The sequence below is a fragment of the Tistrella bauzanensis genome, assembly GCF_014636235.1.
GTDB classification, from domain to species: domain Bacteria; phylum Pseudomonadota; class Alphaproteobacteria; order Tistrellales; family Tistrellaceae; genus Tistrella; species Tistrella bauzanensis.
This window is the reverse complement of the sequence record NZ_BMDZ01000010.1, coordinates 1-100,861: the sequence shown is the minus strand read 5'-3', so window position 1 is coordinate 100,861 and position 100,861 is coordinate 1. Positions and strand designations below refer to the sequence as shown.

Below are 100,861 nucleotides of genomic sequence, written 5' to 3'. Positions count from 1 at the left end.
CCGACGCAAGGTCGCCGCTTGGGACGACGACTTCCTCGCAAGCATCATCGCAGCTTAAAATTTTCACCCGATTCCCCTGGTGCGGCATCGCCATCCGCCAGTCACCATCCGCCCCGGGCGAGCCAGCGATCCAGCATGGCCATGCGGTCCCAGCCCCAGAACGGCTCGCCATCGACCAGAAAGAAGGGCGACCCGAACACACCGCGCGCCACCCCCTCATCCGAGACCTGTTTCACCCGCGCCTTCACATCATCCAGCGCCATGCCGGCGGCGACGGCGCCGGCATCAAGGCCCCGGCGGGATGCCACCTCCGCCACCACCTCAACGCGGGTCATGTCGAGGTTCTGGGCGTAATAGGCGTGGAACGCGTCCTTGGCGAACGCGATCGCCGCCGCCGGGTCGCGGCCCTCGATCCAATAGAAGGCGCGGCTGGCCGGCAGGGCCACGATCGGATGACCTGCCGGCAGCCGGAAGGTCAGGCCGGTTTCACGGGCGATACGCGCCCAGTCGCGGCGGGCATAGTCGCCCTTGATCGGGGTGCCGCTCAACCCCCGCATGCCCGTCGCCTTGAAGGCAACGCCCAGCATATACGGACGCCAGATCACCCGCCGGCCATGCGCCGCCGCCAGGGCATCAATGTCCTGGGCCGCGAAATAGGCATAGGACGAACTGAAATCGAACCAGAATTCCACAGGAGCCGGTTCAATGGCAGGGCTCCCACCGGCAGGGTTGGGGACAGCATCGGTCATGGGCGCAATCCATCGCGGAAGGTGATCGATCAGACGGATGTTCTATCATGCCGGATCACCTGCGGCAAAACCCCCACCATCCGCGGCACCGGCGGTGTTCTGCCCAACTCCCCTCAACTCAGGCCCCCCTCAAGACGGCCATGACCTCAGGCCGCGTTTTGGCGTAGTCTGCTGCAGACATGATCACAGACATCGGCAGTTTGGAGACAGGTACACCATGCGTCTCGTCCGTTACGGCCCCGCGGGGCATGAACGCCCTGGCATGATCGCCTCCGACGGCACCCTGCGCGATCTCAGCGCTGTGCTGGACGATATCGGGCCGGCGACCCTGACCATCGAGACTCTGGACCGGCTGCGGGCGATCGATCCGTCGACCTTACCGCCGGTCAACGGCGTGGCGCGGCTGGGGCCGTGCATCGCGCGTCCGGCCAAGTTCATCGGCATCGGCCTGAACTATCGCGATCATGCAGCCGAAAGCGGCATGGCGCTGCCGACCGAGCCGGTGGTGTTCCAGAAGGCATCGAGCTGCATCGCAGGCCCCGACGACGATCTGATGCTGCCGCCCGAGGCGGTGAAGACCGATTGGGAAGTGGAACTGGGCGTGGTGATCGGCCAGCGCCTGAAACGGGTCGACGACACAGCGGCCCTGGCCGGTGTCGCCGGCTATTGCGTGGTGAACGACATCTCTGAGCGTGGATTCCAGCTGGACCGCGGCGGGCAATGGACCAAGGGCAAGTCTGCCGACGGTTTCGGCCCGGTCGGCCCATGGCTGGTCACCGCCGACGAGATCCCGGATCCGCAGGCCCTGCGGCTGTGGCTGTCGCTCAACGATGAACGGCGCCAGGACGGCACCACGGCCGACATGGTGTTCGGCGTGGCCCGGATCATCGCCTATCTCAGCCAGCTGATGACCCTTGAGCCAGGTGACCTGATCTGCACTGGAACACCGGCCGGCGTCGGCATGGGCGCGCGGCCGCAACGGTTTCTCAAGGCAGGCGATCGTATGGTCCTGGAGGTGGAGCGCCTTGGCCGCCAGACCATCCGGGTCCGTCAGGATTGACAGATTGGCATGCTGTCGCGGCACGTGCCGCGCATGACCTTGCCGCAATGCACGCTCAACGGTGGACGACGTCGCTCGCGGCCGTCTACAATTTGATCCATCATGGATGTGGATGGGCGAAACTCTACCATCGGTTATGGTGCCTCTGCCAGCGGCATGACCGATTTCAGCCGGACCGACGCGGAACGGGCCAATCCGGGCCACGATACCCGTCAGTCTTTTCAAGGTGATGGCATGCGCGGACGGGTGCTTGCGATAGCCCTGACGCTGGCGACGCTGATCGGGGCGTTGCCGGTGGCCGGCAGCCTGTGGGTTGCCTGGGGCTCGGCGAACCGTGCCAGAACCGACATGCTGGACGGCGCGGTCCACGAGATGCTGGCCCGTTACAACCGCATGAGCACCGAAATCGACCAGGTCTTCGATGACCTCTCCAGCCTGCCGCTGGCCGAGGCCTGCGAGCCTGTGGGGCTGATGCGATTGCGCACCGCGGCATATTTCTCGCGCGGCGTGCGGGAAGTGGCGGTCATTGAAAACGGACGCATTCTGTGCACGGGCGCCGGCAAGTCGGATATGCCGGCGTCGCTGCCCTTGCCCGACATGTCGGAGGGCGATGTCAGGATCTGGTACGACCGGGTGCCGCCGGACGTGCGGGCGCCGGCCAGCGACGTTGCCCGATCGACCGTCATCGCCCGCAACGGCTTCGCGCTGTTTCTGGATACCGAGCAGATCTACGACCTTGTGCTGACCGATCCGCGCACGGTTCTGAGCATGGTGTCGCTGACCAGCCGCCAGGTGATGGGCGTGCGGTCGCGGCCCGAACGGGCCATGCTGTCGGATATGGTCGACCGTTTCCGCACCGATCCGCCGCCCCGGTCGCTGCGGGTCGGCAACCGGTTGATCGTGGCGGCCCCGACCGCGGACGGCGCCGCCATGGCGCTGGCGGCACAACCGATCGACGTGGTGCTGGAAGCCTGGCGGCAGCAGGCGGTACCGCTGGGCCTGCTGGGCCTGACCAGCGGCGCGATCATCTTCTGGCTGATCCTCACCCTGGCGCGACGCGGCGACACCATGGGTGCCCGTATCCGACGCGGGTTGGCGCGCGGGGAATTCCGGGTTGTCTATCAACCGATCGTGCGGTTGAGCGATGGCGCCTGCCTGGGAGGCGAGGCGCTGGTGCGCTGGCAGCAGCGCGATGGCACCATGATTTCGCCGGACCGTTTCATTCCGGTCGCCGAGGCCGAGGGCCTGATCGAGCGCCTGACCGATCAGATCATCGAGCATGTCTTCGCGGATATCGGCAAATTCCTGGCCGAACGGCCGACGGTGTGGATTGCCATCAACCTGTCGGCGCCGGATGTCGAGAGCGACCGGGTGCGTGGCCGGCTCGACCGGCTGCGCAAGACCCATGGCGTCGCCGCCGATCAGATCGTGCTTGAGGCAACCGAGCGGACGCTGATCGATGCCCGCCGCGCGCAGAGTTCGATGCGCAGCTTCCGCGATGCCGGCTATCGGCTGACCATCGACGATTTTGGCACCGGCTATTCCAGCCTCGCCTATCTGGCCACCCTGCCCGTCGACGGGCTGAAGCTGGACAAGACCTTTGTCGACAGCATCGGCAGCGGCACGCCAGCCGATGATGTGATGGGCCACATCCTGTCGCTGGCCGCAACCCTGGGGCTGGACGTCGCGGCCGAGGGGATCGAACACGGCGCCCAGGCGGATTACCTGATCGCGCGCGGCGTGACCTATGGCCAGGGCTGGCTGTTCGCCCGCGCCATGGAGGCCGAGACTTTCGGCGCCTATGTCGACGGGCGCATGGCCGTGGCAGGCCCACCCTCTCGCCGCCGGCGCGCCTGAACAGCCGGCGTGCCGGTTCCGGCAGCAGCCGGCCATGCCGGCCCCCGTTCGACCTTCCCCTCGCGCAACACGCGTGTTTCTCCCCCGAAGGAACATTTCTTCATCCAAAATGTCGTTACATTGGCGAGTTTCATACTATCATGACGTTCATGACGCATAAGACGTCACACCCGGACCGTGCAGGACCGATGATAAACGGCATCCACACCATGAGTTGCCGAAAGCCCACCCCAGTCCCCGTACATAAGAGGTCATCCAGGATGCGTGACGCCCTCAACAGCTTGAAGCACCCGCGCGCGCTTGAGCCCGCGGCCGTGCCGCAGGTTTCTCCGCGCAGCGAGCGTCGAGACATCGAAACCGAAATCAATCAGGCGATCGGCCGGCGCATCCGCGCCCTCCGTCTTGCCCGTGGTCTCAGTCAGGAAGCGTGCTCCAGCCGATTGGGGATCAGCTTTCAGCAATTGCAGAAATACGAAAAGGGGCAGAACCGCATCAGCGCGTGTTCGCTCTATCGCCTGGCAGGCATTCTGGAAGTGCCTCCATCATCACTTCTGGACAAGCTCGATGACGGCCCCAAGGTGTTGCGCCGCAACCGCATCAGCCGGGGCATGATCGAAGCCAGCAGCCGGCTCGCCTCGATTTCCGACGCCACGGCGCGGCGGGCGATCACCGATCTCATCAGCGCGCTCAGCGCGACCGACGGCATCGATGACGACGCCGATACCGACATGGACGCCGACGCCAGCGCCATGCACTGACCCCATACGGCCACCCGCTTGCCATAAGTTGCACCCGGCATGCCACGCATGCCGGGTGCTTTGTCGTGATGCGCGAACGGTTCCGCTGCTTGGCGCTCGCCTGACGGCGCGCCGACCGCTACCATGACGCGACGGCGTGCAGGCTTGCCCGACCGTCGGCAACTGTCGAGGCTCACCCGCTTAAAATGCGTGCACAATACGAACCTTGGCTAAAGTTTGCGCAGAAAGCCCTCACCCGCCCCCTGACAGCCAGGGTGTCAGCCGTATGTCGCCCGGTCCGAAACCTATCCGATCGGTCAGGCAAAAAGCGCTTGCAGGCAACGGGTTGAACCTCGATCGTAAAAACAGGTGCACCCTTGGCCCAAGGATTGCACCACGAGGCCCGGACACGGACCGACAAACAACAGCGACGGACCGGCTGCGCGGGAGGGAGAGCTCCGCCGCCGATACCGTCGCGGGGCCAACTCGTGAGGCCGAGACCACGCATGGCAGGACCGATGACACTCGACACGACCGGCAACAAGGCACCCCCGGCCGGTCAGGCCGGCACACCCATGGCCGCCCGCGCGGCCGGCCCCGATGCCGCGCGCACTGGATCGGACGGTGCCGCCGTTTCCGCGCGCCGGCTGTCGCTGGTCTATCAGACGGCGGACCAGCCGGTGCATGCCCTTCAGGATGTCGACATCGATATCCGGCCCGGCGATTTCGTGTCGCTGATCGGCCCGTCCGGATGCGGCAAGACCACGCTGCTGCGCGTGATCGCCGATCTGGAACAGCCGACCGGCGGCAGCATCACGGTTGCCGGCCGGACACCCGACGAGGCACGCCGCGACCGCGCCTATGGCTATGTCTTTCAGGCGCCGGCGCTGATGCCCTGGCGGACGGTTGAACGCAACGTCATGCTGCCGCTGGAACTGGCCCGACGGCCCAAGGCCGAACGGCAGGCGATCGTGCGTGAAAAACTGGCCCTGGTCGGGCTCGACGGCTTTGCGCGCAAATATCCGTGGCAATTGTCCGGCGGCATGCAACAGCGCGCGTCGATCGCGCGGGCGCTGTCGTTCGCCCCTGAACTGCTGCTGATGGACGAACCCTTCGGCGCGCTGGACGAGATCACCCGCGATCACCTGAATCTGGCGCTGAACGCACTCTGGCGTCAGACCGGCCTGACCTGCGTTTTCGTGACCCACTCGATCGCCGAGGCGGTGTTCCTGTCGACCCGGATCATCGTGATGAGCCCGCGCCCGGGCAAGATCCTGGAAGAGATCACCTGCGACCTGCCGGCGGAACGCACGCTCGAAATGCGCGAATCGGCCGAATTCCAGCGGGTGGCGGCCCTGGTGCGCGCCGGTCTTGCCAAGGGTCACTCCTATGACTGACCTTGGCATCACCCTGCCCGGCACCGGCCGGCGCCGCCTGTGGCGCGCCGCCGCCGATCGTTCGGCCAATATCGTGCCCGTGCTGACGGTGGCGGCGCTGGTGATCGCGATCTGGTATCTGGGCGCCTTCATCCTCAACAGCCCGCAGGCCATCGAGCAGTTGAACCGCCAGGGCATCGCCAGCCCGACGACCAGTCAGGTTCTGACCGAGGCCTTCGGTCAGCGCCGCCCGGTGCTGCCGACACCCGATCAGGTTCTGGTCGAGATCGTCACCTCATCGACCGAACGGCCGGTCGGCAATGTCCGCAACCTGCTGACCCATGCCATCGCCACCGCCCAGTCGACGCTGGCAGGCTTCGTGCTCGGCACCATTCTTGGCATGACGCTCGCCATCGGCATGGCGGCGCTCCGGCCGCTTGAGCGCGGCGTTCTGCCCTGGATCGTCGCATCCCAGACTGTGCCGATCCTGGCGATCGCGCCGATGGTGGTGGTGGTGCTGGGCAATCTGGGCTTCACCGGTCTGCTGCCCAAAGCCGTGATCTCGATGTATCTGTGCTTCTTCCCTGTCGCCATCGGCATGACCAAGGGGCTGCGTTCGGCCGATCCGCTGCATATGGATCTGATGCATTCCTATGATGCCAGCCCGCTGCAGGTGTTTCTGAAGCTGCGCCTGCCCACCTCGCTGCCCTATCTGTTCGCCAGTCTGAAGGTCGCGATCGCCGCCGCCCTGGTCGGCGCGATCGTGGGCGAGTTGCCGACCGGCGGACAGGCGGGGCTGGGCACGCGCCTGCTTGCCGGCTCGTATTACGGCCAGACCACCCAGATCTGGGCGGCGCTGATCGCGGCCTCGGTTCTGTCGGCCCTGCTGGTTCAGGCCGTGGCGCTGGTCGAGCGGATCGCGATCGGCCGCAGCGGAGGTGTCCGATGACCCGGTCGCTCGTCTCGCGCGGCCTTGATCTTGCCGGCGGCGGCCTGCTGCTGGCAGCCCTGCTGCTGCCGCTGACCGACACCGGCCGTGGCATGTGGGTAATGGACGCCGGCCTGCCCGCCGGGGTCATGCTGCTGGCGCTGATCCCGTTCATCTCGGCCGCCCGGCGGCCGCAAGGCTCAACGGCGCGCGGACCGCTGGTGCTGGTTGGCGCGCTGCTGGGCGCCGTGGCCACCATAGCCGCCCTGCGCACCGGCGCGGTGGCCTTCGGCACAGCCGGCCCTGGCTTCACCCTGGCGGGGATCGCGGTGATGCTGGCCGCCACCCGCGGCATCACCCTGGTCGCCCGGCTGCCCGAGGCATCGGCTGCCGCCCGGATCCTGCCGCCCGCCGCCCTGGGTCTGACCCTGCTTTATGCGTGGGAGGCGGGCTGCATCGGCTTCGGCGTGCCGCCGGTGCTGCTGCCGCCGCCCAGCGCGATCGGTTCGGCCTTCGTCGACGGCCTGCCGGTCCTGTGGGCGGATTTCATCCAGACGGTGTGGAAGGGCGCGCTGCGCGGCTATCTGATCGGCTGCACCGCCGGCATCCTGCTGGGGGTGGCGGCGGACCGGGTGGCGTTTCTGCGCCGGGGCCTGCTGCCGGTCGCCAATCTGATGAGCGCCGCCCCCATCGTGGGCATCGCGCCGATCATGGTGATGTGGTTCGGGTTCGACTGGCCGTCGAAGGCGGCGGTCGTGGTGGTGACCACGCTGTTTCCCATGCTGGTCAATACCCTGGCAGGCCTGTCGGCCACCACCCGCCAGGAACTGGACCTGATGCGGTCTTACGGCGCCGGCCATCTGACGACGCTGATCGTCGCACGGCTGCCGAACGCATTGCCCTTCCTGTTCAACGGGCTGAAGATCAGTGCGACGCTGGCGCTGATCGCAGCGATCGTCGCCGAATTCTTCGGCACGCCGGTGGTGGGCATGGGCTTCAGGATCAGCACCGAGGTGGCGCGGATGAATGTCGACGTGGTCTGGGCAACGATCCTGGTGGCGGCCCTGGCCGGATCGGGCACCTATGGGCTGCTGTCGGCGATCGAACGCCGCCTGACATTCTGGCATCCGGCGATGCGCGGCCGCTGAGGCGGACCGCGTCTCGCCCGCGATACACCCGGTTGCGGCCTTCGGAGGCTTCGGCCAAAGCCGGGTGACATTCAGGGGAGCCGCCCCCGCTGCCGACCACAGAGGTCAACCCCCGACGGCGGCAGCGCGGGGCCACGCATGACGACGAGGGAGACGAGAATGAAGACGCTCAAGACCCTCCTGACCGGATCGGTCGCAGGCATCGCCCTGGGACTGGCCGCGATGGGTTCGAGCCAGGCGGCCGACGCCTTGACCCTGCAGCTCAAATGGGTCACCCAGGCACAGTTCGCCGGGTATTACGTCGCCAAGGAGAAGGGTTTCTATGACGAAGCCGGTCTCGACGTGACCATCAAGGCCGGCGGCCCCGACATCAATCCCTCGCAGGTGATCGCCGGCGGCGGCGCCGATGTTGTGGTCGACTGGATGCCCTCGGCGCTGGCCACCCGCGAGAAGGGCGTGCCGCTGGTCAACATCGCCCAGATCTTCCAGCAGTCGGGCATGATGCTGACCTGCCGCAAGGACAGCGGCATCAAGACACCGGCCGATTTCAAGGGCCATACCCTTGGCGTCTGGTTCGGCGGCAACGAGTATCCGTTCCTGTCGTGGATGTCGACGCTGGGCTACAAGACCGAAGGCCCCGATGCCGATATCACGGTGCTGAAGCAGGGCTTCAACGTCGACCCGATCCTGCAGAAGCAGGCATCCTGCGTGTCGACCATGACCTATAACGAATACTGGCAGATCCTGGATGCCGGCCTGCCGGCCGACGAGCTGATCACCTTCAAGTATCAGGACCAGAACGTCGCGACGCTGGAAGACGGCCTGTACACGCTGGAAAAGAGCCTGGCCGACCCGGCGATGGTCGACAAGCTGGCCCGTTTCGTGAAGGCCAGCGTCAAGGGCTGGGAATATGCCGCGGCCAATCAGCCGGAAGCGGTCGAGATCGTGCTCGACAACGACACGACCGGCGCCCAGACCGAAGAACATCAGACCCGCATGATGCAGGAAGTCGCCAAGCTGCTCGCCGGCTCGGACAAGGGCATGGGTTATCTGGCGCCCGACGACTTCAAGCGCACGGTCGAGGTGCTGATGGGTGCCCAGTCCGCACCGGTCATCACCAAGGATCCCGGTGATGCCGCCTGGACCCATGCGGTCTACGACAAGGCGATGTGATCGCGTAATCGGGCCATCCGACCGCGCATCTCGACCGGACATCAACGATGCCGCCCCGGATCATCCGATCCGGGGCGGCATCTTTTGGGGTATATCATGGCAGGTGACAGGACGGCGGACGCGGCGGGCCGGCCGGGATAGACCGACGCCGGCCGGCAGGTCGGGGACGCGATCAGCGCAGGAGATCACAGACGGATGCAGCCGATATCCTTCATGCGCCGACGGCTGGCCGGCCTCAGATACCGTCTGGCCACCCGCGATATCGGCGCCATTCTGGTCACGATGGCGGTGGCAACCTATGTTGTGGTCGCGATCGATCTGTATGAAGACAGTCTGACGGCCGACAGCGCCACGGCGATGATCGAACTGGACGAGGCGCTGTCGCTGGGTGTGCTGTTATCGGTGCTGCTGCTCGGCTTCACCCTGCGCCAGTACCGGCTTCAGAAACGAGAGATGGCGCGGCGGATCGCTGCCGAGCGTCAGGCGCGGGAACTGGCCTATCAGGATCCGCTGACCGGCCTTGCCAACCGCCGGCAGTTCGAAGAAGCGCTGACCACCGCGATCGCCTCACCGCCTCGCGCCGGCGCCGCCCATGCTCTGCTGCTGCTGGACCTGAACGGTTTCAAGCAGATCAATGACGTCCACGGCCACGGGATTGGCGATGAAGTGCTGATCATCCTGGCCGCCCGCCTGCTGGGCGCCGTGCGTGACGGCGATCTGGTCGCCCGGCTGGGCGGCGATGAGTTCGCGGTGCTGTCGCAACATCTCGCCGGGCCCGAAGCGGCGACCGGCCTGGCCCGACGATTGATGCGCGTCTGCGATGAACCGGTCACCACCGGCCGCGTGCGCCATACGATCGGCACCGGCATCGGCATCGCCCTGCTGCCGCAGGATGCCACCGATCCGGGCGAGGCATTGCGCCGCGCCGACATCGCGCTCTATCGGGCAAAGGCCGAGCGCCGATCGGCCTATCGGTTCTTCGAAGCCGAGATGGACCAGCAGATCAGGCTGCGCGAGGCGCTGGAGCGCGATCTGCGGGCGGCACTCGACGCCGGCCTGCTGCATCTGCGCTTCCGTCCGTGTTTCGACCTGCGCAGTGGCGCCATCACCGGTTTCGATGCCATTCCCGGCTGGCATCACCCGGTGCATGGCGATCTGCCGCCGGACCGTTTCGTGCCGATCGCCGAGGATACCGGGCTGATCCATGCCCTTGGCCGCTGGATGCTGACCGAGGCCTGCGAGGCCGCGCAGGCCTGGCCTGGCCACGTGTCGCTTGCGGTTGATATCTTCCCCGGTCAGTTGCGGGATGCCGGCCTGCCGGCCCAGGTGGCGGCCATCCTGAACGACAGCGGGCTGAGCCCCGACCGGCTGGAACTCGACATCACCGAAAGCGCCCTGGTTGGCGACCCGCAGGCGGCCGGCACCCTGTGCGCCGGGCTGCGCCGTCTGGGCGTGCGGGTGGCGCTGGACAATTTCGGCACCGGCTATTCCAGCCTGTATCATCTGCGCCACATCAAGCTCGACCGGGTCAAGATCGACCGCAGTTTCATCGAACAGATCGGCGACAGCGAAACCAGCCGCATCGTCAGCGCATTGGCCGGGCTGGGCGACGGGCTGGGGATGGATGTCAGCGCCGAAGGCATGGTTGGCGGCACCGATGGCCGGGCCGCCCTGCTCCGCCATGGCATTCACACGGCATCGAACGGGGCGGCCCTTCTGGATCAGGCCGAAAGCCTGCTTCTGGCCAGACGGGCCGCCGCACTCAATGGAACAGAACCAGCGCCTTATTGAAGGTGATCCAGATCCCCCACAGGATCGGCAGGCCCACCGCCAGCCAGGCCAGCATCGCCGGACCGCTGATGCCGCCCCGGCCGATGCCGAACGAGCCTTCATGGGCGGCATCCACCGGTCGCAGCCGCGCCTGTTCCGCCGCAAGCTCGGCCGGCTTCATGAACCAGCGCGTGGCCAGCGGCCGCACCAGCAGATTGGCCACGAAACCCAGCGCCAGCATTGCCGCCAGCACCAGCATGATCGTGTCATAGATCTGCGCCCGCGGCACACCGGCGGCAAGCTGGGCATCGCGCATATAGGCCACGACCAGCGGCCCCAATATCCCCGCCGTCGACCATGCGGTCAGCAGCCGGCCGTGGATGGCGCCCACGAACTGGGTGCCGAAGATATCCGCCAGATAGGCGGGAATGGTGGCGAAGCCGCCGCCATACATCGATGCGATGACGCAGAAGGCCAGCACGAACAGCGCCAGCATGTGGCCGCCGGCCAGAACCGGCGCCGCCAGATACAGCGCCACCCCCAGCACGAAGAACACGGCATAGGTCAGCTTGCGGCCCAGCCGGTCGGACAGCGACGCCCAGAAGAACCGGCCACCAATGTTGAACAGCGAGATCAGCCCCACGAAACCGGCCGCGACCGCCGCGGCGGTACGTTTCTGGCTGTCGTCGAAATCCGTGAAGCCTATATCCGGCGCGCCGACCAGGCTGCCGCCGAATATCTCCTGCAACATTGGCGCGGCCACGCCGATGATGCCGATGCTGGCCGAGACGTTCAGGCACAGCACGGCCCAGATCAGCCAGAATTGCGGTGTCTTGTGGGCGTCGCGCAGATGGACATGGCCATGGGTGATCATCGCCCGGCTGGCCGGCGGCGGCGTCCAGCCATCAGGCCGCCAGCCGGCCGGCGGCACCCGATAGCCGAACGCGCCGGCCAGCATGAACACCAGATAGATCAGGGCCAGCGTCAGAAAGGTTTCCCACACCCCCACCGAGACCGGGGTGCGATAGGCATTCATCAGCATGTCGGCCAGTGGGCTGCCGATCAGCGCGCCGCCGCCGAAACCCATGATCGCCATGCCGGTCGCCATGCCACGCCGATCAGGAAACCATTTGATCAGGGTCGAGACCGGCGAGATATAGCCAAGCCCCAGCCCGATGCCGCCGATGACGCCGGACCCCAGCCACATCAGCCACAACTGATGCACGGCAATGCCCAGCGCCGACAGCGCCAGACCGCCGCACCAGCACAGGGCGGCGACGACGCCCGCCTTGCGCGGCCCGGCGCGTTCCAGCCAGCCGCCAAACAGCGCCGCCGAGGTGCCCAGCACCACGAAGAACAGGGTGTAGATCCAGACCAGATCGCTGATCCGCCAGTCGCAGGTGGTGGTGGTCAGCGCCCCGATCAGGCTGAGATTGGTGCAGGCCACCGACTGGGTGACACCGACCGCCCGCGACAGCGGCAGCCAGAAGACGCTGAAGCCATAAGCCATGCCGATGCACAGATGAATGGCGAGGGCCGCCGGCGGCACCAGCCAGCGATTGAAGCCTGGTCGCGCGATGATGCGCGTGCGATCGAGAATGCCGGGTGCCCCCGGCTCCCCCGCAATTACAGTGGTCTGCACCATGGATGACATGCCTCCCCTTTGACGCGGCGTCAGCGGGGAAGACCGGATGACGGGGCCCGGGCGGCAAACCCCACCCTGCCCTGCGCGCATGGCGATGCGGCGCAGGCTCCCGCCCGTCTGATGGCATTTCCCCCACCGGAGACCGGCCCGCTCTTCAGGCGCCCCTTGATCCTCCGGACACAGCACGCTCACCTCTTACGCGAGCCACATCAAATTGAATCATATAAACACATGATAGATACGCTCTATCAACCGGCCCGAATCGGTCGGACAGAACCGGCCGGACGCCGTCACTCGGGCAGGCCGACTCCGGTGAAAACCGATTCGAAATCGGCTTCGCGGGTGCAGGCAAGCAGGGCGCTGGCCATCGGCGATGGCGGGTCGCGATCCGACAGCACCAGCCCGATCGCCTGGGTATGCACCGGCTCGACCAGATCCACCGCCACCAGATCCCGATTGCCGCCGAAGACGTGAAAGAAGGTGTGGGGCACGATGCTCGACCAGGCGCCATGGCGGATATGGGCGCAGACCCCCAGAAAGGAATTGCTCACCACCGGCGCTGTGATCGACACGCCGATCGAGGCCGCGATGTTGTTCAGGATCCGCCGGTTCTGCATGTCCTCGCTCAACAGGCACAAGCGTTCGGCCAGCGCCTGTGCCCAGGTGATCTGGCGCCGCCGGGCCATCGGATGGCCGCGATGGGTCAGGAAGACATAGCGCTCACGGTATAACGGCACCCGCCGGACATGCTCCAGCGGCTCGTTTTCAAGATAGGTCAGGCCGCCATCCAGTTCGAATGCGTCGAGCCCGCGCTGGATCGCCCGCGATGTCAGCGACTGAATGGCGATCCCGGCCGCGGGATGGGCGCTGGTGAACCGTGCGCTCAGAAACGCCACCGACGGCATCGCCGCCGGAATCACCCCCAACCTCAGCGTGCCGCTCAGGCCTTGGCGCAACCCGGTCAGGTCGTCGCGCAGGCTGTCGTAATCGCTGAGGATCTGGCGTCCCCAGGCCAGAAGGGTTTCGCCTTCGGGTGTCAGGCCGACGAAGCGATGGCTGCGCACCACCAGCCTGACATCCAGATCCTCTTCCAGCCGCCGGATCGCCGCCGACAGGGTCGGCTGCGTCACATGGCAGACCTCCGCCGCCCGCGCGAAATGCTTTTCGCGGGCCAGGGTGACGAAATAGGACAGATGGCGCACCAGCATCCGGGCATCCCCCGACGGGACGGTGGGTATGATTTCGCAGCCCGCTACCCATAACGCATTATGGTTGCAATCTCCATGATGTCATCATCGGCGCGTCAGGCGGACCGGGCGATCTCCTGCCGCAACTGGTCGAGCTTCGCGCCGGCCCATTGCCGGGCGTCGTCGCCGAACACGAGACGCGATGGCACCTCGGCCTGCGACGCCAGCGCCACGATCCGCGCGGCGAGCAGCTTCGGATCGCCCGGCTGCCTGCCATTGGCCCCGTCCACGAATGCGCGATACTGCGCGACCGCCTCGGCATAGTCGGGAATGTCGATGCTGCCGAAGCGCGCCGACTGTTGGTCCATGAAGTCGGTGCGCAGCATCCCCGGCTCGACCAGGAGCGAGCGGACGCCCAATGGTGCCAGTTCCTGCGCAAAACCCTCCATCCATCCCTCGACCGCGAACTTCGACGCCGCGTAGACGCCCCCCCCGCCGTTGGAGACCAGCCCGCTGACCGACGAGATGGTGACGATGAGGCCTGAGCGACGCGCACGCATATGGGGGGCGACCGCGCGCGCGACATTCATTGTGCCGAACAGGTTGACCTCGAACTGACGCCGCACAGCCGCATCGGTGAAGGTCTCGAAGAAGCCCAGTTCGGCATAGCCGGCATTGTTGACCAGCACGTCGATCGCACCGAACCGCCCGGTGGTCTCGGCGACGACCGCGTTCGCGGCTTCGGCGTCGGTGATATCGAGCGCGCGCACGTGCAGGCGATCATGGTCGCCCCCACAGGCCTCGCGCACCGCGTCGGGGACGCGCGCCGTCGCCACGACCGTTTCGCCCGCATCGAGCGCCGCGCGCGTGATTTCGCGTCCAAGTCCCCGGCTTGCGCCCGTCACCAGCCAGATCTTGCCCATTGCCTGCTCCTCATTCGCTCCACTGCTACTGACTATGTCGTCATGCTAATTTATGGAGATAATGATCTGATTAATGATAGGCCTCAGTAGCGGGGATCATCAATGCGTCCGGATCAGCTCGGCGACCTCGCCGTCTTCGCGGCGATCGCCGCCGACCGCAGCTTCACGCGTGCCGCGCGGCGGCTCGGTGTCACCCAGTCGGCGTTGAGCCAGACCATGAAGCGGCTGGAGGGCCAGCTCGGTTTTCGCCTGCTCTCCCGCACGACGCGCAGCGTCGCCCCGACCGCCGCCGGCGAGCGCCTGCTCGCCACCCTGTCACCGGCGCTGGCCGGGTTGGACGACGAGATCGAGGCGCTGTCCCAGGCACGCGGGGCAGCGATCGGCACTGTCCGGATCACGACGGGCAAACACGCCGCGGACACGGTGCTGTGGCCGATGCTCCCGTCCTTCATGCGCCGCCACCCCGGCATCGAGGTCGAGGTGTGCGTCGAGGGTGGGATGACCGACGTCGTGGCGGGCCGCTACGATGCGGGCATCCGGCTCGGCGAGCGATTGGAGAAGGACATGATCGCGCTGGCGGTCGGGCCTCCGCTTCGCGTCGCGGTGGTGGCCGCTCCCGGCTATCTGAGCGCCCATCCGGCGCCGATGGAACCCGCCGACCTCGCACGCCATCGCTGCATCGCCTATCGCGACGCGCAGGGCGACCTGTCTGCGTGGTCGTTCGAGCGCGACGGCCATGCGGTGACGGTCACGCCAGGCCGCGGGCCGGTGTTCAACGACGGCGATCTGCTGGTGGCCGCCGCCCTTGAGGGATTCGGCATCCTCTACAGTCTGGAGGATCTGGTGGCGGCGCCAATTGCCGATGGCCGTCTCATCCGCTTGCTGGAACCGTGGTGCGAGCCGTTCGCCGGCTACCACCTCTATTACCCCGATCGGCAGGGCACGACGGCGTTCGAGCTGTTCAAGGAGACGCTTCGGGCAAGCAGGGCCATGTGAAAGCTTGGTCTGCGATCCGGGCGGCAGCGACCACCATGCAGGGAGGTAGGGAGGTAGGGATCCGGCGATTTACGGGGCACCGTCCCGCCGGCCGGGCAGCATCACCGCCACGACCATCGCGGTCAGCCCGAAGCCGCCCATCACCGCGAGGGTGATGGCGAAGGCGTCGAGCGGCCGGCCGGGCAGCGCCACTTCGGCGGATTCAAGCACCACCGCCAGAATGGCCACGCCGACCGCGCCGCCGAACTGGCGGTTGACATTCAGGGCGGCCGCCCCTTATGCCACCTGGTTTTCGGGCAGCGGCAGCAGATATGTGGAACCAAACAGGCCCAGCCCCAGGGTCATGGAACACAGCGCCGCCGCACCGAAGCCCGGCGCGCGATAGATTTTCAGATCCATCAATGGCCGTGCGACCCGCCGCTCCCACGCCAGGAAACAGGCACCGGCCGCCACCGCCAACACCGCCGCCGCCAGAACCTGAACCGACAGCCAGCCCTGGCTCATCCCCATGCTCAGCACGGCGATCAGCGATGACATGGCCACCGCCAGCAGGCCGAAGCCCAGCAGGTCGAAACGCCCGCCGGCTCCCGGCGGGCGTGCATCGGGCAGCGCCTTCAACGCGATGACGATGCCCGCCAGACAGACCGAAATCGCCACGAAGAACACCGACCGCCAGCCGGCGAATTCCACCAGCGCGCCGCCCAGGGTGGGCGCGAGTGCCGGCGCCAGCACCACACCCAGCCCCGTACAGCCCCATCGCCGACCCGCGCTTGTCGGGCGGATACATCCGGAAGATCACCACCATCGCCAGCGGCTGGATCATACCGGCCGCGGCCCCCTGGATGACCCGCGCCACGATGGCCGCATGGGCGCCGGGCGCGAAGCCGCCGAGCAGGGGCGGCCACGAACACCGAAATCGCCAGCACATCCAGCACATACAGCTTGCGCAAGCCCAGCCGCCGCTCGCGGGTGGTGACGGTCGCCGCCGACGGGGCCTCAGGGCGCTGCGGCGGCGGTGCCTCGGGCGCAGGTTCGCAATCCCTGGGCGCCGTCACGGGCGGTCCTCCGGTTCGGGTCGGGGTATCGCGGCCCGCAGGTGCTCGGCAGCACCCTGCACGGCGTCCAGCACCAGCAGGGCCTGGGCGATCTGATCATCGGTCAGCCCGCCCAGCAGATCGGCGCGCACGGCCGCGATCTCGCGGGCGATGGCATCGGTGGCCGGCGCCGCCTTCGGTCCCAGACCGATCACCTTGCGCCGCCGGTCCTGGCCGTCGGGCCGACGTTCCACCAGCCCGTCCGCCTCCAGCCGGTCCAGCAGCCGCACCAGGGTCGGCGCCTCGATCGCCAGCCGGTCGGCCAGTTCACGCTGCGTCAGCGGCCGGGATGTGGTCGACACCACATTCAGCACCCGCCAGCGCGACTGGGTCAGCCCATGGGGGGCCAGACGCGCATCCAGCACACTGCGCCAGCTACGCGCAAGGCGCGCCACCGTCCAGCCCAGCCGGGCACGGGGCGGGGCCGCCGGTCCCACGGCCGGCAGGATCTGTTGGGGCGTCTCGCCGGGTTGAGCAATCGGCAGCATCGGGCGCATGACCTCATGAATTGGCATCATGCGCCGAAGCTTAGCAAGCCCACTTATTAGCAGGCGAACATTCTGCCCGCAAAGCTGCCCCGCGCCTGCGGCGCGGCGCGGGGGGCAGGTGCCAGGATCAAGCGCCCAGCGGCTCCAGGATGCTGGTGTAATTGGCCACGGCGGCCCCGCCCATGTTGAACACGCCGGCACGCACCGCGTTCGGGATCTGCATGCCTTCGGGCGCGGTGCCGGTCACCTGCATCGCCGCCAGCACATGCATCGACACGCCGGTGGCGCCGATCGGGTGTCCCTTGGCCTTCAATCCCCCCGACGGGTTGACCGGCAGCCGGCCGCCCTTTTCGGTCCAGCCCTCGCGGATGGCGCGGGCGCCGTCGCCGGGCGCGGTCAGGCCCATGGCCTCATACTCCATCATCTCGGCAATGGTGAAGCAGTCATGGGTTTCCACCAGATGCAGGTCGTCCAGGGTCAGCTTCGCCTCGCCCAGCGCCCGCCGCCAGGCTTCGGCCGCGCCCTCCAGCACCGTCGGGTCGCGGCGCGACAGCGGCAGGAACTCATTCACCTGCACCGCCGCCCGGAACGCCACCGGCACCACCCCTGATGCCTGGGTCAGCTCGCGGGCCATCGTCTCGTCCGCCAGCACCAGCGCCGCCGCACCGTCCGAGACCAGCGAACAATCGGTTCGCCGCAACGGTCCCGCCACCAGCGGATTCTTGTCACTCACCGTGTTGCAGAATTCAAAGCCGAAATCCCGGCGCATCTGGGCATACGGATTGGCGCAGCCATTGCGATGGTTCTTGGCGGCGATCATCGCCAGCGCATCCATCTGGTCGCCATTCTTCGCGAAATAGGCCTGGGCGATCTGGCCGAACACGCCGGCGAAACCGCCCGGAATATTACCTTCCTCGCGCCGATAGCTGGCGCCCAGCAGCAGATCGCCGACCTTGTCGCCGGCGGTGCGGCTCATCTGCTCGGCGCCGATCACCAGCACCACCCGGCCACGCCCGGCGCGGATGAAATCCTGCGCGGCATGGATCGCCGCCGATCCGGTGGCGCAGGCGTTCTCCACCCGGGTGGCGGGCTTGAAGCGCAACCCCGGATCGGCCTGAAGCGCCAGCCCGGCCGCGAAATCCTGCGCCGAAAAGCCATTGTTGAACAGGCCGACGAAGATGCCGTCGACCTGGGCGCCATCGATGCCGGCATGGGCCATGGCATCGCGCGCCGCCTGCACGATCAGCGCTTCAAGGTCCAGCGCATCCAGCTTGCCGAAGGGCGTATGCGCCCAGCCTGCGATGCACACCCGGGTTTCAGTAGCCGACATCGATTGTCTCCCTTGTTCAGGCGCGCGTGGCAGGTTCAGGCGCGCATGCGGCCGCGCGCGCGCATCGCCAGATCACGCACCCCCGGCGACTGGGTGCGGCCCAGTTGCTGTTCGATCCGCTCGCGCTCGCGCTGCAACAGGGCCAGCAACTGGGCGCGCCGTTCCGGCGACATCCGGCTGTCGATGGCAGCGATGCTCAGCGCCGCCTCGGGTTCGCCGCGACGGTTCAGGATCGGCACGGCGACCGCGCTCATCCCCGCCACGATCATGCCGTCATTGAAGGCATAACCCTGCGCGCGGGTCTGGTCCACCAGAGACAGCAGGCGCTGGGGCTCGATCCGCGGCGCATAGGCATTCACCCGACCGGCATTGACGTCGATGATCGAGCGGATTTCATTGGGATCGGGCTGGAACGACAACAGCGCCAGACTGCCCGCCCCCACGCCCAGCGGCCGCCGGTCGCCGACTGCCAGGGTCAGGGTGCGGATCGGGAAGGCGCCTTCCTGGCGTTCCACGCAGATCGCGTCGAAGCCGCTGCGCACCGACAGATAGGCGGTATCGCCCGATGCTTCCGCGATCCGCAGCACGGCGGGTGCGGCGATCTTGCGAATGCCGAAGCGCTCGGCCGCGACCGAGCCCAGCGCGAAGGTTTCGACCCCCAGATGATAGCGGCGGCTGCCGGGATCCTGATCGACCAGCCCCTCGCGCATCAGCACCAGCAGCAGGCGGCGGACGGTCGGCTTGTTCAGCCCGCTATCCGCCACCACGTCGACCAGGCGGGCACCGCCTGCGTCGCGGCGCGCCAGGATGCGCAGCAGGCTGATCGCGCGTTCCACCGATTGGGTGCCGGTGGGGGCAGCCGGTGCGGCCGTGGCCGGGGCCGCCGCCGCACGACGAACAGAGGCGGCAGCCCTGCCGGGCGCGCCCAGAGTGGTTTCTGGCATGACAGCGTTTCCTCCAGTGGCGCCGGGCCGCCTTCGAACGGGCCACTCTCGGCGTGAAACACGGGTGACGGCAAGATCGGCCAAAGGTCCATAATATGGACGACTTACCATCACTCATTGCGAATGATGTCTCCATTACGTGAATTTGACAACGCATCAGATGATTTGTAGCCTGATCTTGCGCGAAAATTAAATCCATATCATGGACCGGACACAGCGGTTCATCGACAAGGATCCGGCCGGCGGCAGTCCGGCACGCGTTGAATGGCGGAAGGCGTGCCGGCAGGCCGGTCATGTCCTTCGCCACCTGGAAAACGAGCCCGCCAACAAGATCCGCCCGCCCGCGTGTTCCCGACGCGGGCCCAAGAGCGCTTCCGGGGAGGAAGACCGACGATGACCCAACCAGCCGACACGGCACCGCCCGCCACCGATAACGGGCGGCGGCGGCGCCTGATCGACCATCATGCCACCATGTGGCGCATTCGCGCCTTCGAACGCGCGGCAGAAGATGGCCTCGCCGCAGGCCATGTCAACGGCGCCGTCCATATGTCGATCGGCCAGGAGGCGGTGCCGACCGGTGTCGCCGCCCATCTGATCACGGAAGACGTGATCGCCTCCACGCATCGCGGCCATGGCCACAGCATTGCCAAGGGCGCCGATCTGAACGGCATGATGCTGGAACTCTTCGGCCGGGCCGGCGGCGCCTGCGCCGGCAAGGGCGGTTCCATGCACATCGCCGATTTCAAGGTCGGCATGCTCGGCGCCAATGGTGTTGTCGGCGCCGGCCTGCCGATCGCCGTCGGCGCGGCACAGGGCCTGCGCCTGCTGGGACGTGCGGCGATCGCGGTGTGCTATTTCGGCGATGGCGCCGCCAATCGCGGGCCGTTCCTGGAAAGCCTGAACTGGGCGGCGGTGTTCAAGCTGCCGGTGCTGTTCGTCTGCGAGGACAACAACTGGTCGGCCACCACCCGCACCGCGACCATGAGCGCCGGCCCTGGCATCGCCGCCCGGTCGGAAGCCCTGGGCGTGCCGGCGCTGTCGATCGACGGCAATGATGTCGAGGCGGTCGACGAGGCGGCGGGCCGGCTGATCGGCCTGATCCGTGGCGGCAGCGGCCCACGCCTGCTGCATGCCCGCACCTATCGGCTGAAGGGCCACACCGTCACCGATGCCGCCCCCTATCGCCCGGCCGACGAGGTGGCCGCGCGCTGGGAGGACGACCCGATCGCCCGCAACGCCGCCGAACTCAAGGCCCTGGGCCTCGATGACGACGAGATCGCAGCCATCGAGGTTGCCGAGACCGCGCGCATCGCCGCGTCCGTGACCGCGGCCCTGGCGGCTCCCCTGCCCGACACCGCCGCCGCCTTCGACGACGTGCAGGATATCGGCCGGCCGCGTCCCGGCGCCGAACAGGGACAGGCCTGGTCGACGCACGGGGCGATGGGCGGCATATGGGCATTGGATCGGGGGACGCAGCTATGAGCGCTTTCACCTATATCGAGGGCGCCCGGCGGGCGCTGGCCGAGGAACTGGAGCGCGACCACCGGGTCTGGGCGCTGGGCGAAGACCTGGGCCGCGGCGGCGTGTTCAAGCAGTATGACGGGCTTCAGGCGCGCTTCGGCGCCGAACGGGTCGTCGACACGCCGATATCCGAGGCGACCATCATGGGCGCCGCCGTCGGCGCCGCCCTGGTCGGCACCCGGCCGGTGGTCGAGATGCGCTTTTCCGATTTCGCACTGTGCGCGGTCGACGAACTGGTCAATCAGGCGGCCAAGAACCGGTTCATGTTTGGCGGTCAGGGCCGGGTGCCGCTGGTCGTCCGCCAGCCGATCGGGGTCTGGCGGTCGTCGGGCGCCCAGCATTCGCAGTCGCTGGAAAGCTGGTGGGTGCATATTCCGGGTCTGGTGGTCACGGCGCCGGCCACCCCCGCCGACGCCTATGGTCTGCTGAAGGCCGCGATCCGCGCCGACGACCCGGTGGTGCATCTTGAGCACAAGGCATTGTGGCCGCTGACCGGTCCGGCACCCGAAAGCGACGCCCCGGCCGAACTGGGTCGCGGCCGTATCGCCCGCCCCGGACGAGACGTCACCATCGTCGCCTGGTCGGCCGCCGTGCATGAGGCGATGGCGGCCGCCAACATCGCCGCCGCCCGCGGTGTGGATGTCGAGGTGATCGACCTGCGCACCTTGTGGCCGTGGGATGCCGAGATGGTGCTGTCATCGGTGGCCCGCACCCGGCGGCTGGTGGTGGCGCAGGAAGCCGTGCGCGATGCCGGTTTCGGTGCCGAGATCGTCGCCACCGTCACCGAAGCGCTGGGCGACCGGCTGGAAACCCGGCCGATCCGGCTGGGCGCCCCCCGGATTCCGGTCGGCTATTCGGCACCGCTGGAAGCGGCCTATCGCGTGGGGCCCGACAACATTGCCGCCGCCCTGCTGCGGGCCGTGGCATCGCCGGCCGCCGCCTGACGCCGATCAGTCGGCCAAGGCCGGCCCCGAGACAACCATCGCGATCACGAACCGACGCCGGCCGGGTTTCGATCCCCGGTCCCCTTCCCCTGGCAGCGACCACGTTCCTCCCCCAGAGCGGTTCTGCCAACCGGTGACCCGGCCGTCGTTCGCGTGCATCTGCCTGTCCATGCGCCACCCTCCGCGCTCGCGTCCGGCAGATGCCTTTGCCGCCGGCATCCGTCCCTGAGCCCCGGATGCCGGCGGTCTTTTATCCCACCGCCAGTTATCCCGCCGCCAGTTACCCCACCACCAGGCGCTGGCGGAAGAATGCCAGGATCTCGTCGCGGGCGGCGATGGTCGGCTGGCCCGCCTGATCGATCAGATGCACCGTCACCACGCTGTGCGGGGTCGGCACATGACGCGCGAAGAATGGCGGCAGATCCTTGCGGTTTGCCGACGCGTCCGGCAGCACGCGCCCCTGAAACCGATCGCCCAGGGCGCGCTCATAGGCGGCGAAGCGTTCCGCCCGGCAGATCACATCCCCGGCGAAGCGATAGCCCAGCACGACCAGATCCTCGCGTTCCAGCCGCGCCCGCACCTGTGCCAGTTCCCCGGCATCGCTTTCAAGCCCGCCGGCATCGTCCAACGGCAAGGACGGCTGGGCCAGAACCGGCTCCAGCATCATCGACAGCGCGAAATTGCCGGTGACGGGTTTGCTCTAATTATTTTGGTATGGACGCAATTATTTTGGAATGGAGGCGGGATCAGGTCGGACGAAACTGGATTTGGCTGGACGGCAGCGGACGATGCGGTAGACTAAAGATGATGCGTAGCTGGGGTGCCGACGCGCCATCTGCAAGGTTACGTACAGGCGGGTGTCGTCGGCGGCACCCGCCATTTTTATGTGTTGGGTCAGCGACCCAAGAGGATTTCGACGAAGCGGCCGGCAGCGGTGGACTGGACGGCGGCAACGATGCTCAGGGTGAGCGTGGCGAGGCTCTGACGGGACATCTGTGGGCTCCTGGAACGACGGTGAGGGTCAGCGCGGGGCAGAGGCGACGGCAAGCACGGCTTGTGCGTAATCGCCGCCATGTTCCCGCTGGATGTCGATGCATTGGTGGTTCAGGACGGTGCCGTCACCACCGCCGGCGCCGCCATGGCGCAGATGGATCTGATGCTGGCGGTCATCGCCCGCCATGGCGGCCCCGGTCTGGCCCAGGATTGCGCCCGGCTGCTGCTGCTCGACCATCGCCGATCGCAGGCCCGTTATATGGCGCCGGGCTTCATGGCCGCGACGGATGATTGCATCGCCCGCGCCGGCGCCTGGGCGCGGGCACGGCTGGATCAGCCGTTCACGATCAATCAGCTTGCCGCGGCGATGGGCATGGCGCCCCGCACCCTCGCCCGGCGCATGGCCCGCGCGACCGGCCTGTCACCGGTGGGCTTCGTTCAGCGCCTGCGCATCGAACGGGCGACGGAGCTGCTGGACACCACCACCCTGCCGCTCGACGAAATCGCCCGCCGGGTGGGCTATGCCGAACCCTCGACCCTGCGCCGGCTGATGCGCCGGGCCGGTGTCGGCACGCGGCGCCCGCCGGTTCAAGGATGATGTCGGCAGGATGCCCGGATCTATCGGGCCGTGCCGCCGTCATCGGCGTCGGTGATGCCGGTATGGTGCCATTCCATGGCCACGAAATAGGGCACACGGGCATAGCGGGCCGCCTGATCCGCCGGCCCGCCGGTGGGGGCCGGCTCGTCGAACCAGGCGAGACGGAGGCCCGCCTTGAGGAACAGCCGCATATAGGCCGAGAGCGGCCGGTGCCAGTTCGCGATCTCGATGCCGCGCCAGCCAACCCGCATCGGGCGGGTCTCAAGATAGCGGTCGAGCGCGAAATGGTCGGGCCGGCCTTCCGCGTCGTATTGCCAGCCGCGATCGGCCGAGGCGCTGGTGAAGCTGGTGAGGTTGGCGATCAGCAGGCTGCCGCCGGGCTTCAGCACCCGCGCCATCTCTGGGATGGCGGCGGCGATATCCGGGATGTCGATCAGCGTCAGATAGCTGACCACCAGATCGAAGCTGGCATCGGGAAAATCCAGCGCCTCGGCCCGGCCCGCGCGATAATCTCCGGCGGGGTCGCGGTCGCGGGCCACCGCGAGCAGTTCGGGCGTGGGGTCGATACCGGTCGCCCGGATGCCTTCCGCCGCCATGATCCGGCAGAAGCGCCCCTCGCCACAGCCGACATCGAGCGCGGTCTGAAAACCGCGACCGCGCAGCCGCGGGATCATCACCGGGTCGAGGACATGGGCGCGGCCATAATCGCCATGCTCGCCCTGCTCGCGAACCCAGGCATCGGCGGAAGCCCGCCAGCCGTCGTCGTCTCCGCCGGTCATGATCCCGTCACCCCGCAAGCCGTCAGCGTCCGCCGGCCACCCGCACGATGGTGCCCGACACGTAAGAGGACGCGTCGGATAGCAGAAACATGATCGTCTGCGCAACCTCGGCGGCGCTGCCGGCGCGGGCGAGCGGAATGTTCGGCGCCAGCTTCTCCACCCGGTCGGGCATGCCGGCATCGGCGTGAATATTCGTGTCGATCAGCCCCGGCGACACCGCATTGACCCGGATGCCGTCGCTGGCCAGTTCGCGCGACAGGCCGATGGTCAGGCTGTCGATCGCACCCTTCGATGCCGCATACCAGACGAACTCGCCTGGGCTGCCCAGGGTCGCTGCCGCCGACGAGACATTGACCATCACCCCGCCGCCGCCGCCCCGGCTGGTCACCATCACCCGCGCGCCGGCACGGGCCACCATGATCGCGCCGGTCACGTTCAGATCGATCACCCGCGCGATATTCGCGGGGTCGGCATCGGCCAGCCGGCTGCCGGTGCCGGTGATGCCGGCATTGTTGACCAGATGGGTCAGCCGGCCCCAGCGCGCCATCACCGCATCGACCAGCGCATCGGCGGCCCCCGGTTCGGCCATGTCGCCCTGAAACGCCTCGGCATCGGCGCCTTCGGCGCGCAGATCGGCAACCAGGGCATCGGCCGCCGCGGCGTCGCGGGCATAATTGACCGCCACCGCATAGCCGGCCGCCGCCGCCAGCCGGCAGGTGGCGGCGCCGATGCCGCGTCCGCCGCCGGTCACCAGCAGCACCTTTGCCGTATCCTTGCCCATCATCGCTCTCCCTGATCGCCAGAAACACCCCACGAGCGCATATCCGCGCATTGACCGCAAGGCCCGGAGGCGAGGATACTAGATGATCTTTGATCAAACAATGCGGCTGTCTGCCCCCGGGCGCCGCGCCCCTGCCCTGGCCGATGGACGAGACAGATGACCCGGAGCGATGCCATCCCTTCCACCGCGCGCACGATCGATCCTGCCACCGATCCCGTCACCGACCCTTGGCCGGCCGACGAGCCCCGCAACCTGACATTGACCGCCAACACCATGGTCGACGGGCTGGCGCGCAGCGCCACCCGGGATCCCGGCCGCACCGCCCTGCATTATTACGGGGCAACGCTCAGCTATGGCGTGCTGCACGAAGCGGTAGAGCGGCTGGCGGCGGCGCTGGTGCGGATCATCAGTGTCTGCCGGGGCGACCGGGTGCTGATCGCGCTTCAGAATTCGCCACAATACATCATCGCCTATCATGCCGTGCTGCGCGCCGATGCGGTGGCGGTGCCGGTCAACCCGATGTATCGCGGGCCCGAGCTTGCCTTCATCGCCGCCGACAGCGGCGCCAGGGTCGCGATCATCGGCGACGATCTGGTTGAGGACTTCGCCGGGCTGACCGAAGCCGGCGGGCCGCTGCGCGCGGTCGTTGCCGCGCATTATGCCGACATGGCCGGCAACGATCCGCGCATGCCCTGGCCGGCGGTGATGACCGCGCCGCGCGCGGCGCTGCCCGAAGGCGGCATCTGGCACGACTGGCGCGCGCTGACCGATGCCGCCGCGGCCGGCGACGCCCTGCCCCCGGCGCTGAGCGGTCGCGACGATCTGTGCCTGATGCCCTATACCTCTGGCAGCACCGGCCGGCCCAAGGCCTGCATGCACACCCATCTGTCGGTGCTGTTCACGGCGGAAGCCCAGATGCGGCTATACCAGATGACCGCCGATGATGCCGTCACCGCCTTTCTCACCCTGTTTCATGTTGCCGGCATGCAGGCCTCGATGAACGCCGCTCTGCTTGCCGGCAGCGAGATCGTGATCATGACCCGCTGGGATCGCGATCTTGTGCCGGTGCTGCTGGCCGACCGGCAGGTCAGCTTCTGGAATGCCGCGCCGGCGATGGTGGTCGACGTGCTGGGCAGCGCCAGTTTCGACCCCGCCTGTCTCGCCCGCGTGCGGGTGCTGACCGGAGGTGGTGCCGCCATGCCCGAAGCCGTTGCCGCCGAGTTGAAGCAGCGTTACGGGCTGGTGTTCATTGAAGGCTATGGCATGACCGAAACCATGTCGCCCACCCATATGAACCCGATGCATGCCCCGCGCCCGCAATGCCTGGGCATCCCGATCCACGACACCGATGCCCGCATCGTCGATCCTGAGACCCTGGCGGAACTGCCCGACGGCGAGACCGGCGAAATCGTGGTGGCGGGGCCGCAGATCCTGAAAGGCTATTGGAACCGCCCCGATGCCGATGCCGAGGCGTTCTTCATGCGCGATGGCAAACGCTTTCTGCGCACCGGCGATCTGGGCCGGCGCGACGCCGCCGGGTATTTCTATGCCGTCGACCGGCTGAAGCGGATGATCAATGTCGGTGGCTTCAAGGCCTGGCCGGCCGAGATCGAAACCGCCTTGTTCCGCCATCCCGCCATCCGCGACGCCTGCGTCATCTCGGTGCCCGATGCCCGGCGCGGCGAGGCGGTGAAAGCGGTGATCGTGCTGAAGCCCGAGGCACAGGGCCGGGTGACGGCCGAGGACATCATCGCCTGGGCGCGCGGCGAACTGGCCGCCTATAAGGTGCCGCGCGTCATCAGCTTCGCCGACAGCCTGCCCCGCACCGCCACCAACAAGGTCGATTGGCGGGGATTGCAGGATGCGGAACGGGCGCGGGCCGCCGGTACCTGACCGGGGCATCGCTCATTTGCGAATGACACGCATTGTCATGTGGTGCCGCCTCCGCTAACCTGCCCGCAGCTATCCGCCAACATCACCCGATCCAACCATGTTTCCGGGGGCGGACAGCTTGGGCACGCACAGTCTCTCGATCGGCCGGCTCTATGGTGCGGAATGCGATCGTCTGCGGCGCATCGCCCGGCGCCTCTCAGGGGATGCAACCACGGCCGAGGATCTCGTCCAGCAGGCCTTCGTCAACCTGCTCCGCCACGACGTACCGGTCAGCCAGGCCTATGTCACCACGGCGGTGCGCAACCTGACCTTGAACTATCTGCGCGACGCCAGGCGCCGTGCCGAGGTGATGCTGTCCGACGACCGGATGGCCCGGATCGCCGATCAGGCGGCATCACCAGAGGCCACGGCCATCCACCGCAACGAGGTCAGGCGGCTGCTGACGGCGATCAACGCCCTGCCGCCGCGCCGGCGCCAGAGCTTCGTGCTGAACAAGCTTGCCGGCCTCACCTATAACGAGATCGCCTTGCGCATGGGCGTGTCGCGCAACACCGTCATCTCGCAGATCGTGCAGGCGATGGCCGATCTGGACCGCATGCTGCGGTGACCCCGGATCAGGATGGCCGCGGCATGACCGATGACAGCGCCCACGACCGCGAGCAGGCCGAGGCTCTGAAATGGTTCCTGCTGATGAAAGAGGAACCGGTCGCCCACGCAGATCGTGACGCCTTCGCCAGATGGCTTGCCGGGCATGAGCGGCGTGCCGACGCCTATGCACGCGCGGAAGCGCTGTGGGCGCGCTTCGATGCGGTCAAGCCCTCCTATGACGCCATGGCGGGCGGGCGCATGTCGGATGGGCGCAGGTCGGATGGGCGCCGGATCAGCCGCCGTGCGGTGCTGACCGGCGGCGCGGTTCTGGTGGCGGGCGCCGCCGGCTCGCAACTCGTGTCGCCCGCACGCCTGCTGGCCGATGCGACGACCGGGGTGGCGGAGCGGCGGATGCTGACATTGCCCGATGGCAGCCGGGTCGAACTCGCCAGTCGCTCGGCGCTGTCGATCCGCTATACCGGCCAGCGGCGCGCCGTCACTCTGCATGATGGCGAAGGCTGGTTTCAGCCGATGCCCGATCCGCGCCCCTTCGTGGCGCGCACCGCACAGGGGCTTGTCGCCACCACACGCGCCGGCTTCGATCTGCGCGCACGTGCCCGGGCCTCGACCGTCTACGCGATCGACGGCGAGATCACGGTGATGCCCGATATGGCTGCCCCGTTCACGGTGGCGCCGCGCCAGGATGTCCGCTTCACCGACCAGGGCATGCAGCGCGCCCTGCGGCGGACACCTGAAGACGTGCTCGCCTGGCGCCACGACCGGATCGTGTTCGAGGATGTGCCGCTTGCCGAGGTGCTCGACGACCTCGGCCGCCATCGCCACGGGCCGATCCTGCTCGCCGACCGCCGGGCGGCGGCCCTGACGGTGACCGCGGTGTTCGACCTGACCGATATCGACCGGGCCCTCGCCATCATCGGCGAAACCCTGCCGGTCCGGATGTATCGCATGGCCGGGCTGGTCGTGGTGAGATCGGCCTGATCGCGTGCCCGATGTCGCATCGCGTGCCCGATGCCGCCCGGCGCTATCGCAGCAGATCGATCATCACCTGCCGGGCGGCGCGGCCTTCCGGACAGGGCAGCAGCGGATAGACATGGATCAGGCCCGGCGCCTCGTGATAGTCGACCGCGACACCGGCCGCACGTGCCTTGGCCACCAGCAACCGGGTGTCGGGATTGGTGATGTCGCGCATGCCGCTGAAGATGGTCAGGCCACCCAGCCCGCTCAGATCCGAAAACAGCGGGCTGACCAGCATGTGGTCGAGCGCAAGCATGCCGCGCCAATGCTCGATCGCGGTCCGGATGCCGGCCCGCGCTAGCCATGGATCCTGCGGTTCGACATGGTCGACCTCCGGATTGGCCATGGTCAGGTCCAGCGCCGGCGAGATCAGGATGGTGTGGCGCAGCGCCGGTGCGCCTCGCTCGCGCAGCAGCAGGGCCGCCGACAGCATGATCTGGCCACCGGCCGAATCGCCCAGCGCACTGACCCGCCCGGCACCATGCTGCCCGATCAGATCGGCGAGCATATCGGCCATCACCGGCACCACCACGCCCGCCGTGCCGCGCGGTGCCAGCGGATAGATCGGCACGATGATGGTGGCACCGCTCTGCCGGGCCAATGTCGCCGCCAGCCGCCATTGCAGCGGGTGAATTTCCCGGATCCAGGCGCCGCCATGGGCATAGACCACGTACTGCCCCGACGACTGCCCCAGCGGCGCCACGCGATAGACCGGCCAGCCGCTGTCATGGTCGACCGAGATCCGCACCCGGCGCTCCAGCCGCTTCGGCGGCCCGAAGGCGCTGGGCCTCAGACGGCTGTCCTCGATGCTGCGCGCGGTCTTTTCAGGGTCCGAGAACAGACGTTTCGCCCCGGTCAGGGCGATGAGCTGCGGCAGAAGACGGCTGGCAAGGCTCGGCACCGCGCATGCCCTTTCATCAGATTGGGTCGCCATCATGGGGCGGGCTTTCAGCATAGCCTGTGACGAGCCATGGATACGAGCCCGCATCGCCCCACCGCCACCGCCGCGCTTTTTTGCACCCGCCAGTCATTACCCCGGCCCTGCCGGGTGTCTGACCTTAATGAAGGCCGCAGCAACGGCCAGCCATGAGGCATCAGACCAGGAAGGATCGACCCCGTGCGGGCAAATCGTCAGACCCATCATCGAGCCACCGGCAGCACCCCCCGGACCCCGGCCGCGGCACAGGGCACACGCGCCATGCTGATCATCCTGCTGACCGGCACGGTGCTGCCGGTCGCGGCGCTGATGCCGATGCCGGCGCGCGCGCAGGTCCAGGACACCGCACGGCCATTCGCCATCGACGCCCAGCCATTATCCGCGGCCCTGCTGCGGTTCTCGGAAACCAGCCGGCGGCAGATCATCGCCGATGCCGGATTGCTGCGCGATAAGATGGCGCCGGCGCTGCACGGCGACTTCAACGATGACGACGCGCTCCGCCGCCTGCTGGCCGGAACCGGGCTGACCCACCGGCTCAGCGGCGATGCGGTCATCATCATGGCGGCGCCGGACGACGCCGCTGGATTGTCGCCGGAACATCTGGGGCCGCTGGTGGTGTCGGGCGCCACCGGCCGCGCGGCGCAGATCTACGAGACGGCGGCACCGAAGAGCTATGTTCCGGCCGAGACGATCGAACGCTATCGCGGCAGCAGCCCGGCCGACATGTTCCGTGGCGTGCCCGGCGTGATGTCGGGCGAGGCCCGCAACGGCGCCGGCTCGATCGACGTCAATATCCGCGGCATGCAGGGCATGGGCCGGGTCGCCGTCACCGTCGACGGCACCTCGAATGCGGTGACCGTGTATCAGGGCTATCAGGGCGTATCGAACCGGAGCTTCGTCGACCCGGATTTCCTGGCCGGCATCGACATCACCAGGGGATCGGACGTGGCATCCAGCGGCATCGCCGGCACGGTGGCCATGACCACGCTGGGGGCGGATGACATCGTCTCGGAAGGCGAGACCCTGGGTATCCGCCTGAAGGGCGGTTTCGGCACCAACACCGCCTCGCCCAGCACCGGCCAGCGCGGCGGCTATGCCTGGCCGAACTCGCCCAATGCCGAGCCGGTCGCCACATCCAGCGCCGCCGGCATGGACCGGCCATCGCTGCTGGAGCCGACCAGCGGGTCAGGCAGTGTGGTTGCCGCCCTGAAGGAAGACCGCATCGATCTGGTGGTCGGCTATGCCTATCGTCGCCAGGGCAATTATCATGCAGGTGAACATGGCCCGGCAGCCGATCCGGTCAGCACCGGCCCGCGCGAATACTGCTACGCCAGCGGCTATTGTCCGGGCACGGATTATACCGACTATATCGAGAATGGCGGCATCGCCAATTATCGCGCCGGCGAAGAGGTTCTGAACACCCAGCTTGAGACCAAATCCTGGCTGGCCAAGGGCACGCTGCGTCTGGGCGATGAACACAGCATCCAGCTTGGCTATAACGGCTTCAACAGCGAGGCCGGCGACCTTCTGGCCTCGCGCCTGACCAGCGAGCGCGGCCGGGCCGTTCAGCAGGACCAGACCGCCGGCGCCAAGGTCGACGCTTACTCGCTGAAATACCGCTGGCTGCCGGATGATGGCGAGCTTATCGACCTGAAGGCCGGCCTCTGGCAGACCAGGCTCGAAATGCGCAACCCGCGCCGCAGTCAGGTGCTGTTCCCGAAGCCCGAGGATTTCGGTCTGCCGGCGAATTACCGCACCGGATCGGACACGGTGATGTGGGGCGCCGACGTCATCAATGCCTCCCGGCTCGACACCGGCATGGGGTCGCTGGGGCTGACCTATGGTCTGTCGTATCAGAACGAGGATACCCGGCCCAGCGCCTATACGCCGGAACTGGAAAGCTGGCTCGATCTACGCGACGGCAGCCGGCAGGAGGCCGCCGGCTTCGTGAAGGCGGCATGGCAGCCGATCGACTGGCTGACCGTCAATGGCGGCCTGCGCTATCAGCATTTCTGGTCGGAGGACCGCAACGAGCCGGAACTGGCCCGGCCGGGCTATGCGTATGACAATGCGCTGGACGATGGCGGCTTCAGCCCGGCGCTGGGCGTGACGGTCGAGCCGTTCAAGGACACGCAGTTCTATGTCAACTGGTCGGATGCGCTGCGGATGCCCAGCATCATCGAGTCGGTGTCGGCCTTCACGATGAATGTGAACAAGGCTCTGGTGCCCGAGCGGTCGCGGAACTGGGAACTGGGGGTCAATCACCGCCAGAACCGGGTGCTCACCGATGGCGATCAGGCGATGGCCAAGTTCGGCGTCTTCGACTGGACGGTATCGGATTATATCGCCCGCGAATGGTATACGGTGAACGGCGTATCGGGCCTGCACATCCACAACATCGACCAGGCCCATTTCTCGGGGCTGGAATTCTCGGGCCGCTATGAAATCGACGGCTTCACCGCCGAACTCAATGCCAATTATTATCTGGATGTGGAATTCTGCCGGACGTCGGACAGTTGCGGCAACAAGTCGCTCTATGCCGATTACGCCACCAATCAGGTACCGCCCGAATACATGGTCGATCTGATGCTGTCGCAGCGCCTGTTCGACGATGCCCTGACCATCGGCGGTCGCGCATCCCATATCGGCGCCCGCGCCATCGGCCATGGCGACGTCACAGCGCAGGGTGCCTCGCAGTTCATTTCCATGATCGACTGGAAGCCCTATACCCTGGTCGATCTGTTCGCCGAACTTGAGGTGACCGACAACCTCACGACCGGCATCCGGGTGCAGAACCTCACCGACCGCTATTATGTCGACCCGTTGAGCCTGGTCCAGCAGCCGGGCCCGGGCCGCACGATCTATGCCTCGGCGACGTTGAAGTTCTGACCCGATGGGGCCGGCCTGAACGATCGTTCAGGCCGGCCCCATCTCCAGTCCAGATCAATTTCCAACGCGGATCACGCCGGATCGAGCGGGCCGCCCTCGGCATGCGCGGCGCGGAAGCCAACCTGCAAACGGTTCCATACATTGATGGCACCGATGGCGAGCGTCAGGTTGACCTGTTCGGCCGGGGTGAACGCCGCCTTGACCAGATCGTAATCGGCATCCGGCGCGCCGGTGGCGGCAAGATTGGTCAGCGCCTCGGTCCAGGCCAGCGCCGCGCGTTCGCGCGGGGTATAGAGCGTCGACTCCCGCCACGCATTCAGCATGTGCAGCCGCATTTCGGCCTCGCCGGCCCGGCGCATGTCGGTCGCGTGCATATGAATGCAGAAGGCGCAGCCATTGATCTGCGAGGCGCGCAGCTTCACCAGTTCGAGCAGCGCATGTTCAAGACCGCTCGCCCTGATGCTGGTCTCAAGGGCGACCATCGCCTTGATCCCGGCGGGAGCGGCTGTCATGTGGTTTTCCAGGCGCGGTGTCATCGTCGTCTCCATCCATCTCGGTGTCCGATGCGGGGGGCATCATCCTTAAGACGCGCCGGTGGCCGTGAATGTGACATGGCCGATCGATATGTCCGCAGGCGCACCCCGCACCGGAGCACGACCCTGACGGCCTGAACGAAAAACCCCCCGCACATGTCGCCATGTGCGGGGGGATGTCGCATCCGCGAGGATCTGGGGGGGGAGGAGGCCATCTCTCCCCACGGATGCGCGGCAGCAGCGTCTGGATCGGACATGACCGGGGAGGAGCGTGCCCTTATTCCGCTGCCGCAATCCCGGAGGCAGGGCCATAGCCGCCGCCGCCGGGAGTTTCGAAGATCACCTTGTCGCCGCGCTTCAACGGCACGTTCGCTTTGCCCGGCAGATCCGTGCGCCGGCCATCGACCGACACCAGGGTTGCGCGCGCCGGTGCGCCATCGGCACCCCCACGCAGCCCATAGGGCGGCACGATGCGGCGTTCGAACATGGTGGTCAGCGAGATGCCATCGCCCAGCACCTCATAGATCCGCACCTGCCCCTCGCCACCCTTGTGGCGGCCGGCCCCGCCCGACCCGTGGCGCAACGTCTGGCGTTCCAGGCGCAGCAGATATTCGGCCTCGATCACCTCGACCGGGGTGTTCATCACATTGGTGAGATGAACGCGGACCACACTCATGCCATCACGGTCGATGCGCGCACCCTCGCCACCGCCATGGGGTTCATAGAAGGTTGCCCAGCGTCCGTTCGGGCCGGGGCCGCTGAAGATCAGCAAGCCGGCGGAGGTGTTGCCACCGGCGGTCATCCGCTCGCCCAGCACCGGCTCGAAGGCCTTGAACAGGGCATCGACCGCACGCTGCGAGGTCTCGTGATTGCCGCCGACCACCGGCTTGTCGGGGCCGGGATCGAGCACCGAGCCCGGGCGGGTGACGATCTCAAGTGGGCGATAGCAGCCGCCATTGGGCTGGATCGCCGATCCAGCCAGCGCCTTGACCACATAGAACACCGCCGCACCGGCAATCGACGGCGTGGTGTTCAACGGGCCGGCGATCGCGTCGTCGGTGCCCGACCAGTCGAAATGCGCCCGGTCGCCCGAAATCTCCACCCGGACCCGGATCGCCACCGGCCGGTCGCCGGGGCCGCCATCATCCAGATAGTCGACACCCTCATAAACGCCATCCGGCAACGCGGTGATCGCCGCGCGCATCTGGGCTTCCGAGATATCCTGAAGGGCTGCCATCGCCTCGGCGACGGTATCGGCGCCATGACGCTCGACGATTTCCTGAATCCGCCGACCGGCGACCCGGGTGGCCGCCACCTGCGCCAGCAGATCGCCTTCCCGTTCGGCGGCACCCCGGACATTGGCCAGGATCAGCCCGATCTTCTCGTCATCGGGTTTGTCATCGGCGAAGATCCGGGTGGGCGGGATGCGCATGCCTTCCATCCAGGCATCGGTCGCCGCGGCATAATAGCTGCCCGGTGCGGCACCGCCGATATCCGCCCAATGGGCCAGCTGCACTGCAAAGGCCAGCAGCCGGTCGCCGGCGAAGACCGGCCGGATCACCTTGACGTCGGGCAGATGATTGCCGCCGACATCCGGCAGGTTCAGGATCCAGACATCGCCCGGCCGCAGCCTTTCGGCCGGCACGCGGGCCAGGAAGGCCTGGATGGTGAAGGCCATCACGCCCAGATGCACCGGCACGTCATGGCCCTGGGCGATCAGCCCGCCACGATGGTCGGTCAGGGCCGATGACAGGTCGCCCGCCTCGCGCAGCAGCGGCGACCGGGCCGAACGCATCACCACCAGCGACATTTCCTCGGCCGCCGAGGTCAGGGCGTTGCGGATGATCTCGACAATGAAGGGATCGACGCTCATGGCCCTCAGCTCCCAGTCAGACGGATATGCAGATGACCGAACCGGTCGGCCCAGGCGACGGCCCCCGGCTCCACCACCACGGTCGACACCGCGTCCTCAATGATCGCCGGCCCCTGAACGCGGACATCCACGCCCAGGCGCTCGCGATCGATCCGCGGCGTATCGACCGGCCCTGAGCCTTCGAACCAGCAGATATTGCGGCTGTTGACCGGCAGGTCGTCGGTCTCGCCCGCCGCCGTCACCGGCGCATCGGCGATCGCCACCGCCGGCACCGAGGCCCGCACACGGATCGATTCCACTTCCCACGGTTCGTCGGTGGCATAGCCATAGAGCCGGACATGCGCTTCGTGGAAAGCCGCGGTGATGTCGTCGGCGCCGCGCATGCCGGCAACCGGCACCTCGACCGCATCCGACTGGCCGACATAGCGCAGCAGGGCGACTTCCGCGGCCTCCATCCGGGCGGGATCGAAGCCCGCCTCGACCAGCGGCGTCGCCGCCTGATCGCGCAGATCGGCCAGTGCGGCATCGAACCGCGCCTCGGACCAGTCGCTGCGCTTCAGGCGCACCGTGCGCTGCATGGTGAAGGATGGTTCGGCGGCGATGCAGCCATAGGCCGAGAACCCGCCCGACACCCCCGGCACCAGAATATGATCGATGCCCACTTCGCGCGCGAGCCCGCAGGCATGCATCGGCCCGGCGCCGCCAAAGGCGATCAGCGTGCAGCCGCGGATATCCACGCCCCGCTCCACCGTCACCCGCCGCAGCGCGCGCGCCATCACCGCATTGGCGACCTGAACCACGCCAAGGGCTGTGCCTGCCGTGTCACGCCCCAGCGCCTGACCGATCGGCGCCAGAACCTTGGCCGCCGCGTCCAGATCCAGCCGGATCGAGCCGCCGAGAACCCGGTTCGGATCCAGATAGCCCAGCAGGGCATTGGCATCCGTGATGGTCGGCCGGGCGCCGCCACGGGCATAGACCGCCGGTCCCGGATCGGCGCCGGCGCTGTCCGGGCCGATGGTCAGCCCGCCATGGGCCGAACGCACGATCGACCCGCCACCGGCGCCGATCGATTCGATCGCCACCATCGGTTGGCGCACCGGCCGGCCGGCCAGCTTGCGGTTGCTTGCGATCTCGACGACGCCATCGACGATCAGCGACACATCGGTTGTGGTGCCGCCCATGTCGAAGGCGAGCGCGCGGGCGATCTCTGCCTGAGCCGCCGCACCGGCGGCGGCGGCGGCACCTGCCGCCGGACCCGACATCGCCAGCGAGAGCGGCCGTGCCCGGGCGGCCGCAAGCGAGGTCATGCCGCCGGCGGAGTGAAACAGATGCACATGGGTGCCCTCGGGCACATGGCCGCCCAGCCGCTCGACATAGGTCGAGGCCAGCGGCATCACGCCGGCATTCAACACGGTCGTCAGCGTGCGTTCATATTCGCGCGCCTCGGGGCTGACCTCATGCGACAGCGAGACATGCGGCATCAGGTCGCGCAGCCGTGCCCCCAGCGCCGCTTCATGGGCGGGCTCGGCATAGGCGTGCAGCAGCGCCACGGCGACGGCACCCGCGCCCGAGGCCTTCACCGCCTGGGCCACCCGCTCGATCTCGGCCGTGGTCGGCGCCTTCAGCACGGTGCCCTGGGCATCGACCCGTTCATCGAAGCCGAAACAGCATTCCGGCGGCACATCGGCCGGCAGCCGCGGCAGGGTCGCCAGATCATACAGGGTGTGGCGGCTCTGCCGGGCGATCGACAGCACATCCTCGAAGCCCAGTGTGGTCACCAGGGCGACCGGCGCGGTCTTGCCCTCGACCAGCGCATTGGTGACCAGGGTCGTGCCATGGACCAGTTCACTGACCTGCGGCCAGCCGAGGCCCACCGCCTCCAGCGCCGCGACCAACCCGCTCAACGGAGCCGACGGCACCGTCGGCACCTTGGCGAGACGGCGTTCACCGCTCGCGGTGTCGATCGCAACCACATCGGTGAAGGTGCCGCCGATGTCGATGCCGACCCGCCAGCGCCGGGGGGAGATATCCGGGGTGACAGACTTGGTCATGGAACGATCCGTGCTGAAGGGAGCGGGGCAGAAGCGGGTGGGACAAGGGGGCGGAACATAAGGATCGCGGCCATGGCTCACGCCGCCTTCACGGCCGGCAGCACCGCATCGACGGTCCGCTTCAGCTTGTCGACGATCTCGGCCAGTTGATCGTGGCTGGCAATGAAGGGCGGTGCCAGCAGCACATGATCACCACGCACCCCGTCGGCGGTGCCGGGCGAGGGATAGCAGATCAGGCCGTTCTGGAAGGCCAGTTCGGCGATCTTCGCGGCCAGGCCCAGTTCGGGCGCGAACGGCGCCTTGGTCGCGCGGTCGGCGACAAGCTCGATGCCACGGAAGAAGCCGCGACCGCGAATATCACCAACGAAGGGGCTGTCGCCGAAGGCATCGGTCAGCATGTCGTGCAGCACCAGCCCGTCGGCCCGGCATTTCTCGACCAGACCATCGCGGCGGATGACGGTCTGCACCGCAAGCGAGGCCGCACAGGCCAGCGTGTGGCCCGAATAGGTGTGCACCGTCGCCACCTTGCCGTCGGCCGCGATGATGTCCTGATAGACCTGTTCGGAATAGATCGCGGCGCCGATCGGCATATAACCGCCACCCAGGCCCTTGGCGATGGTCATGATATCGGGCTCGACACCATCCACCGCCAGCGCCCGCCAGGCCTCGCAGCGCCCGACGCCGCACATCACCTCGTCCGAGACCATCAGCACGCCATGGCGGTCGCAGACCTCGCGCATCCGCCGGGCATAGCCGGCCGGCGCCGGCACAGCACCACCGGCCGCCCCCACCACCGGCTCGAAAAAGAAGGCCGCCACAGTCTCAGGGCCGGCCGCGATCAGCGCCTGCTCGAACTCATTGGCCAGCGCCTCGGCCAACCCCTCAGGCCCCTGGCCGGCACCGGCGATCGGGCGATAGGCATTGGCGGCCGAGACATGAATGACATCCAGCAGCGCCTGCTCATAGGGTGCGCGCCGCGCCGGATGGCCCGACAGCGACAGCGTGCCCAGGGTATAGCCGTGCCACGACTGGTTGCGGGCGATGAACCGGGTGCGTCCCTTGAAGCCGCGGGCGCGCTGGCACTGCAGGGCCAGCTTCATCGCGGTCTCGTTCGCTTCCGAGCCGCCCGAGATATAGGACACGCGGGTCAGATTGCCGCCGGCCTGTTCCACCAGCAGCTCCGACAGGGCGTCGATCGCATCGGTGGTGAAGGTGGTCGAATAGCCGAATTCCAGCGCACCCAGCTGCTGGCGCATGGCATCGAGCACTTCGGGGTGCGAATGCCCCAGACAGAACAGCGCCGGGCCACCGGAGCCATCGATATACTGGCGGCCATCGGCGTCATGCAGGTAAACGCCCTCGCCGCGCAGGGCCTTGGGCAGGATCTGGGCTGGGGCGTGCTGGTTGACCCAGCGATGGGGACGTCCTGACATCAGGCTACCTCGTATCTTCGATCTTTGATCAAACTTTACGCTCATGCCCGTGCCTGTCAAGCAGCACACCCTGTCATTCGAGCATCCCGGCGATGAAACGGGAGACAGAGGCCAGGATTGTCGGGCGCGGGGGCGCGGGTGTGGAGGGTCGTCAGCAGAAAATCACAAATCGACCAGTGATATATCGACAGCATCCGTTTCGGTGAAGGCCGCCGGGTTGACCTCCTGGATCACGTCGGCGGCTTCCATCAAGTCCATGCGGATGGCATTGGCGGCGGCGGTCGCGTCATGGGCGCGCAGGGCCGCAATCGCCTCGCCGTGGTTAACCTCGGTTGCCTTCACACCACTCTGGCTATAGCTCAGGCGGATGAACGGACCCATTTTCAGCCACAGCATACGAATATGCTGCATCAGCACATCCGATTCGGCGGCCGCATAGATGGTGAAGTGGAAGTCCTGGTTCAGCGCGAAATAGCGCTCGGCATCATTCTCCAGCAATGCGGCGGTCATGCCGTCCGACAGCTGCTGAAGGTGGTCGCATTGCGCGGGCGTGAACCGTGGTGCCGCAAGCTCGGTGGCATGGCCTTCCAGCAGCAGGCGGATGCCCAGGATCTGGCGGAACCGTTCATGGGTCATGACCGGCACCTTGACCATGCGGTTGGGCAGCATTTCGAGTGCCCCTTCCGCCACAAGCTGGCGCAGCGCCTCACGCACCGGCATGGCGCTGACATTCAGCGCCTCGGCCAGTGCGATGATCCCCAGATGCTGCCCGGGCAGGAACCGCCCGGCCATGATCGCCGATCGCAACTGGGTATAGATCTGGTCGCGCAGCGTGGTTTTCATCGGCCTGTCGATGCCAGCCAGATCCATCAGATTTTGGGTCACATCCATCTCCTTGCCCCGGCCAGTCATCATCGTCCGCGCCATCCGGTCACGCCGCATCCGGCTCGAAATGCGGGATCGCCGCGATCAGCTCGGCCGTATAGGGATGGGCCGGCCGCTCGAAGACCGTGGCACTGTCGCCCGCTTCCACCACCTGACCACGCCTGAGCACGACCACCGTCTCGCACAGCATCCTGACCACGTTCAGGTCATGGCTGACGAACAGATAGGTCAGCCCGGTCTCGCGCCGCAGGCGATCGAGCAATCCCAATACCACCGCCTGAACGGAAACGTCGAGTGCCGCCGTCGGCTCGTCCAGGATAAGCAGTCGCGGTTCCACGGCGATCGCCCGGGCGATGCCGACACGCGCCTTCTGGCCGCCCGACAACTGATGCGGAAAGCGGTCGAGCAGGTCATGGGGCAGCCCCACCCGATCGGCCAGTTCCTCGGCACGCCGGCGCAGGGCGACACCGCTTTTCTGAGCGGTCAGCCGGCGCAGCGGATCGACGATGCTGTCGAAGGCGGTGAAGCGCGGGTTCAGACTGTCGGTCGGATCCTGAAACACGATCTGGATGTCACGGCGCAACGGGTGCTTGTGAAACAGATCGGCCGGCACGCTGGCGATATCCTCGCCGTCGAACAGGATCTCGCCGCCGGTCGTATCCAGCAGCCGGCAGACCATGCGCGAAATCGTGGTCTTGCCCGATCCGCTTTCCCCCACCAGCCCCAGCGCCTGGCCGGGTTTCAGCGAAAAGCTCACATCATCGACCGCGTTCATGTCGCCGAAACGCTTGAACAGCCCGCGCAGTTCCAGCAGTGGCGTCGCCGGGCTGGCGGTCGCCGGCGCGTGGTGTCCGGCGGCCTCGGCCGGGGCCACATCCAGGGCTTCCGGGGCGACGGCCATCAGATCGGACAAGGTCGATGTCCGGCGTGGCGTCGCCGCCACCAGCCGGCGGGTATAGGGGTGTTCCGGCCGCGCGAACAGGGCACCGGCCGGTGCCGCTTCAACCAGCAGGCCGCGTTCCATCACCGCGATCCGGTCGCAATAGGCGGCGGCGAGGCCCAGATCATGGGTGATCAGCATCATCGACATGCCGCGCTCGCGGGTCAGCGTCGCCACCAGATCCATCACGGTCTTCTGGGTGGTGACGTCCAGCCCGGTGGTCGGCTCGTCGGCGATCAGCAGGTCCGGATGGCAGGCCAGCGCCAGCGCGATCATCACCCGCTGGCACATGCCGCCCGACAATTCATGCGGATAGGCCGCCATCCGCTTCGCCGGATCATTGATCCGCACCTGATCGAGCAACTGCACCGCCTTGGCCAGCGCCGCCCGCCGGCCAAGGCCTTCATGGGCCGCCAGCACATCGGCCAACTGGTCGCCGACCTTGCGGATCGGGTTCAGCGCCGCGCGCGGGTTCTGGAAGATCATCGAGATCGCGCCGCCGCGCAGGCGCTTGAACGTCGAGCGTGGGGCACCGACAAGATTGCCGCCGCGATAGACGATCTGGCCGCCATCGATGCGGCCGGCGCGATCCAGCAGGCCGGTGATCGCATAGGCGGTCACCGATTTGCCCGACCCGCTTTCGCCCACCACGCCCAGCGCCTCACCGGCGGCGATGTCGAATGAAATGCCGCGGATCGCCTCGACTGTCCCGCGACGGGTGGAAAAGCCGACCTTCAGATCCCTGACCGACAGCAGCGGTTCGCCGGTTGCAGGCGCGGTGCGCTGGCGGCGGGTGTCGATCAGAGTTGCTCCGTTATCCGCCATCATGTCCGCATCCTCGGATCGAGCATGTCGCGCAGACCATCGCCGAGCAGGTTGAAGCACAGCACGGTGGCGACCAGGGCAAGGCCGGGGAAGGCCACGGTCCACCAATAGCCGGTGGTGATGAAACGGGCGCCTTCGGCCACCATGATGCCCCATTCCGGGGTCGGCGGCTGCACGCCCAGGCCGATGAACGACAGGCCGGCGGCATTCAGGATCGACCAGCCCAGGTTCAGCGAGATCTGCACCATCATCGCCGGCATCACATTGGGCAGCAGGAAGCGGAACAGCACCGCCATCTTGCCATTGCCCGAGGCACGCGCCGCCTCCACCCAGCCCAGTTCGCGGCGGACATTCACCTCGGCGCGGGCGAAGCGGATATAGAATGGCAGATTGATGATCGCGGTCGCATAGACCACGTTCTCCACCCGGTTGCCCAGCGCCGCGACCAGCGCCATGGCCAGCACGAACAGCGGAAACGCCATCACCACATCGACCATGCGGCCGGTGATCTTGTCGAAGCGCCCGCCCAGATAGCCGGCCGCACCACCGATGGCGGTGCCGATGGCGAAGGACAGCGCCACGGCGGCGATGGCGATACCGAGATCCAGGCGGGTCGCGACCAGCACCCGGCTGAAGATGTCGCGGCCCAGCCGGTCGGTGCCGAACCAGTTGTCGGCCGATGGCGGGGTCAGGGCGATGGCGACGTTCGATGCCAGCGGATCATGCGGCGCGATCGCGGGGCCGATGATGGCGATGATGACCAGGATCAGGGCGGCGGCGGCCGCGGCGGCGGTGACCAGGTTGCCGCGCAGAACCCAGCCCACATGTTTCAGCGTGGCGGTGCTCATTCGATGGCGACCCTTGGATCGGCGATCCCATAGGCGAGATCGACCAGAAGATTGACGATGACGAAGATGCCCGCCATCAGCAGCACGAAGCCCTGCACCGGCGCGTAATCCGACGCCAGCAGCGCATCCAGCGTGTAAGACCCGACCCCCGGCCAGGAGAACACCTTCTCGACCAGGACATTGGCGCCCAGCATGGTCGAGAACATGATGCCGGTGGTGGTCAGCACGGGCAGGATGGCGTTGCGCAGGGCATAGACATTGACCACCTTCCAGGCCGGCAGGCCCAGCGCGCGGGCGGTGCGCACGAAATCGCCACCCAGCGCCGCCAGCATCGAGGCCCGGGTCATGCGCGCCAGCGGCGCCAGCACGAACAGCGCCATGGTGATGGCCGGCAGCAGCAACTGGCCCAGCGCCGCCATGAAGACCTCGCCGTCACCGGCGATCAGGCTGTCGATCAGCAGGAAGCCGGTCACCTCGGGCGGGGCGATCAGGAAGACATCGATCCGGCCGGTCGGATCCGGCGACCAGCCCAGCAGGTAATAGAACACGAAGATCAGCAGCAGCCCCGACACGAAGGTCGGCATGGCGACTCCGGCGGTGCACACGATCCGCACCGCGTGATCGACCATCGAGCCCGGCATCAATGCGGCGAGGATGCCCAGCGGCAGAGCCGTGCCCAGCGCCAGGATCAAGGCCAGGATGGTGAGTTCCAGCGAGGCCGGCAGCCGTTCCGACAAATCGTCGAGCACCGGCCGGCCGGTGGTCATCGAGGTGCCGAAATCGCCGGTCACGACGTCGCCCAGATACAGCAGCAACTGCTCCGGCACCGAGCGGTCCAGCCCCAGCTTCACCCGCATCGCCTCGATCTCGGCCTCGCCGGAACTGGGGCCGGAGGCAAAGAACACGGCCGGGTCGCCGGGCAACATCCGCATCAGCACGAAGGTGAAGACCAGCACGCCCAGCAGCACCGGCAGGGCGGCGATCAGCCGTCGGGCGGACCGGTATGCGATGGTTCGCATGATGGGTCTCCTGTCCTGGATGGTGGCCCCGCCTTGCTCCGGCCCAGGTGACCGGAGACAAGGCGGGGCCACATCCACGTTACTTGGTGCGGGTCAGGCTGCGATAGTCGGTCTGGCGGTGGAACCAGTAGGTGAAGCCGTCGATGTCCTTGGCCATCACGGCATCCAGGGCCGGCTGCCACAGCATCACCACCGGTGCCTTCTCGGCGGCGATCGCCACCATCCGGCGCGCTGCCGTCTCATAGGCCGCCGGGTCGCGCTCATAGCGGGCCTTGGCGGTCAGTTCGGCCAGTTCCTCATCCACGAACGAGCCATAGTTCCAGCGGGTCTCACCCTGGAAGAACACCCGGAAGAAATAATCCGCCGAGGGCAGCCAGGCGATGGCGCTTTCCGTGAAGAAGGGCAGCTTCTTTTCCGAAATCAGGGTGCCCATCTGGGCATCCGGCACCTTCTCGACCGTGACGTCGATGCCGATCTTGGCGAGCGATTCCTTCAGCAGCGCCGCGATCGGCTCGCTGGTCGCCGCCGAACCGACATTGAACGAGAAGCTGGTCTTGAAACCGCCCGGATGGCCGGCTTCGGCCAGCAGCGCCTTGGCCTTGTCCAGATTGGTCGAGAACGGCAGGCGCTGCGGGAACTTGCCGGTATCCGGCAGGCCATTCTCCCATTTCGCACCCCAGAGCGGTGCGCCACGGCGATAGAGTGCCGCCGTGAACATGTCGTCGAACGGCAGGGCATAGGCCACGGCCTGACGCACCCTCGGGTCGTCGAACGGCGCCATGCGGGTGTTGAAGGCGATCATCTGGAAGGCGTTGATCTGCGGGATCGACACCACCTTGACCGCATCACGGCCCTTCAGCGCCAGAACGTCGCTGGACTGAAGGTCGATCGAGAGGTCGGCGTCGCCGCGCTCGATCAGGCTGGCGCGGGTCGATGCCTCAGGCACGGTCTGAACGATGATCCGCTTGAAATAGGGCAGCGGGCCGCTCTTCCAGTCGTCGAAACGGTCCAGCACCACCTGCTGGCCGGCCTTGAACGACGACACCTTATAGGCGCCGCCCGATGCCTGATTTTCCTTCAGCCATTCGGTCGCCCAGGGATCTTCGGCCGTCGCATGTTCCTTGGCGAGGTCGCTGTTCAGGATCACCGGGAACACCACCGCCAGATTGGGCACCGCCAGCCGGTCGGGCTTGTCCAGGGTCACCTGGATGGTGTGGTCGTCGACGATCTTGAACTGATCGGGCGACTTCAGCGAGCCGGTGCCCATCTGCGCGCCGGGGCCCTTCAGCGACACCGCGCGGTCCAGCGACCACTTGACGTCCTCGGCCGTGATCGGCGAGCCGTCGTGGAAGGTCGCATCCTTGCGCAGGTTGAAGGTGACGGTCAGGCCGTCATCGCTGATGGTGAAGCTTTCGGCCAGCTCCCCCTTCATCTTGTCGAAGTCGTAGATATAGCCGTCGCCGAACTTCTTGCGGTCCCAGCTCACCAGCCGGTCATAGATGTTCCAGTTCAGACCGAAGCCGTCGCGGGTGATGCCCTGCATGCCGGCATCCAGGCTGTTGACCTGGCCGCCGGTCACGACGCGCAGCGTCTCTTCCCGGCTCTGCGCATGGGCGGCACCCGCGATGCCGATCAGCGTCAGCGCCGCCGACGCCGCCGCTGCGAAAAGGTGAGCGCGTATGCGCCCCCTTGGCCGTGTGTGCAGCATTCCTGCCTCCTGTCGATGGTCCCGTGCGGTTCTTGTTTGGAATCGTCCGTCTCGGGGGCTTCAAGGACGGTCGTCTGCCCGTCCCCGTCCGGAACCCGTGGCGCTCCCCGCCTGGCCAGGCTCCGGATGTGGACGGGAGAGATGATGATCAGGCGGCGGCAGCGGTCTGACGCACGCCCAGCATCTCGCGGGCCTCGTCAGGGGTCGCCACCGGCCGGCCCAGCTCTTCCACGATGCGGCGGATCTTGGCGACCTGCTCGGCATTCGACTCTGCCATCCGGCCGGGGCCGGCATAGAGGCTGTCTTCCATGCCGACCCGGACATGGCCGCCCATCGCGGCCGCCATGGTCGCGAAATTGATCTGGTGACGGCCGGCGGCCAGCACCGACCATTCGAAGGCGTCGCCGAACAGGCGGTCCGCGATGGTCTTCATATGCGCCAGATTGTCGGGGTCGGCACCGATGCCGCCCAGAATGCCGAACACCATCTGCACGAACAGCGGCGGGGTCGCGAGCTTGCGGTCCAGAAAATGCGCCAGCGTATACAGATGGCCGACGTCATAGCATTCGTATTCGAACCGGGCGCCACGGGTCTCGCCCATCTCGCGCAGGATGGTCTCGATATCGCCGAAGGTGTTGCGGAAGATCACATTCTTGGTGGCCTCGACATAGGGCTTCTCCCACGGGAAGCGCCAGTCCTGATAGCGGCTGCCAAGGTCGGAATAGACGAAGTTCATCGAGCCCATATTCAGCGAGCAGATCTCGGGCGCCAGACCCAGCGGCCCTTCAAGCCGCTGCTCCATGGTCATGGCGGTGGAGCCGCCGGTGGTGATGTTGATCACCGCATCGCATTGCTGGCGGATGCGCGGCACGAAGCCTTCGTAATGGGCAAGCTTCGGGCTCGGCCGGCCATCTTCCGGGTCACGGGCATGCAGATGCAGGATCGCGGCGCCCGCCTTGGCGGCATCCACGGCCTGGGTCGCGATGTCGTTGGGCGTGAACGGCAGATGCGGCGACATGGTCGGCGTATGAACCGCCCCGGTCACGGCGCAACTGATGATCAGCTTCTTGGGCGCATTGCGTTTCTTCGCGGGGGCGGCATCCGCGGCGTTGGTTTCGGGCGCTCCGGCCATGGGGCGGTTCCTTCGTATCCTGCGGGGAGGGTGGCGCGGGTCCGGTCGGTCGCGGTGCATCAGGCCGAGCGATCCCCTCGCCGCCCGGCAGATGCGCAGGCATCTGCCATAACGGCCGGTCGCGGATCGCATCGTTCTGTCAGGGGGGCAGCCGCTTTCGGGGTGTCTACCGGGTCGGCGTCGTTTCTCGTTCGATCTTTGATCAAAGATTTGATCATATGGCCCCCACTTGTCAAACTGCTTGTGCATGAAAACCGACAGACGGGGGTACACGATGTTGAGAGGCACCCTGCCCGAGCCGACGCCATCGACGGCGTGGTTCTGGGAGGCCGCGGCGCGCGGCGAACTGCATGTGCAGGCCTGCGACGCCTGCGACGGCCGCCATTTCCCGCCCCGGCCGTTCTGCCCGTCCTGCGGCAGCCGCGACGTGACGGCCCTGCGGTGTTCGGGCCGCGCCACCCTGCACAGCTATGTCATCAACCACATGGTGCCAAAGGATGGCGACGGCCCCTATGCGGTGGCGGTTGTCCGTCTTGAAGAAGGGCCGATGATGATGACCAACATCGTCGACTGCCCCCAGACGCCCGAGGCCCTGATGCTGGACATGGCCCTGGAGGTGGTGTTCGACAGGGTGTCCGACACCATCACCCTGCCCAAGTTCCGCCCGGCCGGCGCCGCTGCATCCGGAGAGGCCGCATGAGCCTGACCCGCCCCCTCGCCTCGATCGTCGGTGCCGCCGAAACCACCCGGCTGGGCGTTCTGCCCGATATGTCGGAACTGGACCTGCACGCCGATGCCGCCCTGAACGCGCTGGCCGATTGCGGCCTGACACCGGCCGATATCGACGGCATCGCCACCGCGGGCGAAAACCCGGCCATGCTGGCGCAGTATCTGGGCATCACGCCGACCTGGGTGGATGCCACCAATATCGGCGGCTGTTCGTTCATGACCCATGTCGCCCATGCGGCGGCGGCCATCCAGGCCCGTCTGTGCCGGACGGTGCTGATCACCCATGGTGAGAGCGGCCGGTCGCGGGTTGGCAATGTGCCATGGACGGTGCCGGCCCATTCGCTGATGGGCCAGTTCGAACTGGGCTATACCCCCACGATGGCGGCAACGCTGTTCACGATCCCGGCCCTGCGCTACATGAAGACCTTCGGTGTCACCGAAGAGGATCTGGCCCGGGTCACCGTGGTGCAGCGGCAATGGGCCGGCTTCCATCCCCGCGCCTTCCGCCGCGATCCGGTGACCATCGATCAGGTGCTGACCTCACGCATGATCGCCTGGCCGTTCCGGATTCTGATGTGCTGCCTGGTCACCGATGGCGGCGGCGCGCTGATCGTGACCTCACCAGAGCGCGCGGCCGATTTCCCGACCCGGCCGGTCGACGTGATCGGCACCGGTGAAAGCGTCGAACATCTGATGATCACCGAGATGAAGGAATATACCGCCTCGCGCGCCTTCAAGGTGGCAGGGGATGCGGCCTTCGCCTCGGCTGGCATTGCCCGCGCGGATGTCGATCATCTGATGATCTATGATGCCTTCGCTCATGTGCCGCTCTATGGCCTGGAAGCGCTGGGCTTCGTGAAACCGGGCGAGGCGGCGGGCTTCATCGCCGACGGCCATACCGCTCCTGGCGGCCGGCTGCCGATGAACACCAATGGCGGCGGCATCAACTACATGCATTCCGGGATGTATGGCATGTATGCGCTGCAAGAGGCGGTGCGCCAGATGCGCGGCACCGCACCGGCCGGCGCGCAGGTACAGGACGCAAAAATCTCGGTGGTCCAGGGGGTCGGCGGCATGTTCGGCACCGCCGGCACGGTGGTGTTGGCAAGGCGCTGACCGCCTCCCGGTCACCATGGCCAAGGTCATTCCATAAAACCGATTGATTGTTCCGGGGCATGGCCACAGATCTTTAAACGACCACCGGAATTGGGGGGCGGCGTGATGCGTGGACTGGTTGTGACAATTGCGTTGGCGGGCCTGATGGTGGGATGTGCCCCTCCCCCCGTTGACTGGGACTCTTTGAACTATACGGATGGAAAAGCTGCCGGCTCAAACGATCCCCCGGACGTGACGGACCTGCAAGACCAGTCTCATGGAGACGGTGATGGTGCGGGATCTGGAGGACCAGGTGCCGGCCCCAATGGCTGATACGGATGGCCCGGCATAGGTGTCCCTTGATCCTTATGCCGGGTCATCCGAAATCTGGCACGTCGAAGACCCGTTCGCAGAGAAACGGGTATCACGTTCCGGGATGACGCGGCAGCACCACGCGCACGGCAAGGCCGGTCTCGCCACCGCCGCCCGCCGCCTGCCGGTCGACCAGTTCCAGCCGTCCGCCATGCAGTTCGGCATAGTGCCGCGCCAGTGGCAGGCCCAGCCCCACCCCCGATGTCGCCGTCCGCACATCACCCGATGGCGTGGCGAAGGGTTCGGTCAGGCCATGCAGCCGCTCGGCGGCGATGCCGGGGCCGTCATCGACAATGTCGATCAGCACCTCCCGGATGTCGGTGCCGTCCACGCGCACCCGAACGCAGCCGCCCTCGCGCCCATGGCGGGCGGCGTTGTCGATCAGGGCCTGGACCATCCGTGACAGCAGCCTGGGATCGGCCTCCATCGCCGCCGACCCCTGGGTCAGCAGGTCCAGGCGGGCGCCATGGCGGCGCAGGGCCGTGCCGCAGGCGGCGGCGGCCTCGGCCACGATCTGCGCCAGATCGACCGGCTGACGGTCGGGTATCAGGCTGCCGGTCTCGATATTGGCAAGATCCAGCAGGCCATCGATGACCTGAAGCAGATGACGCCCGGCAACCGAGACATGTCCGGCATAATCCTTATAGGTCCGCACGCCCACCGGCCCCAGCATCTCGCCCTCGATGACATCGGCAAAACCGATGACCGCGTTCAGCGGCGTGCGCAGTTCGTGGCTCATATGGGCCAGGAACAGTGACTTCGCGGCGCTGGCGGCAATGGCGCGGTTCTGCGCCGCCAGGATGTCGAACTGGGCTCGTTTCATCGCCGAGATGTCGATCGACATCACCACGGCCCCGCCCGGCAATCCCTGGGCATCGACAACCGCGGTCACCGTGGTCTGAAACCAGCGGGTCGCGGTTCCGACCATGACGGGAAAGTCGTGGCTCGCCTCGGATTTCTGTCCCGACAGCACCGACAGCACCGCCTGGACCATGCCGGCGGGCAATGACCGCGCGGTCTCGACACCACCGGGCCCCGGCTGTCCGCCGCCGGCGCCGCCAAATCCATCGCGCCTGCCCCGGAAATCCTGTCCGATCCGGATTTCCGGCGCGGTGTCGCCCAGATCCGCCGCCAGCCGGTGCCAGGCCCGGTTCATCGCGACCACATTGCCGGCCGCGTCCAGCAACCATACCACCGCCGGAATGGAATCCAGGATGGCCGACTGCACCCGCAGCAGCCGGTCGGAATCGGCCTGACGCATCCGCAGCACCCGGTTGGCCAGCTCGCGTTCGGTGATGTCGAAGGCGGCGGTCAGAATTGCCGCGCGCCCCTCCCATTCAAGCCGGTGGGTGACGATCTCGACATGGAAGGTATCGCCATTGGCCGCCCGATGCCGCCAGGGGCCGCTCACCTCATGGGCGCGGGCCCGTGTGGACAGCACCTGCATCACCGCGGGCACGTCCTCGGCCGGCCGCAGATCCAGCAGTGACATGCCAAGCAGCGTATGGGCGTCGTAACCATATTTGGTCACCATCGCCTCGTTGACCGACAGCAACCTAAGGTTGTGCTCATCATAGATCCACATCGGTACCGGATTGGCGTCATAGAGCGCGCGGAACATGCGCTCCCGCGCTTCCGCCGCCTCGGCGCCCTGTCGGCCGCCCTCGGGGTCGCGCAGCACCGCCATCCAGCCGCCGGCGAACAGTCCGGAGGGTGCCAGGCAGCTTATGTCGAGCCGGGCGATCCCGGCATCGCCATCGGCGCGTGGATCCAGAACCGCGACACGTTCGGCCTGGCCCGATGCCAGGCTGCGGCCGATCGCCGCCCTCAGCGGCCCCACCACACCCGGCCGGTCCAGTGGCGGCGGCAGCGCGGCGAAGGGGGCGACGTGTCCGAAATGGCGGCTGGCATGGGTCAAGCCCGATGGCGGGCCATCGACCGGGCGAGCCTCGACGATCAGCACGCCGTCATCCACCGCATCGAGCGCGCCCGCCAGCAGCCGTGCCCGCTCGTCGGCCGCCATGCCGTTCAGGATCAATTGCAACTGCGCGGCCAGATCCGCCACCAGATCCGGATCGATGGGCACGATGCCGCCCGGCATGGTCAGGGTCAACAGCACCGGGCGGGGGCGCACCGCCAGCCGCACGACCTGCTCAGTCCGCCCGCCACGGCTGTCACCGCCGCCGGCCGCTTGCGGTCCGCTCCAGTCGACAAGGCACTGCACCGCCGACGAGGCAGGGGCCGACAGCCACAGAACCACGCGGGCGGCACCGAAGGCGTCGCCGATCGCGCCGGCCCAGGCTCTGATTGCCTCGGCATGGCCACCTGCCGCAGCCGCGGCGCGCAAACACATCCGGTTGAGCGCGATCGGATCGATCGCCATCCCGGCCTCCCGTCCGACGGTGCGATCGCCCGTCCCTGATGCCTGATCCCAAGCAGACGATACACGGTCGCCCCGCCTGCGTCATGCGATCAGCAGGCTTGACCAGCGATCGCCGGATGATGCCGTGACGGGCGGACATGACAAGGGCGCCGAAGCGGACTCCGGCGCCCTTTCAAGTACTTATATCGCACAGGAATACATCTTGAAGATGCATTCCATATCGGGTGACGGTCAAGCGGCGGCCGCCATGCTCCTGTATTTATTCACCGGGGCATCACTCCGCCGCCGTCGGCAGCTTGCGATCCACCGGCATCGGCGCGGTCCTGGCCGCCAGCTTGCCCAGTGCCTCGAACATCGGCGAGAAATTCGGCCGTTTGACATAGCGGCCACGGCCGGTGCGCACGTCCAGCGTGCCGTTCTTCCACACCACCTCGCCGGCGGACACCGTCACCGCCGCCGATCCTTCCACGGTCATGCCCTCGAAGATGTTGAAGTCGATCTTCTGATGGTGGGTCTTGGCCGAGATCGTCCGGCTGGCCTTGGGATCCCAGACCACCAGATCGGCATCGGCGCCCGGCGTAATGGCGCCCTTGCGCGGATAGATGTTGAAGATCTTCGCGGCATTGGCCGATGTCGCGGCGACGAATTCATTGGGCGTCATCCGGCCGGCATTGACGCCGTGATGCCACAGCACCGCCATGCGGTCCTCCACACCGGCCGTGCCGTTCGGGATCTTGGTGAAATCGCCCAGCCCCATGCGCTTCTGATCGGCACAGAAGCAGCAATGATCGGTGGCGGTGGTCTGCAGATTGCCCGACTGCAACCCCTTCCACAGCGCCGCCTGATGTTCCTTCGACCGGAAGGGCGGGCTCATCACATAGGCCGCCGCCGTGTCCCAGTCGGGATGGCGATAGACGCTGTCATCGACCACCAGATGCCCGGCCAGCACCTCGCCGAACACCCGCTGGCCCTCCAGCCGCGCGCGGGTGATCGCCTCCAGGCTCTCCTTGCACGAGACATGGACGATATAGATCGGCACGCCCAGCACCTGAGCGATGCGGATCGCGCGGTTCGCGGCTTCGCCCTCCACCTCAGGCGGGCGCGACAGCGGATGGCCCTCGGGGCCGGTGAAGCCGCGCTCCTTGATCTTCTGTTGCAGGGTCCAGACCAGTTCGCCGTTCTCGGCATGAACGGTCGGCATCGCCCCAAGCTCAAGCGCGCGCTCGAAACTGCGCACCAGCACCTCGTCGGGTGCCATGATCGCGCCCTTATAGGCCATGAAATGCTTGAAGCTGTTGACGCCCTCGTCACGCACCAGCCGGCCCATATCGGCATGCACGCTGTCGTCCCACCAGGTGACGGCGACATGGAAGCCGTAATCGGCCACCGACTTCTCCGCCCAGCCGCGCCAGGTGCGGAAGGCATCCATCAGCGGCTGCTGCGGATCGGGGATCACGAAATCGATGATCGAGGTGGTGCCGCCGGCAAGCGCCGCGGCGGTGCCGCTCTCGAAATCCTCGCTCGTGACCGTGCCCATGAACGGCAACTGCATATGGGTGTGAGGGTCGATGCCGCCCGGCATCACCAGCGCGCCGCCGGCATCGACCACTTCGGCGCCCGCGGGCACGTCAAGCGCCTCGCCGACCGCGGCGATCCGGCCGTCGGCACAATAGACGTCGGCACGCATCGTCTGGTCGGCGGTGACGACCGTGCCTCCCTTGATCAGCAGCGACATTGGTTCTGCTCCCTTGGTGACGGTTCAGATGGGCCGGATGGCGGGGCGCTCAGGCGGAGGCCCTGCCCCGCATCAGGCCGAGATAGACAATGGCGGAAACGGCCAGCCCCACAAACCAGGCATAGCCATAGATCTGGATCCAGACATCCCCCACCGGGCCGATGATGCCGGCGGTGGACAGGAAACCCGGCAGGTTGGGCAGGATGCCGACGATCAGCGCGATCACCGCCGCCGGATTCCAGCCGCCGCGATAGCTATAGGGGCCATCGGACCTGAACAGCGCGTCCACATCCAGCCGGGTGCGGCGGATGAAGAAATAGTCCGCGATCAGCAGCCCGGCGATCGGCCCCAGCAGCGCCGAATAGCCGATCAACCAGACGAACAGATAACCACCGGCCGATTCCAGCAGCTTCCAGGGGAACATGGCAATGCCGATGCCGGCGGTGATGTACCCCCCCATCCTGAACGAAATCCGCGACGGCGCCAGATTGGAAAAGCCGTTGGCCGGCGCCACCATGTTGGCGGCGATGTTGGTGGTGAGCGTGGCGATCAGCAGCGCACCCAGCGCCAGCACCACGCCCAGCCCGCCCATGCGGCCGGCCAGCGCCACCGGATCCCAGATCGCCTCGCCATAGATGACCACGGTGGCCGAGGTGACCGCGACGCCGATGAAGGCGAACAGCGCCATCGGCAGCGGCAGGCCCACCGCCTGGCCCAGAAACTGGTCGCGCTGGCTGCGGGCGAAGCGGGTGAAATCGGGAATGTTCAGCGCCATCGTCGCCCAGAAACCGACCATTGCAGTCAGGCCCGGCCAGAAGGCCGACCAGAACTGGCCCTCTTTCGCGCCGCCAGGACCAAAGGCGGATGGCTGCGACAGCATCACACCGAAACCGCCGGCATTGACATAGGCCCAGCCCAGCAGCACCAGCCCCATCCCCAGCAGCACCGGCGCCGCCGCCTTTTCCAGCCAGCGGATCGATTCCGTGCCCTTGGCCACGAAATACAGATGCAGCGCCCAGAACGCCAGGAAGCTGAGCAACTGCGCCAGATCGATACCCAGCAGCGGCAGGGGCCTGCCTGCCACCGCATCGCCGGTGATGGCGTTCAGGATAACATAGATCGCCGATCCGCCGACCCAGGTGTTGATGCCGAACCAGCCGCAGGCGACCAGCCCGCGCATCAGCGCCGGTAATCTGGCGCCGCGCGTGCCGAAGGATGCCCGCAGCAGCACCGGAAACGGAATCCCATGCTTGGCGCCGGCATGGCCGATCAGCAGCATCGGCACCAGCACCACCACATTGCCGGCCAGCACGGTCAGCACCGCCTGCCACCAGTTCATGCCTTCCGATACCAGCCCGGCGGCGATCATATAGGTGGGCACGCAGACCACCATCCCCACCCACAGGGCGGCGATCGATGGCCAGTCCCAGCTCCGCTGATCGGCTGTGGTCGGCGCCAGATCGGCATTCCACAGTGACGGATCATGCGCCGCCGCGCGGCCATGCGCGGATGTGGCGCCGGACGGAGCGGCCCCGCGCGCGGCGGCCCCGTATTGAACATGGTCTGACATGGCGTTCAACGATCCTTCCGGTCGTGTCCATGAAGGGTGCGGCCCCGCCGGCATGGCCCCGCCCCGCCATCGCGCGCGGACGCGGGGGCTGGATGGCAGCGCGGGTCACCCGGCCGGGACAATCAGGAAAAGGTGCCGGCAGACCTATTCGGCAGCGTCGGCATTGGCCATCGGGTTGTTGGGATGCTGGGTCCAGTTCTGGTATTCGGTGCCGGCATCCACCCGTTCCATGGTGATGCAGCTCGGCACCGGGCAGGCCAGCATGCACAGATTGCAGCCGACGCATTCGGCATCGACCACCTCGAAATGGCGCCGGCCGTCTTTCAGGGCGGTGATCGCCTGATGCGAGGTGTCTTCACAGGCGATATGGCACAGCCCGCATTTGATGCACTGGTCCTGATCGATCCGGGCCTTGATGTCGTATTTCATGTTCAGGAACTGCCAGTCGGTGACATTCGGCACCGCCCGGCCGCGGACGTCGTCGAGGGTCTTGTAGCCCTTGCTGTCCATCCAGTTGTTCAGGCCGTCGATCATGTCCTGAACGATCCGGAAGCCGTAATGCATCGCGGCGGTGCAGACCTGAACGCTGCCGCAGCCAAGGGCGATGAACTCGGCGCTGTCCTTCCAGCTCTGGATACCGCCGATGCCGGAAATCGGCAGGCCCTGGGTCGCCGGATCACGCGCGATCTCGGCCACCATGTTGAGCGCGATCGGCTTCACCGCCGGGCCGCAATAGCCGCCATGGGTGCCCTTGCCATCAACAGTCGGTTCGGGCGCCATCAGGTCCAGATCGACCGAGACGATCGAGTTGATGGTGTTGATCAGCGACACCGCATCGGCGCCGCCATTCTTCGCCGCCCGCGCCGACTGGCGGACATCGGTGATGTTGGGGGTGAGCTTGACGATGGTCGGCAGGCGCGAATGCTTCTTCACCCAGCGCGTGACCATCTCGACATATTCCGGCACCTGACCGACCGCCGCACCCATGCCGCGCTCCGACATGCCGTGCGGGCAGCCGAAATTCAGCTCCACGCCATCGCAGCCGGTTTCTTCCACCATCGGCAGGATATAGGCCCAGTCGGCCTCGTTGCACGGCACCATCAGCGAGACGATGACCGCGCGATCCGGCCAGTTGCGCTTCACCCGCGCGATCTCTTCCAGATTGACCGCGAGCGGCCGATCGGTGATCAGCTCGATATTGTTCAGGCCGGCGATGCGCTGGCCGTTATACGACACCGCGCCATAGCGCGACGACACGTTCACCACCGGCGGGTCGATGCCGAGCGTCTTCCAGACCACCCCGCCCCAGCCCGCCTCGAAGGCGCGCACGACGTTGTATTCCTTGTCGGTCGGCGGGGCCGAGGCCAGCCAGAACGGGTTGGGGGAGCGGATACCGGCGAAGCTGCAGGACAGATCGGCCATGACGACGATCCTTTCAAATGGGTCGGAAAATCAGGCCGCTCAGGCCGCGACGCCTTCCAGCGCCGCCAGGGTCCGGGTAATCGACAGCGCCGCGCGCTTGCCGTGCTCAACCGCCTGCACCGTCAGGTCGATGCCGCCTTCAACGCAGTCGCCACCCGCCCAGACACCGGCCAGCGAAGTGGCCATGCCGCCATCGACGACGATGCGGCCGCCGGCCATCTCCAGCACCGCGGCACCACCAAAGCCATCGGGCACCAGCACCTGACCGATCGCCAGCAGCACCTGATCGGCGGCGATCACCCGGCGGTCGCCGGTATCCTGCGGCCGGCCATCGGCATCGGGGGCGGTATAGGCGAATTCAACCCCGGTCACCCGGCCGTCGGCGCCATGCACCGCCACCGGCCGCAGCCATGTGCGCAGCACCACGCCATTGGTCCGGGCGAAATCCTGCTCGTCGGGCGTGGCGCTCATCTCGGCCGTGCCGCGCCGATAGACCATGGTCACGTCCTCGGCACCGAGCTTCTTCGACTGCACCGCCGCGTCGACCGCGGTGTTGCCGCCGCCGATCACCACCACCTGCCGGCCGACCGTCACCCCTGCCCGGTCGTCGGCCTGCCGCAGCCGGGCGATGAAATCCACCGCCGGCTCCACCCCGTCCAGCCCCTCGCCGGGCGCGCCCAACGCGCGCACCGCCCCAAGCCCCATCCCCAGGAACACCGCGTCATAGCCGCCACGGAGTTCATCAAGGGTGATATCGCGGCCCAGCATCTGGCCGGTCTTCACCGTGATGCCGCCGATCGACAGGATCCATGCCACCTCGCGCGCCGCGAAATCATCGACCGTCTTATAGGCGGCGATGCCGTATTCGTTCAGGCCGCCCAGCTTGTCGCGGGCCTCAAAGATCGTCACCTCATGGCCCAGCATCGCCAGCCGGTGGGCGCAAGCTAAGCCCGCCGGGCCGCCGCCGACCACCGCCACATGCCGCCCGGTCGGGGCGCCGCGCTGGAAGAGCGGCACGGGCGGCGTCGTGTCCGATCCATACACCCAGTCGGTGGCATGGCGCTGCAACAGCCCGATCTCCACCGGCTTCTCGTCCTGGTCATGACGAACGCAGGCCTGTTCGCACAGGATCTCGGTCGGGCAGACCCGCGCGCACATGCCGCCCATGATATTGGCCGACAGGATGTCGGTTGCCGCCCCCTTCATGTTGTCGGTGGCGATCTTGCGGATGAAGCTGGGAATATCGATGCCGGTCGGGCATGCGGTCACGCAGGGCGCGTCCCAGCAGAAATGGCAGCGGCTCGCCTCCACCAGTGCCGCGCGCTTGTCGAGCGGCGGATGGGCGTCGAGGAAGTTCTGTCGGATCGTGTCGGCCGGCAGACGGCCGGCGCGGATGTCACCCGTCTCGTCCATGATGAAGCTCGTCCTTTGTCGGTCGTTTGTTGTCGGCCGCGGCTCTCTCAACGAAGGGTTGATCCGGACCATAGAGCCCGGCCCCCTCGCGGGTCCGTCGATCCGTCCGCCATGGCGGGGGCGATGCCCCGCCATGGCCGGTCGTACGGTCAGGCGGCGTCGGCCTTCGAGCCGGCACCCACCGTGGCGCCCCCCGCATTGGCCCGTTCCAGCATCGCGCCCAGCAGCACCTCGCAGCCGGCCGACACCCATTCCGGCTTGGCGTCCTCGACCTCGTTGTGGCTGATGCCGTCGATGCAGGGGATGAAGATCATGCCGGTGGGCGCCACCTTGGCCAGATAGCAGGCGTCATGGCCGGCGCCCGAGACGATGTCGCGGTTGCTGAACCCGGCGGCGGCGGTGGCGGCGCGCACCGCGCCCACGCAATCCTCGTCGAACGGCACCGGGGCGTAATAGAAGATCTGCTCCACCTCGGCGGTCAGCTTGCCCTCGGCCAGGATCTCGTTCAGGGCGGCGTGGAATTCATCCGCCATCTTCGCCAGCACCGCGTCATCGGGATGGCGAAGATCGACCGTGAAGAACACCCGGCCGGGAATGACGTTGCGGCTGTTGGGATAGACCTGCATCAGCCCGACGGTGGCGCAGGCGACCGGCGCATTGTCCAGGCCGATCCGGTTCACCGCCTGCACCATCCGCGCCGCACCCAGCAGAGCATCGCGGCGGATCGGCATCGGCGTCGGCCCGGCATGGGCCTCCTGGCCGGTCAGCGTCACCTCGAACCAGCGCTGGCCCTGAGCGTGGGTGACGATGCCGATGGTCTTGTCCTCGGCCTCAAGGATCGGGCCCTGTTCGATATGGGCCTCGAAATAGGCGCCCACCGGCTTGCCCATCGGCTGGTCGCCGGCATAGCCGATGCGCGCCAGTTCCTGGCCCATGGTGCGGCCATCCTGGTCGGCGCGCGACAACCCGTAATCCAGGTCGAACACCCCCGCGAACACACCCGACGCCACCATCGCCGGCGCGAAGCGCGAGCCTTCCTCATTGGTCCAGACCGCCACCTCGACCGGGGCCTCGGTCTCGTAATTCAGGTCGTTCAGGGTGCGCAGCACCTCAAGCCCGGCCAGCACGCCATAGACGCCGTCGAACCGGCCGCCGGTCGGCTGGCTGTCCAGATGGCTGCCGGTCATCACCGGCGGCAGCGACGGGTTGCGGCCCTCGCGGCGGGCGAAGATGTTGCCCATCTTGTCGACGGTGATCGTGCAGCCGGCATCCTTCGCCCATTGCACGAACAGGTCGCGGCCCTGGCGGTCCAGATCGGTCAGCGCCAGGCGGCAGACGCCGCCCTTGTCGGTGGCACCGATCTTGGCCATTTCCATCAGGCTGTCCCAGAGCCGGTCGCCATTGATCCGGATATTCGACATGGTGTGATCGTCCCCTGATCTGGTCTGGATATCGGGCCGGGTGCAGCCCGCCACATGGCCGGCCGCTGGCCCATTGCCGGGCAAGTCTACCCCATCGCCGGGAAATTGAACTGGGCACCGGACCGGATACCGGTGGGCCAGCGCTGGGTGACGGTCTTCAGGCGGGTGTAGAATTTCACCCCCTCGGGTCCATAGATGTGATGGGCGCCGAACAGCGATTTCTTCCAGCCGCCAAAGCTGTGATAGGCCACCGGCACCGGGATCGGCACGTTCACCCCCACCATGCCGATCCGCACCCGGGCGATGAAATCGCGCGCGGCATCGCCATCGCGGGTGAACAGCGCCGTGCCGTTGCCGTATTCATGGGCGTTGATCATCGCCACCGCGTCTTCATACGATCCGCTGCGCACCACCGACAGCACCGGGCCGAAGATCTCCTCGCGATAGATCGCCATATCGGTCGTCACTCGGTCGAACAGGGTGCCGCCGACGAAATAGCCGCCCTCATAGCCTTGCAGGCGGAAATCGCGGCCATCGACCACCAGCCGCGCGCCCTCGGCCACGCCCTGATCGATATAGCCGCGCACCTTGCGGGCGTGGATCTCGGAAATCAGCGGCCCCATCTCGGCATCGGGGTCGGTGGCGGGGCCAACCTTCATCGCCTCCACCCGTGGCGCCAGCTTCTCGATCAGCCGGTCGGCGGTGCCCTCGCCCACCGGCACCGCCACCGAAATCGCCATGCAGCGTTCGCCGGCCGACCCGAAGCCGGCCCCCATCAGCGCATCCACCGCCTGGTCCAGATCAGCATCGGGCAGGATCACCATATGGTTCTTGGCGCCGCCCAGCGCCTGCACCCGCTTGCCGTTGGCGGTGCCGGTCGCATAGACATACTGCGCGATCGGGGTGGAGCCCACGAAGCTCACCGCCTCGACCCGCGGATCGCTCAACAGCGCGTCCACCGCCTCTTTGTCGCCCTGCACCACGTTCAGCACCCCCGCCGGCAGGCCGGCCTCATGGGCCAGTTCCGCCACCAGCAGTGCCGCACTCGGGTCTTTCTCCGACGGCTTCAGCACGAAGGTGTTGCCGGCGGCGATCGCCAGCGGAAACATCCACAGCGGCACCATGGCCGGGAAGTTGAACGGCGTGATACCGGCCACCACCCCCAGCGGCTCGCGCATGTCGAAGCTGTCGATCATCGGGCCGACATTGCGGCTGTATTCACCCTTCAGCAATTGCGGAATGCCGCAGGCAAATTCCACCACCTCCATGCCGCGCGCCACCTCGCCCAGCGCATCGGCATGGGTCTTGCCGTGCTCGGCGCTGATCGCGCGGGCGATGTCGTCGGCGCGCGCCTCCAGCAGTTCCTTGAACCGGAACATCACCCGCGCGCGCCGCGCCGGCGGGGTCGCGGCCCAGGCCGGAAACGCCTCGGCCGCCACATCGATCGCGCGGGTCACCTCGGCCACGGTCGCAAGCCCAAGATCGGCCACCTGTTCGCCGGTCGCGGGGTTGAACACGGGCGCGCGGCGCGGACCTTCAGGGGCCACGCGGGCGCCGCCGATCAGATGCTCGATGGTCCGGGACATGGGATCTCTCTTCATATGGCGGATGCGGGGGAAGGCCGGATCTGACGGCGTGGCCGGGGCGCCGGAACAACCTTCCGGCCACACCTCAGCCTTCGCCACAATCACGGGCGATCATACGGACGGGATCAAACGGCATGGCCGCACGCAACATGCCAGCCACGGAGCGCGGAGCACACGCGAGCCGGATTTGCGCGGGCGCGTCTATGCGGGGTCGGGGTCTCGTGTCATTCCAAATGGCCTCCCGGCGGTCGATCGAAGGCGTCGGACAACGGGTCCGGCGTTCGCCTCGGCGCGGTTTGCCTGCTCTCACTGTCATGGGCGGCGCCGGTTCCTTGTTGGCCGGCGCTCGTCCTCACCGGGCCGCTTGACGCGGCCTCTCGGATCTTGTTTCTGATCTGGTTCTGAAACGATGTTGCGCCGGGGGCACAGCAACCGTTCCAGCGGCGACCTGACCTTGTCGATCTTCATCGCCTGAAGAACAGGTTAGACGTATCCTGACCAAGCGGTCAAGATGTCCTGAACAGGTTTCGACCGCGATATCCACATACGCTGATCAACCGCACGCCCACACGCCAACCCGGCGCCCCCTGAATCGAGGATCGCCCCCAGATGACCACGGCCACCCCGCCCGGCATCGACACCCCCGCGCGCCCCCTGCCCCGCAAGGCGCAGATCCGCGAGGAGAACACCGTGGCGATCCTGGCCGCCGCCGAGGAGGTGTTCGCCGAGATGGGCTATCGCGGTGCCAGCACCGCCGCCATCGCCGAACGCGCCGGCGTGCCCAAGGCCAACCTCCACTATTATTTCCGCACCAAGAACCAGCTCTACGCCCGCGTGCTGGAAAGCATCATCGCCGAATGGTTCGAAGCCGCCGACCGCTTCGGCGTCAGCGACGACCCGGTCGAGGCCATCGGCCACTACGTCCGCGCCAAGATGGAGCTGTCGCGCACCCGCCCCGCCGCCTCGAAGGTCTTCGCCAACGAGGTCATCCACGGCGCCCCCCAGTTGATGGGCTATCTGCGCACCACCCTGCGCCAATGGGCCGCCACCCGCGCCGCCGATATCGACCGCTGGGCAGCCCAGGGCCGCATCGACCCCGTCGACCCATACCACCTGCTGTTCATGATCTGGGCCATCACCCAGCACTACGCCGATTTCTCCTGCCAGATCCAGGCCGTGCTCGACCGCGACCGCCTGCCCCGCGCCGAATTCGACCGCGCCGCCGACCAGATCACCCGCATCATCGTGAAGGGCATCGGCGCACTGGATCGCCGCCCGGAACCCGACACGACGGCCTGAGGGCGGCGGGCGCGCGCCGGAAGATCGGTAAGGAAGAGGCACGGGGGCCGCAGGCCCCCGTGGGCCCCCTGGAACTGGAGCGAGAAACCAGCCCCGCCTGATCACGCCGGGCCCTTGCCGAGCCGACGCCATGACCCATAAACTGGCTTAAACGTCAGCCATCACGTGCAGGGGGTAACATGGCGTCGATCACGGTCAGAAACCTCTCCGATGAAACCGAACATGCGCTGCGCGTCCGCGCCGCCATGAATGGACGCAGCGCGGAAGCCGAACTGCGGGCCATCCTGGAAGACGCGGTTCGACCCGAACACCAGATCACCGAGGGTCGAATCCGCCTCGGCTCCCTGCTTGCGGCGATCGGCCGGGAAGCGGGCGGCGTGACGCTCGATATCGATCGTGATCGCACGCCCGCAGAACCGATCGACCTCGGATAATCCGGCCGGGCACCACTGTGATCTCCGAGCCGCTCCGCCCCGCCGGAGCGCCAGCCGGACGGCGGTGCCGGGACGGAGGGACGGAGCGGAAGAGCGCCGGAAGGCAAGGAAGAGGCACGGGGGCCGAAGGCCCCCGTGGGCCCCCGGTTTATCGGAATGGCCGCATGCAAGTGTACAACCGGGCATAGTCCTGCGCGTGATACACCAAAATGGTTCTTCAGAACGGGGTGATGAACCATATTGGTGCTATGAAATCCGCCATCAAAATGGCTGGATCATTTGGTCAGAATCAGTCCGTCAATCCGATCACGACACACCCCGGACGATCGCGTGGACCACCGCAACATGACCAGCCCAAGCCCTGCCAATACGCCTGATGGCGCAATACATCAGACAGGCCCCTGCCCCGTTGCCACCCTGGCGGCGGATTGGGCCATTCTCGACGATCAGGTTCTTGAGCATTGGTCGGCTCCAGAGGGCGAGCCCGGCATCTGTATCGCCCTCGACACATGGCGCAACGCGATAGCCGCCCAGGCACTGACCCTGACAGCGACCTCCACCGCCGGCGCCGCGTTTCAATCCTATCTGGTCGGCCTCAACATCGCGATCGCCGACAGCCCCGACCTGACGCCCGATGACCGCAACCGCTATCTCAAAGCCGCCGCCGCCGGAGCGCGCAACCTGACGCGCTATCTGACATTGGCGCGGCGGGAACAGACTGCGGGCTGATCCTGGCTGGAAAATGCAACCGTATGTAAGGGGTTGAAGTGCCAGACGGGACGAAAAACCCCGGCGCGGTTAAAGCCGGCTGTCTACTGGCTCTGGCGCTCCATCGTCAGGGCATGCATTGCGTCCGCTTGGGGAGCGACCGTGCGGCCGGTGCGTCGGCACCGGCGCAGGAGGCTTTAAGCCACGCTTCCCCATGTGGAGCGACGCGAGACATCGCCGACCTCGGCGACCAGCGCTGCGTTTCAATTCACGCTCCCGCACGGGGAGCGACCTGTCAATGCGTGGCTCAAACGTTCCCGCATGGGTTTCAATTCACGCTCCCGCACGGGGAGCGACTGTTTAATCAGCCTTTTTTCGGTAATTTGGCAACAAGTTTCAATTCACGCTCCCGCACGGGGAGCGACTAGCCAAGTCCGGCACCGCCGGCCCAGCCACCCGGTTTCAATTCACGCTCCCGCACGGGGAGCGACGAGCTGCTGCCTCAGGGCCGGCGCGAGGGCCATGTTTCAATTCACGCTCCCGCACGGGGAGCGACTATTGCCGGCCGATGGCGACCGGCCGAAGTTCACGGTTTCAATTCACGCTCCCGCACGGGGAGCGACCATCACCACCAGCCCGTCGACATCGGTCGCGGCGTTTCAATTCACGCTCCCGCACGGGGAGCGACATCCGGTCTACCACGAGGGCTCACCGGCATTCATTGTTTCAATTCACGCTCCCGCACGGGGAGCTCTGCGGCGGCGCATCGCAGAGTTGCGGGACGAGGTTTCAATTCACGCTCCCGCACGGGGAGCTATGGGCAGGGTGATGGCGCCCCGTGCGACATCCCGTTTCAATTCACGCTCCCGCACGGGGAGCTCACCCCCCCTGTAATAGCTTGATTCTGCTAACGGAAAAAGCCGATTTCCGCGAACCCCCTGCGAGAGTCAGACCATAGCATGTGTGTCATGACATCAAAATTTTCAAGTGACTGACATCAAAGGGAAATCCGCTCCGCGAACCTCCCGGGGTTTTTGTGTGTGCTTGGGGTTCGCGCAAAGCCGGGCCGCAGGGGCGCAAAGCCGGGGCGTGGGGGCGTTGTGGTGTGGGGTCAGATGATCAGCGGCGCGTCGAAATCGGTGGCGGGTTTCGCGCCGACATGTTCCACCTTGGGGCGCCAGTTGGCGCCAAGGCGATAGAAGCGCAGGCTGTCGTGGTCGGGGTCGATTTCTGAGAGCAGGCGGGCGCGGAGCATGGCCCATTGGGCCGGGTCGACATCGCATTCGAACACCGAATACTGCACCCGCTGGCCGAAATCCTGGCAGGCGCGGGCCACGCGGCGCAGGCGGCGGCGGCCGGCGGGCGTGTCGGTGCGGACGTCATAGCTGACCAGAACCATCATGTCGATGCGCCTTGGTGGATGATGCGGCACCGCGCGAGCATGGTCATTTCGGCAGCCAGGGCGGATAGGCGTCGAGGTCGCCGCGCAGGGTGCGCGCCAGCAGCAGCGCCTGAAGATGCGGCATCAGGCCGAAGGCCGCCGGCTCGTTCAGGAACGGGTGGGTCAGGGTCTCGCGCTTGCGTTCCGTCCAGGCGACCAGCACGCGTTTGCGGGCATCGTCCTTCAATGTGAAACCGCCGGCGGCGTCGCGGGTGAAATCGCCGGCGCCGATCTCCCGCCGGTTGATCAGGGTCAGGGCCAGACGGTCGGCAAGGCCGGGGCGGAATTCCTCCATCAGGTCCAGCGCCAGCCCTGGCCGCCCCGGCCGGTCGCGGTGCAGGAAGCCCACCGCCGGGTCGAGCCCCACGGTTTCCAGCGCCGACCGGCAATCATGGGTCAGCAGCACATACAGAAACGACAGCAGCGCGTTCACCGGGTCGCGCGGCGGCCGCCGGCTGCGGCCATCAAAGCGCATGCCCGGATCGTCCACGCGCAGCAGATGGCCGAACACCGCGAAATACTGCGCCGCCGCCTCGCCCTCGATGCCGCGCAGCCGGTCGAGCGCGCCCACACCTTGCGCATCAGCTTCTGGCGCCGCCATGATCCGCTGCACGCGGGCGAGTGCGGTGCCGATCAGGGTTTCGGCGCCGGCAAGGGCCGCGCCGGCATCAGCGGTCATGGCCGCGCCATGATCGCGCAAGGCCCGACGCAGTACCGCGCGCTGGCCGTCGAGCTTGGCCAGCAGCGCGCCGCCGGCATAGATCGCCGCCTGCGCCGGCTGGTCCGCCACGCGATACTGGGCCCGGCGCAACAGCACATTGCCGCTGACCGGCCCTTCCACCCGCGCCTGAAACCGGCCATTGCGGTCGAGCATCGATACGGTGATGCCGGCCTCGGCGCAAGCGGCCAGCACCGGCGCCGTGAAACCGACCAGCCCGATGCCGACCACAGCGCCCAGAAGATGCATCGGCACCCGGCCGATCTCCGCCTGATCCAGCCGCACCACCAGATTGGCGCCGTCCTTCACCACCCAGGCATCCTGGGTGGTGACATAAAGCGTGTTCAGATAGCGCTTCACAGGGCCCCCTCCCCATCGGCGACCGGTCCGCCATCGCCTGCCAGACGGGCGGCGATCCAGTCCGCGACCCGGCCGGGGCGCGCCGCCGCCAGCGCCTTCGGCCGGCAGGTTTCAACCAGCGAGCAGGCATCGCAGCGCTTGCGGTCGTAGACCGCCGGCGGGGTGGTGCCGGCGGCGAGGCAGGCCGACGCCTCGGCCGCCACGCGCCGCGTCAACCGGCGCAGCTCGTCGTCGAACGCCACCGCCTGCCGCCGGCGGGTGCGGCCATAAAACAGCGCGCCCTCGGCAATGGTGATGCCATACATCTCTTCCAGCGCCAGGGCCTGCGCGCATAGCTGCACCTCATCGGCGCGGTGGGCTTTCGGGCGGCCCAGCTTGTGTTCAACCGGCAGGGCCGCGACCACTCGGCGCGCCCGCCCGCGCCCGTCGCTCATGGTCAGTTCAACCACATCGGCCACGCCATGCACGGGCGGATCGTGGCAGACCAGCGGCAGCGCCGTCACCCGCCGCAGGCTGCCACGGCTGGCGGCCTCGCCCCGGTCCACGGCCTGATGCGCGATCCGCCCCTCGGCGGTCAGCGCATTTTCCGCCCAGATCCGCTCGACATGGATCAGCGCGAACTGGCGCGGGCAGAACAGCCAGTGCTGAAGCCCCGAGATCGGCAGGGAGGCAGCCTCGGCGGTCTCGTCCATCATGGCCCCCTCCCGCATGCGCCCGTCCCGTGGCGCCGCCCCTGTGCCGCCGATCCTGTGAAGGCGTCAGGTGATCATCCGTTCAACGCTGATCCCGGCCGGCAGATCGGCGGTATCGACATGAACCGCGTAGTCCTCGAAGACGCGTGCCGGCGGCAGCGCGTCGCCCTCGGGCAGGTCGGCCTGGGGCGCGCGTTCAACGGTCACCCGCTTGAACAGCTTGTGCGCCGGGGCATTGCCAAGCGCGCTGTCATGCTTGAACACCACCAGTTCCCGCGCCGTCATCTCGCCCCGCGCGGCCGACCGGTCGTGGTCGAACATGGTCTGAAGCGCCGCCCAGAACAGCGCCAGATCATCCTCGGAAAACCCGGTCCTGCCAGCCAGATGCGCGCTGACGAAGCCGTGGCAGCGATACAGGCCATAGGGCACGATATGCTTGCGGCCCATGGTGCGGATGTCGTTCTTGCCCGGCTCCTCCTTGGTCGCGGCCATGCGGGTGATGGAGATTTCCATGGGCAGGATCGGATGAACCGAAGTGGCGAAGGTCAACTGCACCGGGCCGCGCACCTGGCCGGTGTTGACCTCGGTGGTCATCACCGCGCCGAACGTCCTGACGTCGTAGAAATTGGCGCACATCCACGCGGTCAGCGCGCGCGCCTTCTCTTCCTCCTTGGGCAGCTTCTTCTTCTCGGGCGTGATGTCGAGCGCCTGATAGGCCCGCATATGGTTGTCGTTCAGGTATGAACGCTCGCGCATATAGATTTCATGGCCCGGCCCCTCGGCCGCGATGTCGACGAAATTGCGCACCTTGCGCTTCAGGCTGACATCGGTCACCAGACCATGGCTGGTCTCGGGGTCGATGCGCGGCAGGTTGCCGGCATCCGGGTCACCATTGGGATTGCCGTTGGTGACGTCGAACAGATAGACGAAATCATAGCGGTTGGTGATCGCGGTCATCGGATCGGGTGCTTTCGCAGAGGCATGAATGGTGGCGGACGGCGCGGGCCGACCAGTGGATCAGTTAAGCTGGTCGTCGTCGTCGATCTCCGACGGTTCGGCGGTCTCGGCGGCCTTCACCGGATCGGGGGCGGTCTGCATCTGCGTCTGACGCTGATGGAAATAGCCGATCGCGAACCGGCCCTGATCGTCCATGGTCAGATGGGCGGGCAGATGCGAGGGCAGGCCATCGATGACCTCGGCGATGGTTCGGTCATACCACACCGCCAACCCGCCACTATTCTTGCGCAGCCGCGCCGCGTGATGGGTGCTGTTGCGGATCAGCACCGGAAAGATCGAGGCCGGGGTCGCCGACGCGGCGCCGTAATAGCGATCGCGGATGGTGGCGTTCAGCCCCGGCAGCGCCTTGCGCTGAAGGTTTTCCAGCACGGCGAACAACCGCCCCAGCCGGTAGCCGACATTCTTGTCTTCCAGGTCGAGACTCACCAGTCGGGTCTCCCTCTCCTCGGGCGAAAGCGTCATCGCGCGCACCAGCCAGGCCTTGACCATGGCCACGCGCAGGGCTGAAATATTGCCGTCGGCGCGCATGCGCATCAGCGCCAGCGCGGCCATGTTCGCAGGGTATGGACCGCCGTTCAGCACCGCGCGCATGATGTCGCCACCCAGCTTGGGCGGCAGGTTGTCGACCTTGTCCTGTGGCGACAGCGCGCGCAGCAGCGCATAGATCGAGACCGGCCGGCCGCCATCGATCCCCGGTTCAAGCCTGAGATCGCGCCAATGCTGGTGCAGCCGCTTGACGAAGCCGCCCAGGCTGTCCTGATGCCAGAACCGCACCGCCAGCCGCGAGGCATTGGGCGCCAGCCCCAGCACATACAGCCGAGTGTCGGGCAGAAGCTCGGGCTCGACATTCTGGATCGCGCGGCCCTGGGCGATCGCGGTCAGCGCGGTGCGCACGCGCTGCGCCTCGGCATCACTCATCCGCAGATCGATCTTGGGCTTGGCGGCCGGGGTGTCGTCGTCGCCCGCCTCCGCCTCGGCGGCGGGCTCGTCCATCAGGCCATAGGCCGGGGAAACGGCGTTGGTCAGCAGGCGTCCCGCGACGTCGTCGGCATCTTTGGGCGCATCGGTCCAGAACACGGTGGTGGCATCGCCGATCTGGACCCGATGGCCACTCTCAGGGGCCAGAAGATGGTTCAGGATCGTGCCATAGGCGAAGGCCGCGGACTCCGAGACCGGCGCGTTGCCCCCTTGCGATTTGCCATAGGAGGTAAAGGCATCAAGGTTGAACGACACCAGCGACGCACCTGAACTCTGCGCGCCGCGCACCCCCTTGATCGACGGATGCAGCTTGGCCACCGGCGCCAGGTCTCCGGTGACGAGGCAACGCCCGACCCCGCCGGCGACAGCCGCCCGGCGCCCATCCCAGGCCCGGCGCGCGGCCCGGCGCATATGCAGCATCGGCACGCGGCCGGCGCCATAGGTGAAGATCAGATTGGCGTCGATCACCTCGGCCGGAATCTGCCCCTGTTCCACCGCCTCGACCGCGCGGGCCGGCGTCCAGTCACCAAGGAAGGCGAGCAAGGCTTGCAGGGCCGCGTCCTCGGTGCCGGCCAGGGCATCGGCGTGCAACTGGCGGAATGCCTCGAATTCCTTGTCGGCCGGAACCACGCCCGCCGCCGGATCCTTGCCGGCGCTTTTCACCCCCAGCACATAGGCGGATTTGTCCCACAGGAAATTCGCGGCCACGCCTGAGGTGCGCTTGATCTCAGCCGGCACCGCCATGCGCAGCGGCTTGACCTTCTTGCCCGACCGGTCGCCCAGCAGCCGGATGACCGGCACACCACCCAGCTGCCAGTCGCTCAGGTCGATGGCGGCGCCGATCGCCTTTTCCGACGTGCCCTCGCTCGGGATCGTGTCGTCGCCGCCCTCGATCCGCCGGTCATAATAGGCGGCAAGCTCCTGAAGGATCATGACCGCACCTCGTCGCTATCGGGTGGCGGCACCGCGATGACACCGTCGACCATCCGCGCGCGGAAGAAGCGCGGCTGGGCGCCCCGGTCATAATCGATGTCATAGAGCATCCAGCCCAGATCGCGCTGGCCGTCCAGATCGGGATGGGGATCGGGCAGCGGGTCGGGGGCCGGCTCGAAATCGGCGGCGAATTCCCGCGTGCCCAGGCAGGGTTGCTGGAAGCACTGCCCACGGGCGAGCCGGCGGTTGAAGATGTCCAGATGCTTGCCCTCGTTGTCGTCAGGGCCGGCCGCGTCGGTGAGGCTGAAATGGGCATCGATGACATAGGCCACATCGCGCAGCACCACCGAGGCGCGCTGCTGGCGGTCTTCCTCGACCAGCGTATACAGGCCGCGGGTCGAGCCGGCCTTCATCGCCTTCGACACCGATCCCGGCGCGATCTTCGACCCCACCTCGTTGCGGCGGATGGTGTCGAACCGGATCGGGTTCAGCACGCGAATGCAGTCGACATGCCATGCGATCGCAGGCTTCCAATGGATCGCCGACAGCACACCCTTCACCGCCGATGGCGTGATGACGTCATAGGAAACCCGTTCGACCTTCATTTCCGGGCGCGTGAACAACGCGCGCGGACCGGATATGTGGAGACGGACGCCATAGGCCATCCTCTATTCGCTCCCCGAACATCGACACTCAGGCCAGCAGGCGGGGGCTCTGGCGCACCAGCACCCCCGCGACAGGCCGGACCCCAAAATCGTCAGTTTCAATTCACGCGTCGGCGAGGCGCATTGGCAGACGCTGAGCACCGTCGACGAGCGACCTCACATGACAGGACAGCCGCTCACGCAGCCTAAAAGAGTATATGTCACCTCTTGCGGTCAAGAATGAATAGCTTTTCCCGCGAATTCAAGAAAAATTTCTAACGCTTCTGTGGTCAGCCCTGAGCCCATCATCCGTTAGCCGGGCATCAGACTGCTCACGCTCAGAAACGTCGGATCCCCAATCACCAACCCCACGTCCTCCCGATAAATGTCCTTGTTGGTCAAGACCACGAACTGCTTGTCATAGCGCTTTTCGTTCACCACCCGCGCGGCGTAGTCGGCAATCAGTCTGGCGCGCTCGCGGGGCGGGATGGTCACCGCATGGCGTTGCAGCACCCGCGCCACCGCGCCAAGGCCGCCGAAATCCGCCAGGGCCTTCGGGTCGTCGGCCTCAAGCGCGGCGATGCGGTCGGCGATCTCAGGGTCAGTGCCGGGGATCAGCAGCGGCATCGTGTCGTCGTCGATCACCTGATACAGGCTGGCGATGGTCGCGAACGGGATCGACAGATGGCCGGCACCCTTCTTATGCAGGGTCATCAGGTTGTGTTCGTCGAGGGCATCGCATTTGTTAAGACGAGCGCCCGCCGCCCAGAAGGCGTTGTGGAAATAGCGCTGGATCGCCACCGGCGACAGCGGGTCGTCCAGCCCCAGCCGGACCATGTCGGCGCGGGCCGTCTCGGCGGCGCTCAGCGCCGGCCGCGCCCGCTTCAGCACATCCGCCGGATCGGCCGGCTGGAACACGATCACCTGCCCGGGCATGCCCATCCGGCCCTCGCGATTGCACCGCCCCGCCGCCTGGGCGATCGAATCGAAACCAGCCGCCGCCCTGAACACCACAGGTAGATCAATATCGACCCCACATTCAATTACGGTTGTCGACACTACCCGGCAGGGGCGGCCCTCGGCCAATGCTTGGCGGATCTGCGCCAGCCGCCGGCTGCGATGTGCCGGGGTCATCAGGGCAGACAGGTGAAACACGCCATCGGGCGCCACCGCCGCCAGCGCCTGGAACAGGCGCTGGGCATGGGCGCGGGTGCCGACGATCGCCAGCGCCTGCGGTTCCGCCCGCAGACCCGCGACCAGCGCCTGATCATCCATCACCCCGCCATCGACCACCCGCACCCGCGCCAGCCGCCGATACAGTGCCGCCGGATCGGCGACGATCTCGCGCACATCGGCGAAACCACCCTCAAGGCCCAGAGCCTCGACCTCCACCTCGGCGTCCTCGTCGACGGTTTCCGGATCGAACGGCGCCGGTGCCACCAGCACCGGCTGGGTGGCGGTGCATAGCACCACGCTGACGCCGTAATTATGCGCCAACTCGTCCAGCATCCGGATGGTCGGGCGCAGCAGGCCGCGCGGCATCATATGCGCCTCATCCATCACCACCACCGATCGCGGGATCGCCTGCAATTTGCGGCAGCGCGCCGGGCGGTTGGAAAACAGGCTTTCCAGGAACTGCACGGCGGTGGTGACGATGATCGGCCGGTCCCAGCGCTCCATCGCCCGGCGCAGCTTGTCGCGGGCCTGCCAGCGCTCGGCGTTGGCCTCGATGCCACGGCGCTTGAACTCGGCCTCGGTGTCGAAGGCCGAATGATGTTCCAGCACCTGATCGGCCAGATCCGGCCCCAGCGCGGTGCGAAACACCTCCGCCGTCTGCTCGATGATCGAGGTATAGGGGATGACCACGATCACCCGGTCCATGCCACGGTCGATCGCATGATCCAGCGCGAAGATCAGCGAGGCGAGGGTCTTGCCGCCGCCGGTCGGCACGCTCAACGAGAACACCCCCGCCGGCTGGCAGGCCGCCGCCCGGCAATCGGCCAGCACGGTCGCGCGCGCGGCCACCACCCCGATCGCGCCGGCATTGCCGGCGGCACGATCGGCCGCCGCCGCCGCCAACCCGTTCACATAGGCATCCACCCGCGCCTTCAGCACCGCCAGCGGCGCGGCATTCTGGCCTTCATCCGGCAGTGGCAGGCCTTCGGCCAGGGCGAAGAACCGGGCGGTGTCGGCATAGTCGGCATCGACCAGACAGGAGAAGATCATCCGGGTCAGCACCGCGAAGCGGAAGCCGCTATCGTCTTGGGCGTATGACGTGGGGCCGGAGCGCGCCGGGGGCAGCCGCCGCCAACTGGCATCCGGCACCGGCGGCGCAATCTCGCTGGTCCAGGCGCCGGCATCCTCGAACCGGCCCCTCAGGCGCTCGCTCAGGGCCTGCGTGCCGCCGTCATCGGCCTCGAAATCGGCAAGCCCGGCATGATGGCCGGCCACCGCATACAGGATCGCCTGGGCGCCGGGAAGACGCGATGCGCCACGCCCTCCAGGCTCGGCGGCAATCAGATCCCGCATCACCCTGGCGCCCCAGCCGGAATGATCGACCTTGGCATAATCGCCGCGCAACCGGCGCTGGAAGGCCTCGGAATACTTACCGGTGTCGTGCAGCAGGCCGGCCGCAGCCGCGACGCTGCCATAGCCGAAGCGCCCGGCGTGCACCCCGGCACGCGCCGCCACCGCCCTCAGGTGATCGGCCAGCCCATGCCAGCGTTCCTCGGGTTGGTCCTTCACGGAATGCGCGTAATACGGCATGTCACACCACATGCGATGGCGATTGAGGCGATGCCGCCGCATGTTATCCTTTTGGAACAAATCGCATCAAGAGAAATAACCATGGTGCAATGCACCCTGATGAGGGAATGTCGATCTGCCGCCGGCGATCAGGCCAGCAGGCCAAACCCGATCGCGGCGGCGATCAACTGCGCCACATTCAGCAGCATGCTGGCACGGTGCAGGTGCTGGAAACGGCGGCCGGCGAACGGGCCACCGGCCAGTTCGGCATCGCGCGCCCGGTTCACCGCCGGCATGATGCCGTGGCGCGCCACCAGCCCGCCGGCTGCAACCAGGGTAAACAACAGCGTCGGCAGCCAGCGCGCCGCCATGGCGGCTGCGATGGCGGCGACGAAGCCGGCCAGGATCAGCACCAGATAGTAGCGCGGAAAGATCCGGCGGATCAGCAGGGCGGCGGGTTCAGGCTCCAGTGTGGTGAACACGGTCGGCGCCACGATGCCGGAGAAAAACACCATGGCACCCAGCATGATGCCCGACACATACAGTGCCACCATTGCCGATGCTGCCATGCTGGTCATCCGCGCCATCCTGTCGCCACTGCCGGCCGCCACCATCTGCGGCCGCTTCATCACCAGTGGATATGGCGCGCGCACCACACCGGCTCCACCACCCGCCTGCGAGCATCGCGCAACCAGAGAGAGGCAGGCCTGTGGCACCCGTGACCGGCGGGTGTCACCTGTGGCCGGTCAATGGCACCCGTGACCGCCGAGTGACAAGGTGGCGATGCCCGGCACTCAGCCGGGCGGCAGCGGCAGGCGGCTGGTCTCTTCGGCCACGGGCGGGAAGTCGCCATCGGCCCAGCGGCGCTTGGCATCCTCGATCAGCGCCGGGTCGCTGGCGACGAAGTTCCACCACATCGCCCGCGGCCCATCGAGCGGCGGGCCGCCGATCAGCATGACGCGCACCGGCGCCTCGGTCGCCTGCACCAGCGGCCGCGCGCCCGCCCGCAGCACCGCCAGGCCGCCCGCCTCATGCACCACGCCATCGATCGCGGCATCGCCCGAGATGATCGCCAGCGCACGCTCCGGCACGTCGTCGGGGATCTCGATCGCGCAGCCGGCATCCAGCATGATGTCCAGGCACAGCGCGCCGCCGGGGGCCGGCACCGGCGACCGGGCGCCGAAGGCCTCGCCCGCCACCACCCGCAGGCCGACACCGGCAGCGATGCGCAGCTCCGGCAGATCGTCGGCGGCATGATGGCTGAAGCCGGGGGCACCCTGCTCGTCGCCCTGCGACTGCGCCAGCCAGATCTGCACCCCGTCGAGCACCATGCCCGAGGCGCGGTCTTCCGGCGCCATGCGCTCGGAATGGGCGACGCCATGGCCGGCGGTCATCAGGTTGACGGCGCCGGGCCGGATGGTCATCACCGTGCCCAGGCTGTCGCGATGAACAATGGCGCCGGCGAACAGATAGGTCAGCGTCGCCAGCCCGATATGCGGATGCGGCGGCACGTCCAACCCGGTGCCGGGGTCGAAGCTGACCGGCCCCATGCGATCGAAGAACACGAACGGCCCCACCGCGCGCCGCTTCGCATAGGGCAGCAGCCGCGCGACATTCAGCCCGCCGATATCCCGCGCCCGGCCACGGATCACCATCTCCACAGCGGCACAGCCACCCGGCTCCGCCTCGCCCGCGCGCGCGCCGTCGATCCTGCTCATGCTCTGCCCTTCCGCTGGCGACACCACGAAAGACGGCCACGCCCGGCCATCCACACCACCAGCCAGCCTATCCCGACGGCCACCGCCGCGAAAGCCGGCCTGCCAGCGACGCTGTGTCGCCGCCAGGGCGACGGTCGGGCGGCACCCCGAAGAGACGGCGCCCCAAAGAAAAGCCCCCGGCCTGACAGGTCGGGGGCTGGATGCCGAGGGGGAGTGGGCGGGCGTCCGGATGAACACGGGCGCCCTGGCATCCGAGGTGCTGCACCGGGAGGGTGCGTCGGGACGGCGACGGGTCTGGCCGTCGCCGCGCAGTCACAAGGCCGTCTGGGTCATAGGGTCAGACATAGGCGGCGGAACGGTCGATCAGGCTGGCGCGGGCTTCGGCATATTCGCGCTTGAAACGGGCGATCAGCTCGGCCGCCGGCTGCACCGCATCGATGGCGCCGATGCCCTGGCCGCAGCCCCAGATGTCGCGCCACGCCTTCGACTTCATGCCGCCGCCCGATCCGAAATCCATCTTCGACGGATCGCTCTCGGGCAGGTTGTCGGGGTCGAGGCCGGCGGAAACGATGCTGGGGCGCAGATAATTGCCATGCACGCCGGTGAACAGATTGGTGTAGACGATATCGGCGGCGCTGTTGTCCACCACCGCCTGCTTGTAGGCCTCGGTCGCATTCGCCTCGGTCGTGGCAATGAAGGCGGAACCGATATAGGCGAGGTCGGCGCCCATCGCCTGAGCACCCAGGATCGAGGCGCCGGTCGAGATCGAGCCTGAGAGCGCGATGGTGCCGGTGAACCAGGTGCGGATTTCCTGAACCAGTGCGAACGGCGACCAGGTGCCGGCATGGCCGCCGGCGCCGGCCGAGACCGGGATCAGGCCATCGGCGCCCTTTTCGATCGCCTTGCGGGCGAAGCGGTCGTTGATCACGTCGTGAAGCACGAAGCCGCCATAGGAATGGACCGCCTCGTTCAGCTCCTCGCGCGCGCCCAGCGACGAAATCACCACCGGCACCTGATATTTCACGCACATGTCGATGTCATGGGCCAGCCGCTCATTCGACCGGTGCACGATCTGGTTCACCGCGTAAGGCGCCGACAACTGGTCGGGATGATCCTCGTCCCACTGCCCAAGCTCGTCGCGGATCCGCTTCAGCCAGTCTTCCAGCACCGGGCCGGGGCGCGCGTTCAGCGCCGGGAACGAGCCGACGATGCCCGCCTTGCACTGCGCGATCACCAGATCGGGGTTGGACAGGATGAACAGCGGCGACCCGATGACCGGGAGTTGCAGGCGGCGCTTGAAGCTTTCAGGCAGGCTCATCGGTGGGCGTCTCCAGGCGGTTTCTGTTGCGGGCTCAGCGGCACAGGCCCGTTCGGGGCGGAACACAAGGCGGCGGCGTGGCATCCATGCTGGTCAGTTCCATATAGGAACCTTCCAAGAGTGCGTTCCAAATTGGAACCTGTCAAGCTAGGCTATGGCATCGCGACCGGTGCCTGCGGCCGGCGAAGCAAGGGAGACGCCACCAGATGCGGTGGAAGGAACTGGAAGAAGAGCAATGCTCGATCGCCCGCACCCTCTCGGTGATCGGAGACCGCTGGACGCTGCTGATCCTGCGCGAGTGCTTCATGCGGGTGCGACGGTTCGAATATTTCCAGTCGCGCCTGGGCATCACCCGCCATGTGCTGGCCGACCGGCTGCGCAAGCTGGTCGAGGCCGGGGTGCTGGTGCGCGTGCCCTATCAGGATCGGCCGGTGCGCGAGGAATACCGCCTGACGCGGAAGGGGCTCGACCTCTATCCGGTGCTGATGTCGATTCTGAAATGGGGCGACACCTGGCGCAGCGACAGCGACGGCGTGCCGGTGCTGCACCGCCACCTGCCCTGCGGCCATGTGTTTCAGCCGGTCATGGCCTGTTCCGAATGCGGCGAGCCGGTCAATCCGCGCGAGGTGTCGGTGGAACCCGGGCCCGGTATCACGGATGAGGATGCCGAGCGCTATTTCGTCTATGGCCGCCATGGCAGCGCCGGGCGCGCGACGGGCTGATCGCCCGACGCGCGCGGCACCCCCATGGCCGGCAGGATCGCGGCGTCAGCCGCGGGCCGGCGGGATCGCGGCTTCAGCCGCGCTGGCGGCCCCGCTCCCGCACCCGGACCGGACCGATACGGGTCTCGATCGCGGACGCGACCTCGCGCCGCAGCCCCACCATGAACGCCGCCTCGGCGACCACGAACAAGGGCCCCAGCAGCAGTCCGGCCAGATCGTCGAGGAAGGCGGGTTTGCGGCCTTCATAGTAGTGGCCGGCGAACTGGAACGCCCAGCCGACCATGAACAGCCCCAGGCCCCAACCCAGCCATACCGCCATCGGTGCCACGGCCAGCGCATCGCCAATTGCGACCGTCAGCGCCAACAGGGCGGTCATCACCAGCCCGAAGCGCAGATCCAGCGCCAGATAATAGATCGCGGCCAGCGCCGCCACCACCATCGCCGGGCTGAGCGACAGGTCGCCCAGATCCACGATCGGCCGTGACAGCAGAATGGCGACCGCGGCCACGATCATGGGTATGCCGATGAAATGGGTGAGAATATTCCGCATGTCGCGGTGATAGGCGCCATAGGACGCCAGACGGTCGACGAGCTTCTCCATCGCCCTTGTCCTCCCTTCATGCCGGCGGTTACGGCCTCCGGTCAGGTCTGCTTCTGCATCGTTCCAAAGATATGTGACGCGGCGGCGTCCGTTGCCAGACCTATTGCGAACATGGCCCACACAGACAGCCGCAGCACCGGGGCGCCGCCGACAAAAGCTTGCGGAATCGTCGCGCACGCGGCACTTAAGGGTGGATCACAATCAGGCCACGCACCGCCCGTTTTCGAGCAGGAGAGCCATCCCATGCGCATCGCCGTCTGGACCCCCAATGGTCGCGACATGGTGGCGGCACAGCTGACAGAGTCGGGACACGAGCCGATCGTCGCCCAGAACGGCGACGATTTCGCCCGCGCCCTGGCGGACGGTGTCGATGCGGTTGCCATGATCTCGCAATACTGGTCGCCCAAGGTGCGGGATCTGGTGGCGGCGGCCAGGCCGCGGCTGAAACTCGTCCAGTTGCTGACCGCGGGTTTCGACCCTCTCGATGGCCATGGGGTGCCCGATGGCCTGCTGGTCGCCAATGCCGGCGGCGCCTATTCCCCCACGGTCGCCGAACACGCCCTCACCATGATGCTGGCGCTGATCCGCCGGCTGCCCGACGCCGCCATCGCCCATGCCCGCCAGGAATGGGATCGCAGCATCCAGCGCGACATGGGCTCGCTGGAAGGCCGCACCGTCACCATGCTCGGCTTCGGATCGATCGGCGTGGAGACGGCCCGGCGCCTGAAGCCGTTCGGCGCGCGGGTGATCGCCGCAACCCGCAGCGCCAGCCCCCACCCACTGGCCGACGAAGTGGTGCCGATCGGCGATCTGGCATCGGTGCTGCCGCGTACCGACGTGCTCTATGCCTGCCTGCCGCTGGGCGATGCCACCCGCGGGCTTATCGGCCGCACAGTTCTGGACGCGCTGCCGGACCATGCCCTGGTGATCAACGTCGCGCGCGGCGCGGTGGTCGACAAGACCGCCCTGCTCGCGGCCCTGCTGGAAGGCCGGATCGGGGGCGCCGGTCTGGACGTCACCGACCCCGAGCCCCTGCCCGCCGATGATCCGTTGTGGCGCGCGCCCAATCTGATCATCACGCCCCATGTGGCCGGCAATGGCTCGGCGGCCATCGACCAGCGGCTGGCCGACGTCACGGTCGACAATGTCAACCGCCTCGCGGCCGGCGCGCCCCTGACCCATCTGGTCACGCCCCGCATCATGGACTGACCCGGCATCGCCAGCCGGCCATGCTCATGGCACTTCTGCCGACACTTCCGGCACAATGGCGATGGAGTGTGCATATGGTGAATATTTAATCAAATCCTGAACGCCGGCCGTCGGAAAACTGACCAGATGGTCAGGCTTTTCCTGACCATGCGATGGCAGGACTTCTCCCTGCCTGTGGCATGGGTTTTGCGTATCTCTGCCATGCCAGCGTCCCTGCCCCGCAGCAGGTCGCCGACGCAATGCCCCCGCATGCGAACGCAGCACCTGGCCCGATACCCGACAGCCCGGAATGCCGCCTGATCGCGACGTGCCGGCGTTGGCAGCGGGCCATGCCGCCCAGAATATGCGCGCCGATCAAACCGGCGCGCCAGCGGTCCCCGCGTTGTGGAGGCATCAATGCCACTCGAAAACGTTCCCGTCATCGACCTGTCGGGCTATTACCTGGGCACGCCCGAGGGCAAGGCCCGGGTCGCGGCAGAAATCGGCCGGGCCTGCCGCGATATCGGCTTCATGGTCATCACCGGCCATGGTGTGCCGGCGGATCTGGTGTCCGACACCTATGACGTCTCGCGCCGGTTCTTCGACCTGCCCGAGCCGCTGAAGCGCAAGGTCGGCCAGCCCTCGCCCGATCAGGTCCGCGGCTATAGCGGGCTGGCCGAGGAAGGTCTGTCGTACAGCCTCGACGATCCGACCCCGCCTGACCTCAAGGAAAGCTTCTCGGTCGGCCCCTTCGACGTGCCCGCCGACGACCCCTATTTCACCGAAGGCGTGGCCGCGGTGCATTTCGCGCCCAATCTGTGGCCCGATGACGACCTGCCCGAGCTGCGGCCGGTGTGGCAGGCCTATTTCGCCGCGCAGGAGCAGCTTGCCGCCGATCTGATGCGGTTGTTCGCCCTGGCGCTGGATCTGCCCGAGAGCTTCTTCGACGACAAGATCGACCGCCATATCAGCATGTTCCGGGTGCTGAACTACCCCAGCCAGGCCGAAGAGCCGCTGCCCGGCCAGATGCGCGCCGGTGCCCATTCCGATTATGGCAGCCTGACCATCGTCCGCCAGGAAGACCGGCCGGGCGGATTGCAGGTGCGCAACAAGCTGGGCGAATGGGTCGACGTGCCGTTCATCCCCGGCTCGTTCGTGGTCAATATCGGCGACCTGATGATGCAGTGGACCAATGACACCTGGATTTCCACCATGCACCGGGTGATCAACCCGCCACGCGACAAGGCCGGCGACAGCCGCCGCATCTCGCTGGTGTTCTTTCATCAGCCGAATTACGACGCGATGGTCACCTGTCTCGACAGTTGCCAGAGCCCTGACCATCCCCCGAAATACGCGCCGGTCTCGTCCGGCGACCACCTGTACATGAAGTTCACCAAGCAGACCGCCCAGGGCCGCGACGCCGCCTGACCGACAGGCGTCCCACGAACGATGTCGTCCATGACCGGGAGTGACGCCTGATGGCGCATCTGAGCTATGTGAACATCTTCGCCCGCGACGTGGTGGCGTTGTCGGGCTTCTATAGCGAGGTTTTCGGCTTCCCCGAGATCGAGGCGATCCGATCGCCGATCTTCCGGGGGATCGATGCCGGGCACTGTGCCATCGGCTTCAATGCGCCCGACGCCTATGAACTGCTGACGCTTCAGGATTTCTCGAACCCCACCGGCGCAGGCTTCCTGCTGAACATCGATGTCGACACCGTCGAGGAGGTCGACGCCATGGTGCCCAAGGCGGTGGAGATGGGCGCCACGCTGATCAAGGCGCCCTATCACACCTATTACAACTGGTATCAGGCCGTGCTGCTCGACCCGGAAGGCAATGTCTTCCGGATCAACAAGATGCTCGACTGACACGAACCCGGACCGACCGCGCCCCCACCCTTACCCGTCTGACACGTCTTCCCAAGGAACAGATCACATGCGGATACGCGCAGCCCTTATGGCGGCGATGGTGGCACTCGGCCTGATGTCGGCCACACCGGCACCCGCCGATGCGGCCATGGGCATCAAGGGCGACCCAAAGGTCGCGTTCATCTATATCGCCCCGGTCGGCGATCTGGGCTGGACCTGGGCCCACGACCAGTCGCGCAAGGCGATCGAGACCGAGCTTGGCATTCCAACCGCCTATACCGAGAGCATCCCCGAGGTGACCGAGCGGGTGTCGCAGGTGATCGACCGCTATGTCGGCCGCGGCTTCAACATCATCATCGGCACCGCCTTCGGCTATTCCGACGCCTTCAAGGAAGCCGCCGCCCGCCACCCTGACGTGGTGTTCATGAATGCCGCCGGCTATACCACGGCGCCCAATCTGGCATCGTATTACGGCCGGTCTTACGAGTCGCTTTACCTCGCCGGCATGGCCGCCGGCTATGCCACCACATCCAACAAGCTGGGCTTCGTCGCCGCCTATCCGCTGGGCCTGGTGCTGTGGAATGCCAATGCCTTCGCCCTCGGCGCGCAGTCGGTCAACCCCAAGGCCGAGGTGGCGGTATCGTTCACCAACACCTGGTACGACCCGGTGCGCGAGGAAGCCGCCGCCAAGGCGCTGATCGAACAGGGCGCCGATGTCATCGGCCAGCATCAGGACACGCCCGGACCGCAGGTCGCCGCTGAACGCGCGGGCGTGAAGTCGATCGGCTATAACGCCGATATGTCGGCCTCGGCCCCCAACGCCCATATCATGGCCGCGACCTGGAACTGGGGCGCCTTCGTGGTGCCGCAGGTGAAGGCCGCCATCGACGGCACGTTCGAAGGCGGCAGCTATTTCGAGGGTCTGTCGACCGGTGTGGTCGACATCTCGGATTTCACCGGCACCGCCCTGACCGACGCGCAGAAGGCCAGCATCCTGAAGACCAGGGCCGCGATCGCCGATGGCAGCCTGGATATCTGGAAGGGACCGATCACCGACCAGTCGGGCAAGGTGGTGGTGGCCGACGGCGCCACACTGGATGTGGGGCAGTTGTTCGCCATGGACTTCCTGGTCCAGGGCACCAGCGGCACGTTGCCGAAATGACCGTCGCGGGCGGCGGAGAGGCGCTGGGGCTTGCCGGACTCGATAAATCCTTCGATGGCAAGCCGGCGCTGAAAGCGGCGCGCTTCGTCGCCCGCTTCGGTGAGATCCACGCGCTTCTGGGCGAGAACGGCGCCGGCAAATCGACGCTGATGACGGTGGCGACCGGGCTTTATGCGCCCGATCGCGGCCGGGTGTCGGTGGCGGGCCGCGTGGTCGACGCGGCCGATCCCGACATCGCCGCCAGCCTTGGCATCGCCATGGTCCACCAGCATTTCAAACTGGTGCGCGGCTTCACGGTGGCCGAAAACCTGCGCCTCGCCTGCGGCCGTGCCCTGAAGGGCCTGTCGGCATCCGGCATCGCGCAACGGATCGCCGATGCCGGCGCCGAAGCCGGGCTGGCGCTGGACCCGTCGGCACGCGTCGCCGATCTGTCGGTCGCCGAAATGCAACGGGTGGAGATCGTGAAGGCGCTGATCACCCGCGCCCGCATCCTGATCCTGGACGAGCCCACCGCGGTTCTGGCCGACAGCGAGGCCGCATCCCTGCTCGCCACCCTGCGCCGGCTGGCGGATGAAGGCCGCGCCATCATTCTGATCAGCCACAAGCTGCACGAGATCGCAGCCGTGGCCGACCGGGTGACGGTGATGCGCGCGGGCGAGACCGTGGCCTATGACCTGCCGGCCGATGGCCTTGGCCCCGCCGAACTCGCGCGGCTGATGGTGGGCGATCCCGAGCCTGCCGATCCGCCGGCACCCGCCCGGCCAGGGCTGGTGCGGCTTTATGTCAACGACCTCGCCGGCCGGCGCGATGACGGCGCCCCCATGCTGCACGGGGTGCAGATCGCGGTGCATGGCGGCGAGATCTATGGGCTGGCGGGCGTGGGTGGCAACGGCCAGACGGAACTTGCCGAGATGATCGCGGGCCTGCGCCGGGCCGATGCCGGGCAGATCGTCATCGACGATCAGGCCTTCGACCGCCAGCCGCCGGCAGCGCGGCGCCGTGCCGGGTTGAGGATCGTTCCGGCCGACCGCTTTCACACCGCACTCGCAGCCAGCCTGCCGGTGGCGCTGAACCTGTCGCTGACCCGGCTGCGCGGCGGCCGGATCTGGCTGGACCGCAAGGCGATGGAGACCAGGGCCCGCAGGGCGATCGCGGTTCACGAGATCGCCGGCGCGGGTCCGCGCACCATGGCGAGGCTGTTGAGCGGCGGCAACGCCCAGAAGCTGGTGCTGGCGCGCGAGTTGGACGATCCGGATACCGCCGTGGTGCTGGCCCATTCCCCGACGCGCGGCCTGGATGTGCGCGCGGCCCGTGCCGTGCGCGCCGGGCTGATCCGCGCCCGCGATGCTGGCGCCGCCGTGCTGCTGATCAGCGACGATCTGGACGAGATCCTGGCCGTATCCGACCGTATCGGCGTGATCAATCGCGGCCGCATCGTCGGTGAGCTGCCGCGCGGCGCCGCCCGTGCCGAGATCGGCGCCCTGATGGTCGCCGGACATGCCTCGGCCCATACTCCCATCGCCCCCATTGCCCCCATGGCGGAGCCCGCCTGATGACCACGCCCCTGCCAACCACCCATACCGGCCCCATGGCCGGCCCCATGGCCGGCCCCATAGCCGGCCGGCCACGCCGGCGGTGGCATCTGCCCTGGCGGGTCACCATGGCACCACGGCGCGACGTCCGGCCCCGCCACACATTGGCGGCCCTGGTCGTGGGCCTGGGTGTGGGGCTGGGGCTGACGGTGCTGATGCTGGCGGCATCGGGCGTGCCGCCGCGCGACGTGCTGAACGAATTCGTCATCTTCACCTTCTTCACCGCCGAGGGGCTGTCGCTGACCATGGTGGCGGCGACACCGCTGATCGTGGTCGGGCTGGCGGCGGCGGCGGCCCTGCGTGTCGGGTTCTGGAACATCGGCATCGAGGGCCAGGTCTGGATGGGCGCGATCTTCGCCACCTGGGTGGCCGTCACCGATGCCGGCGCGCCGGAAGCACGCCTGCTGCTGATGGCGCTGGCCGCCATGGCCGGCGGCATGCTGGGCGCCCTGCCACCGCTGATCCTGAAACGCCGGCTGGGGGTGAACGAGATCATCACCACCCTGCTGCTGAACTATGTGGCCGCCCTGCTGGTGCAGCATCTGGTGTTCGGGGTGTGGAAGGATCCGGCCAGCAGTTTTCCCTATTCCGAAAGCTATCAGCCGGGCATCGAACGGCTGGCCCAGCTGGGCTGGGGCAAGGTCCATATCGGGTTGATTATGGCCCTGATGATCGCCGGCCTGTTATGGCTGGTGGCGGAACGGTCGCGCATCGGTGCCTGGGTGGCCGCCGTCGGCGCCGATGCCCGTGTAGCCTTTGCCTGCGGGCTGCCGGTGGCGGGTGTCATCGCCGGATCGGTGCTGCTGTCGGGTGCCCTCGCGGGGTTTGGCGGGTTCATGATCGCGGCCGGCCAGGAATTCAGGCTGACCCAGGCACTCGCCACCGGCACCGGATTTTCGGCCATCGTCATCGCCTTCCTTGCCCGCTTCGGCGTGCTGCCGGTGGTGGTGGTCGCCATCCTGACCGCCGGGCTCTATGTGGCGGGCGATACCGCACAGGTGTTCTATCAACTGCCGCGGGCCGTGGTGCTGCTGATCCAGGGGGTGATCCTGGTCTCGATGGTCTCGGCCGACATGATCGCCCGCTATGGCATCCGCATCCATGCAAGCCGGAGCCCCGGCGATGTTTGACGCCCTGTTCCTGACCAACTGGGCCAGTGCCACACCGGCCATGACCATGCCGCTGCTGCTGGCAGCCCTGGGCACGATCATCGCCGGCCGCGCCGGCGTGCTGAACCTTGGCACCGAAGGCATGATGGTCTGCGGCGCGCTGGCCGGTGCGGTGACCGCCTTGCTGACCGGCAGTCCCGAGCTGGGGGCGATCGCGGCCGTGCTGGCGGGGGCCGCCCTGGCGCTGGTCTTCGCGCTCGCCTGCCTGGTGTTCAAGGCCGATCAGGTCGTGACCGGGCTGACCCTGGCGGCGATCGGCGCCGGCATCACCGGCCTGCTGGGCCGCGATTATGCCCAGCGCGGCGTGCCCGGCTTCCCGCGCCTGGACCACTGGGCCGGCGCCGATCTTCCCGGCATCGGCCCTGCCATCTTCGGCCAGGATGCTCTGCTCTATGTCTGCCTGCCGCTGGTGGTGCTGGTCTGGTGGTATCTGGCGCGCACCGATAGCGGGCTGAAACTGCGGGCGGTCGGCGAGGCACCGGATGCCGCCGATGCCGCCGGTGTGTCGGTGGACGCCACCCGCTTTGCCGCCGTGCTGGCCGGCGGCGCCCTGTCGGGCCTGGCCGGCGGCTATCTGGCCCTGGCCGGCAGCCGGATGTGGATCGAGGGCATGACCAATGGCCGGGGCTGGATCGCCATCGCCGTGGTCATTCTGGCGCGGTGGAGCCCTGTCGGTGCCATCGGTGGCGCCATGCTGTTCGGCGCGGTCGAAGCGCTGGTGCCACGCCTTCAGGCAACCGGCGTGGCGGTGCCGACCTTCATCCTGTTCATGGCGCCCTATCTCGCGGCGCTGGCGGTGCTGGTCGCAACGGCGGTGATGCGCCGCGATGGCGGCATGGGGCCTGCGGCATTGGGCCGTCCCTATCTGCGCGAGGACCGGGCCTGAACGCTGCCCCGGAACTGACACAGCCTCCAAGGGTTGCAGGCCGCATCTGTCGGCCGCACATCAGAATGGCCCCCCAAGGAGGATCCGACGCGATGGACAGCACCAACACCAAGAACAGCACCAGGGCCGATCAGGCGGCCGATGCCATGCGCGAAGACGAGACGGCCCGCAAGGCCAGCCAGTTGGACGAAGCGATCGATGACAGTTTTCCGGCCAGCGACCCGCCGGCGGTCACCCGCCCTCACAAATCCACCCCCGCGAACCAACGGCCGCCAGAGGACGAGGCGGAGGCCGCCGACGACGCCCATATCGACGAGCGGCTGGACGAAGGCGTCGAGGAAAGCTTTCCTGCCAGCGATCCGCCGTCGCAGACCGCGCCGGGCAATGCCGACGTGACCCGCAACCGGCAGCCGGCGCCACCGCCCAAGCCGGCCCGCTGATCCGCAGGGATGCATGCGGGGACGGGCGATTTCGACCGCGCGTCGGGGTAGACTGCCGCGACGGGCTGGAGGTTACGCCGCAAGGCGTGCTCGCCTCCGGTCGCCCTCCGTCGAAGGATCCCGCCGATGTCGCACCCGAGCCCCGCGTCACGTCCTGAGATCATCGGCCCCGATGGCCGCCATCTGCCGGCGCTGATCGACGAGCCGGCAGCGGGAACCGCTCCCGCCGGCTGGGCGATCTTTGCCCATTGCTTCAGTTGCAGCGCCCGAAGCCTTGCCGCCAGCCGCATCGCCCGCAGCCTTGCGGCCGAGGGGTTCGGCGTGTTGCGGATCGATTTCACCGGCGCCGGTCCCGATGATGCACCGGGGTTCATCCCAAGCTTTGTGGCCGACGTCGACGACCTGTCGATTGCCGCCGAATGGCTTGCCCGGCACCGACGGCCGCCCGTGCTGCTGATCGGCCACAGCCTGGGTGGCGCCGCGGCACTCGCTGCCGCCCCGCGCATCGCCAGTCTGCGGGCGGTGGCGACCATCGCAGCACCGTCGGCACCCGCCCATATCCTGCACCATCTGGGCCGTGCCCCCGCCGACGCCGAGGCCGATGGTGTGGGCCATGTCCCCATCGGCGGGCGTGACATCACCGTTACCCGCGCCTTTCTGGACGGTGTCCGCGAAGCCGACGTGCTGGCAGGGCTGGGCCGGCTGCACAAGGCATTGCTGGTGCTGCACGCACCCCGGGACGAGATCGTCGGCATCGACGAGGCCACCCGGATCTTCATCGCCGCCCGCCATCCGAAGAGCTTCGTGTCGCTGGACACCGCCGACCATCTGTTGAGCGAGGCGGAAGACGGCGCCTATGCGGCCGCGGTGATTGCAAGCTGGGCCGCGCGCTACACCCTGCACGACACCGAGACCCCGCCACAGGCGACCACACGCCACCGTGCCGACGAGGCCGGCCCCGATGCCGGCGCGGTCGATGCCGCCAGCGCCGCCGGCGCCCTGCCGCCCGAAGGCCGGGTGATGGTGGCGGAAAACGGCCGTGGCCCGTTCGGCAACACGATCAGGATCGGCCGCCATCTGCTGCTGGCCGACGAGCCGGTCGCGATGGGCGGCCAGGATGCGGGGCCGGCGCCCTATGACTGGTTGCTGGCCGGCCTCGGCGCCTGCACGGCGATGACCATCCGGATGTATGCCGATCGCAAGGGCTGGCCGTTGCGGAAGGTGACGGTGGGCCTTGGGCATGCGAAGGTGCACGCGAAAGACTGCACGGAATGCGAGGCCCACGAGGGCAAGGTCGATGTTATCGATCGCGACATCACCCTCGACGGTCCCCTCGACGAAAGCCAGCACGCCAAGCTGATGGAGATTGCCGACAAATGCCCGGTTCATCGGACGCTGCATTCCAAGATCATCATCCGCACCCGCGCGACGACCGGCTGAGCGCCGCCGCCACCGCCGCCGGGGCGCCGGGACGCCAGATCCTCACCCTGGACGACGGCGCCGAATTCCTGTTGGCGCGTATCGGCCCGCGCGGCGTGCGGCCGGTGATCCTGGGCCATGGCGTCGGGTTCGCCGCCCATGCCTATCGCGGCTTGTGGCAGCGCCTGGCCCGGCATCGCGAGGTCGTTCTGCTCGACATGCGCGGCCATGGCATCAACGCCCATCTGGCCGGCAGCGGCCCGACGCAGCTCCGGCTTGCCGAGGACTGGACCGCCGTGGCGCGGCATGTGGCCGAGGATGCCGGCATGCTGCCCGATGCCCTGTTCCATTCCTATTCCGGTGTGCTGTCACTGCATGCCGAATACGCCCATGGCCGGCTGTATGGACGGCGGGTGTTCATGGAGCCGCCGCTGGTCCCCGCGGCCTCGATGCCCGGCGCCGCCGAGGCCACGAGCGGTCGCGATTTCCTGGCCGAGCGTACCCGCCGGCGCAAGGACCGCTTCGCCTCGCCCGGCGCCTTCGCGCAGATCTTCCGTGACCGGCCGGAATTCGCGCAGATGGAGCCGCAGGCGCCGGATGATCTGGCAGCGGCCCTGCTGGTGCCGGCAGATGATGGCGACGGCTTCCAACTCGCCTGCAAGCCTGCGATCGAAAGCGGCTTCTACAGCGGCAACACCTGCGAAGACCTGTGGTCGCTGATCGACCGCGCCGGCCGCGAGCCCGGTCTGGTCGCGCCCAGCCTGATGATGGCCGGTCGCCGCCCCGATGGCGCCGGCGATTTCACCGCCGAAATCGCACCGGAAATCGCCGCCCGCGCCGGCTTCGATTTCGTCCGTCTGGCCGGGTTGACCCATATGCTGCCGCTGGAACGGCCGGCCCTGATCGCCGGTATCGCCACGGCGTTCTTCGACGAACCTCATGATCCGGGCAACTGACCATAATCAATCGACAGATATGCAATGACAGAAGTTGATTTCTGTCATTTGAAGGCGCACCCTCCTCTCATCATCCGCGAGGGGAGGAGCCCGCCCATGCCTGCCGATACCGCATTGTCCGCCAATACCACCGCGCCCATGCCCCGCCGTCCGATCGGTGGCGGTGGCAGTCGCAAGCTCGCCGCCGTCGATCTCCCGGCGCTCGGCCTCGGCTGCATGGGCATGTCGGATTTCTATGGTCATGCCGACCGCGATGAAAGCATCGCCACCATCCATGCCGCCCTCGACCAGGGCATGGTCCTGCTCGACACCGGCGATTTCTATGGCAGCGGCCACAACGAAATGCTGATCCGCGAGGCACTGAGCGGACGCCGGCGCGAGGACGTGTTCATCGCGGTGAAATTCGGCGGGATGCGCAGCCCCGATGGCGGCTTCGTCGGCATCGACACCCGGCCGGCTGCCGTGAAGAACGCGCTGGCCCAGACCCTGAGGCGCCTGGGCACCGATTATGTCGATCTGTATCAGCCGGCGCGGCTCGACCCCGCCGTGCCGATCGAGGACACGGTGGGCGCGGTCAAAGAGATGATCGACGCCGGCTATGTCCGGCATCTGGGCCTGTCGGAAGTGGGCGCCACCACGCTGGAACGGGCCAGCGCCGTACATCCGGTGCGCTGGCTGCAGATCGAATATTCGGTGCTCTCCCGCGGGATCGAGGCCGAGATCCTGCCCGCGGCGCGGCGGCTCGGCATCGGCATCTCGGCCTATGGCGTGCTGTCGCGCGGGCTGCTGGGCAGCGATTGGCGCCAGCGTGCCGAAGCCCTCGACCCGCGCGACTTCCGCGCCCATCTGCCGCGCTTCTCCGGCGACAATCTAGTCCACAACCTTGCACTGGCCGAGGTGTTGTCGGTGATCGCCGGGGAAAAGGCGGCGACACCGGCCCAGATCGCCATCGCCTGGGTGCTGGCGCAGGGGCCGGATATCGTGCCGCTGATCGGCGCCCGCCGCCGGACGCGGTTGACCGAAGCGCTCGGCGCGCTCGACATTCACCTGGACAGCGGCGATCTTGCACGCATCCGCGACGCCATTCCGGCGGAAGCGGTGGCGGGCACGCGCTATGATGCCGGGCAGATGCGGATGCTCGACAGCGAACGCCGGCCGCCGATGGACTGACCTTCAGGGAGACGGGCCGTGCGCTCAGGCAGACGGGATGTGGCCGACGGCAGTTTGACGCCCGAACAGATCCTGGATGCGGCGGAAGACGTGCTCCGCCGGTTCGGGCCGCAGAAGACCACCGTGGTCGATGTGGCACGGGCGCTGGGCGTCAGCCATGGCAGCATCTATCGCCATTTCCCCAGCAAGACGGCGCTGCGCGAAGCCGTCGCCCGGCGCTGGCTGCACCGGGTGGCGGCGCCGCTCGGCCAGATTGCCGCCGAAGGCGGGCCGGCCCTGCCGCGCCTGCGGCGCTGGCTGGATCGTCTGATCGCGCTGAAGCGCGCCAAGGTTCTGGACGAGCCTGAACTCTTCGCGGTCTATCACGCGCTGTCGGACGATGCCGGCGACGTCATCGACGCCCATGTGGCCGAGTTGATCGATCAGGTCGCCCGTATCCTGGCCGATGGCATGGTTGCCGGCGAGATCCGCCTGGGCGAGCCTAAAGCCATGGCCCGCGCCGTGCTGACCGCGACCGCCGCCTTCCATCACCCGGCCCATGCCGCCAGCTGGCGGGATCCGCTGATCGATCAGACCTTCGAGGCGGTGTTCGACCTGCTGGTCACGGCACTGGCGCCCCCCGCTGTGGCCTGACACGCCGTCGTTCAGCCGGGCATCCGCCACGCGCAGCCGATCAGCGCGGTCAACAGATCGCCATAGGACCAGCCGATGCCCTGCCCCGCCAGCACCACCAGGCTGTCCTGATCATCGCGGCCGGGCCTGCCCGCACCGGTCAGATTGGGCTTGGTGTTCAGATCGAACAGCAGAAACCGCCCGGCCGCATCGGCACGGGCATCGATGCGGATCACCGCCCGGCTGCCGACCAGATCGCCGGCCGCGGCGCAGGCATCGGCCACCGCGCGCAGGGCCGGTGCCGCCGCTTCGTCCGGTGTCGCCACCCGGCTGTTGGCCGCCACCGCCACATTGCCGCTGTAAGGCGCAATCCCGCCGTCATGGCCGTGGCGCAGCACCGGCGGCAGCGACCAGTGGCGCCGCATATGGCGCAAGGCGCCGCCGATGACATAATCCCCCGGCGGCATCACCGCCACGGTCAGTTCCGCGCCGGACAGGAACGGCTCCAGGATCAGCCGGTCGCCATACAGCCCTGACGCCAGACTGGCCGCCGCCACCGCCTGCAAGCCGGCCGGATCGTCCACCCGGGCAACCCCCTGGCTGCCACGGCCGCGCACCGGCTTGACCACCATCGGCCATCCGAACCCGTCATCCCCATCCGCCGCGGGCACGCCCCCGGCCGCAACCGCGCCCAGCCCCAGCACCACCGGCCCGGTGCCGGGGTTTGCGGCCGGCGTCACGCCCGCCGCGGCAATCAGCCGTGCCGGCACCACCGGCAGCCCGTTGCCACGCAGCCAGGCGTTGGTGGCGAATTTGTCGTCCAACTGCTCCATGCGCGCCGGATGCTGGCCCACCACCAGCATGCCCACGGCAGCTTCGCTGATCGGATGATCGCGATACAGCACCGTATTCGCCCACAGCACTTGCGCCCCGGCAGCGCGCGCGGCGGCGATGCCGGCCGCATCGTCGCCAAACACCCAGTCGCGGTCATGGCTCGCGCGCGGCGTGGCCACGGGTGTTACCACCGCCACACCGGCCCGGCGCAGGGCCACGGCGATGTCGGCGCCGCTATCGGCATAGCCACCGGGTTTGGCGGGCTTGCGCACGCCCCCGATGCTGGGTGGCGGCAGGGCCTGATACAGCACGGCAACCGGCATCGGCATCACGTCCACGCTCCTCTATGGCCCGGCCATGTGGCTGCCCGGCAGCAGCCCTTCCTGACATAGCACAGCCAGATTGCCGCCGTCGCCCCGTCACCCGGCTATCGTCCCGTCACCGCCAGACTGTGGCATGATCGCGGGCGAAGGTCGCGACGTCGCGGGCCGGCCGGCCCAGCACCGCCGGGATATCGCCATGCACCCGTTCGGTGCCGCCGGCCCGGACCAGGGCCATCAGTTCCGACATCAGTTCCACCAGCAGCGGATCGGCGCCGTTCAGCGCCGCGCGAAGCGCCGCATCATCCACCGCCACATAGGCGACCGGCCGGCCGGCCGCCGCAGCGATCCGTGCGGCGACCTCGTCGCGGCTCAGCGCCTCGGGCCCGGTCAAGCTGTAGATCCGGCCGGCATGGGCGGGATCGGTCAGCGCCGCCACCGCCATGTCGGCGATGTCGCGGGCATCGACAAAGGCCGTGCGCCCCTGCGCCGCCGGTTCATAAAACGCGCCGCCATCGCGGATCGCCGCCAGATGCATGGTGGCATAGTTCTGCATGAAGAAGGTGGGGCGCAGCATCACCGACGCCGGCAAAGCGTTCAGCACCGCCATCTCGGCTGCGGCATGAGCGGCCGGCGGCTGATCATCGGGCCCCAGCGCCGACAGCTTCACGATCCGCGCCACCCCGGCCGCCGCCGCCGCCACGGCCAACCCGGCTTCGGCTGTGGGCAGCGTTTCATAGGGTGCGGCAGAGAAGACGGCCTCGACACCCTGCACCGCATGCACCATCAGGGCCGGATCGCCATAGTCGAAGGCCACCGCTTCAACCCCTTTCTGCCTCTCGCTACCGCCATAGGCGTCCGGCCGTCGTACGCCTGCCCGCACCGGCACGCCTGCCGCCACCAGCGCATCGACCACCGCCGACCCGATCTTGCCATTCGCATTCGCCACCAGAACCGTCATCTGCCTTGGCCTTTCGCTGTGGGATAAAGGCGGCCCGGTCTTCGAACTCGCCTGCCTGTCACGCAAGGTGTAGAACGGTTATGACATGAACCCCACCGAATTGCCCTCATGAGCGATTTCGATTTTGTTCAACTCCGTCGGCTGGACCCGACCCTGCTGCTGGTTCTGGATCAGGCGCTGGTCCATCGCCGGCTGACTGTGGTGGCCGAACGGCTGGGGTTGACGCCGTCGGCGATCAGCCATGCTCTGGGCCGGCTGCGGACGATCTATGGCGATCCGCTGTTTCTGCGCCGCGCCGGCGGCATCGAGCCCACACCTGTGGCGCTGGCCCTGGCCATGCCGGTGCGTCACGCGCTGGCGGCGATGGCCGGCACCATCGATGTCGCCCGGGGATTCGATCCTGCCACGGCACGGCGTGTGTTCCGTGTATCGGCGCTGGATTATGCCATGGTGATGCTGGGCCCGGCGCTGCTCGGCGCCATTGCCACGGATGCGCCGGGCATCACCCTGGCGCTGCGCAGCATCGGCCGCGCCCAGTCGCTGAAGGCGCTGGATACGGGCGAGATCGACCTGATGGTGGGCGTGGTACCGCCCGATCCGGCGCGCTTGTCACGCCGGGTGCTGATCCGCGAGCGCTTTGTGCTGGCGGCGCGCGATGGCCATCCGGCCTTCACCGATGGCCCGCCCGACGCCGCCGGCTTCGCGGGGCTGGGCCATATTCTGGTGTCGGCCGGTGGCGACCTCGCCGGGGCGGTCGACGAGGCATTGGCGGCAGTCGGCCTGCATCGGCGGGTGGTGGCGGCCGTTCCCCAGTTTCTGGGCGCGCTGGCGGCGGTTGCCGAGAGCGATCTTGTCGCGGCCATTCCCGCCGGCATCGCCACGCGCCATGCCGCACGCTTCGGCGTGTCGCTCCACCCGATGCCGGTGGATGCCGGGAGCTTCGAACTGGCATCGATCCGCGCGCTGAAGCCGGCGGCCGATCCGGGCCTCGACTGGTTGGAGGCCCGCATCGTCGCGGCGGTTCCGGCCGGAACCTAGCCCTGCTCCCCGCCCGGTTCGGTCAGGCCGATCACGGCCTGACGGTCGAGATGCGCCACCAGCGGCGCCGGCAACTTCATCGCATGGGCCAGGGCTTCCAGCCACACCCGCTCCGCCGGATGGTCGACGGTTACCGCCAGCCGGGCCGCCATCCAGATTTCCGCCGCACGTGCTTCGTCGGTTCCGGCGGCCGCGATGTCCGCGATGGAGACCGGCGCATCCAGCGCCGTAAAGATCGCCGCCTTGGCGTCCGGATCGAAGTCGCGACGTTCCACCTCCGCGAAGATCCGGTTGCGTTCCGCGCTGTCGATATGGCCGTCGGCCTTGGCGGCACCGATCATCGCGTTGAGGATGGCGCTGGCGAAACGGTCGGCCTCGGCCGGGTCGGTGATGGTGTCGAGCGGCCGGAATTTGGCATCGGCGGCGGCCACGTCGTCGGGACGGGCCGGCACCGCGTCGTCGGGCGCCTTGCCCGAGCGCCAATCGGCCCAGGCGCGATAGGCCAGCGCCCCCAGCACCGCGGCACCGCCATAACCAATGGCGCCGCCACCGAATTTGCGCAGCATCTTGCCGCTTTTCCTGCCGCCGAACAGCATGCCCAGCAGGCCGCCGGCCACGGCACCGCCGCCGAACCCGCCAAGCCCGCCCAGCAGGCCGCCGCCCTTCGAGGAACCGCTGCCCCTGGAACCGCCGCCCAGCAGGTCGGTGACCACCGAGGGGATGCCCGAGGCCGTGCCCGACCGGGGCCGGCCGCCCGGCGCCGGTTGGGCAAGCCCGCCCATCCCGCGGGACGCCGCCGCCCCCATCACCTGATCGAGCAGCTGTTTCGCATCCATGGCGTCATCTCCATCGTGTCGCGCAACCGGTCGGGGCAGCGATGGTCACGGCCCCCCGTTCTGGCCACGTGGGCCACCACCGCTTCATGTTCAAGCATCGGCCATGCGAAGGCACAGCCTGGTCACGAATGCGTGTCCGGCTCTGGCCATGGCCGTGCCTTGCCACCACATTCCGGATACCCCGTGACGTCATGACACGGAGCTGATTGGAGACCGCCCGCCATGAGCCTGCTCGACGGCATTCTGGGCCGCAGCCGCGGCCCCACCCTTGCCCGCTTCCCGGACCCGCCGATCTCGGCGCCGGTGGCATCCGATACGACGGAACAGGAGATCATCCTGGCCGGCGGCTGCTTCTGGTGCGTCGAGGCTGTGTATCGCGAACTGGCCGGCGTGACCGAAGTCACCTCAGGCTATTCCGGCGGCAGTGCCGAGACCGCGCGTTATCAACTGGTCTGCGGTGGCGACACCGACCATGCCGAGGCGGTGAAGATCCGCTACGACCCACGGGTGATCGATCTGGGGCAGATCCTGAAGATCTTCTTCTCGGTGGCTCATGATCCGACCCAGGTCAATCGGCAGGGCAATGACGTCGGCCGCCAGTACCGCTCGGCGATCTTCTATGCCGATGAGGGGCAGAAGCAGGCAGCAGAAGCCTATATCGCAGCGATCGACGCGGCCGGGGTCTATGAACGCCCGATCGCGACCGAGGTCGTGCCGCTCGACCTGTTCCACGAGGCAGAGGCCTATCATCAGGGCTATGCCGCACGGAACCCCAACCAGCCCTATATCGCCCATATCTCGATGCCGAAAGTGGCCAAGCTGAAGGCGGTCTATCCTGAAAAACTGAAGCGCGACGAGACGCACTGATCGGCGCGACCGCGCAGGGACAGCCATGACACAGCAGCAACCGCCCGGCGATGACGGCCGCCGCAGCCGTGGTACCGGTGGCTTCCTCGCCTTCGCGCAAGGCGGCGACCGCGACCCGCGTCTGCCACCGGGTCAGCGGCTGACACAGAAATTCCCGGTGCTGACCGCCGGCGACACGCCGGTTATCGCCGAAGCCGACTGGCAGCTTGCCATCGACGGGCTGGTGGCGGCCCCATTCCATCTCGATATGGCCGGCTTCAAGGCCCTGGGGCTCGACACCTTCACCGTCGACATCCACTGCGTGACCCGCTGGTCCAGGCTCGACACGCGCTGGCAGGGCATCGGCCTGTCGCGGCTTCTGGCCGAAGCCGGCGGTGCGCGGGCCGGCGGTGCGCGTGATGGTGGCGGCTGGCTGATCGCCCATGGCGTCGGCGGCTATGCCGCCAATCTGAAACTCGACGACGAAACCCTGGCGCGGTGTTTCGTCGCCACCCATCATGACGGCATGCCGCTGTCAGCCGAACATGGCGGGCCGGCACGGCTGGTGGCACCCCATCGCTATTTCTGGAAAAGCACCAAATGGCTGACCCGGCTGGAGGTCAGCCCCCACGACCTGAAAGGCTATTGGGAGCGGCTGGGCTATCACAACCGCGGCGATCCCTGGCGCCAGGAGCGCTATCGCGGACTCGACGATCGCATGCGCTGACCCGACAGGCCGCTGCGCATGGTCTGGCAATCAGCCCTGCATCGCGTGATAGGCATCCAGGAACTGCGCCCAGTGGGTGTCGAAATCCTCAAGCCATGTCGCAACCACCCGGGCGTCTTCCGCCCGATCTTCGGACGTCCAGCGCATCACACACAACCGGTTGAAATTCCGGATGTAATCTCTGAGCGGTGTCAGATCGTCATCGGCCTGCCCCGTCACCCGCATTGCGAAGATCTGGGCACGCAGCCCCAGAAAACCGCCCAGCGTCGGCACCATTTCGTGCATGCCTGAATCGAGCCAGTCGGCCTGCATCACCGCCAGATCTTCGGCCCGCATATCGGCAAAGACCGTCAACAACCCCAGCGCCACCTCGGCAGGTTCCTGCGCGTCCGGCGCGATCAGCTGCCGGATGTCATACATCTCGAACGGGTTGCCGGGCAGTTCATCGCGCAGCTCCCACACCTCGGTCGCAAGCGGCGTCAGCGGGCACGGCAGCAGCATGCGCGCAAGGCTGTCGGACATCCTGGCAATCTCCCTCCCTACGCATGGCCCCCATCAGAGTTTCACGAAGCCGCCATCGAGACAATGCCCGATCTGACGCATACAAAACGCCCGGCGGGTTCCCCCACCGGGCGTTGTTGCGTTCAGTTCATCAGGCTGGCCGCCGCAGCCGGCGTCGGATGACCTCGATCAGACGACCTCGAACAGACCGGCGCCGCCCATGCCGCCGCCGATGCACATGGTGACGACCACATACTTCACGCCACGGCGCTTACCCTCGATCATCGCATGGCCGGCCAGGCGTGCGCCCGACATGCCATAGGGGTGGCCGACCGAGATGGCGCCGCCATCGACGTTCAGCTTGTCGGGGTCGATGCCCAGCTTGTCGCGGCAATACAGCACCTGCACCGCGAAAGCCTCGTTCAGCTCCCACAGGCCGATATCGTCGATCTTCAGGCCGTTGCGCTCCAGCAGGCGCGGAATGGCGAAGACCGGGCCGATGCCCATCTCGTCGGGCTCGCAGCCGGCGACCTGGAAGCCGCGGAAAATGCCCAGCGGCTGCAGGCCGCGCTGTTCGGCCAGCTTGGAATTCATCAGCACATGGGCGGATGCGCCGTCAGACAGCTGGCTGGCATTGCCGGCGGTCACGGTCTTGCCCTCGCCCCGCACCGGCTTCAGCGATGCCAGACCTTCCAGCGTCGTCTCGGCGCGCATGCCCTCGTCGGCGCTGACGGTGATCTCGCGCTTCGAGATTTCGCCGGTCTTCTTGTCGGCGACCAGCATGGTGGTGGTCATCGGCGCGATTTCGGCCGTAAACCGGCCTGCGGCATGGGCGGCGGCAGTGCGGCGCTGGCTCTCCAGGCCGTATTCGTCCTGGGCTTCGCGGCTGATGCCATAACGCGCGGCCACGACCTCGGCGGTGTCGATCATCGGCAGATACAGATCCGGCTTCATCCGCAGGATCTCTTCGTCAGCCGCGCGATACTGGTTCATCTTGTCGTTCTGAACCAGGCTGATCGATTCAACACCACCGGCCACCGCCACGGGCACCTTGTCGAACATGATCGCGCGTGCGGCCAGCGCCATCGACTGCAGGCCGGAGCTGCACTGGCGATCGATGGTGGTGCCGGCGGTCGTCACCGGCAGACCGGCCAGGATCGCGGCCTGACGGGCAACGTTGTTGCCGGTGGAACCCTGCTGCAGGGCCGACCCCAGCACCACATCCTCGACCTCGGCGGGGTCGATGCCGGCGCGGGCCACCGCATGGCGGATCGCATGGGCCGCGATCTGCTGGCCGCTGGTGTCGTTGAAGGCGCCGCGATAGGCTTTGCCGATCGGCGTGCGGGCGGTGGAGACGATGACGGCTTCGGTCATTGGAACGCTTCCTCGGACGACGGGCATGCCATGCGGGGCATGCTGTTGGGGCATGCGGCTGTGCGCCGGCGGCAGATTGCCGCGGCGCCTTCTTTGATAGCCAAGGCTGGTTCATACAAACGTTTGTGTCAACAGCCCGTGACATATATTCCGCAACGCGGGATTGCCTGCAACCACGGCGATAACGATCAGACGCGGGACAACCTGATCGCTCAGCCGTGGGACATCACGGAAAAACGTATCACAACGCCAGATAGGCGTCGCGGATATCAGGCCGGGCGTCGATCTCGGCCATGCTGCCTTCGAAACGGATCCGGCCCTTCTCCATCACATAGGCCCGATCGGCCAATGCCCGCGCGACCCCCAGATTCTGTTCCGACAAAAGCAGCGCAAGCCCCTCGCGCTTCAGCAGCGCCAGCATGCGGGTCATCTCGTCCACAATCAGCGGCGCCAGCCCCTCGGAGGGCTCGTCCAGCAACACCAGCGACGGATTGCCCATCAGGGTGCGGGCGATGGTCAGCATCTGCTGCTCGCCGCCGCTCATCCGCCCGCCTGGCCGATCAGCCAGTTCGGCCAGATTGGGAAACAGCGTCACCAGCCGCTCGACCGTCCAATGGGGCGCGCCGGGACGGGGCACGCGCCTGCCGACCTCCAGGTTCTCCAGCGTCGTCAGGTCGGAAAAGATCCGCCGGTCCTCGGGCACCCAGCCGATGCCGCGCCGGACGATCTCGTGGGTCGCCATGCGCGAGATATCGGTGCCCATGAAGCTGATCCGGCCCTGGCGATGCGGCACCAGCCCCAGAATCGCCTTCAGCACCGTCGATTTGCCGGCGCCATTGCGGCCAAGCAGGGCCACGACCTCGCCCGGCTGCACGGTCAGCGACAGATCGTCCAGGATCAATGCCGCGCCATAGAATGCGTTGAGCCCGTCGACCGCCAGCAGCGGCGCCGATCCCTCCGTGGGGTCGGATCGTGTTCCGGCGCGCGTGCCACCGTCGTCGGTCATGTCGTCTGCATCCCTCCGTCCGGCGGCTGATGGCCGCCCAGATAGACCTCGCGCACCCGCGGGTCGCCGCGTACATCCTCGGGCCGGCCTTCGGCCAGCACCTGTCCGCGGTTCAGCACCATCAGCCGGTCGGCATGGGCGAAAACCGCATCCATGTCGTGCTCGGTGAACAGAACCCCAAGCCCGGTCTCGCGCACCAGCCCGGCCACCAGTTGCATCAGCCCGGCGCGTTCCGCCGGTGCCATGCCCGCGGTCGGCTCGTCCATCAGCAGCAGTTTCGGGCGGTTGGCGATGGCGATCGCCAGTTCCAGCCGTTTGACATCGCCATAGGCAAGCTCGCCCGCCGGCCGCAGCGCCAGCGCCCCCAGCCCCACCCGGTCGAGCAGCGCCGCCGCTTCGGCCAGATGCCGCCGGTCGGCCCGGCCGAACAGGCGGGTGCTGGCGCCGGCATGGGCAATCAGCGCAGCCTGCACATTCTCGCGCACGGTCATCGACGCGAAGATCCGGGTGATCTGGAAGGTCCGCCCCACCCCCAGCCGGCGGATCCGGCGTGGCGGCCATCCGGTCACGTCCTGGCCCAGCATCGTCACCCGGCCGGCATCGGGCATCAGTTCGCCGTTCAGCAGGCCGAAGCAGGTGGATTTTCCGGCGCCATTGGGGCCGATCAGCGCCAGCATGCGGCCGGCCTCGACCACCAGCGAGACATCGTCGACCGCCCGCACGCCGCCCCAGGCCTTCACCAGCCCCTCGGCCTTCAGCACCACCGCGCCCGCCGCCATCACGCCCGTCGCCATCACGACCGTGCCCGCCGCCAGTTGTGCCAGCGGTGATGCAGGCGGATGCCGCCCAGACCGCGCGGGAACAGGGCGGCCACAACCACGATCAGCAGGCCCAGAACCAGTTTCGACAGATCGGTCGCCGAGGTCAGTTGGATCGACAGCCCCCGGAACACGCCGGCGCCGATCACGGCCCCCGACACCGTTTCCACCCCGCCCAGCAGCACCATGGCCAGGGCATCGACCGACAATGGGATGGCCAGCACATCGGGGAACACACTGCCCTTCAGATAGGCGTGCAACACGCCGGCAAGCCCGGCCATGGCGCCGGCGATCACAAAGGCCCGCCATTGCATCGCCCTGCGGTCCAGGCCGATCGCCTCGGCCCGCTCCGGCGCATCGCTCAACGCCCGCAACGCCTGCCCGAAGGGCGCGAAGGTGATCATGCGCAACAGCGCGATGCCGCCCACAGCCACCACCGCCGCCAGCCGGAAGAAATCGCCCGGCCGCGAGACGATATCCGCCGGCCACACCCCCAGAATGCCATTATCGCCCCCGGTCACCGACACCCATTGGAAGGCGACCGACCAGGCGATCTGCGCGAAGGCAAGCGTCAGCATGGCGAGATACACCCCCGACAGGCGCACACAGAACCAGCCGAAGACCACCGCACCGGCACCGGCCAGCGCCACGCCCGCCGCCGCCGCCGGCCCCATCGCCAGGCCGAAGCCGGTTGAGGCCAGCGCCGTGCCATAGGCACCCATGCCGAAATAGGCGGCATGGCCGAACGACACCAGGCCGGCCGTGCTCATCAGGAATTGAAGGCTCTGGGCGAACAGGGCGAAGATCGCGATCTCGGCCGCGATACCCAGCATATAGCCGCCGGCCACGACCGGCAGCCCCGCCACCAGAACCAGGACCGCCGCCAGCACCGCCACCCGTGCAGGCCGCGGCCATGGCGCCCACGGCACGCGGCTCAGGCCGGCTGCGGCACCACGGGCCGGCGCCTCGGCCCGACCCAGCAGCCCGGCCGGACGGATCACCAGCACCACCGCCATCGCCAGAAAGGCGATGACCAGCGAGATTTCAGGCAGCACCAGAATGCCGAAGGCGTTCAGCTCCGACACCAGCACCGCCGCCAGAAACGCCCCGGTGATGCTGCCCAGTCCGCCGATCACCACCACGACGAAGATGTCGACGATAATCGCCAGATCCATGCCGTGCGAGACCGCCGCGCGCGGCAATTGCAGCGCACCGCCAAGCCCGGCCAGAAACACGCCCAGCGCGAAGACGCCGGTGAACAGCAGCCGCTGATCCACGCCCAGCGCCGCCACCATGTCGCGGTCCTGGGTGGCCGCACGCACCAGAATGCCGAAGCGGGTCCGGTGGAACAGCAGGAACAGCCCCGCCAGAACCAGGGGGCCGGTGGCGATCAGCACCAGGTCATAGACCGGCAGCAACTGCCCGAACAGGTCGACCGCGCCATCCAGCCCCGGCGCGCGCGGCCCGACCAGATCCTCCGGCCCCCAGATCAGCACCACCAGATCCTGCACCACCAGAGTCAGACCAAAGGTCGCCAGCAGTTGGAACAGTTCCGGCACGCGATACAGCCGGCGCAGCAGCACCAGTTCGACCACGGCCCCAAGCGCCGCGGTCGCCAGTGCCGCCGCCAGAACCGCGCCCCACCAGCCCAGCGGGCCGGACCACAGCCCCGCCAGCGTCCACGCCAGATAGGCGCCGATCATATAGAAGGCGCCATGGGCGAAATTCACGATCCGGGTGACGCCGAAGATGATCGACAGCCCGGATGCGGCCAGAAACAGCGACGATGCGCTGGCAAGCCCGGTCAGGAACTGGACAAGGATAAGGTCCAAGCGGCGGATCCCCGCAAGCGCGCGACATCACCAGCAACCGGCCGGCAGGCCCTGTCGCTGCAGCAGTCTATACTGTCCCGCAATGCGAGGGCGAGCGGCCATTCGCATGACCGCCCGATCCACATGTCATTGGGGCAGGGTCCGGTTCAGCGGCCCGGTTCAGCGGCCCGGGCGCAGGGCGCCGGCGGCAGCCTCGTCGGGCAGATAATCGGCACCGTCGCGATAGACCGCATCGACCATGCGGCCCCGGCCGTCGATCACCGCCGTCCGCCCGACAAAGGCGCCCAGCGTCGACTGATGATCGGCGGCGCGATAGGTGATCGGACCGAAGGGGGTCTCCAGGCCGATGCCGCGCGCGGCCTGAACCAGCGCCGCGGTATCGGTGGCGCCGGCCTTGGCGATGATCGCCGCGATCGATTTGATCGTGACATAGCCCACGATCGAGCCCAGCCGCGGATGATCGTTCCAGCGCGCCTGATAGGCATTCAGGAACGCCTTGTGGGCCGGGGTGTCGATGTCGTACCAGGGATAGCCGGTAACGATCCAGCCCTCCGGCGCCTCGGCACCCAGAGGATCCAGATATTCGGGTTCGCCGGTCAGAAAACTGACCACCGCGCGGTCCTTGAACAGGCCACGGGTGGTGCCCTCACGCACCAGCTTCACCAGATCCGGCCCGAAGGTCACGTTCAGGATCGCGTCGGGGTTGGTGGCGGCAATGGCCTGGGCCACCGGCCCCGCATCGATCTTGCCCTGTGGCGGCCACTGCTCGCCCACCCATTCGATGTCGGGGCGCCGTGCCGACAGCAATTCCTTGAACACCGCCACAGCCGACTGGCCATATTCATAATTGGGCGCGATGGTCGCCCAGCGTTTCGCGGGCAGCTTCGCCGCCTCTTCCGCCAGCATCGCCGCCTGCATATGGTTGCTGGGGCGCAGGCGGAAGGTCACGTCATTGCCCTTCGACCACACCATCGCGTCGGTCAGCGGCTCCGCCGCCAGGAAGAACACGTCGCGGCGTGCGGCATAGTCGGCAACCGCCAGGCCGACATGAGAAAAGAACGTGCCCGCGACCAGGGCCACATCTTCCCGCGTCACCAGTTCGTTGGCGGCATTGATCGCATCGGCGGGCTTGCCGGCATCGTCGCGCGACAGAACCTCCAGCGGCCTGCCAAGCACGCCGCCGGCCGCATTCACCTCGTCGAGCGCCAGCTGCCAGCCCTTGCGGTAGGGCTCGGTAAAGGCCGGCAGGGCCGAATAGCTGTTGATCTCGCCGATGCGGATCGGATCCGCCGCATGGACGGCCCGCTCGGCGGCGCCCATGGCGATGATGCCGGCCATCAGGCCAAAGGCCGCGCGCGCGGCGGCGGATCGGGTTCTGTCGGTCATCGGTCCTGCCTGTCCCTGGTCACCACATGCGGCCGCGGCCCCGCCCATGGCGCAGCCCCCGCATCTGCCGCCCGCATCTGCCGAACGACATGCCGGGGCACGCCATCAACCATGCGGCCCGCGGTTCTCAGGTAATGCTTGTCTTGAGCAAAAGTCCAGCCTCCTCTTCAAAGGGCAGGGGAATCGCATTTGAAGAATAGCCCTGGCGACCGGTGGCGAAGTGGAGTCTGTATGAGTGTTCCTGAGAGGGGGACAT

The 100,861-nt window shown here is 67.5% G+C and carries 86 protein-coding genes, 2 pseudogenes and 1 CRISPR repeat array; of the genes and pseudogenes, 37 read left to right on the top strand and 51 right to left on the bottom strand.

The window, feature by feature from the left end; translation table 11 throughout:
- Positions 1–101: 101 nt before the first annotated feature.
- Entirely contained in the window at positions 102–749 is a 648-nt protein-coding gene (locus IEW15_RS06720; RefSeq protein WP_188576054.1) for a 2-hydroxychromene-2-carboxylate isomerase, read from the bottom strand.
- Positions 750–966: 217 nt separating this feature from the next.
- On the opposite strand from IEW15_RS06720, the gene IEW15_RS06715 reads away from it, so the two are divergent.
- The 8 genes from IEW15_RS06715 to IEW15_RS06680 all read left to right on the top strand — a co-directional run bounded on the left by IEW15_RS06715 (position 967) and on the right by IEW15_RS06680 (position 10,819).
- Positions 967–1,809: a fumarylacetoacetate hydrolase family protein gene (locus tag IEW15_RS06715; RefSeq protein WP_188576052.1), complete on the top strand. Its 843-nt coding sequence runs from the start codon at positions 967–969 to the stop codon at positions 1,807–1,809.
- A gap of 156 nt (positions 1,810–1,965) precedes the next feature.
- A complete protein-coding gene (locus IEW15_RS06710) occupies positions 1,966–3,666 on the top strand; it encodes an EAL domain-containing protein (protein WP_188576050.1) in 1,701 nt (566 codons plus the stop codon).
- 260 nt (positions 3,667–3,926) lie between these two features.
- Positions 3,927–4,424 (top strand): helix-turn-helix domain-containing protein, encoded by a 498-nt coding sequence (locus tag IEW15_RS06705; RefSeq protein ID WP_229707872.1) that lies wholly within the window; start codon positions 3,927–3,929, stop codon positions 4,422–4,424.
- Positions 4,425–4,978: 554 nt separating this feature from the next.
- Positions 4,979–5,800 carry an ABC transporter ATP-binding protein gene (locus IEW15_RS06700; RefSeq protein ID WP_188576082.1) on the top strand — a complete coding sequence of 274 codons (822 nt, stop codon included), beginning with the start codon at positions 4,979–4,981 and terminating at the stop codon, positions 5,798–5,800.
- On the top strand, positions 5,793–6,728 hold the full coding sequence (locus IEW15_RS06695) for an ABC transporter permease (protein ID WP_188576048.1): 936 nt from the start codon (positions 5,793–5,795) through the stop codon (positions 6,726–6,728). Before IEW15_RS06700 ends, IEW15_RS06695 begins: the two co-directional genes overlap by 8 nt.
- Positions 6,725–7,855 (top strand): ABC transporter permease, encoded by a 1,131-nt coding sequence (locus IEW15_RS06690; RefSeq protein ID WP_229707871.1) that lies wholly within the window; start codon positions 6,725–6,727, stop codon positions 7,853–7,855. Before IEW15_RS06695 ends, IEW15_RS06690 begins: the two co-directional genes overlap by 4 nt.
- Positions 7,856–8,014: 159 nt before the next feature.
- Positions 8,015–9,028 (top strand): ABC transporter substrate-binding protein, encoded by a 1,014-nt coding sequence (locus tag IEW15_RS06685; RefSeq protein WP_188576046.1) that lies wholly within the window; start codon positions 8,015–8,017, stop codon positions 9,026–9,028.
- Between the two features lie 195 nt (positions 9,029–9,223).
- Positions 9,224–10,819 (top strand): putative bifunctional diguanylate cyclase/phosphodiesterase, encoded by a 1,596-nt coding sequence (locus IEW15_RS06680; RefSeq protein WP_188576043.1) that lies wholly within the window; start codon positions 9,224–9,226, stop codon positions 10,817–10,819.
- Here the strand turns inward: IEW15_RS06680 and IEW15_RS06675 are convergent.
- The 3 genes from IEW15_RS06675 to IEW15_RS06665 all read right to left on the bottom strand — a co-directional run bounded on the left by IEW15_RS06675 (position 10,791) and on the right by IEW15_RS06665 (position 14,553).
- Positions 10,791–12,443, bottom strand: coding sequence for an OFA family MFS transporter (locus IEW15_RS06675; RefSeq protein WP_188576041.1), 1,653 nt, complete (start codon positions 12,441–12,443; stop codon positions 10,791–10,793). The two genes, IEW15_RS06680 and IEW15_RS06675, sit on opposite strands and share 29 nt — an antisense overlap.
- A 290-nt stretch (positions 12,444–12,733) precedes the next feature.
- Entirely contained in the window at positions 12,734–13,651 is a 918-nt protein-coding gene (locus tag IEW15_RS06670; RefSeq protein ID WP_188576039.1) for a LysR family transcriptional regulator, read from the bottom strand.
- Between the two features lie 95 nt (positions 13,652–13,746).
- The gene (locus tag IEW15_RS06665) at positions 13,747–14,553 is read right to left on the bottom strand and encodes an SDR family NAD(P)-dependent oxidoreductase (RefSeq protein WP_188576037.1); all 807 of its coding nucleotides are present in this window, start codon (positions 14,551–14,553) and stop codon (positions 13,747–13,749) included.
- A gap of 102 nt (positions 14,554–14,655) precedes the next feature.
- Between IEW15_RS06665 and IEW15_RS06660 the strand changes: the two genes are divergently transcribed.
- A complete protein-coding gene (locus IEW15_RS06660) occupies positions 14,656–15,549 on the top strand; it encodes a LysR family transcriptional regulator (RefSeq protein WP_188576035.1) in 894 nt (297 codons plus the stop codon).
- 69 nt (positions 15,550–15,618) lie between these two features.
- On the opposite strand, the gene IEW15_RS06655 is transcribed toward IEW15_RS06660, so the two are convergent.
- The 6 genes and pseudogenes from IEW15_RS06655 to IEW15_RS06635 all read right to left on the bottom strand — a co-directional run bounded on the left by IEW15_RS06655 (position 15,619) and on the right by IEW15_RS06635 (position 19,405).
- A complete protein-coding gene (locus tag IEW15_RS06655) occupies positions 15,619–15,777 on the bottom strand; it encodes a hypothetical protein (protein WP_188576033.1) in 159 nt (52 codons plus the stop codon).
- A 48-nt stretch (positions 15,778–15,825) separates the two neighbouring features.
- Positions 15,826–16,281 (bottom strand): efflux MFS transporter permease, encoded by a 456-nt coding sequence (locus IEW15_RS25800; protein WP_229707870.1) that lies wholly within the window; start codon positions 16,279–16,281, stop codon positions 15,826–15,828.
- A 49-nt stretch (positions 16,282–16,330) separates the two neighbouring features.
- Positions 16,331–16,477: pseudogene (locus tag IEW15_RS26735) on the bottom strand (hypothetical protein); the annotation flags it as partial.
- Between the two features lie 123 nt (positions 16,478–16,600).
- Positions 16,601–17,131, bottom strand: a complete 531-nt coding sequence (locus IEW15_RS06645; RefSeq protein ID WP_188576031.1) for a MarR family winged helix-turn-helix transcriptional regulator — start codon at positions 17,129–17,131, stop codon at positions 16,601–16,603.
- A 127-nt stretch (positions 17,132–17,258) separates the two neighbouring features.
- Entirely contained in the window at positions 17,259–18,461 is a 1,203-nt protein-coding gene (locus tag IEW15_RS06640; RefSeq protein WP_188576029.1) for an acetyl-CoA acetyltransferase, read from the bottom strand.
- 35 nt (positions 18,462–18,496) lie between these two features.
- The gene (locus tag IEW15_RS06635) at positions 18,497–19,405 is read right to left on the bottom strand and encodes an IclR family transcriptional regulator (RefSeq protein ID WP_188576026.1); all 909 of its coding nucleotides are present in this window, start codon (positions 19,403–19,405) and stop codon (positions 18,497–18,499) included.
- A 393-nt stretch (positions 19,406–19,798) separates the two neighbouring features.
- Here IEW15_RS06635 and IEW15_RS06630 point away from each other — a divergent pair, with 393 nt between their 5' ends.
- Both IEW15_RS06630 and IEW15_RS06625 read left to right on the top strand, forming a co-directional pair.
- Complete coding sequence (locus IEW15_RS06630; protein WP_188576024.1) at positions 19,799–20,887, top strand: thiamine pyrophosphate-dependent dehydrogenase E1 component subunit alpha; 1,089 nt, start codon at positions 19,799–19,801, stop codon at positions 20,885–20,887.
- Entirely contained in the window at positions 20,884–21,870 is a 987-nt protein-coding gene (locus tag IEW15_RS06625; RefSeq protein WP_188576022.1) for an alpha-ketoacid dehydrogenase subunit beta, read from the top strand. The genes IEW15_RS06630 and IEW15_RS06625 overlap by 4 nt, the downstream gene beginning before the upstream one ends.
- Before the next feature lie 280 nt (positions 21,871–22,150).
- On the opposite strand, the pseudogene IEW15_RS06620 reads toward IEW15_RS06625, so the two are convergent.
- A pseudogene (locus tag IEW15_RS06620) lies at positions 22,151–22,558 on the bottom strand (dienelactone hydrolase family protein); the annotation flags it as partial.
- A gap of 384 nt (positions 22,559–22,942) precedes the next feature.
- Here IEW15_RS06620 and IEW15_RS06615 point away from each other — a divergent pair.
- Positions 22,943–23,461, top strand: coding sequence for a helix-turn-helix domain-containing protein (locus IEW15_RS06615; protein WP_229707868.1), 519 nt, complete (start codon positions 22,943–22,945; stop codon positions 23,459–23,461).
- Positions 23,462–23,481: 20 nt separating this feature from the next.
- Here IEW15_RS06615 and IEW15_RS06610 read toward each other — a convergent pair whose 3' ends face one another.
- Positions 23,482–24,240, bottom strand: a complete 759-nt coding sequence (locus IEW15_RS06610) for a class I SAM-dependent methyltransferase (RefSeq protein ID WP_188576019.1) — start codon at positions 24,238–24,240, stop codon at positions 23,482–23,484.
- A 22-nt stretch (positions 24,241–24,262) separates the two neighbouring features.
- Complete coding sequence (locus tag IEW15_RS06605) at positions 24,263–25,021, bottom strand: SDR family oxidoreductase (RefSeq protein ID WP_188576017.1); 759 nt, start codon at positions 25,019–25,021, stop codon at positions 24,263–24,265.
- 156 nt (positions 25,022–25,177) lie between these two features.
- On the opposite strand from IEW15_RS06605, the gene IEW15_RS06600 reads away from it, so the two are divergent.
- The 3 genes from IEW15_RS06600 to IEW15_RS06590 all read left to right on the top strand — a co-directional run bounded on the left by IEW15_RS06600 (position 25,178) and on the right by IEW15_RS06590 (position 28,501).
- Positions 25,178–26,914, top strand: coding sequence for a long-chain-fatty-acid--CoA ligase (locus IEW15_RS06600; RefSeq protein WP_188576015.1), 1,737 nt, complete (start codon positions 25,178–25,180; stop codon positions 26,912–26,914).
- 118 nt (positions 26,915–27,032) lie between these two features.
- Positions 27,033–27,521 (top strand): RNA polymerase sigma factor, encoded by a 489-nt coding sequence (locus tag IEW15_RS06595; RefSeq protein WP_188576013.1) that lies wholly within the window; start codon positions 27,033–27,035, stop codon positions 27,519–27,521.
- A gap of 23 nt (positions 27,522–27,544) precedes the next feature.
- Positions 27,545–28,501 carry a FecR family protein gene (locus tag IEW15_RS06590; protein WP_188576011.1) on the top strand — a complete coding sequence of 319 codons (957 nt, stop codon included), beginning with the start codon at positions 27,545–27,547 and terminating at the stop codon, positions 28,499–28,501.
- Positions 28,502–28,544: 43 nt separating this feature from the next.
- Here the strand turns inward: IEW15_RS06590 and IEW15_RS06585 are convergent, their stop codons facing one another.
- Positions 28,545–29,438, bottom strand: coding sequence for an alpha/beta hydrolase fold domain-containing protein (locus tag IEW15_RS06585; protein WP_188576009.1), 894 nt, complete (start codon positions 29,436–29,438; stop codon positions 28,545–28,547).
- Between the two features lie 216 nt (positions 29,439–29,654).
- On the opposite strand from IEW15_RS06585, the gene IEW15_RS06580 reads away from it, so the two are divergent.
- Complete coding sequence (locus tag IEW15_RS06580) at positions 29,655–32,363, top strand: TonB-dependent receptor (protein WP_229707867.1); 2,709 nt, start codon at positions 29,655–29,657, stop codon at positions 32,361–32,363.
- A 71-nt stretch (positions 32,364–32,434) separates the two neighbouring features.
- Here IEW15_RS06580 and IEW15_RS06575 read toward each other — a convergent pair whose 3' ends face one another.
- From IEW15_RS06575 to IEW15_RS06530, 10 genes are all read right to left on the bottom strand, one after another.
- Positions 32,435–32,899 carry a carboxymuconolactone decarboxylase family protein gene (locus IEW15_RS06575; RefSeq protein WP_188576073.1) on the bottom strand — a complete coding sequence of 155 codons (465 nt, stop codon included), beginning with the start codon at positions 32,897–32,899 and terminating at the stop codon, positions 32,435–32,437.
- A gap of 274 nt (positions 32,900–33,173) precedes the next feature.
- Complete coding sequence (locus IEW15_RS06570) at positions 33,174–34,769, bottom strand: hydantoinase B/oxoprolinase family protein (protein WP_188576007.1); 1,596 nt, start codon at positions 34,767–34,769, stop codon at positions 33,174–33,176.
- A 5-nt stretch (positions 34,770–34,774) separates the two neighbouring features.
- Positions 34,775–36,820 (bottom strand): hydantoinase/oxoprolinase family protein, encoded by a 2,046-nt coding sequence (locus IEW15_RS06565; protein ID WP_188576003.1) that lies wholly within the window; start codon positions 36,818–36,820, stop codon positions 34,775–34,777.
- A gap of 77 nt (positions 36,821–36,897) precedes the next feature.
- Entirely contained in the window at positions 36,898–38,253 is a 1,356-nt protein-coding gene (locus tag IEW15_RS06560; RefSeq protein ID WP_188576002.1) for an aspartate aminotransferase family protein, read from the bottom strand.
- A gap of 162 nt (positions 38,254–38,415) precedes the next feature.
- Positions 38,416–39,138: a GntR family transcriptional regulator gene (locus tag IEW15_RS06555; protein WP_188575999.1), complete on the bottom strand. Its 723-nt coding sequence runs from the start codon at positions 39,136–39,138 to the stop codon at positions 38,416–38,418.
- 46 nt (positions 39,139–39,184) lie between these two features.
- On the bottom strand, positions 39,185–40,906 hold the full coding sequence (locus tag IEW15_RS06550; protein ID WP_188575997.1) for a dipeptide ABC transporter ATP-binding protein: 1,722 nt from the start codon (positions 40,904–40,906) through the stop codon (positions 39,185–39,187).
- Positions 40,903–41,751 (bottom strand): ABC transporter permease, encoded by an 849-nt coding sequence (locus IEW15_RS06545; protein WP_188575995.1) that lies wholly within the window; start codon positions 41,749–41,751, stop codon positions 40,903–40,905. Before IEW15_RS06545 ends, IEW15_RS06550 begins: the two co-directional genes overlap by 4 nt.
- The gene (locus IEW15_RS06540; protein WP_188575991.1) at positions 41,748–42,770 is read right to left on the bottom strand and encodes an ABC transporter permease; all 1,023 of its coding nucleotides are present in this window, start codon (positions 42,768–42,770) and stop codon (positions 41,748–41,750) included. Before IEW15_RS06540 ends, IEW15_RS06545 begins: the two co-directional genes overlap by 4 nt.
- Before the next feature lie 79 nt (positions 42,771–42,849).
- On the bottom strand, positions 42,850–44,478 hold the full coding sequence (locus IEW15_RS06535) for an ABC transporter substrate-binding protein (RefSeq protein ID WP_188575988.1): 1,629 nt from the start codon (positions 44,476–44,478) through the stop codon (positions 42,850–42,852).
- Between the two features lie 148 nt (positions 44,479–44,626).
- Entirely contained in the window at positions 44,627–45,610 is a 984-nt protein-coding gene (locus IEW15_RS06530; RefSeq protein ID WP_188575986.1) for a BKACE family enzyme, read from the bottom strand.
- Between the two features lie 274 nt (positions 45,611–45,884).
- On the opposite strand from IEW15_RS06530, the gene IEW15_RS06525 reads away from it, so the two are divergent.
- Positions 45,885–46,310, top strand: coding sequence for a Zn-ribbon domain-containing OB-fold protein (locus IEW15_RS06525; protein WP_188575983.1), 426 nt, complete (start codon positions 45,885–45,887; stop codon positions 46,308–46,310).
- Positions 46,311–46,312: 2 nt separating this feature from the next.
- Positions 46,313–47,455 carry a thiolase C-terminal domain-containing protein gene (locus tag IEW15_RS06520; protein WP_372402850.1) on the top strand — a complete coding sequence of 381 codons (1,143 nt, stop codon included), beginning with the start codon at positions 46,313–46,315 and terminating at the stop codon, positions 47,453–47,455.
- A gap of 403 nt (positions 47,456–47,858) precedes the next feature.
- Here the strand turns inward: IEW15_RS06520 and IEW15_RS06515 are convergent, their stop codons facing one another.
- From IEW15_RS06515 to IEW15_RS06485, 7 genes are all read right to left on the bottom strand, one after another.
- The gene (locus tag IEW15_RS06515) at positions 47,859–50,189 is read right to left on the bottom strand and encodes a PAS domain-containing sensor histidine kinase (protein WP_188575979.1); all 2,331 of its coding nucleotides are present in this window, start codon (positions 50,187–50,189) and stop codon (positions 47,859–47,861) included.
- Positions 50,190–50,463: 274 nt separating this feature from the next.
- On the bottom strand, positions 50,464–51,924 hold the full coding sequence (gene hydA / locus IEW15_RS06510) for a dihydropyrimidinase (RefSeq protein ID WP_188575977.1): 1,461 nt from the start codon (positions 51,922–51,924) through the stop codon (positions 50,464–50,466).
- A gap of 49 nt (positions 51,925–51,973) precedes the next feature.
- On the bottom strand, positions 51,974–53,494 hold the full coding sequence (locus IEW15_RS06505) for an NCS1 family nucleobase:cation symporter-1 (protein WP_188575976.1): 1,521 nt from the start codon (positions 53,492–53,494) through the stop codon (positions 51,974–51,976).
- 144 nt (positions 53,495–53,638) lie between these two features.
- Positions 53,639–54,916, bottom strand: a complete 1,278-nt coding sequence (gene preA / locus IEW15_RS06500) for an NAD-dependent dihydropyrimidine dehydrogenase subunit PreA (RefSeq protein ID WP_188575973.1) — start codon at positions 54,914–54,916, stop codon at positions 53,639–53,641.
- Between the two features lie 39 nt (positions 54,917–54,955).
- A complete protein-coding gene (locus IEW15_RS06495; protein ID WP_188575971.1) occupies positions 54,956–56,329 on the bottom strand; it encodes an NAD(P)-dependent oxidoreductase in 1,374 nt (457 codons plus the stop codon).
- A gap of 149 nt (positions 56,330–56,478) precedes the next feature.
- Positions 56,479–57,750, bottom strand: a complete 1,272-nt coding sequence (locus IEW15_RS06490) for a Zn-dependent hydrolase (RefSeq protein WP_188575969.1) — start codon at positions 57,748–57,750, stop codon at positions 56,479–56,481.
- Positions 57,751–57,836: 86 nt separating this feature from the next.
- Entirely contained in the window at positions 57,837–59,336 is a 1,500-nt protein-coding gene (locus IEW15_RS06485) for a CoA-acylating methylmalonate-semialdehyde dehydrogenase (RefSeq protein WP_188575967.1), read from the bottom strand.
- A gap of 609 nt (positions 59,337–59,945) precedes the next feature.
- Here IEW15_RS06485 and IEW15_RS06480 point away from each other — a divergent pair.
- The 3 genes from IEW15_RS06480 to IEW15_RS06470 all read left to right on the top strand — a co-directional run bounded on the left by IEW15_RS06480 (position 59,946) and on the right by IEW15_RS06470 (position 61,798).
- A complete protein-coding gene (locus IEW15_RS06480; protein ID WP_188575965.1) occupies positions 59,946–60,635 on the top strand; it encodes a TetR/AcrR family transcriptional regulator in 690 nt (229 codons plus the stop codon).
- A 179-nt stretch (positions 60,636–60,814) separates the two neighbouring features.
- Positions 60,815–61,069 carry a FitA-like ribbon-helix-helix domain-containing protein gene (locus IEW15_RS06475; protein ID WP_188575964.1) on the top strand — a complete coding sequence of 85 codons (255 nt, stop codon included), beginning with the start codon at positions 60,815–60,817 and terminating at the stop codon, positions 61,067–61,069.
- A 345-nt stretch (positions 61,070–61,414) separates the two neighbouring features.
- Positions 61,415–61,798 carry a hypothetical protein gene (locus IEW15_RS06470; RefSeq protein WP_188575962.1) on the top strand — a complete coding sequence of 128 codons (384 nt, stop codon included), beginning with the start codon at positions 61,415–61,417 and terminating at the stop codon, positions 61,796–61,798.
- A gap of 239 nt (positions 61,799–62,037) precedes the next feature.
- Positions 62,038–62,659: direct repeats of the CRISPR family, unit length 32 nt; unit sequence GTTTCAATTCACGCTCCCGCACGGGGAGCGAC.
- A 229-nt stretch (positions 62,660–62,888) separates the two neighbouring features.
- Here IEW15_RS06470 and cas2 read toward each other — a convergent pair.
- From cas2 to IEW15_RS06420, 10 genes are all read right to left on the bottom strand, one after another.
- Positions 62,889–63,179, bottom strand: coding sequence for a CRISPR-associated endonuclease Cas2 (gene cas2, locus IEW15_RS06465; protein WP_188575960.1), 291 nt, complete (start codon positions 63,177–63,179; stop codon positions 62,889–62,891).
- 43 nt (positions 63,180–63,222) lie between these two features.
- Positions 63,223–64,296 (bottom strand): type I-C CRISPR-associated endonuclease Cas1c, encoded by a 1,074-nt coding sequence (gene cas1c, locus IEW15_RS06460; RefSeq protein WP_188575958.1) that lies wholly within the window; start codon positions 64,294–64,296, stop codon positions 63,223–63,225.
- Positions 64,293–64,991: a CRISPR-associated protein Cas4 gene (gene cas4, locus IEW15_RS06455; protein ID WP_229707865.1), complete on the bottom strand. Its 699-nt coding sequence runs from the start codon at positions 64,989–64,991 to the stop codon at positions 64,293–64,295. Before cas4 ends, cas1c begins: the two co-directional genes overlap by 4 nt.
- A gap of 63 nt (positions 64,992–65,054) precedes the next feature.
- On the bottom strand, positions 65,055–65,945 hold the full coding sequence (gene cas7c / locus IEW15_RS06450; protein WP_188575956.1) for a type I-C CRISPR-associated protein Cas7/Csd2: 891 nt from the start codon (positions 65,943–65,945) through the stop codon (positions 65,055–65,057).
- A gap of 60 nt (positions 65,946–66,005) precedes the next feature.
- The gene (gene cas8c / locus IEW15_RS06445; protein WP_188575954.1) at positions 66,006–67,916 is read right to left on the bottom strand and encodes a type I-C CRISPR-associated protein Cas8c/Csd1; all 1,911 of its coding nucleotides are present in this window, start codon (positions 67,914–67,916) and stop codon (positions 66,006–66,008) included.
- On the bottom strand, positions 67,913–68,581 hold the full coding sequence (cas5c, locus tag IEW15_RS06440) for a type I-C CRISPR-associated protein Cas5c (protein WP_188575952.1): 669 nt from the start codon (positions 68,579–68,581) through the stop codon (positions 67,913–67,915). The genes cas8c and cas5c overlap by 4 nt, the downstream gene beginning before the upstream one ends.
- 291 nt (positions 68,582–68,872) lie before the next feature.
- Positions 68,873–71,305, bottom strand: a complete 2,433-nt coding sequence (gene cas3, locus IEW15_RS06435) for a CRISPR-associated helicase Cas3' (RefSeq protein ID WP_229707864.1) — start codon at positions 71,303–71,305, stop codon at positions 68,873–68,875.
- Positions 71,306–71,454: 149 nt separating this feature from the next.
- Positions 71,455–71,958 (bottom strand): DUF4149 domain-containing protein, encoded by a 504-nt coding sequence (locus tag IEW15_RS06430; protein ID WP_229707863.1) that lies wholly within the window; start codon positions 71,956–71,958, stop codon positions 71,455–71,457.
- 141 nt (positions 71,959–72,099) lie between these two features.
- Positions 72,100–73,023: a pirin family protein gene (locus tag IEW15_RS06425; protein WP_188575948.1), complete on the bottom strand. Its 924-nt coding sequence runs from the start codon at positions 73,021–73,023 to the stop codon at positions 72,100–72,102.
- A gap of 337 nt (positions 73,024–73,360) precedes the next feature.
- On the bottom strand, positions 73,361–74,341 hold the full coding sequence (locus IEW15_RS06420; RefSeq protein WP_188575946.1) for an NAD(P)H-dependent flavin oxidoreductase: 981 nt from the start codon (positions 74,339–74,341) through the stop codon (positions 73,361–73,363).
- 206 nt (positions 74,342–74,547) lie between these two features.
- On the opposite strand from IEW15_RS06420, the gene IEW15_RS06415 reads away from it, so the two are divergent.
- Positions 74,548–75,063, top strand: coding sequence for a winged helix-turn-helix transcriptional regulator (locus tag IEW15_RS06415; RefSeq protein ID WP_188575944.1), 516 nt, complete (start codon positions 74,548–74,550; stop codon positions 75,061–75,063).
- A 73-nt stretch (positions 75,064–75,136) separates the two neighbouring features.
- Here the strand turns inward: IEW15_RS06415 and IEW15_RS06410 are convergent, their stop codons facing one another.
- Entirely contained in the window at positions 75,137–75,664 is a 528-nt protein-coding gene (locus IEW15_RS06410) for an Mpo1 family 2-hydroxy fatty acid dioxygenase (protein WP_188575942.1), read from the bottom strand.
- Positions 75,665–75,907: 243 nt separating this feature from the next.
- Here IEW15_RS06410 and IEW15_RS06405 point away from each other — a divergent pair, with 243 nt between their 5' ends.
- The 12 genes from IEW15_RS06405 (at position 75,908) to IEW15_RS06350 (ending at position 88,147) form a co-directional block, all read left to right on the top strand.
- A complete protein-coding gene (locus IEW15_RS06405) occupies positions 75,908–76,873 on the top strand; it encodes a D-2-hydroxyacid dehydrogenase (RefSeq protein ID WP_188575940.1) in 966 nt (321 codons plus the stop codon).
- 396 nt (positions 76,874–77,269) lie between these two features.
- Positions 77,270–78,280 carry an isopenicillin N synthase family dioxygenase gene (locus IEW15_RS06400; RefSeq protein ID WP_188575938.1) on the top strand — a complete coding sequence of 337 codons (1,011 nt, stop codon included), beginning with the start codon at positions 77,270–77,272 and terminating at the stop codon, positions 78,278–78,280.
- A 50-nt stretch (positions 78,281–78,330) separates the two neighbouring features.
- Positions 78,331–78,720, top strand: a complete 390-nt coding sequence (locus IEW15_RS06395; RefSeq protein WP_188575936.1) for a VOC family protein — start codon at positions 78,331–78,333, stop codon at positions 78,718–78,720.
- A gap of 67 nt (positions 78,721–78,787) precedes the next feature.
- Positions 78,788–79,882: a BMP family ABC transporter substrate-binding protein gene (locus IEW15_RS06390; protein WP_188575934.1), complete on the top strand. Its 1,095-nt coding sequence runs from the start codon at positions 78,788–78,790 to the stop codon at positions 79,880–79,882.
- Entirely contained in the window at positions 79,879–81,435 is a 1,557-nt protein-coding gene (locus tag IEW15_RS06385; protein WP_188575931.1) for an ABC transporter ATP-binding protein, read from the top strand. The genes IEW15_RS06390 and IEW15_RS06385 overlap by 4 nt, the downstream gene beginning before the upstream one ends.
- Positions 81,435–82,604 (top strand): ABC transporter permease, encoded by a 1,170-nt coding sequence (locus tag IEW15_RS06380; protein ID WP_229707862.1) that lies wholly within the window; start codon positions 81,435–81,437, stop codon positions 82,602–82,604. The genes IEW15_RS06385 and IEW15_RS06380 overlap by 1 nt, the downstream gene beginning before the upstream one ends.
- Positions 82,597–83,529: an ABC transporter permease gene (locus IEW15_RS06375; RefSeq protein ID WP_188575929.1), complete on the top strand. Its 933-nt coding sequence runs from the start codon at positions 82,597–82,599 to the stop codon at positions 83,527–83,529. Before IEW15_RS06380 ends, IEW15_RS06375 begins: the two co-directional genes overlap by 8 nt.
- A 92-nt stretch (positions 83,530–83,621) precedes the next feature.
- The gene (locus tag IEW15_RS06370; protein ID WP_229707861.1) at positions 83,622–83,969 is read left to right on the top strand and encodes a hypothetical protein; all 348 of its coding nucleotides are present in this window, start codon (positions 83,622–83,624) and stop codon (positions 83,967–83,969) included.
- 126 nt (positions 83,970–84,095) lie between these two features.
- Positions 84,096–85,409, top strand: coding sequence for a bifunctional alpha/beta hydrolase/OsmC family protein (locus IEW15_RS06365; RefSeq protein WP_188575927.1), 1,314 nt, complete (start codon positions 84,096–84,098; stop codon positions 85,407–85,409).
- The gene (locus tag IEW15_RS06360) at positions 85,346–86,344 is read left to right on the top strand and encodes an alpha/beta fold hydrolase (RefSeq protein ID WP_229707860.1); all 999 of its coding nucleotides are present in this window, start codon (positions 85,346–85,348) and stop codon (positions 86,342–86,344) included. The genes IEW15_RS06365 and IEW15_RS06360 overlap by 64 nt, the downstream gene beginning before the upstream one ends.
- 138 nt (positions 86,345–86,482) lie before the next feature.
- Positions 86,483–87,514: an aldo/keto reductase gene (locus IEW15_RS06355; RefSeq protein WP_188576060.1), complete on the top strand. Its 1,032-nt coding sequence runs from the start codon at positions 86,483–86,485 to the stop codon at positions 87,512–87,514.
- 39 nt (positions 87,515–87,553) lie between these two features.
- Complete coding sequence (locus IEW15_RS06350; protein WP_188576058.1) at positions 87,554–88,147, top strand: TetR/AcrR family transcriptional regulator; 594 nt, start codon at positions 87,554–87,556, stop codon at positions 88,145–88,147.
- Positions 88,148–88,158: 11 nt separating this feature from the next.
- Here IEW15_RS06350 and IEW15_RS06345 read toward each other — a convergent pair whose 3' ends face one another.
- Together IEW15_RS06345 and IEW15_RS06340 are read right to left on the bottom strand one after the other, a co-directional pair.
- Complete coding sequence (locus tag IEW15_RS06345; RefSeq protein ID WP_188575925.1) at positions 88,159–89,289, bottom strand: D-alanine--D-alanine ligase family protein; 1,131 nt, start codon at positions 89,287–89,289, stop codon at positions 88,159–88,161.
- A 109-nt stretch (positions 89,290–89,398) separates the two neighbouring features.
- Entirely contained in the window at positions 89,399–90,241 is an 843-nt protein-coding gene (locus tag IEW15_RS06340; protein ID WP_188575923.1) for an NmrA family NAD(P)-binding protein, read from the bottom strand.
- 108 nt (positions 90,242–90,349) lie between these two features.
- Here IEW15_RS06340 and IEW15_RS06335 point away from each other — a divergent pair, with 108 nt between their 5' ends.
- The gene (locus IEW15_RS06335) at positions 90,350–91,279 is read left to right on the top strand and encodes a LysR family transcriptional regulator (RefSeq protein WP_188575921.1); all 930 of its coding nucleotides are present in this window, start codon (positions 90,350–90,352) and stop codon (positions 91,277–91,279) included.
- Here IEW15_RS06335 and IEW15_RS06330 read toward each other — a convergent pair.
- On the bottom strand, positions 91,276–92,115 hold the full coding sequence (locus IEW15_RS06330; RefSeq protein WP_188575919.1) for a tellurite resistance TerB family protein: 840 nt from the start codon (positions 92,113–92,115) through the stop codon (positions 91,276–91,278). The genes IEW15_RS06335 and IEW15_RS06330 overlap by 4 nt on opposite strands.
- 222 nt (positions 92,116–92,337) lie before the next feature.
- Here IEW15_RS06330 and msrA point away from each other — a divergent pair, with 222 nt between their 5' ends.
- Together msrA and IEW15_RS06320 are read left to right on the top strand one after the other, a co-directional pair.
- Positions 92,338–92,982 (top strand): peptide-methionine (S)-S-oxide reductase MsrA, encoded by a 645-nt coding sequence (msrA, locus tag IEW15_RS06325; RefSeq protein WP_188575917.1) that lies wholly within the window; start codon positions 92,338–92,340, stop codon positions 92,980–92,982.
- Positions 92,983–93,007: 25 nt separating this feature from the next.
- Positions 93,008–93,688 (top strand): molybdopterin-dependent oxidoreductase, encoded by a 681-nt coding sequence (locus tag IEW15_RS06320; RefSeq protein ID WP_188575915.1) that lies wholly within the window; start codon positions 93,008–93,010, stop codon positions 93,686–93,688.
- A 30-nt stretch (positions 93,689–93,718) separates the two neighbouring features.
- Here the strand turns inward: IEW15_RS06320 and IEW15_RS06315 are convergent, their stop codons facing one another.
- The 6 genes from IEW15_RS06315 to IEW15_RS06290 form a co-directional block, all read right to left on the bottom strand.
- The gene (locus IEW15_RS06315) at positions 93,719–94,210 is read right to left on the bottom strand and encodes a hypothetical protein (protein ID WP_188575912.1); all 492 of its coding nucleotides are present in this window, start codon (positions 94,208–94,210) and stop codon (positions 93,719–93,721) included.
- 168 nt (positions 94,211–94,378) lie between these two features.
- Positions 94,379–95,563 (bottom strand): acetyl-CoA C-acyltransferase, encoded by a 1,185-nt coding sequence (locus tag IEW15_RS06310; protein ID WP_188575910.1) that lies wholly within the window; start codon positions 95,561–95,563, stop codon positions 94,379–94,381.
- 241 nt (positions 95,564–95,804) lie between these two features.
- Positions 95,805–96,569: an ABC transporter ATP-binding protein gene (locus IEW15_RS06305; RefSeq protein WP_188575908.1), complete on the bottom strand. Its 765-nt coding sequence runs from the start codon at positions 96,567–96,569 to the stop codon at positions 95,805–95,807.
- On the bottom strand, positions 96,566–97,348 hold the full coding sequence (locus IEW15_RS06300) for an ABC transporter ATP-binding protein (RefSeq protein ID WP_188576056.1): 783 nt from the start codon (positions 97,346–97,348) through the stop codon (positions 96,566–96,568). Before IEW15_RS06300 ends, IEW15_RS06305 begins: the two co-directional genes overlap by 4 nt.
- 14 nt (positions 97,349–97,362) lie before the next feature.
- Entirely contained in the window at positions 97,363–99,219 is a 1,857-nt protein-coding gene (locus IEW15_RS06295) for an ABC transporter permease (RefSeq protein ID WP_188575906.1), read from the bottom strand.
- Between the two features lie 159 nt (positions 99,220–99,378).
- Positions 99,379–100,605 (bottom strand): ABC transporter substrate-binding protein, encoded by a 1,227-nt coding sequence (locus IEW15_RS06290; RefSeq protein WP_188575904.1) that lies wholly within the window; start codon positions 100,603–100,605, stop codon positions 99,379–99,381.
- Positions 100,606–100,861: the final 256 nt, after the last annotated feature.

Bases quoted from the DNA above. Each gene is read 5' to 3' on its own strand.
- cas5c (WP_188575952.1), bottom strand. From the start codon at position 68,581: ATGGCCTATGGCGTCCGTCTCCACATATCCGGTCCGCGCGCGTTGTTC.
- IEW15_RS06395 (WP_188575936.1), top strand. From the start codon at position 78,331: ATGGCGCATCTGAGCTATGTGAACATCTTCGCCCGCGACGTGGTGGCG.
- IEW15_RS06535 (WP_188575988.1), bottom strand. From the start codon at position 44,478: ATGCTGCACACACGGCCAAGGGGGCGCATACGCGCTCACCTTTTCGCA.
- IEW15_RS06695 (WP_188576048.1), top strand. From the start codon at position 5,793: ATGACTGACCTTGGCATCACCCTGCCCGGCACCGGCCGGCGCCGCCTG.
- IEW15_RS06565 (WP_188576003.1), bottom strand. From the start codon at position 36,820: ATGACCAAGTCTGTCACCCCGGATATCTCCCCCCGGCGCTGGCGGGTC.
- IEW15_RS06550 (WP_188575997.1), bottom strand. From the start codon at position 40,906: ATGATGGCGGATAACGGAGCAACTCTGATCGACACCCGCCGCCAGCGC.
- IEW15_RS06320 (WP_188575915.1), top strand. From the start codon at position 93,008: ATGACACAGCAGCAACCGCCCGGCGATGACGGCCGCCGCAGCCGTGGT.
- IEW15_RS06600 (WP_188576015.1), top strand. From the start codon at position 25,178: ATGACCCGGAGCGATGCCATCCCTTCCACCGCGCGCACGATCGATCCT.
- IEW15_RS06400 (WP_188575938.1), top strand. From the start codon at position 77,270: ATGCCACTCGAAAACGTTCCCGTCATCGACCTGTCGGGCTATTACCTG.
- IEW15_RS06365 (WP_188575927.1), top strand. From the start codon at position 84,096: ATGTCGCACCCGAGCCCCGCGTCACGTCCTGAGATCATCGGCCCCGAT.
- IEW15_RS06475 (WP_188575964.1), top strand. From the start codon at position 60,815: ATGGCGTCGATCACGGTCAGAAACCTCTCCGATGAAACCGAACATGCG.
- cas2 (WP_188575960.1), bottom strand. From the start codon at position 63,179: ATGATGGTTCTGGTCAGCTATGACGTCCGCACCGACACGCCCGCCGGC.
- IEW15_RS06615 (WP_229707868.1), top strand. From the start codon at position 22,943: ATGTTCCCGCTGGATGTCGATGCATTGGTGGTTCAGGACGGTGCCGTC.
- IEW15_RS06575 (WP_188576073.1), bottom strand. From the start codon at position 32,899: ATGACACCGCGCCTGGAAAACCACATGACAGCCGCTCCCGCCGGGATC.
- IEW15_RS06540 (WP_188575991.1), bottom strand. From the start codon at position 42,770: ATGCGAACCATCGCATACCGGTCCGCCCGACGGCTGATCGCCGCCCTG.
- IEW15_RS06705 (WP_229707872.1), top strand. From the start codon at position 3,927: ATGCGTGACGCCCTCAACAGCTTGAAGCACCCGCGCGCGCTTGAGCCC.
- IEW15_RS06425 (WP_188575948.1), bottom strand. From the start codon at position 73,023: ATGAGCAGGATCGACGGCGCGCGCGCGGGCGAGGCGGAGCCGGGTGGC.
- IEW15_RS06470 (WP_188575962.1), top strand. From the start codon at position 61,415: ATGACCAGCCCAAGCCCTGCCAATACGCCTGATGGCGCAATACATCAG.
- IEW15_RS06355 (WP_188576060.1), top strand. From the start codon at position 86,483: ATGCCCCGCCGTCCGATCGGTGGCGGTGGCAGTCGCAAGCTCGCCGCC.
- IEW15_RS06305 (WP_188575908.1), bottom strand. From the start codon at position 96,569: ATGACCGACGACGGTGGCACGCGCGCCGGAACACGATCCGACCCCACG.
- preA (WP_188575973.1), bottom strand. From the start codon at position 54,916: ATGGCCGATCTGTCCTGCAGCTTCGCCGGTATCCGCTCCCCCAACCCG.
- IEW15_RS06490 (WP_188575969.1), bottom strand. From the start codon at position 57,750: ATGTCGAATATCCGGATCAATGGCGACCGGCTCTGGGACAGCCTGATG.
- IEW15_RS06640 (WP_188576029.1), bottom strand. From the start codon at position 18,461: ATGTCGGCTACTGAAACCCGGGTGTGCATCGCAGGCTGGGCGCATACG.
- IEW15_RS06560 (WP_188576002.1), bottom strand. From the start codon at position 38,253: ATGTCAGGACGTCCCCATCGCTGGGTCAACCAGCACGCCCCAGCCCAG.
- IEW15_RS06545 (WP_188575995.1), bottom strand. From the start codon at position 41,751: ATGAGCACCGCCACGCTGAAACATGTGGGCTGGGTTCTGCGCGGCAAC.
- IEW15_RS06610 (WP_188576019.1), bottom strand. From the start codon at position 24,240: ATGACCGGCGGAGACGACGACGGCTGGCGGGCTTCCGCCGATGCCTGG.
- IEW15_RS06630 (WP_188576024.1), top strand. From the start codon at position 19,799: ATGACCCAACCAGCCGACACGGCACCGCCCGCCACCGATAACGGGCGG.
- IEW15_RS06495 (WP_188575971.1), bottom strand. From the start codon at position 56,329: ATGGACGAGACGGGTGACATCCGCGCCGGCCGTCTGCCGGCCGACACG.
- IEW15_RS06645 (WP_188576031.1), bottom strand. From the start codon at position 17,131: ATGCTGCCGATTGCTCAACCCGGCGAGACGCCCCAACAGATCCTGCCG.
- cas7c (WP_188575956.1), bottom strand. From the start codon at position 65,945: ATGACCGCGATCACCAACCGCTATGATTTCGTCTATCTGTTCGACGTC.
- IEW15_RS06515 (WP_188575979.1), bottom strand. From the start codon at position 50,189: ATGGCGATCGATCCGATCGCGCTCAACCGGATGTGTTTGCGCGCCGCG.
- IEW15_RS06375 (WP_188575929.1), top strand. From the start codon at position 82,597: ATGTTTGACGCCCTGTTCCTGACCAACTGGGCCAGTGCCACACCGGCC.
- IEW15_RS06420 (WP_188575946.1), bottom strand. From the start codon at position 74,341: ATGAGCCTGCCTGAAAGCTTCAAGCGCCGCCTGCAACTCCCGGTCATC.
- IEW15_RS06715 (WP_188576052.1), top strand. From the start codon at position 967: ATGCGTCTCGTCCGTTACGGCCCCGCGGGGCATGAACGCCCTGGCATG.
- IEW15_RS06340 (WP_188575923.1), bottom strand. From the start codon at position 90,241: ATGACGGTTCTGGTGGCGAATGCGAATGGCAAGATCGGGTCGGCGGTG.
- hydA (WP_188575977.1), bottom strand. From the start codon at position 51,924: ATGTCGCTGCTGATCAAGGGAGGCACGGTCGTCACCGCCGACCAGACG.
- IEW15_RS06700 (WP_188576082.1), top strand. From the start codon at position 4,979: ATGGCCGCCCGCGCGGCCGGCCCCGATGCCGCGCGCACTGGATCGGAC.
- IEW15_RS06525 (WP_188575983.1), top strand. From the start codon at position 45,885: ATGTTGAGAGGCACCCTGCCCGAGCCGACGCCATCGACGGCGTGGTTC.
- cas8c (WP_188575954.1), bottom strand. From the start codon at position 67,916: ATGATCCTTCAGGAGCTTGCCGCCTATTATGACCGGCGGATCGAGGGC.
- IEW15_RS06390 (WP_188575934.1), top strand. From the start codon at position 78,788: ATGCGGATACGCGCAGCCCTTATGGCGGCGATGGTGGCACTCGGCCTG.
- IEW15_RS06635 (WP_188576026.1), bottom strand. From the start codon at position 19,405: ATGCCAGAAACCACTCTGGGCGCGCCCGGCAGGGCTGCCGCCTCTGTT.
- IEW15_RS06710 (WP_188576050.1), top strand. From the start codon at position 1,966: ATGACCGATTTCAGCCGGACCGACGCGGAACGGGCCAATCCGGGCCAC.
- IEW15_RS06675 (WP_188576041.1), bottom strand. From the start codon at position 12,443: ATGGTGCAGACCACTGTAATTGCGGGGGAGCCGGGGGCACCCGGCATT.
- IEW15_RS06310 (WP_188575910.1), bottom strand. From the start codon at position 95,563: ATGACCGAAGCCGTCATCGTCTCCACCGCCCGCACGCCGATCGGCAAA.
- IEW15_RS06625 (WP_188576022.1), top strand. From the start codon at position 20,884: ATGAGCGCTTTCACCTATATCGAGGGCGCCCGGCGGGCGCTGGCCGAG.
- IEW15_RS06410 (WP_188575942.1), bottom strand. From the start codon at position 75,664: ATGGAGAAGCTCGTCGACCGTCTGGCGTCCTATGGCGCCTATCACCGC.
- IEW15_RS06345 (WP_188575925.1), bottom strand. From the start codon at position 89,289: ATGCCGATGCCGGTTGCCGTGCTGTATCAGGCCCTGCCGCCACCCAGC.
- IEW15_RS06480 (WP_188575965.1), top strand. From the start codon at position 59,946: ATGACCACGGCCACCCCGCCCGGCATCGACACCCCCGCGCGCCCCCTG.
- IEW15_RS06590 (WP_188576011.1), top strand. From the start codon at position 27,545: ATGACCGATGACAGCGCCCACGACCGCGAGCAGGCCGAGGCTCTGAAA.
- IEW15_RS06335 (WP_188575921.1), top strand. From the start codon at position 90,350: ATGAGCGATTTCGATTTTGTTCAACTCCGTCGGCTGGACCCGACCCTG.
- IEW15_RS06315 (WP_188575912.1), bottom strand. From the start codon at position 94,210: ATGTCCGACAGCCTTGCGCGCATGCTGCTGCCGTGCCCGCTGACGCCG.
- IEW15_RS06685 (WP_188576046.1), top strand. From the start codon at position 8,015: ATGAAGACGCTCAAGACCCTCCTGACCGGATCGGTCGCAGGCATCGCC.
- IEW15_RS06665 (WP_188576037.1), bottom strand. From the start codon at position 14,553: ATGGGCAAGATCTGGCTGGTGACGGGCGCAAGCCGGGGACTTGGACGC.
- IEW15_RS06530 (WP_188575986.1), bottom strand. From the start codon at position 45,610: ATGGCCGGAGCGCCCGAAACCAACGCCGCGGATGCCGCCCCCGCGAAG.
- IEW15_RS06405 (WP_188575940.1), top strand. From the start codon at position 75,908: ATGCGCATCGCCGTCTGGACCCCCAATGGTCGCGACATGGTGGCGGCA.
- cas4 (WP_229707865.1), bottom strand. From the start codon at position 64,991: ATGATGGACGAGACCGCCGAGGCTGCCTCCCTGCCGATCTCGGGGCTT.
- IEW15_RS06380 (WP_229707862.1), top strand. From the start codon at position 81,435: ATGACCACGCCCCTGCCAACCACCCATACCGGCCCCATGGCCGGCCCC.
- IEW15_RS06570 (WP_188576007.1), bottom strand. From the start codon at position 34,769: ATGAGCGTCGATCCCTTCATTGTCGAGATCATCCGCAACGCCCTGACC.
- IEW15_RS06720 (WP_188576054.1), bottom strand. From the start codon at position 749: ATGACCGATGCTGTCCCCAACCCTGCCGGTGGGAGCCCTGCCATTGAA.
- IEW15_RS06370 (WP_229707861.1), top strand. From the start codon at position 83,622: ATGGACAGCACCAACACCAAGAACAGCACCAGGGCCGATCAGGCGGCC.
- IEW15_RS06360 (WP_229707860.1), top strand. From the start codon at position 85,346: ATGCCCGGTTCATCGGACGCTGCATTCCAAGATCATCATCCGCACCCG.
- IEW15_RS06605 (WP_188576017.1), bottom strand. From the start codon at position 25,021: ATGGGCAAGGATACGGCAAAGGTGCTGCTGGTGACCGGCGGCGGACGC.
- IEW15_RS06330 (WP_188575919.1), bottom strand. From the start codon at position 92,115: ATGGATGCGAAACAGCTGCTCGATCAGGTGATGGGGGCGGCGGCGTCC.
- IEW15_RS06485 (WP_188575967.1), bottom strand. From the start codon at position 59,336: ATGTCCCGGACCATCGAGCATCTGATCGGCGGCGCCCGCGTGGCCCCT.
- IEW15_RS06385 (WP_188575931.1), top strand. From the start codon at position 79,879: ATGACCGTCGCGGGCGGCGGAGAGGCGCTGGGGCTTGCCGGACTCGAT.
- IEW15_RS06680 (WP_188576043.1), top strand. From the start codon at position 9,224: ATGCAGCCGATATCCTTCATGCGCCGACGGCTGGCCGGCCTCAGATAC.
- IEW15_RS06660 (WP_188576035.1), top strand. From the start codon at position 14,656: ATGCGTCCGGATCAGCTCGGCGACCTCGCCGTCTTCGCGGCGATCGCC.
- msrA (WP_188575917.1), top strand. From the start codon at position 92,338: ATGAGCCTGCTCGACGGCATTCTGGGCCGCAGCCGCGGCCCCACCCTT.
- IEW15_RS06300 (WP_188576056.1), bottom strand. From the start codon at position 97,348: ATGGCGGCGGGCGCGGTGGTGCTGAAGGCCGAGGGGCTGGTGAAGGCC.
- IEW15_RS06415 (WP_188575944.1), top strand. From the start codon at position 74,548: ATGCGGTGGAAGGAACTGGAAGAAGAGCAATGCTCGATCGCCCGCACC.
- IEW15_RS06290 (WP_188575904.1), bottom strand. From the start codon at position 100,605: ATGACCGACAGAACCCGATCCGCCGCCGCGCGCGCGGCCTTTGGCCTG.
- IEW15_RS06505 (WP_188575976.1), bottom strand. From the start codon at position 53,494: ATGTCAGACCATGTTCAATACGGGGCCGCCGCGCGCGGGGCCGCTCCG.
- IEW15_RS06690 (WP_229707871.1), top strand. From the start codon at position 6,725: ATGACCCGGTCGCTCGTCTCGCGCGGCCTTGATCTTGCCGGCGGCGGC.
- IEW15_RS06670 (WP_188576039.1), bottom strand. From the start codon at position 13,651: ATGCTGGTGCGCCATCTGTCCTATTTCGTCACCCTGGCCCGCGAAAAG.